This window comes from Gilliamella sp. Occ3-1 (assembly GCF_001690655.1).
Classification (GTDB): Bacteria; Pseudomonadota; Gammaproteobacteria; order Enterobacterales; family Orbaceae; genus Gilliamella; species Gilliamella apicola_P.
In genome coordinates this window covers 1-91,999 of sequence record NZ_LZHQ01000001.1, presented here as the reverse complement: position 1 = coordinate 91,999, position 91,999 = coordinate 1, and the positions used below count along the sequence as shown (strand labels likewise).

88 protein-coding genes, 1 tRNA gene, 2 rRNA genes and 3 pseudogenes are annotated in these 91,999 nt (G+C 34.0%); 43 read left to right on the top strand and 51 right to left on the bottom strand.

The annotated features are described in order from the left end of the window. A partial coding sequence (locus A9G43_RS00465; protein ID WP_141673986.1) for an integrase core domain-containing protein occupies positions 1-307 on the top strand: 307 nt, incomplete at its 5' end. A gap of 271 nt (positions 308-578) precedes the next feature. Here the strand turns inward: A9G43_RS00465 and A9G43_RS00460 are convergent. Next, complete coding sequence (locus A9G43_RS00460) at positions 579-881, bottom strand: hypothetical protein (RefSeq protein ID WP_065581682.1); 303 nt, start codon at positions 879-881, stop codon at positions 579-581. A gap of 250 nt (positions 882-1,131) precedes the next feature. On the opposite strand from A9G43_RS00460, the gene A9G43_RS00455 reads away from it, so the two are divergent. The 3 genes from A9G43_RS00455 to A9G43_RS10605 all read left to right on the top strand — a co-directional run bounded on the left by A9G43_RS00455 (position 1,132) and on the right by A9G43_RS10605 (position 2,312). Beyond that, positions 1,132-1,431 carry an IS3 family transposase gene (locus A9G43_RS00455; RefSeq protein ID WP_065589149.1) on the top strand — a complete coding sequence of 100 codons (300 nt, stop codon included), beginning with the start codon at positions 1,132-1,134 and terminating at the stop codon, positions 1,429-1,431. 83 nt (positions 1,432-1,514) lie between these two features. Then, positions 1,515-1,910: an IS3 family transposase gene (locus A9G43_RS10610; protein WP_176701672.1), complete on the top strand. Its 396-nt coding sequence runs from the start codon at positions 1,515-1,517 to the stop codon at positions 1,908-1,910. A 6-nt stretch (positions 1,911-1,916) separates the two neighbouring features. After that, positions 1,917-2,312 (top strand): integrase core domain-containing protein, encoded by a 396-nt coding sequence (locus A9G43_RS10605; RefSeq protein WP_081297966.1) that lies wholly within the window; start codon positions 1,917-1,919, stop codon positions 2,310-2,312. Positions 2,313-2,861: 549 nt separating this feature from the next. Here the strand turns inward: A9G43_RS10605 and A9G43_RS00445 are convergent. From A9G43_RS00445 to A9G43_RS00400, 10 genes are all read right to left on the bottom strand, one after another. Then, the gene (locus A9G43_RS00445) at positions 2,862-4,112 is read right to left on the bottom strand and encodes an integrase domain-containing protein (RefSeq protein ID WP_065605737.1); all 1,251 of its coding nucleotides are present in this window, start codon (positions 4,110-4,112) and stop codon (positions 2,862-2,864) included. A 183-nt stretch (positions 4,113-4,295) separates the two neighbouring features. Further along, positions 4,296-4,371 (bottom strand) — tRNA-Ala (locus A9G43_RS00440). A gap of 125 nt (positions 4,372-4,496) precedes the next feature. Further along, complete coding sequence (gene secF, locus A9G43_RS00435; RefSeq protein WP_065605749.1) at positions 4,497-5,492, bottom strand: protein translocase subunit SecF; 996 nt, start codon at positions 5,490-5,492, stop codon at positions 4,497-4,499. 15 nt (positions 5,493-5,507) lie between these two features. Then, a complete protein-coding gene (gene secD / locus A9G43_RS00430; protein WP_081297965.1) occupies positions 5,508-7,364 on the bottom strand; it encodes a protein translocase subunit SecD in 1,857 nt (618 codons plus the stop codon). Positions 7,365-7,431: 67 nt separating this feature from the next. Further along, on the bottom strand, positions 7,432-7,764 hold the full coding sequence (yajC, locus tag A9G43_RS00425; RefSeq protein WP_065605733.1) for a preprotein translocase subunit YajC: 333 nt from the start codon (positions 7,762-7,764) through the stop codon (positions 7,432-7,434). A 186-nt stretch (positions 7,765-7,950) separates the two neighbouring features. After that, on the bottom strand, positions 7,951-9,675 hold the full coding sequence (locus A9G43_RS00420) for an NADH-quinone oxidoreductase subunit N (protein ID WP_065605731.1): 1,725 nt from the start codon (positions 9,673-9,675) through the stop codon (positions 7,951-7,953). Positions 9,676-9,681: 6 nt separating this feature from the next. Beyond that, entirely contained in the window at positions 9,682-11,226 is a 1,545-nt protein-coding gene (locus A9G43_RS00415; RefSeq protein ID WP_065605729.1) for a complex I subunit 4 family protein, read from the bottom strand. A 17-nt stretch (positions 11,227-11,243) separates the two neighbouring features. Further along, positions 11,244-13,091: an NADH-quinone oxidoreductase subunit 5 family protein gene (locus tag A9G43_RS00410; protein WP_065605727.1), complete on the bottom strand. Its 1,848-nt coding sequence runs from the start codon at positions 13,089-13,091 to the stop codon at positions 11,244-11,246. Further along, a complete protein-coding gene (gene nuoK / locus A9G43_RS00405) occupies positions 13,088-13,393 on the bottom strand; it encodes an NADH-quinone oxidoreductase subunit NuoK (RefSeq protein ID WP_218058568.1) in 306 nt (101 codons plus the stop codon). Before nuoK ends, A9G43_RS00410 begins: the two co-directional genes overlap by 4 nt. 1 nt (position 13,394) lies before the next feature. Continuing rightward, entirely contained in the window at positions 13,395-13,886 is a 492-nt protein-coding gene (locus A9G43_RS00400) for an NADH-quinone oxidoreductase subunit J family protein (RefSeq protein WP_065605725.1), read from the bottom strand. A 345-nt stretch (positions 13,887-14,231) separates the two neighbouring features. Here A9G43_RS00400 and ppc point away from each other — a divergent pair, with 345 nt between their 5' ends. Continuing rightward, positions 14,232-16,877 carry a phosphoenolpyruvate carboxylase gene (gene ppc, locus A9G43_RS00395; protein WP_065605724.1) on the top strand — a complete coding sequence of 882 codons (2,646 nt, stop codon included), beginning with the start codon at positions 14,232-14,234 and terminating at the stop codon, positions 16,875-16,877. 23 nt (positions 16,878-16,900) lie between these two features. Here the strand turns inward: ppc and A9G43_RS00390 are convergent, their stop codons facing one another. The 5 genes from A9G43_RS00390 to aspS all read right to left on the bottom strand — a co-directional run bounded on the left by A9G43_RS00390 (position 16,901) and on the right by aspS (position 22,286). Then, positions 16,901-17,959: an SEL1-like repeat protein gene (locus A9G43_RS00390; RefSeq protein ID WP_176701671.1), complete on the bottom strand. Its 1,059-nt coding sequence runs from the start codon at positions 17,957-17,959 to the stop codon at positions 16,901-16,903. Positions 17,960-18,082: 123 nt separating this feature from the next. Further along, positions 18,083-19,546 (bottom strand): 4-hydroxy-3-polyprenylbenzoate decarboxylase, encoded by a 1,464-nt coding sequence (gene ubiD / locus A9G43_RS00385; protein ID WP_065605720.1) that lies wholly within the window; start codon positions 19,544-19,546, stop codon positions 18,083-18,085. A 216-nt stretch (positions 19,547-19,762) separates the two neighbouring features. Further along, positions 19,763-19,987, bottom strand: coding sequence for a hypothetical protein (locus A9G43_RS00380; protein WP_065605718.1), 225 nt, complete (start codon positions 19,985-19,987; stop codon positions 19,763-19,765). Positions 19,988-20,066: 79 nt separating this feature from the next. Beyond that, a complete protein-coding gene (nudB, locus tag A9G43_RS00375) occupies positions 20,067-20,519 on the bottom strand; it encodes a dihydroneopterin triphosphate diphosphatase (protein WP_065605716.1) in 453 nt (150 codons plus the stop codon). A 9-nt stretch (positions 20,520-20,528) separates the two neighbouring features. After that, positions 20,529-22,286 carry an aspartate--tRNA ligase gene (aspS, locus tag A9G43_RS00370; protein WP_065605714.1) on the bottom strand — a complete coding sequence of 586 codons (1,758 nt, stop codon included), beginning with the start codon at positions 22,284-22,286 and terminating at the stop codon, positions 20,529-20,531. 283 nt (positions 22,287-22,569) lie between these two features. Between aspS and A9G43_RS00365 the strand changes: the two are divergent. From A9G43_RS00365 to rpmE, 12 genes and pseudogenes are all read left to right on the top strand, one after another. Beyond that, a pseudogene (locus A9G43_RS00365) lies at positions 22,570-22,966 on the top strand (cysteine hydrolase family protein). A 79-nt stretch (positions 22,967-23,045) separates the two neighbouring features. Next, on the top strand, positions 23,046-23,834 hold the full coding sequence (locus A9G43_RS00360) for a DUF3100 domain-containing protein (protein ID WP_065605712.1): 789 nt from the start codon (positions 23,046-23,048) through the stop codon (positions 23,832-23,834). Beyond that, complete coding sequence (locus A9G43_RS00355) at positions 23,834-24,283, top strand: hypothetical protein (protein ID WP_034912382.1); 450 nt, start codon at positions 23,834-23,836, stop codon at positions 24,281-24,283. The genes A9G43_RS00360 and A9G43_RS00355 overlap by 1 nt, the downstream gene beginning before the upstream one ends. A gap of 20 nt (positions 24,284-24,303) precedes the next feature. Then, the gene (locus tag A9G43_RS00350; RefSeq protein WP_065605710.1) at positions 24,304-25,623 is read left to right on the top strand and encodes an amidohydrolase; all 1,320 of its coding nucleotides are present in this window, start codon (positions 24,304-24,306) and stop codon (positions 25,621-25,623) included. 81 nt (positions 25,624-25,704) lie between these two features. After that, positions 25,705-26,478 (top strand): molybdopterin-synthase adenylyltransferase MoeB, encoded by a 774-nt coding sequence (locus A9G43_RS00345; RefSeq protein ID WP_065605708.1) that lies wholly within the window; start codon positions 25,705-25,707, stop codon positions 26,476-26,478. Next, complete coding sequence (dusC, locus tag A9G43_RS00340) at positions 26,475-27,431, top strand: tRNA dihydrouridine(16) synthase DusC (protein WP_065605706.1); 957 nt, start codon at positions 26,475-26,477, stop codon at positions 27,429-27,431. The genes A9G43_RS00345 and dusC overlap by 4 nt, the downstream gene beginning before the upstream one ends. Before the next feature lie 953 nt (positions 27,432-28,384). After that, a complete protein-coding gene (gntP, locus tag A9G43_RS00335; RefSeq protein ID WP_065605704.1) occupies positions 28,385-29,728 on the top strand; it encodes a gluconate permease GntP in 1,344 nt (447 codons plus the stop codon). Positions 29,729-29,955: 227 nt separating this feature from the next. Next, the gene (locus A9G43_RS00330; protein WP_065605702.1) at positions 29,956-30,417 is read left to right on the top strand and encodes a DUF721 domain-containing protein; all 462 of its coding nucleotides are present in this window, start codon (positions 29,956-29,958) and stop codon (positions 30,415-30,417) included. A 59-nt stretch (positions 30,418-30,476) separates the two neighbouring features. Further along, positions 30,477-30,842 carry a YhcB family protein gene (locus A9G43_RS00325; protein WP_081297964.1) on the top strand — a complete coding sequence of 122 codons (366 nt, stop codon included), beginning with the start codon at positions 30,477-30,479 and terminating at the stop codon, positions 30,840-30,842. Positions 30,843-30,962: 120 nt separating this feature from the next. Beyond that, a complete protein-coding gene (locus A9G43_RS00320; protein ID WP_065605698.1) occupies positions 30,963-32,336 on the top strand; it encodes a Do family serine endopeptidase in 1,374 nt (457 codons plus the stop codon). 112 nt (positions 32,337-32,448) lie between these two features. Beyond that, positions 32,449-33,501, top strand: coding sequence for an outer membrane-stress sensor serine endopeptidase DegS (gene degS, locus A9G43_RS00315; protein WP_065605695.1), 1,053 nt, complete (start codon positions 32,449-32,451; stop codon positions 33,499-33,501). Between the two features lie 140 nt (positions 33,502-33,641). Next, positions 33,642-33,857, top strand: coding sequence for a 50S ribosomal protein L31 (gene rpmE / locus A9G43_RS00310; RefSeq protein WP_034914396.1), 216 nt, complete (start codon positions 33,642-33,644; stop codon positions 33,855-33,857). A 91-nt stretch (positions 33,858-33,948) separates the two neighbouring features. Here rpmE and metJ read toward each other — a convergent pair whose 3' ends face one another. Beyond that, complete coding sequence (gene metJ / locus A9G43_RS00305; protein ID WP_065605693.1) at positions 33,949-34,260, bottom strand: met regulon transcriptional regulator MetJ; 312 nt, start codon at positions 34,258-34,260, stop codon at positions 33,949-33,951. Positions 34,261-34,437: 177 nt separating this feature from the next. Here metJ and metB point away from each other — a divergent pair, with 177 nt between their 5' ends. After that, entirely contained in the window at positions 34,438-35,604 is a 1,167-nt protein-coding gene (gene metB, locus A9G43_RS00300) for a cystathionine gamma-synthase (RefSeq protein WP_065561410.1), read from the top strand. A 77-nt stretch (positions 35,605-35,681) separates the two neighbouring features. Here metB and citX read toward each other — a convergent pair whose 3' ends face one another. The 7 genes from citX to A9G43_RS00265 all read right to left on the bottom strand — a co-directional run bounded on the left by citX (position 35,682) and on the right by A9G43_RS00265 (position 42,405). Further along, positions 35,682-36,233: a citrate lyase holo-[acyl-carrier protein] synthase gene (gene citX / locus A9G43_RS00295; protein WP_065561411.1), complete on the bottom strand. Its 552-nt coding sequence runs from the start codon at positions 36,231-36,233 to the stop codon at positions 35,682-35,684. A gap of 76 nt (positions 36,234-36,309) precedes the next feature. After that, positions 36,310-37,839, bottom strand: a complete 1,530-nt coding sequence (gene citF / locus A9G43_RS00290; RefSeq protein WP_065605690.1) for a citrate lyase subunit alpha — start codon at positions 37,837-37,839, stop codon at positions 36,310-36,312. 12 nt (positions 37,840-37,851) lie between these two features. Next, positions 37,852-38,739, bottom strand: a complete 888-nt coding sequence (citE, locus tag A9G43_RS00285; RefSeq protein ID WP_034914409.1) for a citrate (pro-3S)-lyase subunit beta — start codon at positions 38,737-38,739, stop codon at positions 37,852-37,854. Next, entirely contained in the window at positions 38,736-39,026 is a 291-nt protein-coding gene (citD, locus tag A9G43_RS00280; protein WP_065561413.1) for a citrate lyase acyl carrier protein, read from the bottom strand. The genes citE and citD overlap by 4 nt, the downstream gene beginning before the upstream one ends. 21 nt (positions 39,027-39,047) lie before the next feature. After that, a complete protein-coding gene (gene citC, locus A9G43_RS00275; protein WP_065561414.1) occupies positions 39,048-40,082 on the bottom strand; it encodes a [citrate (pro-3S)-lyase] ligase in 1,035 nt (344 codons plus the stop codon). Between the two features lie 10 nt (positions 40,083-40,092). Further along, positions 40,093-40,932: a fumarylacetoacetate hydrolase family protein gene (locus tag A9G43_RS00270; protein ID WP_065605688.1), complete on the bottom strand. Its 840-nt coding sequence runs from the start codon at positions 40,930-40,932 to the stop codon at positions 40,093-40,095. A gap of 93 nt (positions 40,933-41,025) precedes the next feature. Then, positions 41,026-42,405 (bottom strand): 2-hydroxycarboxylate transporter family protein, encoded by a 1,380-nt coding sequence (locus tag A9G43_RS00265; RefSeq protein WP_081297962.1) that lies wholly within the window; start codon positions 42,403-42,405, stop codon positions 41,026-41,028. 185 nt (positions 42,406-42,590) lie between these two features. On the opposite strand from A9G43_RS00265, the gene A9G43_RS00260 reads away from it, so the two are divergent. From A9G43_RS00260 to ybaK, 12 genes are all read left to right on the top strand, one after another. Further along, positions 42,591-44,180, top strand: a complete 1,590-nt coding sequence (locus A9G43_RS00260; protein ID WP_065605686.1) for an ATP-binding protein — start codon at positions 42,591-42,593, stop codon at positions 44,178-44,180. 15 nt (positions 44,181-44,195) lie between these two features. Next, complete coding sequence (locus A9G43_RS00255; RefSeq protein ID WP_034914423.1) at positions 44,196-44,897, top strand: response regulator; 702 nt, start codon at positions 44,196-44,198, stop codon at positions 44,895-44,897. A gap of 170 nt (positions 44,898-45,067) precedes the next feature. Beyond that, a complete protein-coding gene (locus A9G43_RS00250; RefSeq protein ID WP_065605684.1) occupies positions 45,068-46,039 on the top strand; it encodes a glutathione S-transferase family protein in 972 nt (323 codons plus the stop codon). 23 nt (positions 46,040-46,062) lie between these two features. Next, on the top strand, positions 46,063-46,803 hold the full coding sequence (locus tag A9G43_RS00245; RefSeq protein ID WP_065605682.1) for an amino acid ABC transporter permease: 741 nt from the start codon (positions 46,063-46,065) through the stop codon (positions 46,801-46,803). After that, entirely contained in the window at positions 46,800-47,540 is a 741-nt protein-coding gene (locus A9G43_RS00240; protein WP_065605680.1) for an amino acid ABC transporter ATP-binding protein, read from the top strand. Before A9G43_RS00245 ends, A9G43_RS00240 begins: the two co-directional genes overlap by 4 nt. A 27-nt stretch (positions 47,541-47,567) precedes the next feature. Continuing rightward, complete coding sequence (locus A9G43_RS00235; protein WP_065605678.1) at positions 47,568-47,993, top strand: GNAT family N-acetyltransferase; 426 nt, start codon at positions 47,568-47,570, stop codon at positions 47,991-47,993. A gap of 69 nt (positions 47,994-48,062) precedes the next feature. Beyond that, positions 48,063-48,884, top strand: coding sequence for a transporter substrate-binding domain-containing protein (locus tag A9G43_RS00230; RefSeq protein WP_065605676.1), 822 nt, complete (start codon positions 48,063-48,065; stop codon positions 48,882-48,884). A gap of 474 nt (positions 48,885-49,358) precedes the next feature. Then, a complete protein-coding gene (locus A9G43_RS00225) occupies positions 49,359-50,096 on the top strand; it encodes a carbonic anhydrase (RefSeq protein WP_065605674.1) in 738 nt (245 codons plus the stop codon). Between the two features lie 788 nt (positions 50,097-50,884). Then, positions 50,885-51,817 (top strand): glycine--tRNA ligase subunit alpha, encoded by a 933-nt coding sequence (gene glyQ / locus A9G43_RS00220; protein ID WP_065605743.1) that lies wholly within the window; start codon positions 50,885-50,887, stop codon positions 51,815-51,817. Between the two features lie 10 nt (positions 51,818-51,827). After that, complete coding sequence (gene glyS / locus A9G43_RS00215; protein ID WP_065605671.1) at positions 51,828-53,900, top strand: glycine--tRNA ligase subunit beta; 2,073 nt, start codon at positions 51,828-51,830, stop codon at positions 53,898-53,900. Between the two features lie 67 nt (positions 53,901-53,967). After that, positions 53,968-54,792: a hypothetical protein gene (locus A9G43_RS00210; RefSeq protein ID WP_065605669.1), complete on the top strand. Its 825-nt coding sequence runs from the start codon at positions 53,968-53,970 to the stop codon at positions 54,790-54,792. Positions 54,793-54,883: 91 nt separating this feature from the next. After that, positions 54,884-55,369: a Cys-tRNA(Pro) deacylase gene (gene ybaK / locus A9G43_RS00205; protein WP_065605668.1), complete on the top strand. Its 486-nt coding sequence runs from the start codon at positions 54,884-54,886 to the stop codon at positions 55,367-55,369. 172 nt (positions 55,370-55,541) lie between these two features. On the opposite strand, the gene A9G43_RS00200 is transcribed toward ybaK, so the two are convergent. The 4 genes from A9G43_RS00200 to A9G43_RS00185 form a co-directional block, all read right to left on the bottom strand. Further along, on the bottom strand, positions 55,542-55,814 hold the full coding sequence (locus tag A9G43_RS00200; protein WP_065605666.1) for an HU family DNA-binding protein: 273 nt from the start codon (positions 55,812-55,814) through the stop codon (positions 55,542-55,544). A 162-nt stretch (positions 55,815-55,976) separates the two neighbouring features. Beyond that, positions 55,977-56,579 (bottom strand): YjaG family protein, encoded by a 603-nt coding sequence (locus A9G43_RS00195; RefSeq protein WP_065605664.1) that lies wholly within the window; start codon positions 56,577-56,579, stop codon positions 55,977-55,979. Further along, a complete protein-coding gene (gene hemE / locus A9G43_RS00190; protein ID WP_065605662.1) occupies positions 56,572-57,645 on the bottom strand; it encodes a uroporphyrinogen decarboxylase in 1,074 nt (357 codons plus the stop codon). Before hemE ends, A9G43_RS00195 begins: the two co-directional genes overlap by 8 nt. 88 nt (positions 57,646-57,733) lie before the next feature. Continuing rightward, positions 57,734-58,645 carry a LysR family transcriptional regulator ArgP gene (locus A9G43_RS00185; protein WP_065605660.1) on the bottom strand — a complete coding sequence of 304 codons (912 nt, stop codon included), beginning with the start codon at positions 58,643-58,645 and terminating at the stop codon, positions 57,734-57,736. Between the two features lie 209 nt (positions 58,646-58,854). Between A9G43_RS00185 and rpiA the strand changes: the two genes are divergently transcribed. Further along, positions 58,855-59,511 (top strand): ribose-5-phosphate isomerase RpiA, encoded by a 657-nt coding sequence (gene rpiA, locus A9G43_RS00180; protein WP_065605658.1) that lies wholly within the window; start codon positions 58,855-58,857, stop codon positions 59,509-59,511. Positions 59,512-59,599: 88 nt separating this feature from the next. Continuing rightward, on the top strand, positions 59,600-60,841 hold the full coding sequence (serA, locus tag A9G43_RS00175; RefSeq protein ID WP_065605656.1) for a phosphoglycerate dehydrogenase: 1,242 nt from the start codon (positions 59,600-59,602) through the stop codon (positions 60,839-60,841). A 137-nt stretch (positions 60,842-60,978) separates the two neighbouring features. Here serA and srlR read toward each other — a convergent pair whose 3' ends face one another. The 6 genes from srlR to srlA all read right to left on the bottom strand — a co-directional run bounded on the left by srlR (position 60,979) and on the right by srlA (position 65,111). After that, entirely contained in the window at positions 60,979-61,761 is a 783-nt protein-coding gene (gene srlR, locus A9G43_RS00170; protein WP_065605654.1) for a glucitol operon DNA-binding transcriptional repressor SrlR, read from the bottom strand. Between the two features lie 98 nt (positions 61,762-61,859). Then, positions 61,860-62,219 carry a transcriptional regulator GutM gene (locus A9G43_RS00165; RefSeq protein WP_065605652.1) on the bottom strand — a complete coding sequence of 120 codons (360 nt, stop codon included), beginning with the start codon at positions 62,217-62,219 and terminating at the stop codon, positions 61,860-61,862. A 78-nt stretch (positions 62,220-62,297) separates the two neighbouring features. Continuing rightward, the gene (gene srlD / locus A9G43_RS00160; RefSeq protein ID WP_065605650.1) at positions 62,298-63,077 is read right to left on the bottom strand and encodes a sorbitol-6-phosphate dehydrogenase; all 780 of its coding nucleotides are present in this window, start codon (positions 63,075-63,077) and stop codon (positions 62,298-62,300) included. 12 nt (positions 63,078-63,089) lie between these two features. Next, positions 63,090-63,458: a PTS glucitol/sorbitol transporter subunit IIA gene (locus A9G43_RS00155; protein WP_065605648.1), complete on the bottom strand. Its 369-nt coding sequence runs from the start codon at positions 63,456-63,458 to the stop codon at positions 63,090-63,092. Positions 63,459-63,554: 96 nt separating this feature from the next. Beyond that, positions 63,555-64,541: a PTS glucitol/sorbitol transporter subunit IIB gene (gene srlE / locus A9G43_RS00150; RefSeq protein WP_065605646.1), complete on the bottom strand. Its 987-nt coding sequence runs from the start codon at positions 64,539-64,541 to the stop codon at positions 63,555-63,557. Between the two features lie 21 nt (positions 64,542-64,562). Continuing rightward, entirely contained in the window at positions 64,563-65,111 is a 549-nt protein-coding gene (gene srlA, locus A9G43_RS00145) for a PTS glucitol/sorbitol transporter subunit IIC (RefSeq protein WP_065605643.1), read from the bottom strand. A gap of 268 nt (positions 65,112-65,379) precedes the next feature. On the opposite strand from srlA, the gene A9G43_RS00140 reads away from it, so the two are divergent. The 9 genes and pseudogenes from A9G43_RS00140 (at position 65,380) to A9G43_RS00100 (ending at position 72,580) form a co-directional block, all read left to right on the top strand. Next, positions 65,380-65,916: a Dps family protein gene (locus A9G43_RS00140; protein ID WP_065605641.1), complete on the top strand. Its 537-nt coding sequence runs from the start codon at positions 65,380-65,382 to the stop codon at positions 65,914-65,916. Between the two features lie 60 nt (positions 65,917-65,976). Next, on the top strand, positions 65,977-66,525 hold the full coding sequence (locus A9G43_RS00135) for an NADPH-dependent FMN reductase (protein WP_065605639.1): 549 nt from the start codon (positions 65,977-65,979) through the stop codon (positions 66,523-66,525). Positions 66,526-66,600: 75 nt separating this feature from the next. Then, positions 66,601-67,260 carry a DNA mismatch repair endonuclease MutH gene (mutH, locus tag A9G43_RS00130; RefSeq protein WP_141673985.1) on the top strand — a complete coding sequence of 220 codons (660 nt, stop codon included), beginning with the start codon at positions 66,601-66,603 and terminating at the stop codon, positions 67,258-67,260. Between the two features lie 260 nt (positions 67,261-67,520). Next, positions 67,521-67,940 (top strand): annotated as a pseudogene (locus A9G43_RS11215) (PTS sugar transporter subunit IIA). Further along, complete coding sequence (locus A9G43_RS00120) at positions 67,941-68,414, top strand: mannose/fructose/sorbose PTS transporter subunit IIB (protein WP_065605633.1); 474 nt, start codon at positions 67,941-67,943, stop codon at positions 68,412-68,414. A 42-nt stretch (positions 68,415-68,456) separates the two neighbouring features. Further along, positions 68,457-69,275 carry a PTS mannose/fructose/sorbose transporter subunit IIC gene (locus tag A9G43_RS00115; protein ID WP_065605631.1) on the top strand — a complete coding sequence of 273 codons (819 nt, stop codon included), beginning with the start codon at positions 68,457-68,459 and terminating at the stop codon, positions 69,273-69,275. A gap of 16 nt (positions 69,276-69,291) precedes the next feature. After that, positions 69,292-70,121, top strand: a pseudogene (locus A9G43_RS00110) (mannose/fructose/sorbose PTS transporter subunit IID). Between the two features lie 123 nt (positions 70,122-70,244). Then, on the top strand, positions 70,245-71,489 hold the full coding sequence (locus A9G43_RS00105; RefSeq protein WP_065605627.1) for a zinc-binding dehydrogenase: 1,245 nt from the start codon (positions 70,245-70,247) through the stop codon (positions 71,487-71,489). Between the two features lie 119 nt (positions 71,490-71,608). Beyond that, complete coding sequence (locus A9G43_RS00100) at positions 71,609-72,580, top strand: sugar-binding transcriptional regulator (protein WP_065605625.1); 972 nt, start codon at positions 71,609-71,611, stop codon at positions 72,578-72,580. Positions 72,581-72,661: 81 nt separating this feature from the next. Here the strand turns inward: A9G43_RS00100 and argA are convergent, their stop codons facing one another. The 5 genes from argA to aroE form a co-directional block, all read right to left on the bottom strand. After that, positions 72,662-73,990: an amino-acid N-acetyltransferase gene (gene argA / locus A9G43_RS00095; RefSeq protein WP_065605623.1), complete on the bottom strand. Its 1,329-nt coding sequence runs from the start codon at positions 73,988-73,990 to the stop codon at positions 72,662-72,664. Positions 73,991-74,278: 288 nt separating this feature from the next. Then, on the bottom strand, positions 74,279-75,478 hold the full coding sequence (locus A9G43_RS00090; RefSeq protein WP_065605621.1) for an MFS transporter: 1,200 nt from the start codon (positions 75,476-75,478) through the stop codon (positions 74,279-74,281). A gap of 243 nt (positions 75,479-75,721) precedes the next feature. Continuing rightward, positions 75,722-76,234: a shikimate kinase AroL gene (gene aroL / locus A9G43_RS00085; RefSeq protein WP_065605741.1), complete on the bottom strand. Its 513-nt coding sequence runs from the start codon at positions 76,232-76,234 to the stop codon at positions 75,722-75,724. Between the two features lie 273 nt (positions 76,235-76,507). Further along, positions 76,508-76,804, bottom strand: a complete 297-nt coding sequence (locus A9G43_RS00080; protein ID WP_065605619.1) for an Aca2/YdiL-like domain-containing protein — start codon at positions 76,802-76,804, stop codon at positions 76,508-76,510. 154 nt (positions 76,805-76,958) lie between these two features. Next, entirely contained in the window at positions 76,959-77,789 is an 831-nt protein-coding gene (gene aroE, locus A9G43_RS00075) for a shikimate dehydrogenase (RefSeq protein WP_065605618.1), read from the bottom strand. Between the two features lie 487 nt (positions 77,790-78,276). Here aroE and rpmB point away from each other — a divergent pair, with 487 nt between their 5' ends. Together rpmB and rpmG are read left to right on the top strand one after the other, a co-directional pair. Next, a complete protein-coding gene (gene rpmB / locus A9G43_RS00070) occupies positions 78,277-78,513 on the top strand; it encodes a 50S ribosomal protein L28 (RefSeq protein WP_034884345.1) in 237 nt (78 codons plus the stop codon). A gap of 15 nt (positions 78,514-78,528) precedes the next feature. Further along, entirely contained in the window at positions 78,529-78,696 is a 168-nt protein-coding gene (gene rpmG / locus A9G43_RS00065) for a 50S ribosomal protein L33 (RefSeq protein ID WP_025314526.1), read from the top strand. A 480-nt stretch (positions 78,697-79,176) separates the two neighbouring features. Here the strand turns inward: rpmG and gltP are convergent, their stop codons facing one another. The 12 genes from gltP to A9G43_RS00005 all read right to left on the bottom strand — a co-directional run. After that, complete coding sequence (gltP, locus tag A9G43_RS00060) at positions 79,177-80,487, bottom strand: glutamate/aspartate:proton symporter GltP (RefSeq protein WP_065605739.1); 1,311 nt, start codon at positions 80,485-80,487, stop codon at positions 79,177-79,179. Between the two features lie 88 nt (positions 80,488-80,575). Further along, positions 80,576-83,275 (bottom strand): DNA topoisomerase (ATP-hydrolyzing) subunit A, encoded by a 2,700-nt coding sequence (gyrA, locus tag A9G43_RS00055; protein WP_081297958.1) that lies wholly within the window; start codon positions 83,273-83,275, stop codon positions 80,576-80,578. A 100-nt stretch (positions 83,276-83,375) separates the two neighbouring features. Further along, entirely contained in the window at positions 83,376-83,951 is a 576-nt protein-coding gene (locus A9G43_RS00050; protein WP_065605616.1) for an SIS domain-containing protein, read from the bottom strand. Between the two features lie 16 nt (positions 83,952-83,967). After that, entirely contained in the window at positions 83,968-84,339 is a 372-nt protein-coding gene (locus A9G43_RS00045) for a YraN family protein (RefSeq protein WP_065605614.1), read from the bottom strand. Next, a complete protein-coding gene (locus A9G43_RS00040) occupies positions 84,305-86,149 on the bottom strand; it encodes a penicillin-binding protein activator (RefSeq protein WP_065605612.1) in 1,845 nt (614 codons plus the stop codon). The genes A9G43_RS00045 and A9G43_RS00040 overlap by 35 nt, the downstream gene beginning before the upstream one ends. 21 nt (positions 86,150-86,170) lie before the next feature. Beyond that, entirely contained in the window at positions 86,171-87,253 is a 1,083-nt protein-coding gene (rlmM, locus tag A9G43_RS00035) for a 23S rRNA (cytidine(2498)-2'-O)-methyltransferase RlmM (RefSeq protein WP_065605610.1), read from the bottom strand. A 46-nt stretch (positions 87,254-87,299) separates the two neighbouring features. Next, entirely contained in the window at positions 87,300-88,250 is a 951-nt protein-coding gene (gene lpxL, locus A9G43_RS00030) for an LpxL/LpxP family Kdo(2)-lipid IV(A) lauroyl/palmitoleoyl acyltransferase (RefSeq protein ID WP_065605608.1), read from the bottom strand. A 234-nt stretch (positions 88,251-88,484) separates the two neighbouring features. Continuing rightward, on the bottom strand, positions 88,485-89,279 hold the full coding sequence (thyA, locus tag A9G43_RS00025; protein ID WP_065561271.1) for a thymidylate synthase: 795 nt from the start codon (positions 89,277-89,279) through the stop codon (positions 88,485-88,487). Continuing rightward, positions 89,276-90,145, bottom strand: a complete 870-nt coding sequence (gene lgt, locus A9G43_RS00020; RefSeq protein ID WP_065605606.1) for a prolipoprotein diacylglyceryl transferase — start codon at positions 90,143-90,145, stop codon at positions 89,276-89,278. The genes thyA and lgt overlap by 4 nt, the downstream gene beginning before the upstream one ends. Then, a complete protein-coding gene (gene rppH, locus A9G43_RS00015; protein ID WP_065605604.1) occupies positions 90,142-90,714 on the bottom strand; it encodes an RNA pyrophosphohydrolase in 573 nt (190 codons plus the stop codon). Before rppH ends, lgt begins: the two co-directional genes overlap by 4 nt. Before the next feature lie 226 nt (positions 90,715-90,940). Continuing rightward, positions 90,941-91,056, bottom strand: a 5S ribosomal RNA gene (rrf, locus tag A9G43_RS00010). Positions 91,057-91,193: 137 nt separating this feature from the next. Continuing rightward, a 23S ribosomal RNA gene (locus A9G43_RS00005) occupies positions 91,194-91,999 on the bottom strand; the annotation flags it as partial.

Sequence of the window (91,999 nt, the reverse complement as noted above, 5' to 3'; positions counted from 1 at the left end):
GTATCCATTAAAAATACGAGTCGATAATGGACCAGAATTCACCGGAAACACGTTTACTAATTGGGCAAAAACACATGGTATAACTATAGATTACATCAAACCCGGTAGCCCTTATCAAAATGGTTACATTGAACGATTTAATCGGACTTATCGAACTGAAGTGTTAGATTTATATCTTTTTAACAACCTAGCGCAAGCAAGGAGAATAACCGAAGAATGGTTAACGATTTATAACACCGAAAGGCCTCATGAAGCACTAAATAATATGACGCCGATCGAATATAAAACATTAAAACAGGCAGCTTAATTTTCTACGTGAGTTGTGTATTAAGTTTGGGGTATTTACAATACCTGACCAAAAAATTATCATTACATTTGTTATTAATCCATTTTTACTTGTGGGAAAAATGGAATCTGCAATAGTTATAAAAGCAACAGGAAGAAACCAATATAGCCAAAAAGTTTTGGCCAATCCATATGCTCCTTGTATGAATTTTTTTATGCGCTTCTTTGCTTTTGTCTTGTTGGGATTTTATTTTTTGTAGAATGGACATTTGACAATTCCTTATAAAACTTTATTAATCGATTAATTGGACATAAAATATTTTTTGTTGTTTATCTTGCCAAGTAATAGAGTATTTAAACGAGCCTGACTTCATTAAAGTTGCTTCTTGTAAATATGCCTGACATAGATACTGTTTATTATCATTATCAGTACGGAGTGTTTTTTGATTAACAATAGTCGGCTTTTTAAAACCTTCTCTTGTGTAAATTTCTTTTAATATATTTTCTGCATCCTTACTATCACATTTTGGTGGCATTTCATCTCCACAACCAGTTAATAAAAAACAGCCTAATAACGTAAATAAATATTTTTTCATCATTTCTCCTTAATCAAATAACATTTTTAATATAATTAATCCATTCCTGGTCATTTTTTGTTCTTTTTTACTACATACTGCGTCCAAAAAAGTGAACTCTAGGTTAAAATTAATGCCACGATAATGTATCCTTTATCAAGGGCTGAATTGTATATATCGTTACTCCTACAAAATTTGGATCGGCTACACTAATTCATACAACTTTTTTAAGGGGTAAGGTAAACTTATCACAACTAAAAAAGGAACAAATATGAATAAGATTAAACGCAAAAGACGAACATTCACAGATGATTTTAAACAGCAAATGGTCAGTCTTTATCGACATGGTAAATCACGTAGTGAAATCGTTGCAGAATATGATTTGACACCATCAGCATTGGACCGTTGGATAACGCAAGCAAGCCAAAGCGGCTCATTTAAAACAAAAGATAATCGCAGTCCACAAGAACAAGAGTTAATCGCATTGCGTAAAGAGCTTAAACAACTCCGTATGGAAAACGATATTTTAAAGCAAGCAGCACTGATAATAGGACGAAAATCGCTATCCTAAAAGCAAATCGACATCGTTATAGCATAACAAAACTATGTCAATATTTAGGATTATCAAGACATTATGCTTATTATCAGTGTAAATTGAATAGACAAAAATCAGTAGGGCTTTATGCCGATAAAATCGTGACGCTATTTAATCAGAGCTATCAGTCTTATGGTACAAGACGAATTCGTTTTGATTTACAGAAAGAGAATATTTGGGTGTCACGCCGTTACATTGCTCGGGTGATGAAAGCCTTATTGCTGGTATCAAAATACACCGTTAAACGTTATCAATCTCACAATACGGAAGTGAATGAAACCGCCACAGAAAATCACCTGCAACGACAATTTGATGTAGGTGATAAAAAACAAATTGTTGTTGCGGATTTAACCTATATTCAAGTTAAGCAACGTTGGAACTATTTATGTGTTTTAGTGAACTTATCCGATAGGCAAATTGTCGGTTACCATGTTGGTCAACATAAAACAGCATAGCTTGTTATGTCGGCATTAAGCCAAATTAAACAACCATTATCAAAATTAGATTTATTTCATTCAGACCGCGGTAAAGAGTTTGATAATCGGTTATTAGCGGATTGTTTTAAGACATTTAATATCACGCATTCATTAAGCAAGAAAGGATGTCCTTATGACAATGCGGTAGCGGAAGCGACATTTAAAACAATTAAAACGGAATTTGTAAAAGGCCAACGTTTCAACTCAACGGCTGAGTTACAACGCGCTTTTTCGGCTTATGCCTATTGGTATAATCATAAACGATTACATTCTTCGTTAGGCTACTTGCCTCCCGTTGAATTTAAAAAACACTTACCCTTAATTTTTTTGTTTGAAAATGTGTTGCCATTCCATGTTTTTCTTTTGTATCTAAATCTATAGCAAAATATGACAAAATAATATCCTCTATGTAAGATTAAATCATTTATATATAAGGTAATATAATTATGTAACTCTCCCTGCATGGTGGAAATCACCATAGAGCATTTATTCTTTTCCTCCAATAATAGCCCTGGATCAACCTTAAAATCATCCTAACTTAACATTATGATTAATAAATATTTTATTTTAATAAGAAAATAACGCTATATAAATATATTTATATTTCAATTGGTTAATTACAGGATCAAGATTATTTTAATAATGTGTATAGTAGTGAACAGTAGTGAATACTAGTGAACACCAAAAAATATATATAACAAGTATATAATATATTGATATATATAAATTAATATTAGGTTGGTGAATAGTAGTGAACACTTTATATTAAAAGTTTAAGAATATGGGGGGGTAAGCATAAAAACAACTTAATAATTGGTATAGTTAAAGGATGACATTTGAAAAAGCACCCTCAGATATGAGGAGTGGTTATTATGGAGAATTGAAGTGAATAACCCAAATATGGGGCACGGTATGAATAGCGCGATATGGTTAATGATTAACTAGCTTTAAATTGCGGTTACCTGATAGTGAGACATTTCCTTGGCTTGCTTGCTCGACAAAGTCACCCCACCAGTCAAGCATAATTCTGCGCTGTTCTAGGTAAGTAGCACGGTTATAGGCTCGCCTGACGCTATTAGTATCGACATGGGCTAGTGCCGCTTCAATAATATTAGGGTCAAAACCTTGCTCATTTAATATCGTGCTTGCTAAAGCTCTTAAGCCATGCGCAACAAGCTTATCTTTATATCCCATGCGCTTTATTGCCATGTTAGCAGTACTACTATTCATCGGGATTGTATAAGGTGGTTTCATACTTGGGAATATATGCTCTCTATGCCCACTTATAGGCTTCATAATGGATAATATAGCCATAGCCTGCTTATTGAGTGTAATAGTATGCTCTCGCCTCATTTTCATTTTTTCGGCAGGAATAACCCATAAGCAATTGTCTAGATCAATCTCTTGCCATTTTGCCCCTACCGCTTCATTTGGGCGTGTCATTGTTAATAATTGCCATTCAATCAAGCAACGCGTTTGTAATTCGATTCTGGCCATAGCAAGGGATTGCATAAATTGGGGCAGCTCTTGCGCGTTTATTGTTGGCATTTGCCCTTTTATAGGGCTTTCAAAAGCATCTTTTATCTTGGCTGCTGGGTTAGCATCAATCAAGCCTATATTCACCGCATAAAACATAATCTCATTGATACGTTGGCAAAGTCTTTTAATTGTTTCTAATTTACCATTAGCTCTTAGTGGCTCCATGGCCTTAATAAATTCTTTTGCTTTTAATTTAAAGATTGATTTATCACCAATATAAGGAAATAAATGTAACTCTAACGATTCCCACGTTCTTTTTAAGGTGCTTTCAGTTAGTCCTTTGCCACTTGTAACTTTAAACCAATCAGCGGCTACCTTTTTAAAGGTGCTAGTAATTTCGTCATGCTTACGTTGTTCTTGTTCTGCTTTGTGCTCTTGAGGATCTACACCTTGCTTTATTAATTCTCGCGCTTCATCTCGTTGTTTTCGCGCTTGCTGTAGTGAAACCTCAGGATAACTACCGAAGCTAATTAATGCGCCCTTTTTGGTATATGGACGCGTATACTTAAAACGCCAGATTTTAGAATTATTCGATTTAACTAAGAGATACATACCACCGCCATCAAATAAAGAGTAATCTTTATCTCTTGGTTTGGCTGCTTTTATTTGGGTGTCTGTTAATGGATGTGTTTTCCTTGCCATAATTATTTTAGGTATACGATATATAAGTATATTGCGTCTGTATACCTAAGCATATACCTAAAAATTATGGTTGTAAATGTACCTTACTGATACTTAATGGGCAATAAAATAGACTTTAAGGCTTGTTATTACTGGGTTTGGTGTGCTTTTTAGGGTTTAAAAGAATGTTACTGATTATTGAATTGGTGGAGCCAAGGGGGATCGAACCCCTGACCTCAACGCTGCCAGCGTTGCGCTCTCCCAGCTGAGCTATGGCCCCAAATGAAAGGGATAAAACTGTGGCTAATAATATGCAACTAAACGATAAGTGTCAATTAGTTTGGTACTATTTGTTTGAAAAACAGTCTAATAAAACTCTGCCAATTAATGGCAGAGTTCACATGATTAACGCAATATTGAAGGTTGATCTGCACCTTCTGCTTCAATTTTAGGGGGCATAAAGTGTTCACGTTTTACGCCTAATTTGAGTGACATATACGCAGCCACATAAATTGATGAGATTGTACCAAGCACAATACCAACTCCTAATGTTTCAGAGAAACCTTTTAACATTGAACCGCCAAAGATATACAAAATGATGACTACTGCAAGGGTTGTCCCTGACGTCATCAAAGTACGGTGCAATGTTTGTGTTAACGAGATGTTGATAACATCGTAAGGATCTGCTCGTCGAATCTTTCTAAAATTCTCACGAATTCGGTCGAAAACTACAATGGTATCATTGAGCGAATAACCAATTATCGATAACATTGCAGCAATGATAGTTAAATCTAGTTCTCGTTCAAATAATGATAGATAACCTGCGGTGATGATAACATCATGCGCTAAGGCAACAACCGCACCAGTACCAAATCGCCATTCAAAACGAAAGGCAATATAGATTAGAATACACACTAATGCGGCACAGATTGCCAATATACCATCTTGGGCAAGTTCAGAGCCTACTGTTGGTCCTACAAATTCAATACGTTTGATTTGAGCATCGGCATCAATATCTTTATGTATTAAATTGGAAATTTTTGTACCTAGTGCATTATCAATAGCTGATGACGTACTGCCATCTTCTTGTTTAGTTGAAGGTAATCGAATAATGATATCTTTACTGCTACCATAATATTGCACTATCGGCTCATGATAACCCGCATCGCGTAAACTATTACGAAGGTCATCAAGGTTAACCACTTTTGTTACTGTGAGTTCTACTGTCGTACCACCAGTGAAGTCTTGTCCTAGGTTAAATCCTTTAACAAAAATAACAACAAAAGATGCGACTACCAATAACATTGAAATCACAAAAGCAATAAAGCCAAATTTTAAAAAGTCGAGGACTCTGCGACCATGATTTAAATCTCTAACATCATGATTTTCTTTTTTATTAATAACCACAATAAACCTCTAAATTGATAACTTATTAACGCGACGACCGCCATAAATAAGATTGGCTAATGCACGAGTACCGACAATCGATGTAAACATCGATGTTACAATACCGATGCCTAGTGTAATGGCAAAACCTTTAATTGAGCCTGTACCGACTGCATAAAGAATAATAGCAGTAATTAAAGTGGTAAGGTTGGCGTCAAAAATACTGCTCCAAGCACCAGCATACCCTTCATTAATTGCATGCTGAACACTGCGTCCATTGCTAAGTTCTTCTTTTATTCTTTCATTAATCAGTACGTTGGCATCAACAGCCATACCAACGGTTAACACAATACCCGCAATACCTGGCATACTTAGCGTTGCCCCAGGAAGTAAAGACATTGCACCAACAATTAAAATTAAGTTAGCAACTAATGCAAGGCTAGCAAATACGCCAAACAGACGATACATCACTAACATAAAGATGACTGAAATCGCTAAACCCCATGCGCAAGATTCTAACCCTTGAGTTATATTTTCTTGCCCCATTGATGGTCCAACAGTGCGCTCTTCAATGATTTGAATCGGAGCAATTAAAGCCCCTGCACGTAATAATAATGATAAATTTTTAGCTTCATCAATATTACCAATACCCGTTACCTGAAAACGGTCACTAAAAATACCTTGAATCGTCGCTACGTTGATAATACGTTCTTGTTTTTCAAGAATTGGTTTATCGTTTTCATCACGTTTGCCAGTATCTTTGTATTCAACAAACAATGTTGCCATTGCTTTATGAAGATTTTTTTGGGTAAAATCAAACATTCTTTTCCCCCCCGAGCCATCAAGAGTAATAGCAACTTCGGGTTGACCATATTGATTAGCACGATATGAAGAATCAGTTATATGATCCCCTGTTAATACAATACGCTTATAAAGTAGTACTGGGCGACCGTTTTCCATATATTTAATTTCTGAACCATAAGGAATACGCATATCGCCTTTTAAGATTGCGGGCATGTTAGGGGAACTTTCTTCATTAACTTGTCTAAATTCAAGTGTTGCAGTTGCCCCCAAAATACGTTTAGCTAATGCCGTATCTTGTATACCCGGTAATTCAACAACTATACGATCTGCGCCTTGGCGTTGAACAATTGGTTCAGCAACTCCCAACTGGTTAACACGATTACGTAAAATTGTAGTGTTTTGTTGTACAGCATCGCTTTTGGCTTGTTGTAACCTTTGTTCACTGACATTGATTACAATACTATTTTCACTCTGAGAAACAACTTTGAAATCTTGTATTCCACTGATCTTAGTGATGGCTTTATTGCGATCTTCAGTATTGTCAAATTGCATTGCAATCTGTTGATTACCATCTTTGCTGATCGTTTTATAATTTAATTTGCTATTAGTAAATTCAGTTTTTATGTTTTCAATAGATTGTTCTGTGAGTTTATTTAATGCGGTTGTCATATCGACTTCCATTAAAAAGTGAACGCCACCGCGCAAATCTAGCCCCAGCTTCATTGGTTCTGCACCTAACACCGTAAGCCAAGTTGGGGTTGCTGGTGCTAAATTTAATGCAACGATATACTGCTCACCTAATGCTTCTGATATGATTTCTTTCGCTTTAAGCTGCGTATCGTTATCACCAAGACGAATTAAAATAGACTTATTTTCATAAACTATTGATTTTGGTTCGATATGATTATCAGTTAAAAGTTTTTTGATTTTATCTTGCGTAGCAACGTTAATTTCAGCAGTATCTGATCCCGAAATTTGAATAGCGGGATCTTCACCATAAATATTTGGAAGCGCATAAAGAAGGCCGAGGCAAATTACGACGACCAACATAATGTACTTCCACAAAGGATAACGGTTTAACACGACGTATTCTCTTGTGGTATTAGGTAATTAATACAATGAACAATAATAGCGAATAAATACTATTCTATTATAGTGATTTCATTGTTCCTTTTGGTAAGACTGATGTTATAAAGTCACGCTTGATCACAACTTCAGTCGTATCATTTAATTCTAGCGCAATGTAACCATTTTCGTTAACTTTTGATACACGACCAATAAGTCCACCGTTAGTTAATACTTCATCACCTTTTGAAATTGATGCCATTAAATCACGATGTGCTTTAGCACGTTTCTGCTGAGGTCGCATAATCATAAAGTAGAAAAATAGCCCAAAAACTACTAACATGATTGGTAAAAAATAAGGATTGCTTTCAGGGGTTTGCCCATCAACAGCATAAGCATTAGAGATTAAAAAGTCCATACAGGTCCTCTTGATTAAAATAAATTTTAAAGGTCGGAATTATAACATAATAAATTAAGCTATTATTAACTATTTCTTGTCAAAAAGTTTCAGGTAACTATGCGTTCTAGTATAAAAACGAAACATTCAATACTACCTAGGTCGATATAATTCCGCCAATAAAACGATGTGGCAGATAAATGTTAATTAGGTGGTCAAATATTGCGCCATACTAACTAAATTAAATAGCCATTTAGGGTATATTCCACAAAGCATCGTCAGTAAAGCACATAACACAATGATTAATTCACTTATTCTAATATCAGTCCATTTTAATTTAATTGAAGATTTGCTTGATATTAGATCATCACGACAAACTGGTCTTATATAAAGGTTGATAATTAAGCGAGCATAGAAGTAAAGGCCTAATGCACTGCCAATAACAACGGCTGCGACTAGCCACCATAATTCGGCGGTTACACCTAACAACACTAGTAAAAATCGCCCAACAAATCCCGCAGTTAATGGAGTTCCCGCTAAAGATAAAAGCCCAACCCCCATGGTTAAAGCAAGAATTGGTCTTCGCCAAAAAAGTCCTGATAGGTCAATTTCATTTTCATGATCTTGAAGTTCATCAGAGTGTGAATCTAAACTGATCGCGCCTAAAATACAGATATTAGCTAAAATATATCCAATTAGATAAACACCAATAGTTTCTAATGCTAATACTTGATATTGCACAGCTATTAATGCCGTTAATAAATATCCAAAATGTGCTATCGATGAATAAGCTAATATTCGCTTTAAACTACTTTGCATTAGCGCCAATAAGTTACCCCACAAAATAGAGCAAAACGCCATAATAACTAAAATAATACGGATAGTTTCATTGTTAACAATAGGTGCCAATAAAAATAGCCTTGCGATAGCACAAAAAATCGCAACTTTTCCGACTGTTGATAACAACAAGGCAACTATTGTTGGTGCGCCTTGATAAACATCTGGTAACCATAGTTGAAATGGTACTAGCGATAATTTAAAACCGATGCCTACCAGCATTAAACATACGCCTATCAATAATAATGTGCTTGGATAGGACATCGTTGAGAGTTGGTAACTTAAACCACTAAAAGTTAGTTCTCCGGTAGTTGCATAATAAAAAGCAATCCCCATTAATAAAAACACGCTGGCGATAGCGGATAAAATCATGTATTTAACTGCTGCTTCCAATGAATGAGTCTGCGTATATTGATAACCAATTAATCCAACAAATGGAATAGATAACAGTTCGATCCCAATAAAAAATGCAATTAAATGGCTTGCGTAAACAAGTGTTACGCCACCTAATGCCATGAAAAGTAAAATTAAATAAAATAATCCATGATGATTCTGTTCTTGTTTAAACCAACGATAAGCAAAACATGCAATGGAAATAGATATCATTAAAATCAAACTGGTGTAAAGTAGCCCATAGCCATCACAAGTAAAAAGTGCTGTGATATGGTGTGCTTTCCACTTATCTGATGAGTTTTCATCAATATTCGAATTATTCATACTATTAGAATTTGTATCGATGTTTTTATTGTCTATATTACCATCAATGTTTGTAGTTTCACTCTCATTGGGTGATGATTCTGTCGTTTCTGTAGATACCGTATCAATTGCAATAGTTTTTTCACTTGAAGGGTTTGGTTCTTTAGTTGAGTTCGAAATTGACGCCGATATTTGCATATTATCACTGCTAATATCAGTAATAGCTTGGGTATTAAACGAAATTTTATAACCAACCATCACTGAGCAAATTAGAGCACAGGTTAAACCACATACGGTCAAAATAGCACACCCTTTGGTGCTTAATTTAAAAACAAATAGTAAAAATAAAACAATAGCGATGGCAAAGCTTAATACAAAAATTGGCGATAAAGCTATCATAGGTTATTACTCTCCTACTCGCTCTGTGGTTATGTATTGTTGTGTTTGATTCACGACAGCATAAGACATATCTAAAACCACTTGAGGATACAAACCAATAAAAATGAGGACAATTAAAATGCTTGATAGTAATAGAAGATCTTTTTTGCTAAGCAGATGTTTTATTGTAATACCTTTATCAACAACACCATAAAAAATAGGTTGCATACGTACAATAAATGAAATAGATAGTAATAACAAACCAAATACTAGCAAAATTGTATAATAGGAAAAAGCGTTATAACTTCCAAACAACATCATATAATTACCAATAAAATTAGCTGTACCTGGAATACCTAATACAGCCAATATAAAATACAAGGTAAATGAAGATAAATAAGGCACGCGTTCTTTCAGTCCGACAAATTGATTTATGTTTCGTGTTGAATAACATTCAACCAATAACCCACTAATTATAAACATACCAACTATTGCTAAATTGATGGCTATCATTTGAATAACCACACCCTGATAAGCAAGAACAGAACCACTATAAATTATTGCGGTTACAAATCCCATTAAAGCAATATGAATATAAGCTATTAGCTTTTTAATATCATTTTGGTTGAAAGCAAGTAAAGCAGCATAAACAACCGTAAGCAAAGCAAAAGCTAACATAAGCGGCGTAATGGTGATTGATGCATTAGGAAATAGTGGTATAACAAAACGCAATAAACCAAATGTAGCGGTGTTAAGTAATAACCCGCTAATCATCATTGAGCCAGTCGTTGAAGATTCGATATGTGCTTCAATAAACCAACCATGAAAAGGAACAAAAGGGATACGCACGACAAAAGCAGCTAAAAATCCTAGCATAATTAAAAATTCGGTATCACTCGAAATTGGTGTTTTTGTTAATTCTTGATAATCAAAAGTCCAATGTCCTGTTAAGTTCCAGTTAATCAAAGCTAATGAGACTATGGAAATTAGCATAAGCAAACTACTAAATTGAGTATAAATCAAGAATTTACTCGCACCATTAAAACGCAATTGTGAACTTGAATCTCGTCGTCCCCATAAAGAGATTAAAAAATAGATGGGTATTGCTACAGCTTCCCAAAAGAAGAACATTAAAAATAAATCAGTGATTACAAATAACATCATAATAGCTGATGTCATAAATAATAAGCATAAGTAAAATAGACCAAGATTGTTTAGATTTTCTTTACTAGAATAGATAATAGTCAATAACCCAATAAATAGGGTCGAGGTGATAACAACCAGAGATAGGCCATCTAAGACAAGATGAAAACGAATTCCTAATAAAGGGATCCATTCTAAATTCACTTCTTTTAACCAGTTTGTTCCTTGATTCAATACATTTAAGGCGTCTATCCATAATACTATCACCATCAATAATGTAAGGCAAATAGTAGTAAATGCCACAATTATTGGTAATCTTGACCAACGGATTTGGACATTGGCAGAAACAACGTCTCTTTGTAAACATACATGGAATAACCAACCAACAAATCCACCTATTACAGGTAAAAAAACAAGCCATAACAACATGAATGATTATACCTTTATTAAATGAAAATCAGGAGCATTAATATGATAATGCTACCTATAACCATCGAAACCATATACCACCGAATTTGTCCATTTTCTAGGTCAACGATGAACGAGTTCAATTTTTTGATTCCTAACATTATCCAGTTATCCCAAAAAGCTAATGGATCTCTTTTCAACAAACGGGCTAAATAAACATAAGGTTTAACAAATAGAGTGTGCAACAAATAATTATAATGCCAATCACTATTACATAAACGTAAAAAGAATTTAATCATTGGCGTATTAAGAACTTCTTTTACTTCGCTATTTGGATGAGCATATAAAATATAGGCAATAAGAAAACTTAAACCAGTCACCGCCGCTAACAGTAGCTGAAAAGATAACTCCCCATTAGTATCTAAATCAGCTATTGGAATGATACCTTGAGTTGGTAATGGAAAATAGATAAATAAGGCTGTAGTAAATATTAATAAAAGGAAAATAGGGAAATAACTTATCCGTTTAGTTTCTGTAAAATCATGCTGTCTTTGTTTATGATAAAATGTCATTGAAATTAAACGCCAAATACTTAAACTAGAAAGCAAAATACCAAGCAATCCAATAGTTCCAGATATCAATTTATTTTGAGTCATTAAACCCAATATGATATCCCCTTTGATATAAAATGATGATGAAATCCAGGGCATAGCACTAAGTGATAGCATGATTAACAAAAATATCGCATACAACATTGGAAATGTTTTAATTAAACCGCCAAGTTTACTGATATCACGTTCACCTTGGCATTTTTTAATTAAAATTGATGAGGATAAAATCAGCAATGTGCTTGTTACGACATAATTAATTAAGCAATTAAGAGACAAACTCCAACTCTGTGTTGAAAATGCATAAAATAGATAGCTAATTTGCGTTAAATTTATATAAGTGATAATTCGTTTGATATCATACTGCACTAAAGCGATCGTGCTAGCAAATAATATGGTCAATGATGAAACTATAGCTATAATAGCAAGAACATCGCTCGACATCATAAACAAACCGCTAAATCTTAAGACTAAATACACCCCTGCCAATATCACCGTTGAAGATTGCAATAAAGCCATCGCTGGCATTGGAGCTAATGTTGTTTCAGCAAACCATGAATGCATAGGAAATAGTGCAGACTTACTCATTGTACCAAGGAATAACATTAGGGTAATCCAAAAAATGATATCTGAGTCGATAGCCAAATTATCATGTGCTTGCATCAACACATCACTGATATTTAATGTTTCTAAAGTTTGGTATAATAAAAATATGCCAATAATTAAAAAGATATCAGTTAAATGCATAATGATAAATGCCTTCACCGCAGCATAACCATTGCGCGCCTGTTTATAGTAAATACCGATAAGTAAGTAAGTACTTATACTTACACCTTCCCAGCCAATTAACATAACAAACAGATTATCAACTAATATAATGATTAATAGGCTAGCAATTAATAAATTGCTATAAGCGTAAAAGGTGTAAATATCCTTTCTTGATGTTAAATAACAAGCTGTAAAAAAATAGATTAAAAAACCAAAAAATGCAATTAAAGATAAAAAGGTTAACGATAAACCATCTAAGGTTAAAGTAATAGGTATAGTAAAATCACCAACAGAAAACCAATTCCATAATGGCCTGCTATAAACTAAGGTCATGTCAGGTACTGTATTTGAGCTAAAATCAATACAAGAAAATATAGTAATCAATGCAATTATTAACATAGTACTAATACCAATAATCATTACATTAATTGATCGAATATGCCTTCCAAAGCAAACCAATATTAGAAAAGAAAGCAAAGGAATAATAATAGTTAAATAAAGTAAATTCATCCTTTCATTTCACTCAATAAATCAATATTAAAGATTTTTCGACGATAGAATAGTTTCATCATTAATGCAAGACCGACACAAACCTCAGCTAAGGCTGTTATTACCGCTAATATTGCAAGGACTTGCCCATCAGATTGTTGCCAATAGCTACTTGCCGCAAACAACGCGACTATTGCCCCATTATTCATAATAATAAGGCTAAGTAATAAAAAATAGAAATGGCGTCGGATCATTGCCCCTAACAGACCTATCACAAACAAAATAGAAGCAAAAATAAGACAATGCATAAGTGGTGGAATCATATTATTTCTCCGACATAAGCCTATGCATAAAATGATAAGCAATCACAGCAGCGCCCAATAATAAAAACAGAGCCAATCCAACCATCAAAATGTATGCATATTTGGACATTTCATGCATTACTTCATGAGATTCTGTCAGTTCTGAATAGTCAGTACTTACTACACCATAAATCAATGCTACGAGTAATATAAATGCTAAGACGAGTGGACCTAACCAAATTTTAGGGCTAATTCCTTGTTTAGGATTTTCAACATTATCAACGCTAATTTTCAAAATTGAAGCGACAAATACAAAAATAGTTACCGAGCCACCAATAAATAGTAAGATATATAAAACAGCAGAATAATACGTATTAAGCAGAATAAATATCAATGCTGAAGCAAAAAGTGAAATAGCAAGATATAAAATTGCCTTATCAATCCGTAAACTACTAATCACCTTTACACTAGCAACGACAGCAACTATCGACGCAATATAGAAAACAGCGATCATTAAATAATCCAATATGTATTCATAATATAGCTAGTATATACCCAATTGATATCAAGATACAGTTTCCCACTATGTTCATCAAAAAAATAATTTTGTTAAATAGCCTTCTGATGAATATTTCAAAACTGAATGGACATTTTAAAGTTAACTTTTCATGCTAGATATAATTAAAACAACTAAAAAAAATAAAAACCATAAAATTTTATTATTTAAATTCAAAATTAAATTGTAATAAAGTATAACTTAAGCACATTAATCAACATTATACCTATCCCATTAAATTGTCATTTTGATCCATACAGCTTAAAGGTGCTTAGGCATAATAAAATCGAAGACGAGAAAATCATGAATAACCAATACTCATCAATGAGAAGTAATGTCAATATGTTAGGTACTTTACTAGGGAACGCAATCAAACGTGCTACCGGTAATGAAACATTTGATTTAGTTGAAATGGTAAGACAATTATCAAAATCAGCTCAACAAGGAGATATTCAAGCTCATAATGAGTTACTTAAATTAATTGAAAACCTTAATGATGACGATTTATTACATGTTGCACGGGCATTCAATCAGTTTTTGAATTTGGTCAATACAGCCGCTGAGTATTATGGCATTTCACCCCATGGGGAAGCTTCTAGTAGCCCTAAAAAAATGACCGAATTATTTAGCACACTAAAAAACCTTAATTTTTCAAATCAAACTATTACAAAAGCAATTAATGATTTGTCAATTGAATTAGTATTGACCGCACATCCGACCGAAATCAATCGCCGAACGATGATTAATACTTATACAGCTATAAATAACTGTCTATCACAACTGGACCATGATGATTTAGCTGACTACGAAATTGAGCGTATTATGCGACGTTTGAAGCAATTAGTTTGTCAGGCTTGGTATACTGACGAAATACGTAAAAAACGACCTACTCCAATTGATGAAGCAAAATGGGGATTCTCAGTCATTGAAGATAGCTTATGGAATGGTGTACCGCTATTTTTACGTGAACTTAATGACCAATTAGTTGATGCGTTTGATGAGCAATTATCGGTTGATCATGTCCCTATTAAATTTACCTCATGGATGGGGGGAGATCGTGATGGTAATCCAAATGTCACAGCGAAAGTAACAGAAAAAGTCATGTTACAAGCCAGATTAAAGGCAATTGAGTTATTTTTATCTGACATTCAAATACTTGTTCGTGAGCTTTCAATGACGGAATGCAGTAATTCGGTCATTGAACTGTTAGATGGAAAAAAGAAAAACGTTTCAGAGCCATATCGAGCTGTAATGAAGCAGTTACGAATACGTTTAATTAAAACTCACAACTATATTGAAGCTTTATTGAATAATGAACCTATATTAGCACCTTGCGATATTTTGACTAAAAATGAGCAGTTATGGAATCCGCTTTATGTATGTTATGAATCGTTAATTGATAATGGAATGTCAACAATTGCTCATGGGCCATTGTTAGATACACTGCGTCGTATAAAAAGCTTTGGGTTACAATTAGTCAGATTAGATATCCGTCAAGACAGTTCAGTACATACAGAAGCGCTCGACGCATTAACCAAAGAACTTAATTTAGGTAGCTATGCTCAATGGTCTGAAGAAGAAAAACAAGCGTTTTTATTAGCAGAATTACAATCAAATCGACCATTATTACCTTACAGCTGGCAACCAGATCAAATGGTTCAAGAAGTATTAGACACTTGTCGTGTAATAAAAAAAGCGGGCGATGAATCAATTGCTTCTTATGTAATTTCAATGGCCAAAGCACCTTCTGATATTTTAGCGGTTTATCTATTATTAAAAATCGTCGACTGCCAAAAACACATTCCCATAGTACCGTTATTTGAAACATTAGAGGACTTGAATAATGCTAAATCTGTCATGCAAAAACTACTGGATATCCCTTGGTATTACAATAAAATTCAAGGTAAACAGATGGTGATGATAGGTTATTCTGATTCGGCTAAAGATGCTGGCACTCTTGCCGCGTCTTGGGCACAATATCGCTCACAAGAGGAATTAGTTAATTTATTTGAAAAATATAATATCAATTTGGTGTTATTTCATGGACGAGGAGGATCAATTGGTCGAGGGGGCGCACCAGCTCATGCCGCACTGCTTTCGCAACCACCTGGATCATTAAAAGGAGGACTTAGAGTTACTGAACAAGGAGAAATGATCCGCTTTAAACTTGGTCTGCCAGAGGTTGCTCTCAGTAGTCTCATGCTTTATACCTCAGCTATTTTACAAGCCAACTTATTACCACCACCAGCACCTAAACAGGAATGGCAAAATATTATGGACGAAATGTCAGAAATTTCATGCCATTGTTATCGTAGTTATGTACGAGAACAAGCTGAATTTGTTGATTATTTTAGAGCTGTAACACCTGAGGTTGAATTAGCCAGATTACCACTAGGCTCAAGACCACAAAAACGCCGAACAGGTGGAGGTATTGAAAGTTTACGTGCTATTCCTTGGATTTTTGCTTGGACACAAAACCGTTTAATGGTGCCATCTTGGCTCGGTGCAGGTAGTGCACTTAGAGCTGTTATTGGAGAAGGCAGACAAAACATTCTTAAAGAGATGTACCATAATTGGCCTTTCTTTAATGCCCGGTTAGGTATGCTTGAAATGGTTTACGCAAAATCTGCGCCAAATATTCACCAATATTACGAACAACGTTTAGTCGATCCTGCATTATGGCCATTAGGTGAAGAATTAAGAAATTTGCTAACCCAAGATATCAATACAGTGTTAACTATCACTGATGATATTAGTTTAATGGCTGATTTACCTTGGATAGCACAGTCGGTAGCATTACGTAATACTTACATTGAACCATTAAACTTATTACAAGTAGAGTTACTGAGTCGCTCTCGGAAAAACAATAATCATGAAAACATTATTGTTGAACAAGGGTTAATGATCACTATCTCAGGAATCGCAGCAGGCATGCGAAACTCAGGATAAAATAAAAAAGGCTAATGTCTTTTTTATTTTTCTGATAATAATTGATCTAAATAAGCTTTAGCGTCTTGATCTCCTTGCTCGCTAGCTTTAGTAAACCAATAAATGGCTCGATCTTTATTCGTGCCTTCGCCTTGTAGATATTTAATACCTAAATTATATTGGGCATCAACACTACCTTGTTCTGCAGCTTTTAGATACCATTCAACAGCTTTTTTCTCGTCTTTAGCCACTCCTCCACCTACATCATACATCACACCAATATTATATTGAGCATCAGCATTACCAGCTTCAGCGGCTTTAGTGAACCAATATGCCGCTTGCGTATTGTCAGGTTTAGTTCCCGTACCTGTTGCATACATAATAGCTAAATCATACATCGCTAATACATGACCATGCTCTGCCGCCTGTTTATAAAAATAGCTAGCAGCCACATAATCTTGGGTCAAACCATCACCTTTTTCAGACATTAACCCTAAATAATATTGCGCTTCTGGAATGTTATCTTTAGCTGCTTTACTAAACCAATCAGCTGCCGTCATGCGATCTTTTGTTACACCATCACCAAAAAAATACATAATACCAAGGTTTAAATAAGCATCATAAATACCTTGATCACCAGCTTGAGTAAAATAATCAATCGCAGCTAATATATTTTGTTCTACTCCATTACCATCTTTATACATTAAAGCTAAATTGTATTTAGCCAATGCATAATTTTGATCTGCCGCTAATTTAAAATATTTAAATGCTTCATTTAAATCAGCCTTGGTTCCATCACCTTTTTGATACATAAATGCTAAATTATTTTGTGCTTTGGCAAGCCCTTGCTCTGCCGCTTTTTTATACCAAAAAAAAGCACGAACATCACTAACTTCAACGCCCAATCCTTGTTTATAAATATTTCCTAATGAGTATTGGGCTTCCGCATTCCCTTTTTCCGCTGACAAACGCAAAGAAGGAAGCAATGAATCTGACTCTTTGAGTTTTAATTGAGTATCGTCTGATTGCGTCTTATAATCTGCAGCCATCGCACTATAAGGAATAGATAACAATAGTACTAATAATATTTCAAATTTTTTCATATTTTTATGATTATTATGACATCTAAAATAATTATACATAATTGTAAGCAAAGGGAATAGTTTTGTTTAATTCTTATAGTTGCTATTTTATTTATACAATTAATATTAGCTAAAAATACAATTCTATAAACCTAATTCGTCCCATATTTCATCAATACGGGTAATTACTTTTGGATCTTTTTTAATTATCTTTCCCCATTCACGGTCTGTTTCACCTAGCCATTTATTGGTTGCATCCAACCCCATTTTAGAACCTAATCCAGAGACTGGTGAAGCAAAGTCTAAATAATCGATCGGTGTATTATCAATAAAAGTTGTATCCCGATGAGGATCCATACGTGTCGAAATAGCCCACATTACATCTTTCCAGTCACGCGCATTAATATCATCATCACAGACAATTACAAATTTGGTATACATAAATTGCCGTAAATACGACCAAATTCCCATCATAACTCGTTTAGCATGACCTGGATATTGCTTTTTAATAGTAACAATTGCAATACGGTATGAACATCCTTCTGGCGGTAAATAAAAATCAACAATTTCGGGGAACTGCTTTTGTAAAATTGGAATAAAAACTTCATTCAAAGCAAGTCCCATAATTGCGGGTTCATCTGGTGGTCTACCTGTATAAGTTGAGTGATAAATCGCATCTTTGCGGCGAGTTAAGTGCGTTACGGTAAATACGGAAAATTGCTCAACTTCATTATAATAACCTGTGTGATCACCATACGGACCTTCTGATGCTAACTCATTAGGATCAATATAACCTTCAAGAATTATCTCTGCACTAGCTGGAACCTCTAAATCATTTGATAACGATTTGACTACCTCTGTTCGGCTACCACGTAATAATCCAGAAAAAGCATATTCAGGTAGAGTATCTGGCACTGGTGTCACTGCACCTAAAATGGTGGCTGGATCAGCACCAATAGCAATACTAACTGGAAATCTTTCGTTTGGATGTGCTTGTTGCCATTCGGCAAAATCAAGTGCACCACCACGATGTGAAAGCCAACGCATGATCAATTTATTTTTTCCTAAAAGTTGCAAGCGATAAATGCCCACATTTTGTCGATCTTTATAAGGACCTTTAGTAATAGTCAGTCCCCAAGATAACAGAGGTGCTACATCTTCGGGCCAGCAATGCATAATAGGTAAACGAGTCAAATCCACCTCATCATCCTTAAAAATCACCTCTTGGCATGGTGCTGAAGAACGATGTTTGACTGGCATATTTAGTACTTGTTTATACTTAGGTAACACATTAAAAAATTGCCGTATGCCCTTAGGCGGTTCGGGTTCACGTAAAAATGCCAATAACTCACCAATTTCACGCAAAGCTGAAGTATCTTCACGCCCCATTCCCATTGCAACACGTTTAGCGGTGCCAAACAAATTGCATAAAACAGGCATATCATAACCAATGGGATTTTCGAATAATAAAGCAGGGCCTCCATTGCGTAAAACACGATCAGCAATTTCGGTCATTTCGAGATAAGGATCAACAGAGAAAGTAATTTTTTTTAATTCACCTTGTTGTTCAAGATAATCTAAGAAATCTCTAAAATCTGAAAAATTCATTTATTACAACTCCCTGTTGCTTAAATAAGCTTGAATTAACTAAATCCTAAAATCATTTTTAATAGTAAATGCTAATGTAGCTTTGGTATTTAATTAGTCTGCATCAAAGTTTTCACTATATAGGCACTTGTTTATTTTGATTACAATCAACAATTTTAGGAAATAAACTATCATATTGTTTTTTTTATAAATTTTAATAAATTTATCTTGATTAACTTAATAAAATAAAAATTGTTTAGATTGATCATCAAATAAAAAAGAAGCTATCCAGTCATTTTGATCATCGTTATTTTCATTAGCAAATATCTGAATAATACTATTTTCACGTTTTTCTGGTTGATCATGTAATTTATAATCAATTATTTTTTCAGCTATTTTAACGTTATACTCATCGAAAACAATATAATCATTTTGATTGGACTGGCACTTTTTTAAAACCATGTTAGCATTACTAGTTGGTATAAAAAATCATAAATAGGACAAAGCAACGGCATATAGGCTTAATTTCATTTCAAACCTCTTAATTAGATTTAATCAAACTATGAATATTATCAATAGCTTCACTGTTATTTGATGATAAAGTAAGATTGGCTGCTTCATCAATGGTTAACCACTGGTAAGCTAAATGCTCAGTAAGCATCGGTGTTATCTCTTTAATAACAGGCAGATAAAACCAATGTTCTTTATTTAGCTTAACTTCTGGTGCATATTTATGTCTAAATTGCGGGAAAATCTCAAATTCAACGGAATGCATTGCATCAATTAACTCAAGATTTTGCCCAATAATATCAATGCCTGTCTCTTCAAAAACCTCACGAATTGCTGTTTCTCGTGGTAACTCGTTATCTTCCATACTACCTGTTACTGATTGCCAAAAATAAGGGTCGTCTTGGCGCTGTAACATAAGGCAACGGTTCGTTGTCTGGCAGAAAATCACCACCAGAACAGATTCAGGTTTTTTGAATTTTCGCATTAAATATCACTATTTTTTACTTACTTCAATACCAAGTTCAGTCAATGCTGCAACATTGGCTGGGCTTGGAGCATCAGTAAGTAAACAAGTTGCTGCTGTAGTTTTAGGAAATGCTATCACATCGCGAATATTATCCGTTCCAGTTAATAACATACTTAATCGATCTAATCCAAATGCCAATCCTGCATGTGGAGGTGTGCCATATTTTAATGCATCAAGTAAAAAGCCAAATTTCTCACGTTGATCATGTTCATTAATACCTAAAATTGAAAAGACAGCTTGTTGCATTTCGCTACGGTGAATACGAACCGAACCACCACCAACCTCATAACCATTGATTACCATATCATAAGCATTTGCAACAGCATTTTCAGGATTATTCAGAAGTTCTTTTGGTGTATAATCTTTTGGTGACGTAAATGGGTGATGCATAGCACTTAAACCTTCATCTATTTGTTCAAACATCGGGAAATCAATAACCCAAAGTACCGCCCATTTACTTTCATCGGTTAAACCTAAATCTTTACCAACTTTTAAACGTAATGCCCCTAACGCATCACTCACTACTTTATAGCTATCGGCACCAAATAATAAAATATCACCATCTTTAGCATTGGCACGATTAAGCAGTGCTTCCATTTGCAATTCATTAAAGAATTTAGCAACTGGGCTTTGTACACCTTCTAACCCTTTGCTACGTTCATTAACTTTAATCCAAGCCATACCTTTTGCGCCGTAAACTGAAATGAATTGCGTATATTCATCAAGTTGTTTACGTGTTAATTGTGCACCGTTTGGAACACAAAGCAAAGCAACGCGTCCTTTCGGATCGTTAGCTGGTGTTGAAAACACTTTAAAATCAACATTTTTAACCAAATCAGCCACATCAATAATTTCAAGCGGATTACGCAGATCAGGCTTATCACTTCCAAAGCGACGCATCGCTTCAGCAAAAGTCATAATAGGAAATTTACCTAAATCCACATTTTTCACATGTAACCAAAGCTCACGAATCATCTTCTCCATAACATCCCGCACTTGCTCTGCTGTCATAAATGAAGTTTCAACATCGATTTGCGTAAACTCAGGCTGACGATCGGCTCGTAAATCTTCATCGCGAAAACATTTTACAATTTGATAATAACGGTCGAATCCTGACATCATTAGCAATTGTTTAAATAATTGTGGCGATTGTGGTAGCGCATAGAACTCACCTTTATGAATTCGACTTGGAACCAAGTAATCTCGTGCGCCCTCTGGAGTTGCTTTGGTTAACATTGGCGTTTCGATATCTAAAAAACCATGTTTGTTCATAAACGAACGAACAAATGCAGTAATTTTAGCTCGCGTTTTAAAGATCGTTGCCATTTCAGGGCGGCGCAAGTCAATATAACGGTATTTTAGACGTTGCTCTTCACTATTGTTTTGATTGAAATCAAGAGGCAATACATCGCTACGGTTAAATATTGTCAATTCAGTTACCAAAATCTCAACCTCTCCGGTTGCCATATCTTTATTGATTTGACCCTCCGGACGAGCTCTTACTTTACCTTTAATTTGGATACAAAATTCATTACGAAGTTCACCAGCAAGTTGATATGCTTGTTGATAATCAGGATCAAAAAAAACTTGTACAATACCTTCACGATCACGCATATCGATAAAAATCATACCGCCTAAGTCTCGGCGTTTATTGACCCAACCACATAATGTTACTTCTTGATTAATATAACTTGCATTGAGTTGTCCGCAATAAATTGTTCTCATTAAAATATCCTGTGTACTATTAGCAAAATGATAATTATTATAGAGCAATTTATCAGGGTATAAAGACCATGATTTAAATTAATTATCATTTATTTTATTTATGTTATTTTTTAATAATAAATTTACTTTATAAAAGTTTTTATAAAATAAATTAAATTCAAAAAGATACCAATTACATCTTAATTTTATAAAAAATATAACCAAATTACTTATTGAAAATAACTTGTCATATCAAATATTTATTAATAAGCTTTAAAATTATTTAATAATTTATTTACTTGATATGAAAGCTTTAATTTCAATTGATTATACGAATAATTTTGGTGCTGATAACGGGACTTTAACTACAGGACTAGCTTGTCAAAAAATTGAAACTGAAATGCTAAACGTAACAGAATCATTTATAAAAAATAATAATTTTGTCGTTTTTGTTATCGATACCCATGACCCCTCTAATAAATTTTATCCTGAAAATTCTTTTTTTCCGCCTCATAATATAATTGGTACTTTAAGACAACAATTATTTGGTAGTTTAGATAACCTTTATCGAAAATATAAAAATTCTAATCATATTTATAGGATAAATAAGCGCTACTATTCAGCTTTTTGTGGGTCAGATATTGATTTACGATTACACGAAAGATGCAGTGGCCACCTTTGATCCAATCGGTCATCAATAGGATTTAAATCATTTTAAAAATACTTTAGGTGCAACGGTACTTTAAAAATATTTAAAATAAATTAAGGAGTAATATAAGAATGGAAGTTTTACGAGATTATAAAGTGCATTTACTTGCATTAGTCGTTGTTTTGGCATGTGAGTTTATCGGTAAGCAGTCTATTTGGATTATCGCTGTGTATCCGATGTTATACGCCATGATCATTGGTGGAGTAATAAGTATTCCCAAATTAAAAATATTAAAACTAAAAAATATGAATAATGCCAGCGCCATCATGATTGTAACTTTGATGTTACTTATTGCCAAGCTTGGCGTTTCTATCGGTCCTAAGATTGATATGATTCTAAAAGATGCTAAGTTAGCATTAATTTTTCAGGAATTAGGCCATTTTGCTGGTACGATTTTATTGGGGCTACCACTAGCAATGATATTAGGTATGAAACGTGAAGCTGTTGGTGCAACTTATTCTGTTGCTCGCGAACCGAATATAGCAATTGTTGCAGATAAATATGGATTGGATTCCGCTGAAGGTCGAGGCGTTATGGCGATGTATGTTTGTGGCACACTTTATGGCGCTATTTGGATGAGTATACTAGCCAGTGTGATGGCAAAACTAGATATTCTCCATCCTTATGCTTTAGCCATGGGAGCTGGGGTTGGAAGTGGTAGTATGATGGCGGCATCCCTTGCTCCAATAAGTGACCTTTATCCAGAAATGGCTAGTGAAATCAAAGCCTATGCAACAACAGCAAACTTAATGTCGAGTGTTGTTGGCATTTATATTTATACATTATTTTCACTACCATTTGCCTCTTTCTTATATAACATTTTTTCGCGTTTACGACGTAACAAAGGAGGAGCACTATAATGAAGAGTTTAGAAACAATATTTTTACTGATCTTAGTTGCCATTATTATGGCTGCTGGTAATACAGTAGGTTACAAAATTGATTTTATACTGTCATTAGAAGCGTTATCAATTTTAGTTGTTATATCAATTGTTGGCTATTTTGTTGGCAAAATTCCAGTATTAAACAAATTTCCAGTCATTTTATGGGTATCAATTGTAGCCGCAGTGGCTTCATCACCTATTTTCCCTTTTCATGAACAAGTTGTTTCACTGACTGACAAGGTGTCTTTATTGGCGGTTTGTACCCCAGTGCTTGCTTATGCTGGATTGGCTATTGGTAAAGATTTAGCATTATTTAAAAGTATCTCATGGCGAATTATTCCTGTTTCATTAGCTGTATTTTCAGGCACTTTTATTTTGGCAGCGATCATTGCTCAAATCACCTTGCATTGGGAAGGTGTTATCTAATTTAAACTAGGATTTAATTTATGACAAAAGAAGAACTTAAAAAAAAGGTTTGTAGTGCAATTGCAAACCGTAAAGCTGATATTAAAGCAATTGCTGAATCAATTTGGGCAGAACCTGAACTTGGTTATAAAGAACACAAAACAGCCAAAAAAGTTGAGCAAACTTTTGAAAAACTAGGTGTTCCATTTAAAAATAAATTAGCAATAACAGGAGTAAAAGGTCGCTTAAAAGGGGGGAAAGGTAGCAACTATAGCATTGCCGTTATCGGCGAGCTTGATGCTATTATTTGTGCAGATCACCCTGCTGCTGACGAAACATCTGGTGCTGCGCACTGCTGTGGACATAATGCTCAAATTGCCAATATGATGGCAGTAACGATGGGATTAATTGATTCAGGGGCTATGCAATTTTTAGCTGGCGATGTCGTACCATTTGCTGTTCCAGCTGAAGAATATGTTGAAATCACTTATCGAAATCGCTTAATAGAAGAAGGTAAAATCAAATATATTGGTGGCAAACCAGAGTTAATTTCACGTGGCGAGTTTGACGATATTGATATGGCATTACAAATACATTTAACTAGTGTACCTAATGAACGTCAAAATGGTTTTATCGAAATATCAACAACTAGCAATGGTTTCATCGGAAAATTAATTAAATATAAAGGTGAGGCAGCACATGCAGCTGCAGCGCCTCATGCTGGCGTCAATGCCTTAAATGCTGCGATGATGGGAATGATGGGTGTGCATGCTATTCGTGAAACATTTCAAGAAAAAGACTACATTAGATTCCATCCAATTATTACCAAAGGTGGTGATTTAGTTAATGTAGTTCCAAGCGATGTCAGAATGGAAAGCTATGTGCGCGCAAGCAATGTGCCAGCCATGATTGATGCCAATGAGCGAATAAATCAAGCATTAAAAGCTGGAGCAATGGCCGTTGGGGCAACGTGTGAAATTAAAGATCTACCAGGTTATTTACCTTTGCAAAACAACCCAACACTTAATGACTTTTTACAAAGTAATGCACAAGATCTAATTGGTGCTGATAATGTTTGGATTGCGCCTCATATGACAGGTAGTACGGATACTGGAGATTTATCTCACATTATGCCTGTTAGCCACCCATGGATTGGTTCAGTTCGAGGTGTTTTACATGGTAAAGATTATACGGTATTTGATGAAGAAATGGCTTACATCGGTCCTGCACAAATGATGGCATGTACAATTATTGATTTACTTTATGATGATGCCAAACCTGCACAGAAGCTGATGTCAGAATATAAACCACTAATGACCAAAGAGGAATATTTAACCTTTCTATCTGGCTTTGACAAATAATCTTAATAGCTTGGCATATTCTTGTGCCAAGTTTCTGTTATAATGCTTCTTCATAATTAACCACAATAATAGTCGCACAATATGCTAGAACTTACTGATCAAGAATTGTTTCGTTATGATAGACAAATCACATTGCGTGATTTCGATATTGATAAACAGCAAATATTGAAAAACAGTTCAGCACTGATCATTGGTTTAGGCGGACTTGGTTGCGCTGCATCACTCTATTTAGCGGCATCAGGTTTAGGCAAATTAACGTTAGTTGATTTTGACACCATATCAAAATCCAACTTAAATCGACAAATCTTATATACCGAAAGCTTTATTAATCAATACAAAGTCGAGGTGGCAAAAGAAGCCTTAACCAATATAAATGCCAATACGTTAATTGAAACAGTAAATCAGCGACTTGATGATAATAAGCTTATTTCACTTATTAAACAACATGATATTGTCATAGACTGTACGGATAACCTAGTGACACGAGAGCAAATTAACCGCTGTTGCTTTCAAGTAAAAAAAACGTTAGTTTCTGGAGCGGTAATCCGTATGGAGGGGTTATTAAGTGTATTTACATACCAACCTAATGAACCATGTTATCACTGTTTAAGTCGCTTATTTGGTAAAGATCAACTCACTTGTGTTGAGACCGGCGTCATGGCACCGCTTGTTGGAATGTTTGGTTCCATGCAAGCCTTAGAAGCGATAAAAGTGTTAACTCAATATGGAAAACCATTAATTGGTCGTGTATTAATGATTGATACAATGACAATGGAGTTCAGCCAAGTTAAATTTACCAAACAACCTAATTGTCCTGTTTGTGGTAATGGTAATACCAATCAGGTTTCTCAATGAAAATTAATCGAATTATTTTAGCTCCTATGGAGGGAATACTTGATTATCAAGTCAGGCAACTTTTAACTGAAATTAACCAATTTGATTATTGTGTTACAGAATTTATCAGAGTGACCCATCACAAATTATCAAATAGGACTTTCTATCGCCTATGCCCTGAACTTTACAATAATGGAAAAACCAAATCTGGCACGCCAGTTCGTGTCCAAATTTTAGGACAGTCGCCAGAGTGGATGGCTGAAAATGCCGTTAAAGCTATCGAATTAGGTTCTTATGGCATAGATATCAATTTTGGTTGCCCTGCCAAAACTGTAGTTGGCAGCCATGGTGGCGCTTATTTATTACAATATCCAGAGCAGATATTTAATATTGTCAGCCAAGTACGACAAGCTATAGGTGCAACAAATAAATTATCAGTCAAAATTCGCTTAGGTTGGGATAATAAATCACATTGCCACGAAATTGCCAACGCAATTGAACTTGCCGGAGCCAACGAAATAGCAATTCACGGAAGGACCAAAGAAGACGGCTATAAAACTGAAAAAATAGATTGGCAAACAATAGGCCAAATCAAACAGCACTTAAAAACTCCTGTTATTGCTAATGGTGAAATTTTCTCTATTGCAGATGCAGAAAATTGCATAAGCCAAAGCCAAACTAATGACATTATGCTAGGGCGAGGTATTTTAACTATTCCAAATCTAGCTAATATGATTCGAACTAAACAGTCAGCATTAAATTGGCAACAAGTGATGGAAATTTTAATTCACTATGCAATATCACCTATTGATAATGCTAAACCTCTTTATCACTCTGCTCGCATCAAACAATGGCTTGCTTATTTAAAACAGCACTATGTTCAAGCGTCAGAAATATTACAAAACATTAGAACACTCAAATCACAACAAGAAATTTGTCAATTTTTAACTAATGGCAACAAAAATAATACATAAGGACAAATACTATTTATATAGTATACATTTACAATATATGAATTTCTTTCTGGCATAGACCGTTTAGAAAATCTTGTAATGTGGTATTTTTTGTAGCCGACACGATTGTAATATGAAACATTTCATATGCACTATAGTATTCAAGTACACCATTTTTTAAGATCTGTTATTGTTATTCTAAGATAGCACTGAGCTTTACTATATCTGCTTTATTCACTTTCACTATCTAAAAAGCAATAAATGCAGCAATGTTACTCGGAATTAATTTCTTGCTTGTAATAATTCAAAATAGTTTTCCTCTAGCTGTTTATTCTAATCAGATAAAATTGCATTTAGCGAACCAATAACATAAATATCAGCTCATCTTTTTACTGTAATTAAATTTTTTGAGCTATAGCATTATTAATTGCTTGGCATACTATCGTATAACTCAATCAAAATGTTTATGTAATATCTCTTTCTGGTGGTAACCAACTATAATTTTATGTGTACCATTCTTTAATAAAGACAGTTTAATGAGCTTCCATTTTTAACAAACTTTATTAATTAATACAATAAGTTATATATTAGTAATCCTGTTTATCAGAGTGTTTAATGTTCTTGCCAAATTAATTATACAATCATATTGGGATACTAATTTTTATTTTCACAATGTCACTATGGTTCACTAATTAAAAATAAACCATTTTTAGTGAGAATGATCACAAATTTATAAAAATAATGATGAAAATTTATTTTGTAAGTGAAAACATGTTTAACCAATAAACAAAATTTTTCATTAAGCTTTAAAAAAGTTTGATGATATAAGTACGCTAAAAATGCAAATTTTGAGAGCAGAATAACCAAAGTTATTTATTATTAATAAAATTTAGTACTAAACAACAGGTAAGAATTATGTTTATCAAATAATATTTAACTAATAAAAATAAAATTCAAAATAGGAGTTTATATTTATGGAGTTTCTAAATATTCTTTGGGTTATCCTTGGAATAGGATTAATGTTATTTTTTAATATCCGCTTTAAAATAAACTCAATGATTGCATTATTAGCTACTGCAATATTTGTTGGTCTGATGGCTAAAATGGATTTATTGAGTATTCTTAAAACGATTAAATCAGGATTTGGTGGAACACTTGGTGAATTAGCTATTATTGTTGTTTTTGGGGCTGTTATTGGCAAATTAATGGTTGATTCAGGTGCAGCTCATCAAATTGCTCAAGCTTTACTAAAAAAACTTGGGATTAAATATGTAAAAATAGCGATCATTATTATGGGGCTTATATTTGGTCTAGCAATGTTTTATGAGGCCGCATTTATCATATTAGCTCCGTTAGTAATTGCATTAGCAAAAGAAGCAAAAATTCCATTTTTAAAACTAGCTATTCCTGGAGTTGCAGCAGCAACCACAGCCCACTCATTATTTCCTCCACAACCAGGACCTGTAGCTTTAGTTAATGCCTATGGGGCTGATATGGGAATGGTTTATATTTATGGACTTATTGTCGCAATTCCCTCTGTAATTTGTGCTGGTATAATTCTTCCTAAATTTCTCGGCAATTTAGTAAGACCTACCCCACAGTTCTTACAATCTGAAATACCTATTGATAAAAATAATCTTCCTTCTTTTTTTACATCAATTACTGTACCTTTGATTCCTGCTTATATCATGATAGCAACCACAATAGCAAATATATGGTTAGAAAAAGGAACAACTGCATATTCTGTTTTCAACTTTATTGGTTCATCCCAAATTGCAATGTTTATTGCTATGGTTACTGCATTTATATTTTTTGGTAAAAAACTTGACTATTCAATGGAATGGATTATGAAGTCTTTTGATAATGCGGTAAAAGGTATTGCAATGGTTGTTTTAATTATTGGTGCTGGTGGTGCATTAAAGCAAATTATCATCGATACTGGTATTGGCGATACTATTGGTCAATTAATGTCAACTGGGGGGGTATCTCCTTATATTATGGCATGGTTAATTACTGTGTTAATCCGTTTAGCAACAGGGCAAGGTGTTGTTTCTGCTATGACAGCAGCTGGAATTATCGGTGCTGCAGTTATCGATCCTACTACGGGGGGTATGAGAAGCGTGAGCCCAGCCTTACTTGTGCTTGCAACTGCTGCAGGGTCTAATACATTAACTCATATCAACGATGCTTCTTTCTGGTTGTTTAAAGGTTACTTCGATTTATCGATCAAAGATACTTTAAAAACATGGGGCTTATTAGAACTAATTAATTCAATTGTTGGTTTAGTTGTTGTGTTAATTATAAGCATTATTGCTTAATTGTAATCTTTTTATTCATTTCCAATAAACCTTGTGTCATAATCAGCTACACGTTTTTATTGTTTATATTTAATTAAATTTTAAAAATTTATTTTGGTAAAGAGATTTTCATTAAAATGTAAATAATTATTTTCAATAAGACTTTTGATTATAAATGAGGTAGATTATTAGCTCAATTCTAATTTAAAAAACTGGTTCTTTATTGAGAAAGGAGTGAAAGTCAAGATATGCGTTATAACGAGCCACAAATGTTGACGTCAATTTTGGCACAAAACTTTAGTTTATCTAAAATTCAAGATAGAACTAATGCATTAAACTCCTTGGCTAAAGTTGTTAATGATTTGTTGCAATCACCGATGAATCAACAATGCCGAGTTGCCAATTATCGTCAAGGTGTTATGATTTTAGAAGTAAGTACAGCTAGTTGGTTAACTAGATTAAAATACGAACAAAGCAATTTAATATCTGAGATAAGAAAAAATATCTTACCCTCCCTATCTTCTATTCAATATCAGATTAATCCAGATATTTCGGTGAGGTGGTCACACAACAATTATCAAAGTGATAAGTCATCTTTAGTTTCAAGCGTGATAACACAAAAAAGTGCGATGTTTTTATATGCATTAGCAGAAAATGCACCAGACAAGTTAAAAAAACAATTGATAAAACTTGCTAACCATGCAAAATAAGTGCAAGCAAGTAGGATTAAATTTTATAACATTGTATATCTTAAAGATATAAGGAGTGAATGATGGATAAAGATATGATTACTTATCTTATAATCGGATTATTAATTGGTTTTATTGTTAGTTTTGTTTCCACGAACCTTATTAGTCCTAAAGCACGTAAATATGCCAAAGTTAAACAAGAATTAGATCAAACAAAAGATGAATTAATAGCGCAAAAACAAATGATTGCTAAACATTTCTCACACAGTGCAGAGATATTGGATAATATGGCTAAAGATTTTCGTCGTCTTTATCAACATATGGCAGAAAACTCTAGTCAATTTATGGATAGTGATAAAGTTCACTCTTTAGATTTTGATTCAAACTCAGATTTGGACGAAAAAAAAGAAATTACACTTGATAAGCAACCAAGAGATTATTCTTGATAATTCTTCAGTTTATTTAAAACGGATATAAATAAATCTTAACCTATGATTTTGTTGACCGTTACTTAATTCCAAACAATTTTATAGAGAGTAAATTTTTGTAAAAGCGAGAGTTCTAAGATGATTAATTTATTAAAACAACAAAAAAAATTATTAAGTATTTTAGCGTTAAGTTTAGGAATGAGTTTGTCTGCACTTCCGAATACTTATGCTGCTTTTCCTCCAGCCTCAACCGATAATAATATGCAACTACCAAGTTTGGCGCCTATGCTTGAAACTGTATTACCATCAGTTGTTAGTATTAAAGTTGAAGGAACAGCTCAAATGCAAAATAATATGCCAGAAGAGTTTAGACGTTTTTTTGGTTATCCAGATAGCCAATCAAGGGCGTTTACAGGTTTAGGTTCTGGTGTGATTATTGATGCCGAAAAAGGCTATGTTGTTACGAATAATCATGTTATCGATGGTGCTGATGAAATTACGGTTGCTCTAAATGATGGCCATGAATTTAAAGCAAAACTAATTGGTAAGGATCCACAAAGCGATATAGCATTACTTAAAGTCGATGATGCCAAAAAATTAACAGCTATTAAATTAGCCGACTCTGATAATTTATGTGTTGGTGATTATGTTGTTGCTATAGGTAATCCATTTGGCATTGGTCAAACCGTTACTTCAGGGATTATTTCAGCTTTGGCTCGTAGTGGACTTAATATGAATGGTTTTGAAAACTTCATTCAAACAGATGCTTCAATTAACCAAGGTAACTCTGGTGGAGCACTTGTGAATTTAAAAGGTGAGCTTGTAGGTATTAATACAGCCATTATTGCTCCAAGCGGTGGTAATGTTGGAATCGGATTTGCAATTCCTAGTAATATGGTAAAAAGTTTAACTTCTCAGCTTATAGAGTTTGGTGAAGTAAAACGTGGTGTGCTTGGTATCAAAGGCAATGAATTGACATCGGATATAGCAAAAGCGTTTGATATTGATGTTCAAAAAGGTGCTTTTGTTAGTGAAGTTATTGAAAATTCAGCTGCACAAGCTGCAGGAATTAAATCTGGTGATATTATTATTTCGATGGATGGTAAACCAGTTGATAGTTTTGCTGAATTACGTGCAAAAATAGCGACAACTGGAGCAGGAAGAACTGTACGGTTAGGCTTAATTCGCGATGGTAAAACAATATCTGTTGAGGTAAAACTAAAAAATAGCGATGAGACAGCAACTGATGCGAAATCGCTACATTCTGCTCTTGATGGTGCAACGCTTAGCAATGGGGAAATTAAAGGCCAAAAAGGTGTTTTAATAGAAAATATTGCTAAAAATTCGCCTGCATCTCGACTCAGTTTGCAAGAGGGAGATCTTATTACTGGTGTTAATAAAGAACGAGTAACTAATATTGCAGATCTTCGAAAAATTATTGATAGTCACCCATCAGTAATTGCATTAAATATAATTCGTGGTGATAGTCGCTTATATTTAATTTTACGATAATTAGTTTCCTTTTGTATCGTCGATGCCTTGGCATCGACGAAAACTCTAATTTTAACCTTAATATAGATGTGCTAAAATCTTTACCATTCATCCCATTAAAATCCTGAAAGTAATGCTTAAAAGAATTTTATGGCCAATATTAATTGGAACGGTTTTAGCTATTGTCTTATTGATTGTTTTTCCTTCTTTACAAAAGGGAACCCAATCAAATTTTCCAACCTCAATTTTTAGTAACGAGCCATTAAGCTATTCTAGTGCCGTTAAAATCGCGGCTCCAGCAGTAGTTAATATCTATAGTCGCTCAATTAATTCTTTTTCTCAAGAATCACAAAATAACCCAATAACTCCGCTAGGTTCAGGGGTAATTATGAGTGATCAAGGTTACATTGTTACTAATTATCATGTTGTTGAAGATGCGGAACAAATTATTATTGCATTGCAAGATGGGCGTATATTCGAAGCTTTATCTGTAGGTTCAGATAAACTTGTTGATCTTGCTGTATTAAAAATAGAAGCCTTTAATATTCCAACTATATTGATTAATCCTCAACGCGAACCAAAAATTGGTGATGTCGTTTTAGCCATAGGAAACCCTTACAATATAGGACAAACTATTACGCAAGGTATTATCAGTGCTACAGGCCGTGATGGATTGAGTCCATACAGAAGGCAGAATTTTATTCAAACAGATGCATCAATAAATCACGGTAATTCAGGTGGAGCGCTAGTAAATACTAAAGGTGAATTAATGGGAATTAATACTCTTACCTTTGCAAAAAATTTAGGAAATGATTTTCCGGAGGGAATTGGATTTGCGATCCCAACAGCATTAGCAGTTAAAATCATGAATAAATTAATTCGTGATGGAAAAGTCATTAGAGGGTATATAGGTATTGATGGATTAGAATTTGCACCAACTCAAAATCCAAGTGATATACCTGTGGTGTTAGGTATTTTAGTCACCAAAGCGGAAGGTCCTTCATTGCAATCAGGAATACAAACCAATGATATTCTGATTATGGTAGATAATAAGCCTGTTAAATCAATTGTTGAAACAATGGATCAAATAGCAGAGTTGAAACCAGGTACAATTGTCCCCATTATAGTTCTGCGAAATGGTGAAAAGATTGAACTGCAAGTAACAATAGGTCAATTACCTGTTTAATTGTTCTTTTATTTCTTGATTAACACAGTCATTGACTGTATAATCTGCGGTCTTATCATGTTTTTTAACATTCGTATGGTGTATAGATTTTGCTTTTATAGCCATTTATATAGCGATACGAAAAACTTTAGAGGCTTATTATGAAAGAAGGTATTCATCCAGAATATACTGCAATTACAGCAACTTGTTCTTGTGGTAACGTTATTAAAACCCATTCTACTGTTGGTCATGATATTCATCTTGATGTATGTGGTGAATGTCACCCATTCTATACAGGTAAACAACGTGATGTTGCAACTGGTGGACGTGTAGATAAGTTTAAACAACGTTTTGCTATGGTTGGTGGTAAAAAATAATTTCCCCAAAAACCATGTAAAAGATTAACAATAGTTAAAAAGGCGCATAACGCGCCTTTTGTTTTTTTAGAATAAATCTTTTAGTTAATGATCAATCAAATTCGGGGTTAATACCTAAATCTTGCATCATTTTTTGAGCTTGTTTTGGAATACCGTCTTCGCGTTCTTTTTGTAAATCGTCATCACAAGGTAAAGGTTGGCCAGTATAAGCATGGAGAAAGGCTTCACACAATAATTCACTATTTGTTGCGTGACGTAAATTATTAACTTGTCGGCGAGTACGCTCATCAGTCAATATTTTTAAAACTTTTAACGGAATTGATACTGTAATTTTTTTTACTTGCTCGCTTTTTTTACCATGCTCAGCATAAGGGCTTATATATTCGCCATTCCATTCCATCATCTTGTCACCAAATTACATCACAAATAATGTGGGCAATTCTAACGTTTTTTTTATTTCTCTGCAATCTACACATCAAGATAGTTAGACGTCTAGACATGTTGACGTCCTTATTGAATGTGTTATTCTTATACAATCTGTTTTGGAAGTAAGCAAAGTATTATTTAGAGGAATGTTATTATGGTTAGTCAAACCAACAATTTAAGCCAAGGAACAATAGCTGTTCGTGGTGGGATTAATACTGATGAGCAATATGGTAGTGTCGTACCTGTTATTACACCATCTACTTGTTATCGTTATGAAGAATTTGCAAAACCAAGAAAGTTTGATTATGCCCGAAAAGCGAATCCTAGTCGGCGATTAGTAGAAGAAACTGTTGCAAAATTAGAAGGTGGTGCCGATGCTATCTTAACAAACTGTGGTATGTCAGCAATTCACCTTATCAGTGTTGCTTTATTAGCGCCAAATGACTTAGTTATTGCTCCTCATGATTGTTATGGTGGTAGCTATCGACTTTTTAATAGTCTAAGCCAAAAAGGCTATTTTAAAGTGAAATTTGTTGATCAATCTGATTCAATAGCCTTACAAGAAGCACTTAATTTACATCCTAAATTAGTATTGATTGAAACACCAAGTAACCCATTACTTCGTGTTGTTGATATCAAAAAAATAGCCCAACAAGCACATGATGTTGGTGCTTTGGTTTTAGTCGATAATACGTTTATGACGCCGATTTTACAAAAACCGTTGGAGCTTGGTGCTGATATAGTCAGCCATTCTTGTACCAAATTTTTAAATGGGCATTCGGATTTATTAGCGGGAATTTTAGTCTTCAAAGACCAACAGCTTGCTACAGATGTTTTATGGTGGGCCAATAATATTGGTACGCTTACTTCATCATTTGATAGTTATCTTTTATTGCGTGGGTTACGAACTCTTGCTGCACGTGTTAATTTACAACAAGAAAATGCCCAAAAAGTTGTTGAGTTTCTTGTTAATCACCCAAAAATAGCAAAAGTATTTCATCCCTCTTTACCATCTAATCTTGGGCATGATATTGCTAAAGAACAACAAAAGGGGTTTGGTTCGTTACTAAGTTTTGAACTAGTTGGAAATGCCGATGTAATGCCGAAGTTTTTAAAAGCGCTTAAAATTATTACCTTAGCTCAATCACTTGGTGGCGTTGAAAGTCTTGTCTGCCACCCAGCAACAATGACACATTCAGGTATTAGTGCTGAAGCACGAAAAACAGCGGGTATTTCAGATCAGCTATTACGTATTTCAGTTGGTTTAGAAGATATTACTGATTTACTGGCTGATTTACAGCAAGCACTTGAAACAATCTAATTGAATTTTTAGATTGAAAGAGGGTTGATGATATAATGCTATAATGTTATTTCATCAACCTATTATTTGCACTTTTATTAAAGTAATGTTTTATTCTTTCTGAAATTTTCTATCTTCTTTTTTATCGCGGTAAAAATTTCATCGATTGAATGCCGTTTAGCTCTACCACAAATTTTTGCCTCTTCATTGCAGACCAAACATTGTCTTGGTTGATTTTCGAATTGAGAACGTGAAAGGCTATTTTGTGTAACAATGTCAATGACATCAATGTCCCACAAACGCCCTAAGGGGTGATTATTTTCGACTTCAATACAATATTTTTTAAGGGTTTTAGCTGAACATTTAATTGCTATGATTGCTTCTGAACCAGTAATGTAATGGAAATGATCTTCATTGATTATTGTTATATCGTTTTGTAAAAAACAGAGATGTAAAGCTTTAATTGCTTCGTCAAAAAGATAACGGGCTCCGCTACTGTTTTTTATAGGACCAGGAATAACTATGCTTAATGATATGATTGGATATTTATAGCATGTCATTGCATGCTTTTGGTTTTCAACTCGCTTTTCCTTGGCTAGTAGCATTTGCTCAAGGGTAATAGGAGTGCCATCATCAAATTTAATTTGCATTTTTTTCATCAAATAGAAAAGTAATAGCATGACACTTTTACATGTCAGGCTATTACTATATTAATAAAGATTAAAATTAATCTTTAACTTGGCGTACGACATCAATAACAGAGCCATCACGGAAATGTACGATACCAACGATTTTATCATTAAATTCGATTGGTTTTGGTTCACCAGTTAAAGACACAGCACGTTGATAAAGCTCTTCAATGCTCATAATTGGTAAATTAGCTGCTTTTAAACGTTCAGCAATTTCTGGACGATTAGGGTTAACAGCAATACCATGGTCAGTGACTAGCACATCAACGCTTTCACCAGGAGTAACTAATGTTGTTACCTTTTTAATTACTGTTGGAATACGGCTACGAATGAGTGGCGCAACAACAATTGTTAAGTTTGCACCAGCAGCTGTATCACAGTGACCACCAGAAGCACCGCGCATTACACCGTCAGAACCAGTTAATACATTAACATTGTAATCAAGGTCGATTTCTAACGCACTTAAAATAACAATATCAAGCTCATCAACACTTGCACCTTTTGAGGCAGGATTTGCATAAACATTAGTTGAAACTTCGATATGATCTTTATTTTTACCTAAAGATTGCCCCGCAGTGCCGTCAAAACTTTGAGTATCTAATAAACGTTTAACTAATCCTTTTTCGTGAAGATCAACAATACTTGCTGTAATACCACCTAAAGCAAATGATGCAGTGATATTTTTCGCACGCATGCGATTTTCAAGGAAACGAGTTGCTGCAGTTGACGATGCACCAGAACCAGTTTGGATTGAAAAACCATCTTTAAAATAACCAGAGTGTTCAATAACATCAGCTGCATAACGAGCGATCATCAGCTCGCGTGGATTGCTAGTGATACGCGCTGCGCCCACACTAATTTTAGTTGGGTCACCCACTTCATCAACTTTAACAATATAATCAACTTGATCTTGGCGAATACTTGCTGGATGGTTAGGATATCCAACAATATCCTCAGTTAATAGTACAACTTTCTTCGCAAATTGCGCATCAACCATAGCATAACCTAGAGCACCACATTGTGATTTTCCAGATACACCATTAGCGTTACCTTGTTCATCAGCGGTTGATACAGCTAAAAATGCGATATCAATGTTAATTTCACCACTTTGGATCAGTTTTACACGTCCACCATGAGAATGGATATGGACTGGGTTATCCATTAAACCGTGAGAAATCGCATCGGCTAATTTACCACGTAAACCAGAGGTATAAATTTTAGTAATTACACCAGATTCGATATGAGGAATTAACGCTGAGTTACAGCTTAATAAAGAACTTGAAGCTAGCGTCAAATTTTTAATGCCTAAATTGCTGATAGTCTCAACAACTTTGTTGATAACCTTATCGCCTTCACGAAATGCATGGTGAAAAGAGATAGTCATACCATCACGCAATTCACATTTTTTAATTGCTTGCTCAATAGAATCACACAATTTACGCGTATATTTAGACTCATCTTTTAAATATGGTGTTGTTGCGTTAGCATCAACAAAAGGCTTAATATTCTTGAGATCAGGGTGCTGTTTAAGCAAATCATCAATTTTTTTGTTTATAGAAGTAGTCATTTTTCAATCCTATCAAATTTCTTTACGTACACCAGAATACTTAGCCAACTCAATAACTTTTCTAGCTCGAGCAATAATCGGTGCATCAATCATTTTGCCATTTAGAGAAATAACGCCAAGGCCTTTTCTTTCTCCCTCTTCTGCTGCTTCAACCACTTTTTGGGCATGTTCAACTTCAGCTGCTGTTGGAGCATAAGCATTGTGGAGCAGATCGATTTGTCTAGGATTAATGAGCGATTTACCGTTGTAACCTAATTTTTTGATTAAGCTGACTTCTTTCAAGAAACCTTCATCATCATTAACATTAGAGTAAACAACGTCAAAAGCATCAATTTTAGCCACACGTGCTGCATGTAATACTGCACAGCGAGCATAGAATAATTCTGTACCATCGCCACGTTCAGTTTGCATATCAACAAGATAGTCAAATGCAGCTAGCGCAATACCGATTAAACGTGGAGAAGATTTAGCGATAGAAACGGCATTAACAACACCTTGAGCAGATTCGATTGCAGCCATTAATTTAGTGCTACCAACTTCACGCCCACACTCTTTTTCGATTCTTTCAACATGAGCTTCTAACTCATGAATATCTTCAGCACAGTTAGTCATAGGTAAACGTACTACATCAACACCAGCTCTTACAACTGCTTCAAGGTCTTTTAGACCAAATGGAGTATCAAGCGCGTTGATTCGTACTACTGTTTCAATTCCGTGCTCTTTATAAACAGGAAGAAGTAAAGTTTGTGCAACTAATAAACGTGCTGAATCTTTTTCCTTAATTGAAACGGCATCTTCAAGATCGAACATGATTGAATCAGGCTTATAAACAAACGAAGTTGATAACATAGCGGCGTTTGCACCTGGAAGAAATAGCATACTTCGACGTAATTTTTTCATAGTAATTTACTCCAATCTAAGTTTTCTTCTTCTGCGCCACGTAAAACTGCACATTGAACTCTAGCTTTAATAGCGCAATCAAGTGCACCTTTATCATCAATAATGATTAAACCGTCGGTTACATTAAGCTCATTTAAAGTTTGATCAACAACCGCACGGATTTGATCGCCAAATTGTTTATTAACATCACTATTAATAACAATTTCAATTCCCGTGTTTGGCATGACTTTGACTAACAAATCGCTAGATTCAAGAGTCCCCGCCATGGCTTCTTTTTGTATTTTCATTTTTTTACCTTTTAAAACGTATTAAATTTTAAATTTATCCAAATTAGCTGAAAGGTAATCCCATGTAGTAGATGGAACTAGTTTTTTTACCTCTTCATATTGCCCTGATGCCAATAATTTTCTTACTAATGAAGCTGATACAATAGTATCACCTTCGGTTATTCGTTGAACTTCAACAAAAGTAATTGCTGAGTGGTTACTAACTGCTTTATCTTCAAGCCAATAAGACATTGCTTCATTATAAGCCTTAGTTACTTCGTCATAGGGTTCAGTTCCAACAAATCGATAGTTAATATTAAGCGCTGGAGCAATATAATTTCGGAATATAAGCAGATCGATACCCATATAGGCCTGATCGATTTTTGTCTTATCTTTTAGAAAATAAGTTGGAAATGTTGCTCTTGAAATAATATAAGGAGAACTTGCATGTACTGTAACATTTTTTATCTGTTTAGTACCATCTTTAACTAATTTCAAACGTGTATCAAATGAAAATAGCGATGCATTTTCATTGACAACAAAAACATGCAACCAATCACATTGACTTGCAGCATATTGAATAAGATATTGATGGCCTTTAGTGAAAGGATTAGCATTCATAACAATGCTACCGATTTTACTCCCTTCTTTTTGTTGCGTGCTTAGTTGTTTACAATATTGTCTTATTCCAACCGGATTGTTTTCCATTAAGACGACAAGATCTGTTATTTCAACAATAGGATAAAACCCACATCCTTTAAAAAAATCTATATTTTCAGGTTTTGTATACAAAAAAAGATGGAAATAGCCATTTTCATTGGCATATTTTATTGCATGATCCATCAAGGTTAGATTTAGTTGATTGCCACGATAATTAGGATCAATAGCAACACATTTAATAATATTGCGATCAATACCTGCACAAGCAATAATTTGTTCATTGATTTTAGCTACCATAAAAACAGTAACTTGTGAATCCAGATCAAGATCAGAGCGAGATAGCAACTGTTTAACTTCTTTATAATCTTGTTCTGCTTTAGAAATATCAACAACGGCATAATCAACTAAATCGTACATAAATTTACCTCTATTCAGCTACTACATAATTAGTTAGTCGACCAATTCCTGTAATTTCGACTTCAATTGTATCGCCATCTTTCATAAATACTGGAGGATTACGTTTTTTACCAACTCCACCTGGTGATCCAGTAAGAATAACATCACCCGGAGATAAACGTGTAAAAGTACTAATATAAGAAATTAATTCAGGCACGGTATGCACAAGATTTTTAACTGAATCGTGTTGCATTTGTTCGCCATTTAAATAAGTAGTTAAAGATAATACTTTTGGATCAGGGATTTCATCGCTTGTTGTAATGCATGGACCGAAAGCACCAGTGTTAGGCCAGTTTTTACCTGCAGTAAACCAAGTGTATTGCCAGTCACGAATAGAACCATCCATATAACAGCTATAACCAGCTACATATGATAACGCATCTTCTTGCTTAATACGAAAACCAGCTTTACCTATAATAATAGCTAATTCTCCTTCATAATCCAACTCATTAGTAATAGCTGGTTTAATAATGTTAGTTTTATGACCTGTTTGAGAATCAGGGAAACGAACAAAAAGCGTTGGTGCTGAACTGGTTTCATTAAATTCAGCCCGTTTTTCGGCATAGTTCATGCCAACGCATAGAATTTTGTTTGGATTTGGAATGACGGGCAAATAAGTAATGTCTTGTTCATCAATGTCACTTGGGGCATCAAGATAGGTTTTGGCAACGGATAGTCCTTCTTTATCGGCAAGTAGTGATTTTAAATCAGCGTATTTATCACCTAATTTTTGCTTTAAATCAACAATACCGTTGTGAGTAAGAAGACCAAAACTTGCTCTACCAGAGACAAGATAACTAACAAGCTTCATGAAAACTCCTTAAAAACTATTTTGTTAATTGTAAATATCAAATAGAAATGACAACCTTAGTATAAACTAAGGTTGTCATTTAATATGTAAAATCTATACTAAGAAATTGCCGAGAATAAGTAATGATATTGATACATTAATAGCACCACCAATACGAGTTGCAATTTGTGCAAATGGCATAAGTTCCATACGTTCTGCAGCAGTTAAAATTGCCACGTCACCTGTTCCACCTTGGCCACTTTGACAACAAGAAATAACAGCAGCATCAACTGGATACATACCAAGTTTTTTAGCAACAAAGAAACCAGTAGTAACCAAACTAACAACTGTACAAACAATAACAATTAAGTTTGTAATAGTGAACGCTTCAACAATTTTTTCCCATGGTGTAATTGCTACACCTACTGCAAATAAAATTGGATAGGTAACAGACGTCTGGAAAAATTTATAAACAACTTGTGAACCACTTAATACTTTAGGTGAAACACCAGATACTAATTTAACAAAAACAGCTGCAAATAGCATTCCTACTGGAGCTGGAATACCAGTCACTTTGTGACCAATCATACCAACCATATAAAGAATAGCCGCTAATAATACACCTGAAGCAAATGTTGTTACATCCATAATCGATTCAGTTTTGGCTGCTTTTTTATCAGCGACTTCATCGTCTGCAGGTAATAGTCGGCCGTTACCTGTTAAGTGTGGATAAGCTTTACCAATACGATTAAGAATACCACCACAGATAATGCCAGTTAAACCACCTAACATTACGATTGGTAACACACGACCAAGCGCATCACCTTGTTCCATACCTAAGATTGAAGCGTACCCGATTGAAAGTGGAATCGCACCTTCACCAACACCACCAGCCATAATAGGTAATACTAAGAAGAAGAATGTTTCAAATGGTGTTAAACCAAGCAAATAACCAACACCAACACCAACAAGCATACCAACTATTTCACCACATACCATTGGACCGAAGATTTTTAAGAATCCTTGGATAAGTGTTTTCTTATCCATATGCATAATACTACCCACGATGATACAACAGATGTATAAATAAAGAATATGTGTATCTTTATAGAATTTTTTTGTTGCATCAACAACTGGTTCAGGAAGAATACCATAATAAACTAGAGCTGATGGAATAAAGGTTGCACAAATTGCTGCAGCACCCATTTTTCCAATGATCGGTAAACGTTTACCAATCTCACCACATAGAAAGCCAAAAAAAGCACAAGTAACAACCATTACAACGATTTCACTAGGTAATTTACCTGTTACAAACACTTCAGTAAAAATAAGAATTCCTGCAATAATAAATAAAGGAAGAGGGATAACACCAATTTTATAGTTATCCATCAATCGCCACCAATTATACGGCCAACCTGTCAGATTTTCTGTAACAGTCTTACCTGTCGATTCTTTTTCGTTAATGATTTTTTCAGATGAGTTAAAATTCACCATTTAATTTTTTCTCCAAAATGTCTTAATTTATTCGAAATTGTTGGTGCGTATCTTTACAAAAATTTAATAATTTTTTTGTGATATAAATCATAAATTAACTGTGGTTTTTATGGTTTTAAAGGATATATGTTTTTTAATGCTGTGATACACTTATTTGAACTTATTTTGAAAAAAGCAAATATAAAATGCGAAAAAAAATCTATTTATCATTTACCACAAAACTTTTTTTCTCGCTTTTGTTTTTTTCGTTGATTGTTCTTGCGCTATTACAAAGCTATATTTGGAACACAACTGAAACAAATTTGTATAGAAGCTTGGGCGAAAAAGCGCAAATTCAAGCAAAAGAGTTATCTGTTTTACCAAGTTTAATTGAATATGTCAAAGACAAAAACACCAATAAAATAGCCGATTTAATTACAGGCATATTTAAACAAAGTGATGCGAGCTATATTGTTATTGGCGATGCCAATGCTAATCGTCTATTTCATACAGCTAATAGCCCTTTACACTCCCCTATGGTTGGGGATGATAATCAAGAGGTCCTTAATGGTAATAGTAGTATCACCATTAGTGAAGGTTCTCTTGGCTTAGCATTAAGGGGTAAAGCTCCGATTGTCGAATATGATAAGGTTATTGGCATTGTCTCGGTCGGTTATATGATTGATGATATTTATGCACTGCATATACAACAATTTATACCGTTTATCATTTTTTGCTCCTTGCTATTCTTAGCATTATTTATCTTTTCATATTGCTTTTCAAAAGCGATTAAAAAACAGATGTTTAATTTAGAACCTAAAGCAATTGCACTACTAGTAAAAAGTCAGAAATCGATCATGGAATCGATTTTTGAAGGTGTTATCGCAATCGATCTTAATCATAAAATCATCAATATCAATCAATCTGCTCGTACAATGTTAAATATTAAGATAAGTGACGATGAGTTACATGAATATGATTTAAGCGAATTTATTAAATCAAGCGACTTCATTTATAAAAAAGAAAGTCAAACTGAAGATATACATGACCATATTTGCTATTTCAATAACATGATTGTCATAGCAAGCAGAGTTCGAGTAGTCATTGATGATAAAATTCAAGGCTGGGTAATTACTTTTCGTAACTTTGATGATATTAATATATTAAGCATGCAATTAACACAAGTAACCCAATATGTAGATAATTTACGCGCATTAAGACATGAGCATCTTAATTGGTTGGCAACTTTATCTGGGTTAATTTATATGAAACGTTATGAAGAAGCGCAATCATTTATTGCATTGCAATCTGCCAATAATCAAAGTAATTTAGACTTTATCACCGAACATTTTAATGTGCCGGCTATATGTGGTTTATTAATTGGAAAATATTCAAAAGCACATGAAATTGGTTTAAATCTAGTATTTGATCCAGCATGCCAATTAAATGCATTACCTTCACTTATCACTGAAATTGAATTTATGTCAATTTTAGGTAATTTGCTTGATAACGCTTTTAACGCTAGCTTAAAAAACGAGCACGGAGATAAAACTATTTATCTCTATCTTAGCGACGCAACAGATGAAGTTGTATTAGAGGTAACTGATCAAGGCTGTGGCATTGATGAAAATATTCGCGATTCAATTTTCGAACCTGGCGTCACATCGCAAGAAGGTAAAGAACATGGTATTGGTTTACACCTTGTTTCAACCTATATAAAAAAGGCCAATGGTTATATTACATTTGAAGATAATATCCCTTATGGAACAATTTTTTCTGTATTTATACCTAAATAATAAAAAGGCAATTATATGAATCAATTTCAAGAAGATAATATCAAAGTGCTTATTGTTGAAGATGAGCCAATTTTAGCAGAACTAAATGCAGAGTTTATTCAAAAAGACACAAAAGTTAAAGTAATTGGAATAGCTTCAACACTAGAAGAAGCTAAAATAATGGTAGAAAAACTAAAACCGACCTTAATATTACTCGATAATTATTTACCTGACGGCAAAGGAATAGAATTATTTGAATACATCATAAATAATCATCTAGATTGCTATGTTATTTTTATTACAGCTGCAAGTGATATGGATACTTGTAGTAAAGCGATTCGTTATGGTGCGTTTGATTATTTGATTAAACCCGTCTCTTATCAACGATTAAAACATTCACTTGAGCGTTTTGAACTCTTTCTATATAGACAAAGTTTACAAAAACATGTCAATCAACGAAAAATAGACGAACTTTTCAATTTGCAAACTAAAGATTTTGTTGATATGAACCGCCACTCCAAAGGGATTGAAGAAATCACGCTACAAAAAGTCAAAGACTTATTTATGCAAACCGATAAAGCACTCACTGTTGACGAAATAGTCGAAAAAGCCAATATTAGCAAAACAACCGCTAGGCGATATTTAGAATATTGTGTACAAATCAAATTATTAACAGTCGAACTTAATCATGGAAAAATTGGACGACCAGAAAGGCTATATAAACGTTTAGGGAAATAGTTTTCTTAATTAAGAAAGTTTTCATATCATAGCTTATTTTATATATAATTGATAATTATATAAATATGCTTATTTGTTATTTTAACTGCAAAATATTTGATGCTAAATTTACCCCACCTAGTTGCCAAATAGTTAAAATTTTGCAGTACAAAATAATAAGGAGTAAGCGTATGTCTTTAGTTATAGGAAAGATCGTTACTACTGAAAATAATGAGATTGACAAAAATGGAGCTTTTGTTCGCCAGACAAATCGTTTTGTTACACAATTTGGTGATAAATCTGGACAGCTACCCGTTAAAGCAGGTCGTTATCGTTTAATTTGGGCGGCTGTTTGCCCATGGGCGCATCGCTCAATGATTGCTATAAAATTATTAGGATTAGAAGATGTAATTAGTGTTGGAAAAGTCAATCCGATTAGAACCTCCAATGGCTGGGAATTTTCGCTTGATGCTAACGGCAAAGATCCTGTACTTGGAATCCGTTATTTACCCGAAATTTATGCCTTAACGGATCCTCAATATAATGGTAGAGCAACGGTGCCAACCGTTGTCGATGTAAAAACAGGAAAAGTTGTCAATAATGATTATTTTAAGCTTACTTATTATTGGGCAACTGCATTTAAACCTTTTCATAAAGCTAATGCACCTGACCTTTATCCTGAAAAATTACGAGCAGATATTGATGCGCTAAATGATGTGATATTCCATGAAGTGAATAATGGTGTGTATAAAGCAGGTTTTGCACGCTCGCAAAAAGCTTATGAAGATGCATACTACCTTGTTTTTAATCAATTAGATAAGTTAGAGCAGCGTTTGAGCCAATCACGTTACTTATTCGGTGATAAAATTACGGATTCGGATCTTCGTCTTTATGTGACGTTGGCTCGATTTGATGTTGCCTACTATTCTGCTTTTAAAACTAATCGTAATCGAATTATCGACTACCCTAACTTGTGGGCTTATGCTCGAGACCTTTATCAAATCCCTGCATTTGGTGAAACAACAGATTTTGAAGCAATAAAAAAAGGCTATTTTTTGGGCGTTAATTCCCATAATCCTTATGATATTTTACCTTTAGGCCCAGATGTCAGTAATTGGCATACTCCACACAACCGATCTCAACAGTTCAGTTCGAATAATTAATTTTATTGATGGGAGTAATTATAATGCCAAATATATTAGATATTGGATTGATTTTTATCCAAATTCCAACATTACTGGCTTACTTACCTGTAACACTTTTTATTACTTTTTTCTCAATGCTACTAGGGGTAATGTTAGGATTAATTATTGCTATCATCAAAATGAATAAAATACCGATATTATCACAAATAGCAGCGGTATTTGTCTCTTTTGTAAGAGGAACCCCATTATTAGTACAGCTCTATTTAAGCTTTTATGGCATACCTATCCTATTGAGTTATATAAATTATTTTTATGATACTCACTATAATATTAATGGTATATCCCCAATGTTTTTTGTGTTAATTGCCTTTTCCTTTAACGAGGCTGCCTATAATTCAGAAACAATCCGCGCAGCATTACAATCTGTGAATAAAGGTCAAATTGAAGCTGCGCAATCATTAGGAATGACTTATAGCCAGTTGTTACGGAGAATTGTGATCCCTGAAGCCTTTATCATAGCATTACCTAATTTAGCGAATGCGCTGATTGGTTTACTAAAAGGTACATCATTAGCATTTGTTTGTTCGGTGACTGAAATGACTGGTAGAGGAAAAACTTTAGCAGGACATAGTTACCGTTATTTCGAGGTTTATATTTCATTAGCATTAATTTATTGGATATTAACCATTATTATTGAGCTAATTATGAAATATTTAGAAAAGCATTTAACCATTTCTGAAAGTGTTGACACACCAAGTTATCGCCGAGGAAAATTATTATGATTAATGTTCAAAATTTAACATTATCATTTCATCATAACCTGATATTGGATAAGCTTAACTTTCACATATTTCCTCATGAAATTGTTGCGGTTATTGGAGCATCGGGAGCTGGTAAATCGACACTTTTACGTTGTCTAAATTTATTAGAAAAACCACAGCAAGGTAAGATCTGTATTGATAATTTTGAATTTGATGTCAACTGTAGAAAAAGGCATGAAGTTGTAGCATTTCGCCAACAAACATCAATGGTATTTCAACAATTCAATTTATTTCAACAAAAAAATGCATTAGAAAATGTCATGGAAGGACTAATGATTGTAAAAAAATACCCAAAAGATAAGGCAAAGCAGATAGCATACGGCAAACTAGTTCAGGTTGGTCTTGCTGAGCGAATTTATCATTATCCAAAACAGCTATCAGGAGGGCAACAGCAACGAGTCGCAATTGCCAGAGCATTAGCTATGGAGCCGAAAGTTTTGTTGCTTGATGAACCAACCTCGGCACTCGATCCTGAGCTAGTGAGAGAAGTGTTAGCAACAATAAAAATAGCAGCTAAGTTAGGTATCACTATGATTTTAGTTTCTCATGAAATGAGTTTTGTACATGACATTGCAACTCGGGTGCTATTTTTAGATAAAGGAAAAATCATTGAAGATGGTTCACCGCAGCAAGTGTTTTCAAATCCAACTCAGCAAAGAACCAAAGATTTTTTAGCCAGATATTATTCTGGCAGTTGATTATGAAATTTAATAAATGGAGTATGAATGAATATTATTATTCAACAACATTGTGATGGTATTAATTGGCAAGACGTCGCAGATTTACTTGCTTTTTATGGACTTAGTTCATTGGATGCTAAAATGCAAGAACTAGTGTTTCGTAATAGCTATGCTGTTGTATTTTTACTGGACCAAGAACGCATTGTTGGTGTTGGGCGTGCATTATCTGATGGTGTTTGTCAGGCGGCTATATATAACATTGCATTGGCAAAACATCTACATGGGCAACAGTATGGAAGACTGATAGTTGATAAACTTGTTGAGCAGGTAACACAGTGCAATATTATTCTTTACACCCATCCACAAACCGTCGAGTTTTATAAAAATTTAGGCTTTAAAGTAATGAAAACGGGCATGGTTCGTTATCAATCCGATCATCTAACTGAAATGAGAAACATGGGTTTTATTTAAAATGTAGATAAAAACAGTTCAATCAATCCGTTGGCAATATTAAGCCAAATTTAAGGAGAAAATAGTGTTATGAATTGCAAAAAGTGGTTAAATATTTTAGTAGTAGGAACTTTATTTTTAACTGGCTGTGATAATCAAAATAAAGATACGCAAGCAAAAGGTAAAGAAAAAATTATTATTGCAACATCTGGTGCCCCAAGCCCTTTCACCATGGTAGATAAGAAAGGTGAGCTAATGGGGTATGATATTGATGTGGTAAAAACAATATTTGCAAATCTACCTCAATATGAGATTAGCTTTGAAATTACTGAATTTCCATCAGTTTTAGCGGGCCTCGATTCGCAGCGTTATCAGGTAGGTGCTAATAATTTTGCCATGAATGAAAAACGGAAAGAAAAGTATTTCTACTCTGATCCTATTTTTAAAAATCAATATGCTATTGCAGTTGCAACAAAAAATAACAATATTAAACAGTTTACCGATCTTAATGGCAAATCAACCGAAGTGACGCCAGGACTGAATTATGCTACCGCATTAGAGTTATATAATGAACAACATCCAAATAATCCTGTTAAAATTGTTTATAGTGAAGCTGATTTATTGCCTGTACTTCAGCATGTTGAAACTGGACAATATGATTTTCAATTAATCGATAAAGTGATGCTATCGCAATTGATTACTGAATATAATCTTAACCTAAAAATAATAGAATTAAACCAAGATGATACTGATCGTATTGGTTCTCCATACAGTTATTTATTGATCAGTAAAGATGCTAAAGGTGAACAGTTAATTAAAGATATTAACCAAGGGATACAACAAATTATCAATAATGGCAAGTTGTCTAAAATTAGTGAACATTATTTTGGTACAGATTATTCACCTAAATAATCAATTTTCCACTCTTTTAAATTGATAATCGATTCTTTTATGCTAATGGAAAATAAATATCGGTTATCACCTCATCAGGTTAAATATTTAAACCAACATTGACATAATGAAAAATTGGAGATAAGACGACAAGTTAAACGCTATAACAAAACTTATCTGTGTAAAATACCATAATATTGACCAAACATTTATTCGGATAAATCTCAATTTAGCTCAGTAAAGTTTCAATAAAGTGAAATAGAGATGTGGCATAATTAGCAAATAATTACCGATTCAAAAGATAGACAATAAAAGGTTAAAATATTTATGAGTTTTGAGAGTATTATTTTAATTATAAAATATAAGCAATTCGGTGTTTTCCTACAAGTATTTTTATAAAAAATATCAAAAAATCATAATTGATATTCTAGTAAGGTGATTTTTTGTGGCGTATAATTTGTTTTCCACTAATCAACTTTCTGGTTTAAAATTAAGATGAAACTTAATGTAATAATTGCATCCTTAATGTTAACTAGTCTATCTTGTGCTGCTACGGAGTCGGTTCAACATTGGGACTATGAAGGCGAAACTAAACCCGAAAATTGGGGAAAACTTTCTCCAGAATTCTCAACCTGTGAAAATGGCAAAAATCAATCACCAATCAATATTGAATCTGCACTAAAAACACACCATAATAATCTTAACTTGATGTTTAAAATAGGGAAACAAGACATCATCAACAACGGCCACACAATTCAAATCAATGTTAACGAAGGCAATACACTCGAAATAGATAACGAAATTTTTATCCTACAACAATTTCATTTTCATACACCAAGCGAAAATACAATTAAAGGTAAGCACTTTCCGATGGAAGCCCATTTTGTTTATAAAAACAAAAATGGTGATTTAACAGTTGTAGGCCTTATGTTTAAGAAGGGAAAACATAATCCAGAGTTAGCTAAAGCTTGGCAACAAATACCGGTAGAAGCAGGAAACACAGAAAAATTAAATCAATCGGTTGATATTAAGGCATTATTGCCAAATAGATTAGATTTTTACCGCTTTAGTGGTTCTTTGACTACGCCACCGTGTACAGAAGGTGTTAGATGGATTATTTTAGAACAAGAAACCAGTATGTCCACTGAACAAATCGAAAAATTCCATTCAATCATGCATCACGATAACAATCGCCCAATTCAACCTTTGAATGGTCGTATTATTATTGATTAATAAATTATGGTCTGGCTTGGTTAAAAGATTTCTAATTAAGCTAGGTTGTTGTGTTGTTGGAACTTTGGTGGATTGTAAAGCTTTTTCCACAATATATAATTGCTGGAACTAGGAAAGTTGAACTTACTCTCTTCTTTGTAGGCTAGTGGGTTTTGTAACCTTTTTGATTGATAAAATGTTTATTACACGTTTTAACAAATTGGAGTATGCCTCTCCTTGATACTCACAACTACTATCAGAATTAATACATTCAATGGTATAAAGACATTGACCTAATATATAGTTAGTCAAAACTGTGACATGCTAAATTAAAATTCATCTGAGTAAATGCCATATAAAGGTCACGCAAAAAACTATCAGTACTGAGGCTGATTATCCACTAGATTATTGTTTAATTTATTTTTAAAGATAAACATTTGATGTCAGCATGCTACATTCCGCAAAGATAAATTCCGTTATAGATCTTAATTTGTCGTCTTACTAGTAAAGGTGCTAACAACTTTAATCGAACTGTCTTTAGCCGGTTATAAATAACTATATAATTGATCATAGAAACATTTAGCAAAATCAATGATGTTATTTTTTCTTTATGATATAGTTGCTATATTCCTTGTGTATGATAACTAGTTAGTTTATATATATCTATTACAATACTTTCTCGAAAGACTGCAAACAACGAAAGCATTTTTACAAGTGGTAATTAGGCATTTCACAAGTACTGATAAAAAGTATAATATATGGCACTATTTAAATTATCAAAATATCAATTCAACCATAAAGATAACATCATGCAAAAGTTTAATGTCAAAACCTTTCAGGGGTTAATTCTTACGTTACAAGACTACTGGGCTAATCAAGGATGCACTGTGATTCAGCCTTTGGATATAGAAGTTGGCGCGGGAACATCTCACCCGATGACTTGCCTACGAGCACTGGGACCTGAACCTATTAATGCAGCTTATGTCCAACCATCTCGCCGCCCAGCCGATGGCCGCTATGGCGAGAATCCAAACAGGCTTCAGCATTATTATCAATTTCAAGTTATCTTAAAACCTTCTCCTGATAATATTCAAGAGCTTTATTTAGGTTCGTTAAAACAATTAGGCCTTGATCCAACTGTTAACGATATCCGTTTTGTTGAAGATAATTGGGAAAATCCAACCCTTGGTGCATGGGGGCTTGGTTGGGAAGTTTGGTTAAATGGTATGGAAGTAACCCAATTTACTTACTTTCAACAAATTGGTGGGCTTGAATGTAAGCCAGTTACTGGTGAAATCACTTATGGACTTGAACGCTTAGCAATGTATATTCAAGGCGTGGATAGTGTTTATGATTTGGTTTGGAGTGATGGTACATTTGGTAAAACAACTTATGGCGATGTGTTTCATCAAAACGAAGTTGAGCAATCCACTTATAATTTTGAATATGCAAATGTTGAATTTTTATTTTATTGTTTTGAACAACACGAAAAAGAAGCCAAGTTTTTGCTTGAGTTAGAAAAACCACTGCCACTACCTGCTTATGAACGCATCTTAAAAGCTGCCCACTGTTTTAATTTACTTGATGCTCGTAAAGCAATTTCAGTAACTGAGCGACAACGTTATATTTTGCGCATCAGAACATTAACCAAAATGGTAGCGGAAGCCTATTACGCATCACGTGAAGCACTTGGATTCCCTATGTGCAAAAATTTACTCTCTAGCAAAAGTGCATCAAAGTAGGAATTAGAAGATTATGCAAAAAACATTTTTAGTGGAAATTGGTACCGAAGAGTTACCACCAAAATCACTCCGCACGTTAGCAGAGAGCTTTGCGGCTAATTTTATACAACAGCTTGATAATGCCAATTTGGAACATGGTGAAGTGCTTTGGTATGCATCGCCCCGTCGTTTAGCATTAAAAGTTTTAAATTTGAATGATACGCAACCCGATAGCCAAATTGTTAAACGAGGTCCAGCGGTCAGCGCAGCCTTTGATGCCAATGGCAATGCAACTAAAGCTGCTGAAGGTTGGGCTCGTGGTTGTGGTATTACAGTTGATCAGGCTGAGCGTATACAAACCGATAAAGGTGAATGGCTTTCTTATACTCAAAATCAAAAAGGTCAGCCAGTTGTTAATTTGTTAAGTGATATGGTTAAAACCGCATCAAGTAAATTACCTATCCCTAAACCAATGCGTTGGGCGGCTCGCCAAGTTGAATTTATTCGTCCATGTCATACTGTCACCATGTTGTATGGGGATGAACTTGTGCCCGGTACGATTTTAGAGATCAAATCAGATCGCATTATTCGTGGCCATCGTTTTATGGGTGAACAAGAGTTCACTATTGATAATGCAGACCAGTATCCTGAAATTTTGGAACAACGTGGTAAGGTAATTGCTGACTATGATAAACGTAAATCTATCATTAAACAACAAGCTGAAGAAGAAGCTGCAAAATTAAATGGTAAAGCAGATTTAACAGATAATTTGCTTGAAGAAGTTTCATCTCTAGTTGAATGGCCTGTTGTGTTAACTGCTAAATTTGAGGAGCGATTTTTAGAGGTTCCTGCTGAATCATTGGTTTATACCATGAAAGGTGATCAAAAATACTTTCCTGTTTATGATAAACAAGGCAAATTATTACCAAACTTTATTTTTGTGGCTAATATTGAGTCAAAAGATCCACAAGTTGTAATTTCGGGTAATGAGAAAGTGGTTCGCCCTCGCCTTGCCGATGCTGAATTCTTTTATCAAACTGATTTAAAACAACGTTTAGAAGACCGTTTGCCTCGCCTTGAAACAGTTTTATTTCAACAACAACTTGGAACAGTTAAGGATAAAGCAATTCGCATAGAGTCGTTATCAGGCTTTATTGCCGATAAAATTGGGGCTGATATTGAGCAAGCCAAACGAGCGGGAAAATTAACAAAATGCGATTTAGTGACTAATACTGTTTTTGAATTCCCTGAAACACAAGGTATTATGGGGCGTTATTTAGCCCTTAAAGATGGCGAAAGTATTGAAGTTGCAACCGCCATTGAAGAACAGTATAAACCACGTTTTTCTGGTGATGAATTACCAAGTACTACTGTTTCTTGCGCAGTTTCTATCGCTGAAAAATTGGATACTTTAGCTGGCATTTTTGGTATTGGTCAGCACCCTAAAGGTGATAAAGATCCTTTTGCATTGCGTCGTGCTGCTATTGGTGTTTTGCGTATTATTGTTGAAAAGGCACTGCCTTTAGATCTAGTTGAATTAACCAATTATGCAGCATCATTATATGGCGATAAGCTTAATAATAAAAACGTAGTTGGAGATATTGTTATTTTTATGCAGGGTCGTTTTCGAGCTTGGTATCAAGAACAAGGCTTTGCAATTGATACGATTCAAGCTGTTTTAGCGCTTAATCCAACTAAACCTGCTGATTTTGATGCACGCGTTAAGGCAGTCACTCACTTTAGAACCTTGCCAGAGGCCTCATCACTAGCCGAAGCTAATAAACGTGTGTCAAATATCTTATCTAAAGCCGAAGTTACTATTCCTGAGCAGGTCAATGCAGCCTTGCTAGAGACAGGCGCAGAAGGTCAATTAGCTAAAAAATTGGCGATTTTAACCGATAAACTTTCACCGTATTTTAGTGAAAGCCGTTATCAAGATGCGTTAGTTGAATTATCGTCATTAAAAGAGACGGTGAATGCGTTTTTTGATTCTGTCATGGTTATGGTTGACAATGAAGGTATTAGGCTTAATCGATTAGCACTTTTGAAAAAGCTACAAAACTTATTCTTAAAAGTAGCTGATATTTCATTATTGCAAGCTTAATTTACGAATTTAATCGTTCAAAAATAATTGTGGTAGCTACACTGGTTACCACACGTAAGGAACTTATATGGAAATGCAAAAAAAAATCTCTTTTCCTTTAACTTTTACACAAACTCGCAATTTTATTCGTAATCGTATTACGCAATTTATTCTTGTTAGTCTAACGCTAGCTTTAATTCATACGTTTTTTAATTCTTTATTTGACAAACAAAATCTAGCTCAACAAATCTATTTTTCACAAAATTTAACTAACTATGTTTTATTCGTGATGTTGACATTACTAATTGGAATTATTTTAAAAGCAATTAGTATAGCAACAATTTCTAACCTTTATATCAGCGATAAACTTAATTTAAATCTATTACTTTCTAAAGCGTTATCAAATACATTAAAAATTATTTTTTTTTATATTATCATTGGTGTCTTTATATTTTTAGTCTCATTTATGTTATCTATAGTGCTTATTAGTTTAAATTTGCTTTTACCTAAAGTACTTATTTTTATATTAATTTTTTTAGTATTACTAATTCCAATCCTAATTTTAATTATCTTTTGTAACTTCTTTTTTGCTTCGCTGGTTGAACCTAGTCAAAACAATATTTTTGACTCACTTTCATTAAGCATTCAGTTATCAAAAACACAGTGGCGCTCAGCTATTTTGATGGTATTAATCTACCTAGCATTTGTGATGGTTTTTGCTCAATTAACTATTGCGTTCGATAGTGACAATTTTGTCCTTGATACGATCCTCTCTTTCTGTAGTGTCTTTTTTGATATTTTTGTTACTAGCTTTTTCTATCGTCTTTATACGCTAGCAAATAGTGCCTCTAACTCAGCAGCACCGTCTAACAATGATGATAAAAATCAAGAAGACCATAAGTTAATTCTTTAATTGTTATTCATATCCTTACCAACTCTATTTTGGTAAGGATATCATTTGCCATATACTATTTTGATTTAACTAAATCTATTGGATAAAAGCTATGACTCCAGCAATTGATTTACTTAAAAAGTTAAAAATCAAATTTAATATCCACCAATATAAACACGATCCCAACCAAACTAACTATGGGCAAGAAGCGGTTGATAAACTTGATCCCAGTTTGAATGTTACAGCAACACAGGTATTTAAAACCTTGATTGTGAGTTTAAACGGTAACAATAAGACGTTAGCGGTTTGTGTATTGCCTGTCGATAGTCATTTGGATCTTAAAAAAGTCGCAAAAGCATTAAACTGTAAAAAAATAGATTTATCAAATCCTAATTTAGCCCAAAAGGTAACTGGTTATTTAGTAGGAGGAATTAGCCCATTAGGTCAAAAGCAAAAACTCCCCACACTCATTGATTTAAGTGCAAGTGAGCACGCGACAATGTTTGTATCAGGTGGCAAAAGAGGATTAGAAATTGAAATCGCACCTCAAGATTTGATTGATATATTACATGCGAAATGGGTTGAAATAACCACTTAAAATTATTAGTAATATAATTCTAATTTGGTTCTAATACTACTTATAAACAAGATAGAAAAGCGAAGACAATTTGTCTTAAAATAATGTATTCTTATTGAAACAATAAGGCCATAAAGATACACCCTATGACCCATTACATCTATCAATCAAGTTGACAGCAAGAAAAAGCAATTTATTTGATTGCTTCTTTTAAGCTTTTACCTGATACGAATGCAGGTACTTTACTTGCTGCAATTTCAATTTCTTTACCAGTTTTTGGATTACGACCAGTACGAGCTTTACGAGAATTAACTTTAAATGTACCAAAACCAACTAATTGAACTGGCTCACCAGCTTTTAATGATTCAGTAATGGCGGCTAATGTAGCTTCCAACGCCGTTTTTGCAGCTACTTTGGTAATATCAGCTTTGCTAGCAATTGCGTCGACAAGTTCTGTTTTATTCATGGGTATATCCTTACATATTATTTTATTGTTAAAGTTAACATTATAAACGGAGCTAAAACTTAATATTTTAGAGCCGTTACTGTAAACATTACTTAGGTTACATTGTTATTAAATGTAGTCTATATTTGTCTAATATTAAAGAAAAATTTTAAAAATTACACTTTAGACGCCTTGATCGCTCAAAAAAACACCAATATTGCTAATTTTCACTGCTCGTATTTCTTCTTTCAAGCCTTTTATCAATTCAATCATTTCTTTATTTTCTTCGCGTAGCAATCGAAATATTTCCCACTGCAAATCAAATTCATCAATAACACTAGGTAAAGTTTGCTGTTCATCTTCTGAAAGAGTAACATTTGTTCTGGTCATTTCAAATTCAGCGATAGTAGTTGCTGATATGCTACTGACTTTAGCGGTATGTTCGGCGATTTCACCACTCAAGTAAGAGTGCAAAACTTCGCCAAGCGCATGACAAGCATCGATGGCTGGATAAACCATATAAGGACTGTCATCTGTTACAGTTGGAATAATGAGTTCTAATTTTTCAAGCTGCAAATCAAAATTGATTTTTACATCTTCAACTAATAGCGATTCCCAAACTAAATCCAGTATTTTTTTGTAATTTTTAGCATCATCTTCATTTTGTTGTTGATGACAATAAAAAACAAAGTTGGGATACATTCGTTCGCATAAGCAGACCATAAATAGACGTTGTTTCCATTGTGGTAACTTTTCTAGCCTTAATTGAACAGGATTTTTAATCATGATGAAACCTTTTTGACAGTCGATGTACCGCTTCAATCAAATGCTGTACATTCTCTACAGGGATATCTTGGTGAATACCATGCCCTAAATTAAAAACATGCCCATTGTGATAGCCATATTCATTAAGAACGGCCTCTACGTTAGATTCAATTGTTTGCTTTCTTGCATATAAAACGGAAGGATCTAAATTCCCTTGTACTGCTATTTTCCCTTTTTGAGTAATCTGGCTTAAATTTACAGTCCAATCCACTCCCACCGCATCACAACCAGTATTAATAATACGATCAAGCCATATTCCTCCTCCTTTAGTAAATAAAGTAACAGGAATGTACGAGGTTATATCTTGACTTTTTTTACCTTGTTTTAATTGCGATAAGATCTGTTGCATATAGTCAAGTGAAAATGTTTGATAGCTTTGATGACTTAATACGCCGCCCCAAGTATCAAAAATCATAATCGATTGTGCTCCCGCTTGAATTTGTGCATTTAAATATAATGCGATACTGTTTGCGAGTTTTTCAAGTAGTTGATGCAACGCTTTGGGCTCACTATAAAGCATCTTTTTAATTTTGGTGAATGCTTTGCTACTGCCTCCTTCAATCATGTAGGTGGCTAGTGTCCATGGGCTTCCCGAAAAACCAATTAGTGGAACTTTACCATTGAGTTCTTTTTTTGTTAATCGAATCGCATCCATCACATATTTAAGTGATTGCTCTGGATCTGGGATGGGTAATTGTTCAATATCTGATATGCAAGATATCGATTTTTTAAATTTAGGTCCTTCACCCGATTCAAAATATAAGCCAAGCCCCATAGCATCAGGGATTGTTAAAATATCAGAAAAAATAATAGCAGCATCAAGCTCAAATCGTTGTAATGGTTGTAAGGTGACCTCACAAGCTAATTCTGGCGTTTGACACATCGTCATAAAATCACCCGCTTTTGACCTTAATTGACGATACTCAGGTAAATAACGACCAGCCTGTCGCATCATCCAAACTGGTGTATAGTCTACAGGCAAACATTGCAAAGCACGTAAATAACGATCATTTTTTAATTGGCTCATATCTTCAGCTCTTCATGTATAGGCTTTATTTTGTTAAAAAGTTTCAGGAAAGTATGTTTTTGAGTATAAAAATCATCTAATTTATCTATTATTCGTGATCTAAAGCCTTAGGCTGTGATAATGTTTGTTGTGCATAACGAATCAAGGTTTCAGAGATATTTTGCATTACACTGCTTTCGGGAGCAAAACGATGCCAATATAGTATTCGCCTTTGATATAACCCTCCAGTTAAATTAACTAATTCAGCATTTTTTAATTCTTGCTCAACTTGCAACTTTGGTAACATACAGCAGGCTGAACCTTGCTTAGCCAATTGTACAAAAGCTTCAGATGAACTGGTGATGTGGCAAATTACACTACCCGGCGTAAGGTTAAAATTTTCTTGTAAAAAAGCCTGATGCATATCATCTAGATGGTCAAATGCAACAGCTGGTGCTTTTAGTAAAGATGATCTAGTCACACCATTTGGAAAGTACTTTTTAGCAAAATCAGGTGAAGCCACAAAAATATAGTCTAAAGCACCTAATAAATCAGACAGGCAACCTGGTAAAGGGTTAGCTTGAATGCTAATCGCACCAACTACAGTGCCTAAACGCAATAACTCTAATGTATGTTCTTCATCTTTGACTTGAATATCAAAACGTATAATATTTTTATCTAAAACTGGTTTTAACGCAGGTAAAAACCAAGTTGCTAACGAATCAGCATTAATCGCAATAGATAAAGACAGAGGTGTGGCATTTTGCTCGTTATCACCTAACCATTGCTGTTCTAATAATTCAACTTGATGTAATAAGCCGAGCAAATGCTCACCTTGTTTGGTTGCTTTCGGAGGAATAGTTCTAACGAGCAGCTGTTGACCAAAAAAGCTTTCTAATTGTTTGATACGTTGCGAAACCGCAGGTTGTGTAATACACAATTTATCAGCAGCTCTTTCAAATCCTCGTTCCTTTATCACCGCATCTAATGCTTGTAACGCTCTATAATCTGGACGCTTCATAATCTCTTTATTAATGATTTGATCATTGCTCAAATATTCAATCTACTTTAATATCGTAATAAGTTTTAAACCTATCACAAAGTTGACTTAATTCTTAAAATCCTAATGATTTTTGCTTTCTAATTGGGTACTATGCCATATCTTCAACAATTTTGCTTTCGAATTTTTATTTTTTTAAGAAAAATTATCCTCAAAATAGGGGTGATATTATGACACAAGACGAATTAAAAAAGGCCGTAGGCTGGTCAGCCTTAAAATTTATTAAACCTGATTCTTTTATTGGAGTAGGAACAGGCTCCACAGCATCCCATTTTATTGATGCATTAGCAACAATAAAAGATCAAATCAAAGGTACTGTATCAAGTTCAGAAGCATCGACCCAAAAATTAAAAAGCTATGGTATTCCTGTTCTCGATTGTAATGAAGTCGATTTTTTGGATGTTTATGTCGATGGTGCGGATGAAATCAATCACCAGTTGCAAATGATTAAAGGTGGTGGCGCAGCTTTAACGCGCGAGAAAATTGTTTCAGCCATTGCTAAACAATTTATTTGTATTGTTGATGAATCAAAAGTTGTTGATGTATTAGGTAAATTTCCATTACCGGTTGAAGTGATTCCAATGGCACGTTCCTATGTTGCTCGTGAGTTATATAAGTTGGGCGGTAAACCAATATATCGTCAAGGCGTTATAACCGATAATGGAAATGTGATTTTGGATGTTCATGATCTTGTCATTGCCAAACCAATGGAGCTAGAAAATCGAATTAATAGCATTGCAGGTGTGGTTACTGTTGGATTATTTGCCAATAAAGGCGCTGACATCGCACTTGTTGGATGCAGTACGGGTGTAAAAGAGCTTAGATAAAATCATTTATTACAATTAAGTTAATAAATAGTATTTATCTATAAGTAGCAATTTATATGCTGAAGGAAAAAGAGGAAATGAGGAAATAATGGTTATTCAAACTTTAACCAAAGATGAAAATAAGTTTTTATTACTTGAGGGAGTTCACCCTAGCGCAATTGAAATATTAAAATCCGCCGGGTTTACCAATATTAAATATCATAAAAGCGCATTATCACCTGAAAAACTTAAGCAAGCCCTGAAAGATGTCCGGTTTATTGGGATCAGGTCAAGAACACAATTAACTAAAGATATTATCGATGCAGCACCTAAACTTGCTGGTATTGGCTGTTTTTGTATAGGTACCAATCAAGTTGATCTTGATGCGGCGGCAGTAAAAGGTATTCCTGTTTTTAATGCACCATTTTCAAATACACGATCTGTAGCAGAGTTAGTATTAGCCGAAGCAATATTATTACTTCGTCGAGTACCAGAAGCAAATGCTAAAGCACACCGAGGAAAATGGAATAAGATTGCGACGGGGTCACACGAAGCTCGTGGTAAAAATTTAGGTATTATTGGTTATGGGCATATTGGTAGCCAACTAAGTATTTTGGCTGAATCGTTAGGGATGAATGTTTATTTTTATGATATTGAAACAAAACTACCTTTGGGCAATGCTAAACAAGTTTCAACAATGAAAGAATTACTAGCGATAAGCGATATTGTTTCAATGCATGTACCAGAAAATCCAACAACCATCAAAATGATTAGTGATAACGAAATTGATGCAATGAAACAAGACGCAATTTTAATCAATGCTTCACGCGGTAAAGTTATCGATCTTGATGCTTTAACTAAAGCACTGAAAACCAATAAACTCAGTGGGGCAGCTATTGATGTTTTTCCAACAGAGCCTGCTAGTAACAACGACCCTTTTGAATCTCCATTATGTCAATTTGATAATGTAATTATTACTCCGCATATCGGTGGTTCAACTAGCGAAGCACAAGAAAATATTGGGATTGAGGTCGCAAGTAAACTAGCTAAATATTCTGATACTGGTGCGACACTTTCAGCAGTTAATTTTCCTGAAGCCTCTCTACCTATTCCAGCTAAAGGCTCTAGTCGTTTTATTAATATTCATCGTAACCAACCTGGTGTTCTAACTGCTATCAATACGTTATTCGCTGAACAAGGGCTTAATATTTCAGCACAATATTTACAAACTGATCCTCAGATTGGTTATGTTGTTATTGATATCGATAGAGTTAAACAAAATAAGGCTGAAGAATTGTTAGCTAAACTGAAAAACGTGCCAGGAACAATTCGTGCTAGATTGTTATTTTAAGGTGATAAGTCGGTACGCTTGTTAGCCACTCAGCTTTAGCGGGTTTTTAATTTTGAGTAAATTAAATTTGTTTTGCTAATAATTTGCGTCACTCAAATAAATTCCCGCTGATGCAACATCTTAACAATGCTATTTTTTTATTCTTTATCAATTACATCTACTTTAATGACCTTGATGCCTCTTTGTATGAGTGCTTCATAATATTTGTCATCTAATTTATTATCGGTGATAATAGTATCAACAGCATTTAAGTCACACACAACATTAGGACTACGCCTACCAAACTTAGTTGAGTCAGCTAATAATATTAATTTTGCCGCGGCCTTACTCATGGCAACACTGCCGTGATAGCTTTCATTAAATGTTGTCACGCCCCCCATTAAATCAATCCCATCAGCCCCCATAAATAGTTTATCGAAAGTGTAAGATTCAAATATGACCGCAGTTGATGCGCTGTTACTGTGAAAAGAGGCCGATTTACGGCGAAAAGTACCACCTGATAAGATAATAGTATGATCATTATTATGTGTAACAAGTTCATTTACAATGTGTAAGCTGTTGGTCATAATAGTCAAATTATTGAAACTTGTCAGTATAGGAATCATCTGAGCAACAGTACTTCCAGAGTCAAAAATAATTGAGTCACCTTCGTGGATCAATTTAACTGCTTCGCATGCAATTAATTTTTTAGATCCAATGTTGATGTAAGTTTTATGATCAATAGCTCTATCACCAGTTTCACGGTTTAACATGGCACCGCCGTAGGTACGTAAAACTAGACCACTTTGGCTGAGTTGAGTAAGATCTTTACGAATTGTAGTTCCAGTCGTTTTGAAATGCTCAACTAATTCATCAATACTAACTTGTCCATGATTTTGCAGGTATTCTAAAATAGCTGTTTGTCGTTGCCTTACTTTCATATTATGATTCCATCATTATTAGTATATAGGAAATTTTATTTTGCAAACCATTATACTTTATAATGAAAGAAATTACTTTTCAAAATAAAAGATAATTATTAATTGTTTGCTGTTAAGGCAACAATCAACGCACTTTGTGATATTAGGTCGTTTGGAAATATTTTTTCTGGGATTATTTCTGATACAGATAAGCCATGGAGCTGGGAAATAGATTTAGGCAATGCAAATACCGTGATCCCTTTCATTATAATAGAATCAATCACAACTTTATTTTCATCTAATGAAATTGCAACTAATACTCTTGGTCTAAATTGTTTACTTTTACTGCGACCGACACCTAAATAGCAACCTTTTTTTAAAGCTAGAAACGCTTTATTGAAACAACAAATTTGAAACCAACTAAAAATAATTTGAATACACCAAGCAATAAGCGCTATAGCAACTAGAGTAGTCGTCATATTTAATATTTTTCCATTTTGTTTAAGCTAAAATAAAAAGTGCGATAAGTTTAAATTACCTTTCGCACTTTATTTTAACTAGAACATCACTTGTCCACCAGTAATGTTGATTGATTGCCCTGTGCAATATGATGCTTTATCACTTGCATAAAATAGCAATACGTCAAGTACATCTTGATAATCACAACCTCGTTTTAAGGGGACTTTATCAATATAAACTTGTTCCACTTGGTTTTCAGGAATACCTAATTTTTTAGCATACTGTGGTATTAACGATTGGAACATAGGGGATTTTAATAAGTTACCTAACATTAATGAGTTTACAGTAATACCGCAATCAGCAAGATCTAGGGCTAGTGATTGTGTTAATCCTACTCCGCCAAATTTGGCTGCGCTGTATCCTGAATTATGTTTGCTACCCACTTTTCCAGATTTCGAATTGATTTGGATAATACGACCAGCGGTATTATGTTTTACCATTAATTTTGCAAATTCACGCGCACATAAGAAATAACCAGTTAAGTTGACATCAATCGATAATTGAAAATCACTTAATGCAAAACTGGTAATTGGAGCTGCACGTGCAATTCCTGCACTGTAGACTAATAAGTCAGAAAGTTTAAATGTAGCTTCAACGTCTTGTGCTAACTTGATAACACTATCTTCTTTGGTTGCATCAACAACAAAGCCTTTTGCTGTGCCAGAGCCATATTTTTGATTTATTTCATCTGCAACTTTGTTTGCATTATCGGCATTCAAATCTGCAACGGCAACTTTGTATCCAGCATCAGCGATACCTTTACATAAGAATTCACCAAGAGTTTGCCCACCGCCTATAACAACTGCTACTTGTTTCATTTTTTATGTTCCTTAATCATTTACAATTCTAATTTCATCACCCACAAAAAGCTGACTTAGCGTTTCACCTTTTATATGAATGGTTCCTGGTAATTCGGCTTGGCTATTACCATCAAATTTTAATGTGATATGACCTAATTCACAGAAATTAACGCTAGCAACATCACCCACTGCGGTAATTTTGTAACTCTGTTTACCTAGATAAATGGTCTGTCCAACTTGTAAATCTTGTTTTAAATCATCATGACTATGCACAAAGCAGTAATCCGCTAAATCTGCTGGTGCTCCAATTTTAAACAGGATTAACATGCCATCAGTTAATACATCTTGAGCAAACTCACCAATTTGACTAATTTTTGATTGATAGATAATATTTGACATTATTAACCTTCTTGTTTCTTATTCTCATTTAATCCGAGCTTTTTGTTTTTAACGTTAGCTTAAAATGGAATGGAACCATCCCATTTTTTAGACAATCTATTGATAGATAAATAACGATACCGCCCATGCAACTAATACTGTTGGCGCACCGGTTAAAAAGCGGCTAACTAACACAGATGGTACCCCTACTCGCACTGTATCTTGTTTAGCTTCAGCAAGTGATAAACCAACTGGAATAAAGTCACATGCTGCTTGTGCATTAATGGCAAATAATGCTGGTAATGCTAAATGTGGTGGAATATTACCAAACCCAATTTGAACACCAACTAATGTCCCAATAACTTGAGCAATAACCGCACCAGGGCCTAAGAATGGGGAAAGTAATGGAAATGAACAAATTAAGGCTAAGATAACCAATCCAAGCGGATTGTTTGCCAGTGGTACTAGCCCATGCGCAATAAAGTTACCCAATCCAGATGCAATGATGATACCAATTAGTGCCGATACAAACGCCATAAAAGGAAGTATTGTTTTCAGTACAGTGTCAATTGTATCTCGACCCGCTTGGAAGAAAACAGCAACACCAGACCCCATACCGATACCAATTCTTGCTAACAAACCATCGCTTTGTTCAGTAATTTTTTTGCTGCTGTCATAATCTTTAAATTCAGACGATTTATCGTTTACCGCCGGTTCGCTTATTACATCGCCTTCTTTTTCAATGAGTTTGATGTTGTGGGGTTTTACTGCTGAAACATAAATATCTTCAACAATATATTGAGCCAGAGGGCCTGATTTACCTGTGGCATGAATATTGATAGTTGGTATACGATTTTTTGGATAAATTCCGCAGCGTAATGTTCCTCCACAATCAATCACAGCAACACCAATTTCTTCTTTAGGCGGCTCGCCATCTTTAAAACCATCAATAGCTTCCCAACCTGTTAGATCAACTAAAGTGTCAACTATGGCTGGACGAGTACCTGCTGCAATATAAACAATTTTTTTACCAGCAATAACTGGAAACTCCAAAGGTCCACCCCAACCTGCTTCGCCTTTTTCAAGGTAGATAAATTTTGCCATTTTTTATATTCCTTATTTTTATTATAGATGAACTTTCCTTTCTAACTTGATGCCCATTTTTCTTTCAAAAATGGCAGTACAAAAGTCAGTAATCCACCCCCTAAAGAAGTTAGCACCTAAACCGACAAGAAAATAACTCACAGCAAGAGGGCCTAAAGGTAAATTTAGGGTAGTTAAACCGGCCGCTATTCCCAAATAAACAAAAAGTTCACCAGGGTTAACGTGTGGAAAAAGTCCATTCATTGAATGGCAACTGTAAGATGAAGCTGCGTAGTAGCTTGGTTTGTAAAACTCTGGCATAAAACGACCTAGGCTTAATGTCATTGGATTACAAAACACGAAAGTTCCGATAAGTGGTAATAATAGATATCGAGAAATAGGATTGCCCGCACAAGCTTGTGCTAAACGTTCAATACGTTCTTGCCCAATAAATTTAATTACTGCGTTCATCACAACGAGTAATGAAATTAATAATGGTAATATATTCGTTACCATACCCACAAATACCTTGCCGCCTTCTTGGAATAAACCAATAAACCATTCAGCACCAAATGAAATAGCATCAATCATATTGTCTCCTATTGAATTAAATCTTGTATTAATGCTATCAACTTTGAAACATGAAAACTTTTAACTAAATCACATTTTGAAATATTCTCTTTTATCTTAAAAGTTATTATTTCAAATAAATAGAAAAAAGAAAGAAATAAGAAAAACCATAGGTTACTGAAATAGCAATGATAGTAAAAAATTAACGTTTTTTATTGGACATTGACATTAAGTTGGCGTAATTTTGTCAATACGGGTATTTATTATTCAATTTGAAGGAGAATATATCATGGCTAAAAGTATGACTTCTGCTAAAAAACTACAACAATCAGCTATTTTGTTTCCTACTGATCTTGGTCAAAAGGCATCAGAAGATATTTCTGGCGCAATGAATTCTGTTTTAGCAGATGTATTTGCTTTATATTTAAAAACTAAGAATTTTCATTGGCATGTTAGTGGTCCTCATTTTCGTGATTACCACTTAATGCTAGATGATCAAGGTGAAGAGCTATTTGCAATGACAGATCCGATTGCGGAACGTGTCCGTAAGTTAGGTGGCACAACTCTACGCTCAATTGGTCACATTGCTAAATTACAGAGTATTTCTGATAATGATGCAGATTTTGTTGAACCATCAGATATGCTTGCCGAGCTATGCCAAGATAATGTAAAACTAACAGAACGTATGCGTGTTGCACATGATATTTGTGATAAATACAATGATACCGCTACTGCCAGTTTAATTGAAGAGTGGATTGATCAAACAGAACAACGTGCGTGGTTCTTATTTGAAGCAGGCAGAAAAGTCGACTCATCAGGACATTAACAATGTATTATTAATTTAAGAGGTATTAAAAATACCTCTTAAATTAAGTGGAGATTTAAGATGAGTAAAAAAATTGCTGTACTAGTAGGGAGTTTGCGCAAAGACTCTTATAACTTAAAAGTAGCAAAAGTTTTTCAAAAAATCGCACCACCATCACTTTCATTACAAATTATTCAAATTGGCGATTTACCTTTATATAATGAAGATATTGATAATGATACTCCTCCTGCCTCTTATACTCGTTTCCGCAAAGAAATAGCCGATTGTCAGGGTGTTATTTTTTTGACACCAGAATATAATCGTGGAGTTCCTGCTGTTATCAAAAATGCAATAGATGTTGGTTCTCGTCCTTATGGTAAGAGCGTTTGGTCTAAAAAAGCCGCTGCAATTGTTTCCGTTTCACAAGGTGCAATTGGTGGATTTGGAGCTAACCATCAACTTCGTCAATCATTAGTATTTCTTGATATGCCGACATTACAACAGCCTGAAGCTTATATTGGTAATGTAGCTTCTGCTTTTGATGAAAGTGGTAATATTACTGAAAAAAGTAAAGAATTCTTAGCTCTTATTATTAATAGCTATGCAAGTTGGGTTGAAAAGTTAAGCTAATAACTCTTTATTTTAAGATTCACAGTCAATATAATTGACTGTGTTTTCTTAACAAGTAAGTTAACTATTTTTACCATGCCTATATTTTGTCCTAATAGTGAACAAGAATTATTACAACGAGCTCAGTTAGCAGCAGGTTACACTTTTGGCGAGATAGCACAATACTTAAATATACCTATACCGAATAACCTAAATAAACAAAAAGGTTGGGTAGGCAATCTTATTGAAACTTTTTTAGGAGCAAATGCTGGTAGTAAAGCTGAGCAAGATTTTGCTAATCTTGGTATAGAGCTTAAAACTATTCCTGTGAATAAACACGGTAAACCACTTGAGACAACCTTCGTTAGTGTCACACCATTAATGGCTAATCATGGCGTTATTTGGGAGACAAGCCATGTTAAATATAAACTTGCGAAAGTACTTTGGGTCCCGATAGAAGGTGAAAGAACTATTCCTCTCGCAGATAGAAAAGTTGGAAAACCTATTATGTGGACACCAACTCAAGAACAAGAACAGCAGCTCAAACAAGACTGGGAAGAGTTAATGGATATGATAGCGCTAGGACATGTTGAAAAAATTACCGCTCGATATGGTACTTATTTACAAATTAGGCCTAAAGCAGCCAATGGGCAAGCTCTTACGGAAGCAATTGGTGAAAATGGTGATATTATTTTAACCCGACCACGTGGGTTTTACTTAAAAAAAACATTTACAATGCAAATTTTACAAGCTTAAATTTGTTAATCGCTTTGATCATAACCAAAACATATTAATTATATATTTTTTATACCAAATCTTCTTTAAATATTAAAATTCTTGACAATAGATCATAATTCCTTTTAAAAATAAAGAACATCTTTCCGCTCATTTTCACAAAAAATCAAATCTACATCACAATTATTCACATTAGTGATTTACTTTGAGAATATGTGAATGTAAATTTAAACTTAAATAAACATTTGTGAATAAAAAAGAGAATTTGTGAGAGGTGTTAAATGAATATTATTTTGGCTGGACACGGAAAAATTGCATATGAAATGAAAAATAGCATTGAGATGATTGCAGGACAATACCCTAATTTGCATACTATAACTTTTGAACCAGGGGATAGTATTGATAGTCTAAAAGACAAATATCTAAAAATTATTAACCAATCAGTATCGAAATAGTTCATCATTATCACTGATATATTTTCAGGTAGCCCTTATAACGCAGCCACCATTCTAGCTATGCAATTAGGTAATATCGAAGTAATTACTGGATTATCTCTACCTCTTTGCTTAGAGCTATTAAATCTTGATTTCTCTGTTATCAATATTGAAAACGTATTTGAACAATTAAACGAAACCAACTTAAATTTTATTAAATCTTTCAAATTTTTATCTAAAAATGAACCTACAAGGGAGGAATTATAAATGATCATAAATTTAGTTCGTATTGATGATAGATTGATTCATGGTCAAGTTACTACCGTTTGGACAAAAGAAGCCAAAGCTGAAAGAATTATCATCGTCAGTGATGAAGTTGCTAATGATGAAATACGTTCAACACTAGTTAAACAAGCGGCTCCACCAGGAATTAAAGTTTCAGTGATAAGTATTAATAAGGCCGCAGCAGTCTACAAAAATCCTAAATACGAAAATGACACTGTTTTTTATCTTTTTACAAACCCAACCGATGTTTTACGATTAGTCAATGCAGGTGTTCCCATTAAAGAGGTTAATATTGGAGGAATGTCGTTTAAAGAGGGAAAAAAACAAATTACCAAAGCCGTTTCTGTTGATGAAAATGATATATCTTCATTTAAAAAATTGCATGAGATGGGCATCAACTTATGTTTAAAAGTTGTTATTACCGATCCTGATATTGATTTTATTAAAATTCTTTAGCAGGGTTATCCGTACTAACATAATAATTAGCAGGAGGGAAACATGGATATTTCAATACTTCAAATCATGTTCATTTTTATTTTCTCGTGCATCGCAGGGATGGGAAGTGTACTTGATGAATTTCAAACACATCGTCCATTAATTGCATGTACCGTAGTAGGCTTAATATTAGGTGATGTAAAAACAGGTATCATTTTAGGCGGTACACTTGAACTCATAGCATTGGGTTGGATGAATATAGGGGCAGCCCAATCTCCAGATTCAGCATTGGCTAGTGTAATTTCAACTATATTAGTTGTTGTCGGAAGGCAAGATATCCAAACAGGAATAGCTATAGCTCTTCCTGTTGCAGCAGCAGGACAAATATTAACTGTTTTTGCAAGAACTATTACAGTTATATTTCAGCATGAAGCCGATAAAGCAGCAGAAAAGGTTCAATTTCGGAAAATCGAGTTACTTCATTTTAGTGCGCTTTTTGTGCAAGCATTAAGAGTTTCTATCCCTGCTACGCTTGTTGCAATTTACGTTGACGCAAACACCGTACAATCTTTATTAAATATGTTACCAGATATTGTCACTGGTGGTCTTTCAGTAGCTGGTGGATTTATCGTTGTAGTTGGTTATGCAATGGTATTAAACATGATGATTGTTAAATATTTAGCACCATTTTTCTATTTGGGTTTTGTCTTAGGTGGATATTTAAATTTTAGTTTACTTTCATTTGGTATTTTAGGGGTTATTTTTGCCATTATTTATGTTCAATTAAATCCAAAGTTTAATGTAATAAAAAACAATGACAAATTTATAAATTCGACAGCAAATACCAATCAAATAATCATTGATGATGAGTTAGATGATTAATTATAGGAATTTTATTATGAAAGAGATGTTAAAAACCGTTCAGAAAAAAGATGTGATTAGCACATTTATTCGTTCTAATTTTCAACAAGCTTCTTTTAATTATGAACGTATCCATGCACTTGCTTTTTGTGTAGATATGATTCCAACAATTAGACGAGTATATCATACAAAAGATGAACAACGCCAAGCGTTAAAAAGACATTTATCCTTTTTCAACACAACCCCTGCAATGTGTGGCCCTGTGCTTGGTGTTACCATAGCGATGGAAGAAGCAAAAGCAAATGGCGCACCAATTAATGATGGAACAATTAATAGCCTCAAAATTGGATTAATGGGTCCTTTAGCTGGAGCGGGTGATCCTCTTGTATGGGGAACATTGCGCCCTATCACTGCGGCACTTGGTGCATCTTTAGCTCTCACTGGTAATATTGCAGGTCCATTATTATTTTTTATTTTGTTTAATTTAGTCAGACTTGCCATGAAATGGTATGGTTTAACCTATGGATTATCAAAAGGAATAGGTATTGTTAAAGATCTTTCGGGTAATCTTTTACCCAAACTGACAGAAGGTGCTTCTATTCTTGGTCTATTTATTATGGGTGTACTAGTGACCAAATGGACCTCAATAAATGTTCCTTTAACTGTATCTAAAACTACCGATACAAATGGTAATGAAATCATTATGACAGTACAAGGTATACTCAACGATCTAGTACCTAGTTTACTCCCTTTGGGTTTAACATTGTTAATGATGAAATTACTCAGAAAAAAGTTAGCCCAATTATCTTAATTTTTGCTTTATTTGCTGTAGGTATTATTGGTTATGGGTTAGGTATTCTCGCTTAAAACGCAAACAAAAAACATCAAAACAATTTGTTATAAATATTTCTTCTTACAACTATCAGTATAACTGGGTAAGCAATATTGAGTATAAATTTGTATCAAATTTAATTTATTAAAGAGGAATATATGAAAACTAAAGCCGTTAGATTATATGGGAAAAATGATCTTCAATTAGAATCTTTTGAACTTCCACCAATCACTGATGATGAAGTGTTGGTATCTGTTATTGTTGACAGTATGTGTATGTCTTCACTAAAGCTAGTAAATCAAGGAGAAAACCATAAAAAAACACCACCAGATTTAAAAAACAATCCAATCATTATTGGGCATGAGTGTTGCGGTGATATTTTGCAAGTAGGTAAAAATTGGCAACATAAATTTAAAGAAGGGCAAAAATATGTCATACAAGCTAATTTACAGCTAGTTAATAGCCCTTATTGTGTTGGTTACTCTTATTTGAATACAGGTGGGTGTGCAACCTACATGATAGTTAATCACGACGTATTAAAGCAAGATTGTTTAATTCCTTATGATGGAAAAACTTATTTTGAAGGAGCTTTAATCGAACCTTTATCCTGTATTATTGGTGCTTTTAATGCTAACTATCATTTAAAAACAAATAGTTATGATCATATTATGGGAATAAAACCTAATGGAGAATTGCTCATATTAGGGGGAACAGGTCCTATGGGGATGCTTGCAATAGACTATGCTTTAAATGGGCCAATCAAACCGAATAAAGTGGTTGTCACAGGGCGAAATAAAGAAAAAATAGCACATCTGAAAACATTATACCAATCACGCAATGGGGTTGAACTTGAATTTGTTGATATATCTGATAATGAAGATCAATTGTCTCTATTGAAAAGCAAAGCTTCAAAAAATAGTTTTGATGATATCTTTATTTTTTTACCATCAAAAGAGTTAATTCATTTAGCATCACAATTATTGGCATTTGACGGTTGTCTAAATTTCTTTTCAGGCCCCCAAGATAAAAATTTTGAGGCCGAAATTAATTTTTATAATGTACATTATAATTTTACACATATTGTAGGAACATCAGGAGGAAATACTGATGACATGCGCTTAGCTGTTAAACTAATTGAGTCAGGCAAGGTTGATGTTGCTAAGATTGTTTCACATATAATGGGAATTGATCAAGCCTGCGAAATAACTCAATTACAAGATAAAATTAAAGGTGGAAAAAAACTAGTCTACACTCACAAACGGTTTGGACTTAAAAGTTTAGAATCTCTAACAGATAGTGCTGATGATGTAGCATTGAAGAAAATATTAAATAAAAGTCATGGTATTTGGTCAAAAGAAGCCGAAGATTTAGTATTGAATGATTTTCCTGATATTGAGTCTTAATTTTGATATACTTTAATAACATCAAGATGCCATAATAAGATTTATTATCAATGGCATCTTGATATTCTTAAAAACAAATAGTAATTTTTAATAACAATGACTGATAAAATAAAATAGCCATGATCAATAATAACGTTGGTAACTACGATTTTGAGCAACACAAGTTATTAATAAAAATAGCTCAACTCTATTATGAAGAAAATAAAACTCAATCTGAAATAGCTAAAATCGTCAATATACATAGATCAAGCATTAGCCGAATGCTAAAAGTTATACGTGAATTAGGCATTGTTTCTATATCAATTAATTATGATTTGCTGCCCAATATTGCATTAGAAGAAAAAATTCTTAATAAATTTAATTTAAAACAAGTTATTGTTGTACCTGTTAATCAAAATATCGATAATGACAGCAAGAATCAAATTGTCTGCAATGTCGCTGCAAATGTATTAATTAAGAATATTCATGATGACGATATCATTGGTATTTCATGGGGGCGCACAATTAATTATATTGTTAGTAGTTTAAAAAATGATAATACTCAGTTTAATAATACAATTATCGTACCGATGATTGGTGGGCCATCAGGAAAAATTGAAACAAAATATCATGTTAATAATATTGCATATAAACTTTCCAATAAATTAAACAGTCAAGCTATACTTATTGATTACCCTGCTATTGTTGATACTGAACAATTGAAATTAGAAATTGAAAAAACTCAACATATGAAAGAATTAAAGGATTGGTGGAGTAAGATTACCGTAGCGCTTTTTAGCATCGGTTGCCCTGCTATATCCAAAAGTTCTATTTGGTACGGTTTTTATGGAGAATTATTTCAAGCAATTGCTAATAAAAAAATTGTAGGTGATATTCTATCTCGCTTTTTCGATAATAAAGGAACAGAATTAAAAACACCATTTTGTAATCAAATTATTGGAGTAACTTTAGATAATCTAAAAAAAATTCCACTAAAAATATGTGCAAGTGGTGACTCCGAAAAAATCAATAGTTTAAAAGCAGCATTAAATGCAAATTATATTGATATATTAGTAATTAGTGATGAAATGGCCACTCAATTAATTAACTAATTTTTCAACTAAAAGATTAGCAAATAATATTCGTTACTAGTAAACAATATTACCATCTATAAGACTTAATCTTATAAAAATCTAAAGAATATCAAGCATTAAAATTTTAGAATTCCTTTGATAATTATAAAGTTTTTTCTTTTTAATCGGTAAATCATCAACTTCTGCAGGGTTAAAACCTTTTTCTCTAAACCAATGAATACTACGTGTAGTTAAAACAAATATTTTTTCGAGCCCTAACTGGATTGCTTTTTCTGTTAATTTTTCAATTAAGTTATCTCCTCGAGATGAATTGCGATAATCAGGATGAATAGCTACACAGGCCATTTCTCCCATTTTTTCTTCAGGATATGGATAAAGCGCTGCACAACCAATTGTCATATTATCACGTTCAATAATGGTAAATTTATCGATCTCCATTTCTAACTGTTCACGTGAACGTTTAACCAAAATACCTTGTTCTTCAAGTGGGCGTATGAGTTCTAGAATTCCTCCAATATCGTTAATAGTTGCTAAACGCACTTGTTCAGAATGTTCCATCGCTACTTGTGTTCCAATCCCATCACGCGAAAATAATTCTTGCAAAATTGAGCCATCAACCAAATAACTTACCAAATGGCTTCGTCTGACCCCACTACGGCATGCTTTAGATGCTGCACGTAAAAAACGTGCTTCACTAGATAAAAGTTTACCTTGCTGCTCTTTTTTGTTGACATAATTATTCGCATCAACAGGATAAAGGTCGGTAATAACACGACCGTTTTCATCTAGTACTCCTTGTTCAGCGCAAAAACTGATTAATTTATCTGCTTTTAAGCGAATAGCAACTTCGGTTGCAACATCCTCAGACGCTAAATTGAAACTTTCACCAGTAACCGAAACGCCAACAGGGCCTAGTAACACAATTGAGCCACGATCTAGTTGTTCAGCTATAGCCTCGTTGTTTATACGACGGATTTTACCTGTATGACAATAATCAATCCCATCATCTACCCCTAAAGGTTGTGCAATCACAAAATTACCACTTACAACACTGATATGAGCTCCTTGTAATGGAGTATTATTTAAACTCATTGATAAACTTGCGGTAATATTGAGTTGTAATGAACCTGTAACTTGTTTAATGATGTCTAGTGTTGTTGCATCGGTAATACGCGTATTTTTATAATATTTAGGTGTGATATTATGATTTTTTAAAGATTCATCAATCTGATTGCGAGCACCATTAACAATAACAAGTTTAATACCAAGACTATAAAGTAAACCAATATCACTGATAATACTTGAATAAGTATTACTTTTTAACACTGCGCCTGTGAGCAAAATTACAAATGTTTTACCATGATGTGCATTAATATAAGGTACTGAATGTCTTAAGCCATCAACTAACTCAGTTGTACGTTCTTTCATTTTCACAACCACCTCAAATTGAATACTTATTCACTTTTTATGTATTTTTATTTATTTTTGGTTTTATGGCAAGCAATATTTTAAGAATCTAATAATAATCTTAAAATTTGCTATTAATAAAAGTTAATGACTTAAGCTTAATGATTTTTGATTAAGTAATAATGGATTAACAAAATATTGAATTGTTAAATACGAAAATAAATTAAAATTTTATGAGATGTTAATATCGAAAAAAAGCATGCCATATTGGCATGCCCTCTAACATTATTATTCTTAAAATATATAAAATTATATTTTTGTTATATCAACTACCTTTTTAAAACGATAAAAGATAATTGAGCCAAGTATTACACTTGATATCGCAATAAAAAAGTCAATTAATATGGCATAACTTACATTGAACATAGCTAATTTTGGTACTATAAGCGGAATGATAACAAACGATAGACCGCTAAAAGTATACATACAACCTACAGCAAGACCTTTTCGTGTTGGGAACATTTGTTGCATAACAACCAAAGTTAATTGAAGTACTCCCCCTGCCGCAGTAAATCCCATTCCTATTGCGACGATAACACACATTGCAGGTGAAACATTAAAATAGAAAATGATTAATACCAACGCAGATAAGGCAGGTAAAATAATGATGCAAAAGATAGGTTTTAATAGATGTTTGACTACAAAAGCCGTAACAAATACAGAAATAATTGAGGCAGTGCTATAATAACTAATCAGTTGATTAGCATCAGGTTCGCTCATATTAACAGCTCTGATAGCGATAGTTGGCAACCACTGCAAAACAATAACGAATGTTACTGTTGTTGTAAATCCCATAATAATTAATAAAATACCTTCAAATCCAAAATTAGGTTTTCCAATAAAATAACTTTGTGAGCATTCATTACTTTTAATGGAGGCATCTATATGTGGAAACTGCTTAGGAAGTAAAAATAGTGTATTAACTATTAAATAAACAACAAAACCAAAAAAAATCCAACCATACCATATTTGATATTGATGGCAAAAAACAACAATAAATGGAAGAACAAGAGATCCCATTGAAATGAAAGCCTTGATCAATACGCTAGCTGTACCACATGAGTTTGGAAAACATTCTGTTAATGCTGGCATTGAACCAGTATCTAAAAAAGAATTTCCAGCCCCAATAGCAATAGCTAAACAAAAAGCAATATTTATATTAGTACAAAAAGGCATTCCTAGAAAAAAAATAGCATAGCAAGCCATACCTAGACAAATAAATAGTTTGCGACCAAATTTATCTGACAATACACCACCAACAAACATTAATAATATTTTTCCAATTCCTATACCCGAAGCAATTTTACCAATGCCGATTAGATCAATATTAAGTTGTTTCGATATATCATTTGAGAATTGCATGATCACAATTAATGCAATACTTTGTATTATATAATTTGCATATATAGATCCAGCAATTCCATAAGGATTGACCTTTCGATTATCCACTTGTCATACTCCATATGTAAAACATAAAATTATAATTCTATTCAATATACAAGTATCAATATTAATCAGAAAGATAGTAAGTATAAATTTGTTACTTAGCTTTTATTTGGTTCTAAAAAACAATAAAGTTTTATTCAAAATTAAACTTATATAGAATCTTGGTTAAATTGTAAAAATTTATTTTTTTCTATTGTTAATAAAAATACCACTTTTTAAGCGGCTTTTTTATTAAAAGAAGTTAAATTAGTTTCGAAGCATTTCAAACATTTTTGCAAGAATCAAACTTTCATCTTGATCAACATTGATCACATGGTGTGCAGCATCATGATATAAAGGTAATCTTTCAGCCAATACCTTTTCCATTTCATCAGAAATAGATAGACCCGTTAGTGACGGTCTTTGAGCAATGTTAGGATCTTTCATTAAACGCGCAGCTAGTGTTGCCGCAGGTGCGGATAAAAAGATGACTGTGCCATTTTGTTTCATAAAATTCCGGTTATGCTCGGCTAATACCATGCCGCCACCAGTTGCAATGACACAATTAGGTTTAGTTGTATCAATCAACACTTGGCTCTCTCTTGCTCTAAATCCTTCCCAACCTTCTTTTTCAACAATTTCGGCTACCGTTTTTTGGGTAGTTTCGAATAAATAGCTATCGGTATCAATGAAAGAAAACGATAGCTTATTTGCTAACATCTTTCCCATCGTTGTTTTACCAGCAGCCCGTGCACCAACTAAAAAAATTGTTTTATTCATATCGGGTTTTATCTTTTCAGATTTATAGAATATATTAACCATGCTAGTGATTTGCTCTTATTTTTACAACAAATTTTTTACATATTATATAAAAAATATATAACTATATATTTTTTATATAATTAAACAAAACCTCTATAGAATCATCCGTAATGAAATATTTACAATAATTATAAGGAAGCTTTTAAAACCTAAAAGTCATCTTAATAAAGTTAATTAACATAACTTTTCTAAACCACGGAAATAGAGCTCTGTTGCAATCGATTGATGTAATCACCATTGAATCACATCAAGATCTAAATTTACCTTTTTGAACTCTTCGTATGTCATAAAATAGCGGATTGTATTACTACCAATACGATCATTAATACTATTTATAATAATATTTATTTTTTCGTTTCGGATTTTTTTTATTTCTTGCATTGTTTTTCTGAAAAATTCTGGAATCGGCTTTGTACCGTTTTCCCACTCATGCCATGTATTAATATCTGTTTTGCCAATATATTCACTAGCTTCTGATACTTTTAGCATAAGAAAACGACGATACGCTTGCAATTCTAAGTTAGTCATAAATGCTCCTTATTATAATGCACTTGATCTATCCAATTAATATATTAACTTTACCTATACCAACATAATATAGTTGGCAATATCAGCTAATTGTATAAACAGTAGAAAATACGACTAATTCCAATTTAACTAGATATGTTTGCCTGCTTGGTAATTAATGTTTAGTTAAAGCATCAATTACAACCTGTTTTGCTCGTTCAGAAAGATCTTTTCCTGTCCAAATTTTAAATTGAGCATTTGCTTGACCAATAAACATTTCGCGCCCTGAAATAGATTCCCAGCCAGCTTTTTCTGCTTCTTGTCTAAAACAAGTATTATATGGAGTATAAACAATATCGTAAGCCAATCCTTTACCTTTAAACCAAGTTTGTTTATAAGGTGTTTGATTCTCAAATTTACCCGCCATACCTAATGGTGTTGAATTAATAACAATTTGAGCTTCAACTTTGCTACGGTCTTCCCATGAAACAGTTTTAAGGTTGAATTCACTAGCTAATGCCTGAGGTAAATCATCAGCAATATCCGTTACTGTAATATCAGCATAACCAAGTTCCTGTAATCCGACTACAGCTGCACGTGCAGCACCTCCTGCTCCAAGTAATAACACTTTTTTGAATTCTGCTGGCAGTTTTTTATTTTGAAGTGGCTCCATGAATCCGATAATATCTGTATTATGCCCACAAAGTTTATCCCCATCCCAATACACCAAATTTGCAGCACCTGCTTTTTTTACATGATCTGTCACTTCATCTAAATAAGGGATGATAGTCTGTTTATGTGGAATAGTGACACATAATCCACGGATATTTAGTAATCTTACTGATTTAAAAAGTGTCGGTATCTCTTCTGGTGGAGTAGGAAAAGGAACCAAAACTGCTGGGATCCCATAATCTTGAAATGACGTAGTATGAATAAGTGGACTCATACTGTGCCCTAAAGGATAACCGATAATGCCATATATACTATATGGCGTGAACTGGTTCATATAATCTCCTTATAAATTGGAAAATTAACACGATATAAATAAAAATCTTAATCAAGCTTATTAAAACATATTTATTATTAAATTAAATCATTTTTTCTAAAATGATGTTAAAGACAGTACATTGTTTTATAATGAATTGTTCGTTATAAGAAAAAAGTAAGTGCTATTACAAAAAATTTTTATAGAAATTTTATCTATCATATTGATTAAAAATGGTTTTAATAATTTTTAGAAATGTTGTTTTAACTAAGAAAATAAATATTATATGAGTTATGCCATTGTAAACTAATTTTATGCATAGGTAAGATAATACTTGAGAATTTGCGCATAACAGCGTATACTTCGCTACCTCATTATTATGGGTGTAGTGTGAGAGGTTAAGCTGCTTCTCAGATAGAACTGCAGTAAACTAAAAGCCTGACGAGGTCAATTCCATTAACATATTACGCCCAGGGCTTAAGCATAGAAATTTCGGAGAATTATTGACATGTCACGAGTATGCCAAGTAACAGGAAAAGGTCCTTTAGTAGGAAATAATCGTTCTCATGCGATGAATGCTACTAAACGTCGTTTTCTACCAAACCTTCAAACTCACCGTTTCTGGATTGAGAGCGAAAAACGTTTTGTAAAATTGCGTGTATCTGCTAAAGGTATGCGTACTATCGATAAAAAGGGTATTGATGCAGTTTTAGCTGAACTTCGTGCCCGTGGTGAAAAGTACTAATAAGGAAACCATATCATGGCTAAAGGTGTACGCGAAAAAATCAGATTAGTTTCTTCTGCTGGTACAGGTCATTTTTATACCACTAGCAAAAATAAAAGAACTATGCCTGAAAAAATGGAGATCAAAAAATACGATCCTGTAGTTCGTCAGCATGTTATTTATAAAGAAGCTAAAATTAAATAGTTATCTAATAAATACAAAAAAACCCAGTAAATACTGGGTTTTTTTGTATCGATTTGTAAACAAACTTATCGCTATTTTCAATAAAACATATCTTGTTATCTTTATATTATAAGCATCTAGTATTAGTCATAAATAGTAACATTAACTTATGGGAAAATAACAAACTGTTTATACTTCATAAGTTAAATAGTCTCTAAAAACTCAAGGTGTTTTCCAGAAGTTACTTAAGCTTTGGTTTTCTATTTTTGAATCGATAAATGCTGTATCAGGTTATGCAATTAATGAAACACCTAATTATGAAAAAAGAGAGCATTGTGAAGTCGATTTCTTTTTGATTAGTGGTCCCGATGGTGAAAGAGTTGAGTTTGACATGACAAAATATTTCTTATTTTTATCAATAATTAAATAGATATACTTTGCATAAAACTACCTGATAACCAGGTAGTTTTTTTGGATAAATTAATCCACATAATTATTTCATCATTTCAAATATTGTTGTTCATAAGCTCTTGCTTTTTTGTCGTCAAAAGCATGTTCCCAACGCGCAATAACAATTGCTGCTAGTGCGTTACCAACCACATTAACTACTGTTCTGCCCATATCTAAAATACGTTCAACCCCCATAATATAGCCAATTCCTTCAAGAGGAATACCTACACTACCTAGGGTTGCCGATAAAACAAGAATTGAAGCACCAGGTACACCTGCAATCCCTTTGGATGCAATCATTAAGGTGATGACAATAATAATTTGGTCTAAAATAGTTAAATCTATGTGGAATAACTGCGCTAAAAAGATAACAGTAATACTTTGATAGAGTGTTGAACCATCAAGATTAAATGAATAGCCTGTAGGAATAACAAAACTAGTTATCGATTTTGGTGCTCCATAAGCTTCCATCTTTTCAATTATTTTAGGTAATGCAGTTTCAGAACTTGCGGTTGAAAATGCAATCACTAATTCTTCTTTCAAGATTTTTAATAATGTAAAAATATTAAATTTGCAAATTTTACAAACCAGCCCTAATACCACTAACGTAAAAATAATCATTGCCGAATAGACGGTTAAGATTAATTTAAGTAGCGGAAGTAAAGATTCAAATCCATATTTAGCAACCGTTACCGTGATAAGTGCAAATACACCAATAGGTGCATAACGCATTATCATATTAGTTACTTTAAACATAGTATCTGAAATTACTTTTAAAAAGAAAAGAAAAGGTTCACGTTGTTTATCTGGCAAAGACATTAAACCAAGACCAAAAAAGACACAAAAGAAAATTACAGGTAAAACAGAACCGTCTGTCATAGCTTTAAAGATATTAGCTGGAATCATATCTAATATCATAACAATTAAACCATGAGGTTTACCGCTTAATTCTTCAGCTGCTTTGGTATACTTACTAATGTCTGTCGTTGCAAGTGTTGAGGAGTCAATTCCCGTGCCAGGTGAAAAAATATTTCCCCAAGAAAGACCTAATAAAATAGCAATAGTTGTAATAATTTCAAAATAGAGAATTGTTTTAAAACCCAAGGTCCCTAACCGTTTTGAGCCACCAAGACCTGCAATACCTAAAGTTAAAGTACTAAGTATAATTGGCAGCACAATCATTTTAATTAATCGAATGAAGATATCGCCTGCAGGTTGAAATATATTTACTATTGAAAATTGATAATATGAATGCAAAGGGTGGCTTGTAGCAGAGAGTTCAAATAAATAAGCACCTACGGCAATTCCTAGAATCAAAGCAATCAAAATTTGCCATGCAAGATTTGTTAGTATTTTTTTTATTAAAAATGACATCTAATACTATTCCTTTTAACGGTTCTTGAAAATAAAAAAGGATTAGCAAAACTAATCCTTTTAGATTATTAAATAATTAATCCTCGGACACTTGAAGTGAATCGTGCCGTTCATTATTTTCCGATGCTTCCAATTCACTTGCGTCATCTTCTGTTTCAGCTATTCGTTGTAATCCCACAACTTTTTCGTTGTCAGCTGTTCGAATAAGCATGACACCTTGAGTGTTACGACCAACAATACTTACCTCTGAAACACGAGTACGAACAAGCGTTCCTGCATCTGTGATTAGCATGATTTGATCTGTTTCATCAACTTGAACTGCGCCAACAACAGTACCATTTCGCTCACTAACTTTGATAGAAATAACACCTTTAGTTGCTCTTGATTTGGTTGGATATAGTTCTTGCTGTGTGCGTTTACCATATCCATTTTGAGTTGCAGTTAAAATTGCACCGTTACCTCTAGGCACAATTAACGAAACCACTTTATCATCACTATCAAGTTTTATGCCACGTACACCTGCGGCCGTTCTGCCCATACAACGAATTTTATTGGCTGGGAAGCGAACAACTTTACCATTAGCAGAGAATAACATAATATCTTCAGTCGTTGAGATTTCACCAATCAGGTTATCATCTTCTGAGTCAATCTCTTCAACAATAGCATCATCATAAAGTTCTTCATCATCAACAATAGCTGAAGGATCATTGCTAGTTAAATCGACACCGATTAATTCATCATCATCGCGTAAATTAATCGCAATAATACCGCCACTTCGTGGACGACTAAATTCAATTAAAGATGTTTTCTTAACTGTACCTTGTGCTGTAGCCATAAATACACAATGTTCATCATCAAATTCTCGAACAGGTAAAATTGCAGTGATTCGTTCGTTTTCTTCAAGAGGTAACAAATTAATAATTGGACGACCTCGAGAACCACGGCTGGCTTCAGGCAATTGGTAAACTTTCATCCAATATAATCGACCACGGCTTGAGAAGCAAAGAATCGTATCATGGGTATTGGCAACTAATAGTTTTTCGACAAAGTCTTCTTCTTTAATTTTAGTGGCTGATTTACCTTTACCACCACGACGTTGAGCTTCATAATCTGAAAGTGGTTGATATTTTACATAACCTTGATGGGAAAGAGTAACGACCACATCTTCTTGAGCAATAAGATCTTCAATATTAATATCTGCACTGCTTGCTGTAATTTCTGTTCGTCTAGCATCTTGGAATTGGTCTCGAACGCTTTCTAATTCTTCACGAATCACTTCCATTAAACGTTCTGAGCTAGCTAAAATATGCAATAACTCACCAATTTGAACCAATAATTCTTTGTATTCATCAAGAATTTTTTCATGTTCAAGGCCGGTTAAGCGGTGTAAGCGGAGATCTAAAATCGCTTGAGCCTGTGCTTCTGATAAATAATAATGTCCATCATGAATACCAAACTCTGGTGCTAAATCTTCTGGTCTAGCTGCATCATTACCTGCTTTTTCTAGCATGGCAGCAACATTCCCAAGTTGCCAGGCTTGGCTCAATAATTTAGTTTTTGCTTCATTAGGCGTTGCAGCAGCACGAATTAGTTCAATGATAGGATCAATATTGGCAAGTGCAATTGCTAAACCTTCTAATACATGGGCTCGTTCGCGCGCTTTGCGTAGTTCATAAATGGTTCGACGGGTTACAACTTCGCGTCGATGAAGCACAAACGCTTCAATCATTTCGCGTAAATTTAGGAGTTTTGGTTGGCCTTTATGTAAAGCCACCATATTGATACCAAATGAAACTTGCAATTGAGTCAAAGAGAAAAGGTTATTTAATACAACTTCACCAACAGCATCGCGTTTGATTTCAATAACTATACGCATACCGTCTTTATCTGATTCATCGCGTAATGCCGAAATACCTTCTATTTTTTTATCTTTAACTAATTCTGCAATTTTTTCGATCAGTTTTTTCTTATTAACCTGATACGGTATCTCATTAACAATAATGGTTTCACGTCCACTATGATCATCAACTTCTATGGTAGCTTTAGAGCGAATATAGATAATACCACGACCTGTGCGATACGCGTTTTCGATACCTTTTCGACCATTAATTAATGCTGCTGTTGGAAAATCTGGCCCATGGATATACTCCATTAAACCATCGACTGAAATATTTTCGTCTTCGATAAAAGCCAAGCAACCATTGATAACTTCAGAGAGATTGTGAGGAGGAATGTTAGTGGCCATACCAACAGCAATCCCTGACGCGCCATTAATCAATAAGTTAGGAATTCGTGTTGGTAGCACATCAGGGATCATTTCTGAACCATCGTAATTAGGTGAAAAATCAACTGTCTCTTTATCTAAATCAGTTAATAATGCTCCCGCAAACTTTTGCATACGAATTTCAGTATAACGCATCGCAGCAGCTGAATCGCCATCAACAGAACCGAAGTTACCTTGACCATCAACCAACATATAACGTAATGAGAATGGTTGAGCCATACGTACAATTGTATCATAAACTGCTGAATCGCCATGTGGATGATATTTACCAATTACATCACCAACAACACGAGCAGACTTCCTATAAGGCTTATTCCAATCATATCCCGCTTCATGCATAGCAAATAAAACGCGTCGATGAACAGGCTTTAATCCGTCACGGACATCAGGTAAGGCACGCCCAACAATGACAGACATTGCATAGTCAAGATAAGAAGATTTTAATTCATCTTCTATATTAACGGGGGTTATTTCTTTGGCTAGTTCGGTCATAACACCATGTACTCTTATTAATTTAAGTCATCAAAATAGTTCATAATTATAGCATAAAATCGCTATTAATGCAGAATTAAACCGTCTTTATTTCAACTTATTAGCTATGAATAAATAACCTATTCTCAATTAATTGGAACAAGCAATTAAGAACCATAGCGTGCATTTCGTATGCCATCACTTTTTTATAAGACGGAATCCTAATTTCAATATCATTTTGACCTAATAAGCCAATAACTTCACCACCATCAAAAGCAGTTAATGCGACAATTTTCATATCTTTAATTACCGCTTCTTGAACAGCTCGAATGATAGCTCGGCTATTCCCTTGGCAAGTTGCTATAATTAAGACATCACTTTGTTGTCCTAATGCTTGAATTTGACGAGCATAAATTTCCTCGTGATTAGCTATGGCACTTAATAAAACATTGTCCGTTACTAAAGCTATTGCCGGAATACTTGGTCTTTCAATATTAATACTGGTGATTAAACGTGAAGTAAAACTTTGTACATTAGCTGCGGATGGACCATTACCACAACTCATAATTTTATTACCATTAAGTAAACTCTCAACAATAATATTTGCTGCTTTTTCAATAGAAAGGCCAAGTGATTCCGCCATCACGATTTGAGTTTGGATACTTTCAGTAAAATAATTTTTAATTAAATCTTGCACGCTTTTCACCTAAAAATTAAAATGCATTAATAATCCATTTTTGACTGTTACCTGTAATAGCAAAAACATCAAATCTAAACTCTGTATCTTCAATATTCAAATTTTGCATCATCATCCATTGTAAAGCAGCCTGCTTAATTTTATTTTGTTTATTTAATGTAACAGTCATTTCAGCGTCACCAAAATTTGCATTTTTTCGATAACGTACTTCAATAAAAACAAGACATTTATTATCAAGCATTATTAAATCAAGTTCGCCAAAGCGAAAATGACTATTATGTGCAAGAAATTTAAGCCCTTGCTTAAGTAGATACTGGCGAGCTATATTCTCATAATGCTCACCAATTTGTTTTTTATTCGTTTTTTGAATCAGATTTAGCTTCGCCATAAATATATTGTTGCCAAGAAAGTGCTCGAGTCACTTCACATTGATCTGTTGTTGATAGTTTACCTGTCATACCGTCTAAAAAATTAATTTGATGAAAATTAAGCTGATTAAAACGATTTGTTAGTCTCCACGCATCAATACCCATTGCATAAAGACGCATTAATGAATAATCTTTCTGAATATTACTAGGTATTTTTGTATTTACCTTATCCGTTTGATTTATAATCATAGGGATATCTGCATATTCAGTTTTATTCATATCATAATTGAAGTCATTAGAAGCATTAGCTACATGACTTTTTGAACTTGAATAAAGTGTAACTGCAGACGAATTTCCAATAGTTTTATTTGCACCCATATCAAGCATTGGTTTTATCAATGTCAATTCCTCATATGAAGAATAAACATAAATAGCATCATATTCAGTAGATACTATTCCCCCAGACGAAGTTTCGTCTATCAAAATAGGATTTCCGGCAAGACTAATGCCTACATTACGGTTCATATTAGCTCTTAATGTTTTAGTATTACCAAAGTATTGTACATAAGCTTGGGAACTATTTGCTGACAATTGCGACCATTGTTCGGCAAAACTTTGTGCAACACGTTTACCTAAATCTGTTTGTGGTACTAACAGTAATGGTTTTATTTTATGTTGGGAATAAATATGATCTGCCGCATCTTTTGCTTCATTTTCGGGAGATAAAGCGAAGTAACACATTTTATTTGTAGTAGCAGAGGTATTATCAACTTTATTTAAGGTTAAAACAGGAATAGCTGGATCAAGCTCTTTTAATTTAATTACTTCATCTTTTAATAAAGGACCTACAATCAACTCAACATTTTGTTCTTGTGCTTGCTGGATTAAAGCATCCATAGGTGCACTAGTTGTATCAAGCAAAATCACGTTCTGTTGTGGCTCTTGTGGAAAAAACTTTATGCCATCCATATAACCCTGACGAATAGTTTCACCAAATATACGTGAGGAGCCATTTAATGGTAACAATAAGGCAATCTTTTTTGCATTCGCATCAACAGAAAGTGTTTGTTCTCCAATTAATATCGAAATAATCTCTTTTGCTGGATGATCTGAATATTGTATACCCCAATTGTTAACAGTTTGTTTTAATAGCCGTTTTTCATTTTCAGATTTTTCATCAATGGTTTCAGGTGTATCGTCTTGCGGTATAGGTGCTTTACGAGCTTCTTGATAAGCGTAAGCCAAATCAACCCAACCTTTTAATGTATTGTCATTTTCGTCAACTAAAACTTTACCGATTTTATCTGAATCTAGCTTACGGAAAAAATTCCATGTATTGTTTAATAGTTGCTTTTTTTCAGTTTCTGATACATATTTTTCTAATTGAATATAATCGTGGGCTTGAGCATCAATATCTTTCACATTTATATCCAAACCTAATTTAATAGTGTAATAACGATATAGCTGTGAGTTAGTCAAAGTTCCGATAATTAATTGAGTTAGATCAAATGACTTCCTTTTTTTCACAGCAATATCACCTTCTGATAATAACTTTTCTTTTTGCTGCTCAGCATCAAGATTTTGTGGTAAATTAGATAATAATGTATTTGCTTGTGAAAATTTATTTTCTTTTATTAGAGCGCGAATAGCTAATAATTGCCAATTAATTTTAGCTGAGCTGGAACTATTATCTGCTTGTGATAGATAATAATTAGAATTTTGGTTATCATCAAAGTTAAGAGATTTCTTTGACTTTTCTAAAGTACAACATACCAAAAACGTAAATAATGGCATTATTAATATAGTATAAAAGTAGCGTTTTAAGTTCATACCTATTCTCTTATAATTTTGTTATCCCCAAATTCGTTGTACATGAACAGTAATTTCCTCTCGATCATGATAAAGCTGTTTTGCCTGAATTTGTATATTGATTTTTTGATTATTTAATTCGTTATTTAAGGAATATAGATTTTGTTTTACTTCTTCATAACGTTTTTTCATTGGTAATTTGAGGTTAAAAATAGCCTCTCTACACCAACCATTAATTAACCATTTAGTTATTAACTCTGTCACTTTAGCTGGTTTTTCAACCATATCACATACCAACCAATAAATATTATGTTTTTTAGGTATAAATTTAAAGCCATCTTCCCGATAATGTTTAACTTGCCCAGTTTCCATCAATTTTTCATTTATAGGTCCATTATCAATAGCGTAAACCATCATGCTTCTTTTAACCAATTGATAAGTCCAACCGCCAGGACAAGCACCCAAGTCAACAGCGTTTAAACCACCTTCTAATCGCTCTTCCCACTCATCATAAGGAATAAAAATATGAAAGGCTTCTTCTAATTTTAATGTAGAACGGCTTGGCGCATCAGAGGGGAATTTTAACCTAGGAATTCCCATATAAAAAGGCGAATTATTTTGGCTCAGAGAATAACCAACATAACAACTGCTATTATTGATAAAAAATAAGTGGACAACGGGTCTTGATGGATTTTCAATTTTTAATAAAATACGTTTACTTCTTAATGCTTGACGAAGAGGAACAGTAAATTTACGACAAAAGCCAGAAAGAGCTTTACCTTCATTTGTATCAGCAACTTCAACACGCAGATCACCAGCTTTGTCAATACATCCATATAATGCATCAATGATTGGAGAAATACGATCATCTGTAGGTAAATCAACTAATAGGTCACCTGCTACAAACATTTGCCGTGCAAAAATTAGTGTTCGGAAATCCAAATTTTTTATTAATAATTGTGCTTCATCATCTTGATAGCATTCAAAAACAACATAACCACTATTTTCTTTAACTTTAGCAAAGCCATATACTTCTTTTTGAGCAGCTCTATCAGTGATTTCATTAGCACACTCTTTTTCAAATCCACAACGGCAATAAAGAATAATTTTGTTTAGTTTTTGCATAATATAATTTTTACTCTTTCAACAGAAGCTACAAAAAATATTCATATTAATCAGATTGAACATTATCGGTATATAAAGGTGCTTCACCTTTTGGGCGAGTTTTAAATCTTCGATGTAACCACATATATTGTTCAGGTGCTTTTAAAATTTCTTGTTCAATGGCTTTGTTCATAAAAGTAGCCGCAAGTACATCATCATCAATTGGATACCCCTCAAGCTCTGATGTTACATAAACAGTATAACAACCATTTTTCTCACGCTTAGGGGTAAATGGTATAATGGTAGGTTGAGCTAATTTAACCAATATACGCGTACCAACAGTTGTTGCCGCTTTTTTTACTGAAAATAGAGGTGCGAATACACTATTTTTAGGACCATAATCATGATCTGGCGCATACCAAAGTAATTCACCATCTTTTAGTGCACGGATCATTCCTTTAGTATTATGTCGATCCAACATATATTTGTTTGATTTGAGCCGCCCTTTAAGCTGAACATAATCCATTACAGGATTATCATTTGGACGGTACACTCCGACTCCAGGATGGTTCATTCCTAAGATACGTGCACCTAATTCTAATGTCAGAAAATGAATACCAATGAGCAAAACACCTTGACCTGATTGTTGAACTTTTGTGATATGAAAATCGTCAACAATAGAAACTTTTTTAGCAAGCCGTTTATCAGACCAGAACCATGCCATACCGGTTTCAAAAATTGCTAAACCCGTTGAAATAAAATTTTCACGCAACATCTGATCACGTTCAGATTGTATTTTTTCAGGAAAACAGAGTTTTAGATTTTGCCTAGCCGTTTCTTTACGTTTGCCGATTAATTTCATCGAAAGCAATCCTAACCCTTTTCCCAATTGAAAAATAATTGGATATGGTAATAAAACGATTAAATATAAAATACCAATACCAAACCACGTTAACCAATAACGAGGGTGTAATAAACTTTTAGTAAAAATAGGACGAATTTCTTGATTTTGACTCATATTAAGATCAGATTATTATTAATAATACAGTTGGTTATTATATACTATATCTTGTTTTTCGGGAGCATAAAAACAAACAAAGCCTAAGGCGTTATATTATTATTCTGTAACAATATTAGTTATCAATTTATATTTAAAGTAGATCATAGTAAAACCATTAGCTATGATCCATTCTTAAAATTATCTATTTTTTATACTTAAACACATAGTTACCGGAAACTTTTTAACAAAAAATCAAACAGCAACAGGCGCTTTGATCGCTGGATACGGTTCATAACCAACAATTTCGAAATCCTCAAATTTATAATCAAAAATTGTTGGAGGTTTACGTTTAATAACTAATTTTGGCAATGCTCTTGGTTCACGGTCTAATTGCAAATGTGCTTGTTCCATATGATTAGAATAAAGATGAGTATCACCACCAGTCCACACAAAATCACCTACTTGTAATTCACATTGCTGTGCAATCATGTGGACTAACAAAGAATAGCTAGCTATATTAAATGGCAATCCTAAAAATACATCACAAGAACGTTGATAAAGTTGACAAGAAAGTTTGCCATTTGCGACATAAAATTGGAAAAAAGCATGACATGGTGCTAATGCCATTTGATCTAATTCTCCAACATTCCAAGCAGAAACAATCATACGTCTAGAGTCAGGATCATTTTTAATTTGATCAATTAACTGTGAAATCTGATCTATTTGACGACCATCAGCCGCTCCCCATGCCCGCCATTGTTTGCCATAAACAGGACCTAAATCACCATTTTCATCAGCCCATTCATTCCAAATAGTTACCTTATTATCTTGAAGATACTTAACATTTGTATCTCCCTTCAAAAACCAAAGCAATTCATGAATAATTGAACGTAAATGACACTTTTTAGTCGTGACAAGAGGAAAACCTTCTTGTAAATTAAATCGCATTTGATGCCCAAAAATAGATAGCGTTCCAGTGCCCGTTCGGTCTGACTTAGGTGTACCTTCATCTAAAATTTTTCGCATTAACGCTAAATATTGTTTCATTGTGTTTTTGCCTTATTATTAAATCTATACGCAAATAAAATAATTAAAATACCACCAATAATCATTGGTAGACATAATATTTGTCCCATACTGATAATATTTAAAAATAAGCCTAACTGCTCATCTGGTTGTCTAAAAAATTCTATAACAAATCTAAATAAACCATAGCAAAATAAAAATAGGCCAGATACAGAGCCAGTAGGTTTTGGTTTTCGAATAAAAATATTTAAAATAATAAACAGTACTATTCCCTCAAACACCATTTCATAAAGTTGTGAAGGATGCCTCGGTAAAATACCATTTAATTGGGAATAAAGTGAAAACCACTCAGGATGAGACTGAACAAACATAAAATCGGCATGTGATGATGTTGGAAATAACATACCAATCGATGAATCAGTTACTCTCCCCCAAAGTTCTCCATTAATAAAATTACCAAATCGCCCAAACATCAAACCAATAGGGACAAGAGGAGCAACAAAGTCACCTACTTGCATAAAAGTTTTCTTTGTTCCCTTTGCAAAAAGGACAATAACGCAAATAGCACCAATCAGACCACCATGGAAAGACATACCGCCTTCCCAGACTTTAAATAAAATTATAGGATCTTTGATAAAAGCTTCTAAATTATAGAACAAGACATAACCTAAACGGCCTCCAATAAAAAGACCTAAAAACCCCCAAAACAATAAATTTTCAACTTGTTGTAACGTCCATTGGCTATTTGGTTTATTTGCGCGACGCTTAGCCAAATAAAGTGCACCCAGCACTCCAAATAAATACATTGCCCCATACCAATGAAGTGATACAGGACCAATCGAGATAGCTATTGGATCGAAATTAGGGAAGTGTAAATATTGATTCATTTTTTAATACGCTTTTTATTTTTCCGTTTATTAGCAAAGAAATTAAATTGTTTCTTTTTAGAAGTATTAGTTACTGAGGTCTCTATTTCAGACTGTATAGCAAACACAGGTAAAGAAAACTCCTTCATTGCCTTTCTATAGACATCTCGCTTAAATGCAATCACTTGCCGAATAGGATACCAATAACTAACCCATTTCCAATCATCAAATTCAGGAGTTGAAGATGTATTGAGGTTAATTACCGATGCATCAGATATTAATTCTAATAAAAACCACTTTTGTTTTTGTCCAATACACACTGGTTGATTTTCCCACCTAATCATCCTTTTGGGTAACTTATATCGCAACCAACCGTTAGTAACGGATAAAATCTTCACATCTTTTGATAATAAACCAACTTCTTCGTTTAATTCGCGAAACATTGCCTGCTCAGGCGTTTCGTTTTGTTTTATTCCGCCCTGAGGAAATTGCCAAGAATTTTGCCCGTATCGACGAGCCCAAAGTACTTGACCATACCTGTTACAAATAACTATTCCTACATTTGGACGGTAGCCATCATTATCGATCACTGACTACCTCAATAAATTTTCCCTGTATAGTTGAATTGTTTCATACATACAGCAAGAAATAAATAAAAAAATAATAGTAATATGGCAAACACCCTTTTTTATTGATTGTTTTTTACGCAAATGAATATTTATTACTATATCGATTAACATTATGTTTCAATAATCAGAATAAAATACCGAAAAGCAAAAAAGCCCAGCATTGCTGCTGGGCTCTCTATATTTAAAAGTCTGGCGGCACCCTACTCTCACATGGGTAATACCCACACTACCATCGGCACTACGGCGTTTCACTTCTGAGTTCGGCATGGGGTCAGGTGGGACCACCGCGCTATTACCGCCAGACATATCCTGTCTCTCTCAATCAGTATCAATATCTATTCATTATCTCATATCAATACTCATCTCTCAATCCGGAACAAACTGTTCTTTCAACTTTTAATCAACTCAATATCGCGTAACCCAAAACAACTCCGAGTTGTAAGGTTAAGACTCTCGGTTCATTAGTATCAGTTAGCTCAATGTATCACTACACTTACACACCTGACCTATCTACGTCTTAGTCTCAAACGGACCTTACTGAATCTCTTCAGGGAAAACTCATCTCAAGGCTAGTTTCGTGCTTAGATGCTTTCAGCACTTATCTATTCCGCACGTAGCTACCGGGCAATGCAATTGGCATCACAACCCGAACACCAGCGGTGCGTTCACTTCGGTCCTCTCGTACTAGAAGCAAACCCTCTCAATTTTCCTACGCCCATGGCAGATAGGGACCGAACTGTCTCACGACGTTCTAAACCCAGCTCGCGTACCACTTTAAACGGCGAACAGCCGTACCCTTGGGACCTACTTCAGCCCCAGGATGTGATGAGCCGACATCGAGGTGCCAAACACCGCCGTCGATATGAACTCTTGGGCGGTATCAGCCTGTTATCCCCGGAGTACCTTTTATCCGTTGAGCGATGGCCCTTCCATTCAGAACCACCGGATCACTATGACCTACTTTCGTACCTGCTCGAGCCGTCACTCTCGCAGTCAAGCTAGCTTTTGCCATTGCACTAACCTCCTGATGTCCGACCAGGATTAGCTAACCTTCGTGCTCCTCCGTTACTCTTTGGGAGGAGACCGCCCCAGTCAAACTACCCACCAGACAGTGTCCCTTACCTCGATTCAGAAGTATAGGTTAGAACATCAAACATTAAAGGGTGGTATTTCAAGGTCGACTCCACACACACTGGCGTGCATGCTTCTTTGCCTCCCACCTATCCTACACATTAAGGCTCAATGT

Coding starts and splice junctions, on each gene's coding strand:
- A9G43_RS00210 (WP_065605669.1), top strand. CDS start 53,968: ATGGAAATGCAAAAAAAAATCTCTTTTCCTTTAACTTTTACACAAACT.
- A9G43_RS00360 (WP_065605712.1), top strand. CDS start 23,046: ATGGAAGTTTTACGAGATTATAAAGTGCATTTACTTGCATTAGTCGTT.
- A9G43_RS00100 (WP_065605625.1), top strand. CDS start 71,609: ATGATCAATAATAACGTTGGTAACTACGATTTTGAGCAACACAAGTTA.
- A9G43_RS00445 (WP_065605737.1), bottom strand. CDS start 4,112: ATGGCAAGGAAAACACATCCATTAACAGACACCCAAATAAAAGCAGCC.
- A9G43_RS00080 (WP_065605619.1), bottom strand. CDS start 76,804: ATGACTAACTTAGAATTGCAAGCGTATCGTCGTTTTCTTATGCTAAAA.
- A9G43_RS00200 (WP_065605666.1), bottom strand. CDS start 55,814: ATGAATAAAACAGAACTTGTCGACGCAATTGCTAGCAAAGCTGATATT.
- aroL (WP_065605741.1), bottom strand. CDS start 76,234: ATGAATAAAACAATTTTTTTAGTTGGTGCACGGGCTGCTGGTAAAACA.
- citD (WP_065561413.1), bottom strand. CDS start 39,026: ATGAAAATACAAAAAGAAGCCATGGCGGGGACTCTTGAATCTAGCGAT.
- lgt (WP_065605606.1), bottom strand. CDS start 90,145: ATGAATCAATATTTACACTTCCCTAATTTCGATCCAATAGCTATCTCG.
- citX (WP_065561411.1), bottom strand. CDS start 36,233: ATGCAAATTAAATTTGATGATGGCACTCCTATTACCCTTGAGCAAATG.
- srlD (WP_065605650.1), bottom strand. CDS start 63,077: ATGAAACAAGTAGCAGTTGTTATAGGCGGTGGGCAAACTCTTGGTGAA.
- A9G43_RS00270 (WP_065605688.1), bottom strand. CDS start 40,932: ATGAAGCTTGTTAGTTATCTTGTCTCTGGTAGAGCAAGTTTTGGTCTT.
- rpmG (WP_025314526.1), top strand. CDS start 78,529: ATGGCTAAAGGTGTACGCGAAAAAATCAGATTAGTTTCTTCTGCTGGT.
- A9G43_RS00320 (WP_065605698.1), top strand. CDS start 30,963: ATGATTAATTTATTAAAACAACAAAAAAAATTATTAAGTATTTTAGCG.
- A9G43_RS00255 (WP_034914423.1), top strand. CDS start 44,196: ATGAATCAATTTCAAGAAGATAATATCAAAGTGCTTATTGTTGAAGAT.
- aroE (WP_065605618.1), bottom strand. CDS start 77,789: ATGAACCAGTTCACGCCATATAGTATATATGGCATTATCGGTTATCCT.
- serA (WP_065605656.1), top strand. CDS start 59,600: ATGGTTATTCAAACTTTAACCAAAGATGAAAATAAGTTTTTATTACTT.
- srlE (WP_065605646.1), bottom strand. CDS start 64,541: ATGGCAAAATTTATCTACCTTGAAAAAGGCGAAGCAGGTTGGGGTGGA.
- A9G43_RS00120 (WP_065605633.1), top strand. CDS start 67,941: ATGATCATAAATTTAGTTCGTATTGATGATAGATTGATTCATGGTCAA.
- citE (WP_034914409.1), bottom strand. CDS start 38,739: ATGAAAAAATTACGTCGAAGTATGCTATTTCTTCCAGGTGCAAACGCC.
- metB (WP_065561410.1), top strand. CDS start 34,438: ATGGTTAGTCAAACCAACAATTTAAGCCAAGGAACAATAGCTGTTCGT.
- rpmE (WP_034914396.1), top strand. CDS start 33,642: ATGAAAGAAGGTATTCATCCAGAATATACTGCAATTACAGCAACTTGT.
- gyrA (WP_081297958.1), bottom strand. CDS start 83,275: ATGACCGAACTAGCCAAAGAAATAACCCCCGTTAATATAGAAGATGAA.
- A9G43_RS00250 (WP_065605684.1), top strand. CDS start 45,068: ATGTCTTTAGTTATAGGAAAGATCGTTACTACTGAAAATAATGAGATT.
- citC (WP_065561414.1), bottom strand. CDS start 40,082: ATGTACGATTTAGTTGATTATGCCGTTGTTGATATTTCTAAAGCAGAA.
- A9G43_RS00245 (WP_065605682.1), top strand. CDS start 46,063: ATGCCAAATATATTAGATATTGGATTGATTTTTATCCAAATTCCAACA.
- argA (WP_065605623.1), bottom strand. CDS start 73,990: ATGAAAGAACGTACAACTGAGTTAGTTGATGGCTTAAGACATTCAGTA.
- A9G43_RS00420 (WP_065605731.1), bottom strand. CDS start 9,675: ATGATAGCTTTATCGCCAATTTTTGTATTAAGCTTTGCCATCGCTATT.
- nuoK (WP_218058568.1), bottom strand. CDS start 13,393: ATGATTCCACCACTTATGCATTGTCTTATTTTTGCTTCTATTTTGTTT.
- A9G43_RS00260 (WP_065605686.1), top strand. CDS start 42,591: ATGCGAAAAAAAATCTATTTATCATTTACCACAAAACTTTTTTTCTCG.
- A9G43_RS00230 (WP_065605676.1), top strand. CDS start 48,063: ATGAATTGCAAAAAGTGGTTAAATATTTTAGTAGTAGGAACTTTATTT.
- A9G43_RS00240 (WP_065605680.1), top strand. CDS start 46,800: ATGATTAATGTTCAAAATTTAACATTATCATTTCATCATAACCTGATA.
- thyA (WP_065561271.1), bottom strand. CDS start 89,279: ATGAAACAATATTTAGCGTTAATGCGAAAAATTTTAGATGAAGGTACA.
- A9G43_RS00135 (WP_065605639.1), top strand. CDS start 65,977: ATGAGTAAAAAAATTGCTGTACTAGTAGGGAGTTTGCGCAAAGACTCT.
- rpiA (WP_065605658.1), top strand. CDS start 58,855: ATGACACAAGACGAATTAAAAAAGGCCGTAGGCTGGTCAGCCTTAAAA.
- aspS (WP_065605714.1), bottom strand. CDS start 22,286: ATGAGAACAATTTATTGCGGACAACTCAATGCAAGTTATATTAATCAA.
- ubiD (WP_065605720.1), bottom strand. CDS start 19,546: ATGAATTTTTCAGATTTTAGAGATTTCTTAGATTATCTTGAACAACAA.
- A9G43_RS00195 (WP_065605664.1), bottom strand. CDS start 56,579: ATGATTAAAAATCCTGTTCAATTAAGGCTAGAAAAGTTACCACAATGG.
- lpxL (WP_065605608.1), bottom strand. CDS start 88,250: ATGAGTCAAAATCAAGAAATTCGTCCTATTTTTACTAAAAGTTTATTA.
- A9G43_RS00235 (WP_065605678.1), top strand. CDS start 47,568: ATGAATATTATTATTCAACAACATTGTGATGGTATTAATTGGCAAGAC.
- A9G43_RS00355 (WP_034912382.1), top strand. CDS start 23,834: ATGAAGAGTTTAGAAACAATATTTTTACTGATCTTAGTTGCCATTATT.
- rpmB (WP_034884345.1), top strand. CDS start 78,277: ATGTCACGAGTATGCCAAGTAACAGGAAAAGGTCCTTTAGTAGGAAAT.
- A9G43_RS00225 (WP_065605674.1), top strand. CDS start 49,359: ATGAAACTTAATGTAATAATTGCATCCTTAATGTTAACTAGTCTATCT.
- ybaK (WP_065605668.1), top strand. CDS start 54,884: ATGACTCCAGCAATTGATTTACTTAAAAAGTTAAAAATCAAATTTAAT.
- dusC (WP_065605706.1), top strand. CDS start 26,475: ATGAAAATTAATCGAATTATTTTAGCTCCTATGGAGGGAATACTTGAT.
- A9G43_RS00345 (WP_065605708.1), top strand. CDS start 25,705: ATGCTAGAACTTACTGATCAAGAATTGTTTCGTTATGATAGACAAATC.
- ppc (WP_065605724.1), top strand. CDS start 14,232: ATGAATAACCAATACTCATCAATGAGAAGTAATGTCAATATGTTAGGT.
- metJ (WP_065605693.1), bottom strand. CDS start 34,260: ATGATGGAATGGAATGGCGAATATATAAGCCCTTATGCTGAGCATGGT.
- A9G43_RS00105 (WP_065605627.1), top strand. CDS start 70,245: ATGAAAACTAAAGCCGTTAGATTATATGGGAAAAATGATCTTCAATTA.
- A9G43_RS00410 (WP_065605727.1), bottom strand. CDS start 13,091: ATGAATTTACTTTATTTAACTATTATTATTCCTTTGCTTTCTTTTCTA.
- A9G43_RS00455 (WP_065589149.1), top strand. CDS start 1,132: ATGAATAAGATTAAACGCAAAAGACGAACATTCACAGATGATTTTAAA.
- A9G43_RS10605 (WP_081297966.1), top strand. CDS start 1,917: ATGTCGGCATTAAGCCAAATTAAACAACCATTATCAAAATTAGATTTA.
- A9G43_RS00155 (WP_065605648.1), bottom strand. CDS start 63,458: ATGTCAAATATTATCTATCAATCAAAAATTAGTCAAATTGGTGAGTTT.
- hemE (WP_065605662.1), bottom strand. CDS start 57,645: ATGAGCCAATTAAAAAATGATCGTTATTTACGTGCTTTGCAATGTTTG.
- yajC (WP_065605733.1), bottom strand. CDS start 7,764: ATGGACTTTTTAATCTCTAATGCTTATGCTGTTGATGGGCAAACCCCT.
- A9G43_RS00185 (WP_065605660.1), bottom strand. CDS start 58,645: ATGAAGCGTCCAGATTATAGAGCGTTACAAGCATTAGATGCGGTGATA.
- A9G43_RS00045 (WP_065605614.1), bottom strand. CDS start 84,339: ATGGCGAAGCTAAATCTGATTCAAAAAACGAATAAAAAACAAATTGGT.
- rlmM (WP_065605610.1), bottom strand. CDS start 87,253: ATGCAAAAACTAAACAAAATTATTCTTTATTGCCGTTGTGGATTTGAA.
- glyQ (WP_065605743.1), top strand. CDS start 50,885: ATGCAAAAGTTTAATGTCAAAACCTTTCAGGGGTTAATTCTTACGTTA.
- A9G43_RS00115 (WP_065605631.1), top strand. CDS start 68,457: ATGGATATTTCAATACTTCAAATCATGTTCATTTTTATTTTCTCGTGC.
- gntP (WP_065605704.1), top strand. CDS start 28,385: ATGGAGTTTCTAAATATTCTTTGGGTTATCCTTGGAATAGGATTAATG.
- mutH (WP_141673985.1), top strand. CDS start 66,601: ATGCCTATATTTTGTCCTAATAGTGAACAAGAATTATTACAACGAGCT.
- A9G43_RS00265 (WP_081297962.1), bottom strand. CDS start 42,405: ATGGTGAATTTTAACTCATCTGAAAAAATCATTAACGAAAAAGAATCG.
- degS (WP_065605695.1), top strand. CDS start 32,449: ATGCTTAAAAGAATTTTATGGCCAATATTAATTGGAACGGTTTTAGCT.
- A9G43_RS00390 (WP_176701671.1), bottom strand. CDS start 17,959: ATGAAAAAATTTGAAATATTATTAGTACTATTGTTATCTATTCCTTAT.
- citF (WP_065605690.1), bottom strand. CDS start 37,839: ATGACTACTTCTATAAACAAAAAAATTGATGATTTGCTTAAACAGCAC.
- A9G43_RS00400 (WP_065605725.1), bottom strand. CDS start 13,886: ATGATCGCTGTTTTCTATATTGCGTCGATAGTTGCTGTCGTTGCTAGT.
- nudB (WP_065605716.1), bottom strand. CDS start 20,519: ATGCGAAAATTCAAAAAACCTGAATCTGTTCTGGTGGTGATTTTCTGC.
- A9G43_RS00460 (WP_065581682.1), bottom strand. CDS start 881: ATGAAAAAATATTTATTTACGTTATTAGGCTGTTTTTTATTAACTGGT.
- A9G43_RS00140 (WP_065605641.1), top strand. CDS start 65,380: ATGGCTAAAAGTATGACTTCTGCTAAAAAACTACAACAATCAGCTATT.
- srlR (WP_065605654.1), bottom strand. CDS start 61,761: ATGAAAGTAAGGCAACGACAAACAGCTATTTTAGAATACCTGCAAAAT.
- A9G43_RS00040 (WP_065605612.1), bottom strand. CDS start 86,149: ATGAACTTAAAACGCTACTTTTATACTATATTAATAATGCCATTATTT.
- A9G43_RS00380 (WP_065605718.1), bottom strand. CDS start 19,987: ATGGTTTTAAAAAAGTGCCAGTCCAATCAAAATGATTATATTGTTTTC.
- A9G43_RS00330 (WP_065605702.1), top strand. CDS start 29,956: ATGCGTTATAACGAGCCACAAATGTTGACGTCAATTTTGGCACAAAAC.
- A9G43_RS00350 (WP_065605710.1), top strand. CDS start 24,304: ATGACAAAAGAAGAACTTAAAAAAAAGGTTTGTAGTGCAATTGCAAAC.
- A9G43_RS00165 (WP_065605652.1), bottom strand. CDS start 62,219: ATGACGACTACTCTAGTTGCTATAGCGCTTATTGCTTGGTGTATTCAA.
- A9G43_RS00415 (WP_065605729.1), bottom strand. CDS start 11,226: ATGTTGTTATGGCTTGTTTTTTTACCTGTAATAGGTGGATTTGTTGGT.
- A9G43_RS00325 (WP_081297964.1), top strand. CDS start 30,477: ATGATGGATAAAGATATGATTACTTATCTTATAATCGGATTATTAATT.
- srlA (WP_065605643.1), bottom strand. CDS start 65,111: ATGATTGATGCTATTTCATTTGGTGCTGAATGGTTTATTGGTTTATTC.